This is a genomic window from Corynebacterium sp. MSK297 (assembly GCF_030232885.1).
In the GTDB taxonomy this organism is placed as follows: domain Bacteria; phylum Actinomycetota; class Actinomycetes; order Mycobacteriales; family Mycobacteriaceae; genus Corynebacterium.
On the sequence record NZ_JASPGD010000002.1, the window covers coordinates 230,686 to 344,797 of the forward strand.

At 56.3% G+C, this 114,112-nt stretch carries 116 protein-coding genes, 4 tRNA genes and 4 pseudogenes (2 of these 124 running past the window's edge); 91 read left to right on the top strand and 33 right to left on the bottom strand.

Annotation, left to right across the window (positions count from 1 at the left end; genetic code table 11):
• Positions 1-581 carry the start of a geranylgeranyl reductase family protein gene (locus QP888_RS02970; RefSeq protein ID WP_284812051.1) on the bottom strand. It extends 859 nt beyond the left edge of the window, so only the first 581 of its 1,440 coding nucleotides appear in the window; the start codon lies at positions 579-581; its stop codon lies off the left edge, out of view.
• A 105-nt stretch (positions 582-686) separates the two neighbouring features.
• On the opposite strand from QP888_RS02970, the gene QP888_RS02975 reads away from it, so the two are divergent.
• The 14 genes from QP888_RS02975 to rplL all read left to right on the top strand — a co-directional run bounded on the left by QP888_RS02975 (position 687) and on the right by rplL (position 10,567).
• Positions 687-1,703 (top strand): polyprenyl synthetase family protein, encoded by a 1,017-nt coding sequence (locus QP888_RS02975; RefSeq protein WP_284812052.1) that lies wholly within the window; start codon positions 687-689, stop codon positions 1,701-1,703.
• A gap of 204 nt (positions 1,704-1,907) precedes the next feature.
• Positions 1,908-1,989 (top strand) — tRNA-Tyr (locus QP888_RS02980).
• Positions 1,990-2,416: 427 nt separating this feature from the next.
• Entirely contained in the window at positions 2,417-3,262 is an 846-nt protein-coding gene (locus QP888_RS02985) for an acetoin reductase (protein WP_284812053.1), read from the top strand.
• A gap of 186 nt (positions 3,263-3,448) precedes the next feature.
• A tRNA-Thr gene (locus QP888_RS02990) sits at positions 3,449-3,521 on the top strand.
• A gap of 43 nt (positions 3,522-3,564) precedes the next feature.
• Positions 3,565-3,636: transfer RNA gene (locus QP888_RS02995), tRNA-Met, on the top strand.
• A gap of 122 nt (positions 3,637-3,758) precedes the next feature.
• Positions 3,759-3,834, top strand: a tRNA-Trp gene (locus QP888_RS03000).
• Positions 3,835-3,890: 56 nt separating this feature from the next.
• Positions 3,891-4,223, top strand: coding sequence for a preprotein translocase subunit SecE (gene secE, locus QP888_RS03005; RefSeq protein WP_284812054.1), 333 nt, complete (start codon positions 3,891-3,893; stop codon positions 4,221-4,223).
• Between the two features lie 120 nt (positions 4,224-4,343).
• Positions 4,344-5,342, top strand: a complete 999-nt coding sequence (gene nusG, locus QP888_RS03010) for a transcription termination/antitermination protein NusG (RefSeq protein ID WP_502869092.1) — start codon at positions 4,344-4,346, stop codon at positions 5,340-5,342.
• 210 nt (positions 5,343-5,552) lie between these two features.
• On the top strand, positions 5,553-6,002 hold the full coding sequence (gene rplK / locus QP888_RS03015) for a 50S ribosomal protein L11 (RefSeq protein ID WP_018121334.1): 450 nt from the start codon (positions 5,553-5,555) through the stop codon (positions 6,000-6,002).
• Between the two features lie 146 nt (positions 6,003-6,148).
• Complete coding sequence (gene rplA / locus QP888_RS03020) at positions 6,149-6,859, top strand: 50S ribosomal protein L1 (RefSeq protein ID WP_284812055.1); 711 nt, start codon at positions 6,149-6,151, stop codon at positions 6,857-6,859.
• 231 nt (positions 6,860-7,090) lie between these two features.
• Positions 7,091-7,600 (top strand): YbaN family protein, encoded by a 510-nt coding sequence (locus tag QP888_RS03025; protein ID WP_284812056.1) that lies wholly within the window; start codon positions 7,091-7,093, stop codon positions 7,598-7,600.
• 68 nt (positions 7,601-7,668) lie between these two features.
• The gene (locus QP888_RS03030) at positions 7,669-9,222 is read left to right on the top strand and encodes a phytoene desaturase family protein (protein WP_284812057.1); all 1,554 of its coding nucleotides are present in this window, start codon (positions 7,669-7,671) and stop codon (positions 9,220-9,222) included.
• Positions 9,223-9,508: 286 nt separating this feature from the next.
• Complete coding sequence (rplJ, locus tag QP888_RS03035) at positions 9,509-10,030, top strand: 50S ribosomal protein L10 (protein ID WP_018121330.1); 522 nt, start codon at positions 9,509-9,511, stop codon at positions 10,028-10,030.
• Between the two features lie 150 nt (positions 10,031-10,180).
• Positions 10,181-10,567: a 50S ribosomal protein L7/L12 gene (gene rplL / locus QP888_RS03040; RefSeq protein ID WP_049148393.1), complete on the top strand. Its 387-nt coding sequence runs from the start codon at positions 10,181-10,183 to the stop codon at positions 10,565-10,567.
• A 193-nt stretch (positions 10,568-10,760) separates the two neighbouring features.
• On the opposite strand, the gene QP888_RS03045 is transcribed toward rplL, so the two are convergent.
• Positions 10,761-11,390 carry a DUF4143 domain-containing protein gene (locus QP888_RS03045; protein WP_284812058.1) on the bottom strand — a complete coding sequence of 210 codons (630 nt, stop codon included), beginning with the start codon at positions 11,388-11,390 and terminating at the stop codon, positions 10,761-10,763.
• 651 nt (positions 11,391-12,041) lie between these two features.
• Here QP888_RS03045 and QP888_RS03050 point away from each other — a divergent pair.
• From QP888_RS03050 to QP888_RS03080, 7 genes are all read left to right on the top strand, one after another.
• On the top strand, positions 12,042-12,665 hold the full coding sequence (locus QP888_RS03050) for a flavodoxin (protein WP_284812059.1): 624 nt from the start codon (positions 12,042-12,044) through the stop codon (positions 12,663-12,665).
• A gap of 94 nt (positions 12,666-12,759) precedes the next feature.
• Entirely contained in the window at positions 12,760-13,908 is a 1,149-nt protein-coding gene (locus tag QP888_RS03055; protein ID WP_284812060.1) for a PorA family protein, read from the top strand.
• 273 nt (positions 13,909-14,181) lie between these two features.
• Positions 14,182-17,676 (top strand): DNA-directed RNA polymerase subunit beta, encoded by a 3,495-nt coding sequence (rpoB, locus tag QP888_RS03060; RefSeq protein WP_284812061.1) that lies wholly within the window; start codon positions 14,182-14,184, stop codon positions 17,674-17,676.
• Positions 17,677-17,758: 82 nt separating this feature from the next.
• Positions 17,759-21,754 (top strand): DNA-directed RNA polymerase subunit beta', encoded by a 3,996-nt coding sequence (locus tag QP888_RS03065; RefSeq protein WP_284812062.1) that lies wholly within the window; start codon positions 17,759-17,761, stop codon positions 21,752-21,754.
• 371 nt (positions 21,755-22,125) lie between these two features.
• On the top strand, positions 22,126-22,764 hold the full coding sequence (locus QP888_RS03070) for an ECF transporter S component (RefSeq protein ID WP_284812063.1): 639 nt from the start codon (positions 22,126-22,128) through the stop codon (positions 22,762-22,764).
• Between the two features lie 11 nt (positions 22,765-22,775).
• Positions 22,776-24,197: an ABC transporter ATP-binding protein gene (locus tag QP888_RS03075; RefSeq protein ID WP_284812064.1), complete on the top strand. Its 1,422-nt coding sequence runs from the start codon at positions 22,776-22,778 to the stop codon at positions 24,195-24,197.
• 37 nt (positions 24,198-24,234) lie between these two features.
• A complete protein-coding gene (locus tag QP888_RS03080) occupies positions 24,235-25,005 on the top strand; it encodes an energy-coupling factor transporter transmembrane component T family protein (RefSeq protein ID WP_284812170.1) in 771 nt (256 codons plus the stop codon).
• Here QP888_RS03080 and QP888_RS03085 read toward each other — a convergent pair.
• Positions 25,002-26,609 (bottom strand): polysaccharide deacetylase family protein, encoded by a 1,608-nt coding sequence (locus tag QP888_RS03085; protein ID WP_284812065.1) that lies wholly within the window; start codon positions 26,607-26,609, stop codon positions 25,002-25,004. The two genes, QP888_RS03080 and QP888_RS03085, sit on opposite strands and share 4 nt — an antisense overlap.
• A 348-nt stretch (positions 26,610-26,957) precedes the next feature.
• Here QP888_RS03085 and rpsL point away from each other — a divergent pair, with 348 nt between their 5' ends.
• The 5 genes from rpsL to QP888_RS03110 all read left to right on the top strand — a co-directional run bounded on the left by rpsL (position 26,958) and on the right by QP888_RS03110 (position 33,334).
• On the top strand, positions 26,958-27,326 hold the full coding sequence (rpsL, locus tag QP888_RS03090; RefSeq protein ID WP_018121319.1) for a 30S ribosomal protein S12: 369 nt from the start codon (positions 26,958-26,960) through the stop codon (positions 27,324-27,326).
• A 6-nt stretch (positions 27,327-27,332) separates the two neighbouring features.
• A complete protein-coding gene (gene rpsG, locus QP888_RS03095; RefSeq protein WP_018121318.1) occupies positions 27,333-27,800 on the top strand; it encodes a 30S ribosomal protein S7 in 468 nt (155 codons plus the stop codon).
• A 296-nt stretch (positions 27,801-28,096) separates the two neighbouring features.
• Positions 28,097-30,229, top strand: a complete 2,133-nt coding sequence (gene fusA / locus QP888_RS03100) for an elongation factor G (protein ID WP_284812066.1) — start codon at positions 28,097-28,099, stop codon at positions 30,227-30,229.
• Positions 30,230-30,672: 443 nt separating this feature from the next.
• Positions 30,673-31,863 carry an elongation factor Tu gene (gene tuf, locus QP888_RS03105; RefSeq protein WP_284812067.1) on the top strand — a complete coding sequence of 397 codons (1,191 nt, stop codon included), beginning with the start codon at positions 30,673-30,675 and terminating at the stop codon, positions 31,861-31,863.
• A 289-nt stretch (positions 31,864-32,152) separates the two neighbouring features.
• The gene (locus tag QP888_RS03110) at positions 32,153-33,334 is read left to right on the top strand and encodes an LppP/LprE family lipoprotein (protein WP_284812068.1); all 1,182 of its coding nucleotides are present in this window, start codon (positions 32,153-32,155) and stop codon (positions 33,332-33,334) included.
• Positions 33,335-33,393: 59 nt separating this feature from the next.
• Here the strand turns inward: QP888_RS03110 and QP888_RS03115 are convergent, their stop codons facing one another.
• From QP888_RS03115 to QP888_RS03145, 7 genes are all read right to left on the bottom strand, one after another.
• On the bottom strand, positions 33,394-34,626 hold the full coding sequence (locus QP888_RS03115) for a cation:proton antiporter (RefSeq protein WP_284812069.1): 1,233 nt from the start codon (positions 34,624-34,626) through the stop codon (positions 33,394-33,396).
• A gap of 107 nt (positions 34,627-34,733) precedes the next feature.
• Entirely contained in the window at positions 34,734-35,297 is a 564-nt protein-coding gene (amaP, locus tag QP888_RS03120; RefSeq protein WP_284812070.1) for an alkaline shock response membrane anchor protein AmaP, read from the bottom strand.
• On the bottom strand, positions 35,294-35,851 hold the full coding sequence (locus tag QP888_RS03125) for an Asp23/Gls24 family envelope stress response protein (protein WP_284812071.1): 558 nt from the start codon (positions 35,849-35,851) through the stop codon (positions 35,294-35,296). The genes amaP and QP888_RS03125 overlap by 4 nt, the downstream gene beginning before the upstream one ends.
• A complete protein-coding gene (locus tag QP888_RS03130) occupies positions 35,844-37,265 on the bottom strand; it encodes a hypothetical protein (protein ID WP_284812072.1) in 1,422 nt (473 codons plus the stop codon). The genes QP888_RS03125 and QP888_RS03130 overlap by 8 nt, the downstream gene beginning before the upstream one ends.
• Positions 37,265-37,453 (bottom strand): DUF2273 domain-containing protein, encoded by a 189-nt coding sequence (locus QP888_RS03135; RefSeq protein ID WP_284812073.1) that lies wholly within the window; start codon positions 37,451-37,453, stop codon positions 37,265-37,267. Before QP888_RS03135 ends, QP888_RS03130 begins: the two co-directional genes overlap by 1 nt.
• A gap of 23 nt (positions 37,454-37,476) precedes the next feature.
• On the bottom strand, positions 37,477-37,815 hold the full coding sequence (locus QP888_RS03140) for a hypothetical protein (RefSeq protein ID WP_284812074.1): 339 nt from the start codon (positions 37,813-37,815) through the stop codon (positions 37,477-37,479).
• A gap of 2 nt (positions 37,816-37,817) precedes the next feature.
• Positions 37,818-38,294 carry an Asp23/Gls24 family envelope stress response protein gene (locus tag QP888_RS03145; RefSeq protein WP_284812075.1) on the bottom strand — a complete coding sequence of 159 codons (477 nt, stop codon included), beginning with the start codon at positions 38,292-38,294 and terminating at the stop codon, positions 37,818-37,820.
• A gap of 720 nt (positions 38,295-39,014) precedes the next feature.
• Between QP888_RS03145 and rpsJ the strand changes: the two genes are divergently transcribed.
• The 11 genes from rpsJ (at position 39,015) to rpsQ (ending at position 44,217) form a co-directional block, all read left to right on the top strand.
• Positions 39,015-39,320 (top strand): 30S ribosomal protein S10, encoded by a 306-nt coding sequence (gene rpsJ / locus QP888_RS03150; protein ID WP_018121308.1) that lies wholly within the window; start codon positions 39,015-39,017, stop codon positions 39,318-39,320.
• A 62-nt stretch (positions 39,321-39,382) separates the two neighbouring features.
• Positions 39,383-40,033, top strand: coding sequence for a 50S ribosomal protein L3 (gene rplC, locus QP888_RS03155; RefSeq protein WP_018121307.1), 651 nt, complete (start codon positions 39,383-39,385; stop codon positions 40,031-40,033).
• 2 nt (positions 40,034-40,035) lie between these two features.
• A complete protein-coding gene (rplD, locus tag QP888_RS03160) occupies positions 40,036-40,695 on the top strand; it encodes a 50S ribosomal protein L4 (RefSeq protein WP_126844586.1) in 660 nt (219 codons plus the stop codon).
• Position 40,696: 1 nt separating this feature from the next.
• Positions 40,697-40,999, top strand: a complete 303-nt coding sequence (gene rplW, locus QP888_RS03165; protein ID WP_284812076.1) for a 50S ribosomal protein L23 — start codon at positions 40,697-40,699, stop codon at positions 40,997-40,999.
• Between the two features lie 24 nt (positions 41,000-41,023).
• Positions 41,024-41,860, top strand: coding sequence for a 50S ribosomal protein L2 (gene rplB, locus QP888_RS03170; RefSeq protein ID WP_049148417.1), 837 nt, complete (start codon positions 41,024-41,026; stop codon positions 41,858-41,860).
• A gap of 16 nt (positions 41,861-41,876) precedes the next feature.
• Positions 41,877-42,152, top strand: coding sequence for a 30S ribosomal protein S19 (rpsS, locus tag QP888_RS03175; protein WP_018121303.1), 276 nt, complete (start codon positions 41,877-41,879; stop codon positions 42,150-42,152).
• Positions 42,153-42,155: 3 nt separating this feature from the next.
• Positions 42,156-42,518: a 50S ribosomal protein L22 gene (rplV, locus tag QP888_RS03180; RefSeq protein ID WP_018121302.1), complete on the top strand. Its 363-nt coding sequence runs from the start codon at positions 42,156-42,158 to the stop codon at positions 42,516-42,518.
• Positions 42,519-43,256: a 30S ribosomal protein S3 gene (rpsC, locus tag QP888_RS03185; protein WP_018121301.1), complete on the top strand. Its 738-nt coding sequence runs from the start codon at positions 42,519-42,521 to the stop codon at positions 43,254-43,256.
• Between the two features lie 3 nt (positions 43,257-43,259).
• Complete coding sequence (gene rplP / locus QP888_RS03190) at positions 43,260-43,676, top strand: 50S ribosomal protein L16 (protein ID WP_018121300.1); 417 nt, start codon at positions 43,260-43,262, stop codon at positions 43,674-43,676.
• Positions 43,676-43,906: a 50S ribosomal protein L29 gene (gene rpmC, locus QP888_RS03195; protein ID WP_018121299.1), complete on the top strand. Its 231-nt coding sequence runs from the start codon at positions 43,676-43,678 to the stop codon at positions 43,904-43,906. Before rplP ends, rpmC begins: the two co-directional genes overlap by 1 nt.
• A 2-nt stretch (positions 43,907-43,908) precedes the next feature.
• Complete coding sequence (gene rpsQ, locus QP888_RS03200) at positions 43,909-44,217, top strand: 30S ribosomal protein S17 (RefSeq protein ID WP_284812077.1); 309 nt, start codon at positions 43,909-43,911, stop codon at positions 44,215-44,217.
• Between the two features lie 236 nt (positions 44,218-44,453).
• On the opposite strand, the gene QP888_RS03205 is transcribed toward rpsQ, so the two are convergent.
• From QP888_RS03205 to QP888_RS03215, 3 genes are all read right to left on the bottom strand, one after another.
• The gene (locus QP888_RS03205) at positions 44,454-45,260 is read right to left on the bottom strand and encodes an ABC transporter ATP-binding protein (protein ID WP_284812078.1); all 807 of its coding nucleotides are present in this window, start codon (positions 45,258-45,260) and stop codon (positions 44,454-44,456) included.
• Between the two features lie 162 nt (positions 45,261-45,422).
• Positions 45,423-46,571 (bottom strand): FecCD family ABC transporter permease, encoded by a 1,149-nt coding sequence (locus QP888_RS03210; RefSeq protein WP_284812079.1) that lies wholly within the window; start codon positions 46,569-46,571, stop codon positions 45,423-45,425.
• Positions 46,568-47,590 carry a FecCD family ABC transporter permease gene (locus QP888_RS03215; RefSeq protein WP_284812080.1) on the bottom strand — a complete coding sequence of 341 codons (1,023 nt, stop codon included), beginning with the start codon at positions 47,588-47,590 and terminating at the stop codon, positions 46,568-46,570. The genes QP888_RS03210 and QP888_RS03215 overlap by 4 nt, the downstream gene beginning before the upstream one ends.
• Positions 47,591-48,141: 551 nt before the next feature.
• Between QP888_RS03215 and rplN the strand changes: the two genes are divergently transcribed.
• From rplN to rplE, 3 genes are read left to right on the top strand one after another with little or no spacing between them, the layout of a single operon-like run.
• On the top strand, positions 48,142-48,513 hold the full coding sequence (gene rplN / locus QP888_RS03220) for a 50S ribosomal protein L14 (protein WP_018121291.1): 372 nt from the start codon (positions 48,142-48,144) through the stop codon (positions 48,511-48,513).
• A complete protein-coding gene (gene rplX / locus QP888_RS03225) occupies positions 48,514-48,828 on the top strand; it encodes a 50S ribosomal protein L24 (RefSeq protein ID WP_284812081.1) in 315 nt (104 codons plus the stop codon).
• Between the two features lie 3 nt (positions 48,829-48,831).
• On the top strand, positions 48,832-49,383 hold the full coding sequence (gene rplE, locus QP888_RS03230) for a 50S ribosomal protein L5 (RefSeq protein ID WP_018121289.1): 552 nt from the start codon (positions 48,832-48,834) through the stop codon (positions 49,381-49,383).
• A gap of 72 nt (positions 49,384-49,455) precedes the next feature.
• On the opposite strand, the gene QP888_RS03235 is transcribed toward rplE, so the two are convergent.
• Positions 49,456-49,653: a hypothetical protein gene (locus QP888_RS03235; RefSeq protein WP_284812082.1), complete on the bottom strand. Its 198-nt coding sequence runs from the start codon at positions 49,651-49,653 to the stop codon at positions 49,456-49,458.
• 157 nt (positions 49,654-49,810) lie between these two features.
• Between QP888_RS03235 and QP888_RS03240 the strand changes: the two genes are divergently transcribed.
• From QP888_RS03240 to QP888_RS03320, 17 genes are all read left to right on the top strand, one after another.
• The gene (locus QP888_RS03240; protein ID WP_284812083.1) at positions 49,811-50,320 is read left to right on the top strand and encodes a hypothetical protein; all 510 of its coding nucleotides are present in this window, start codon (positions 49,811-49,813) and stop codon (positions 50,318-50,320) included.
• 367 nt (positions 50,321-50,687) lie between these two features.
• Complete coding sequence (gene rpsH / locus QP888_RS03245) at positions 50,688-51,083, top strand: 30S ribosomal protein S8 (RefSeq protein WP_021353408.1); 396 nt, start codon at positions 50,688-50,690, stop codon at positions 51,081-51,083.
• A 17-nt stretch (positions 51,084-51,100) separates the two neighbouring features.
• Positions 51,101-51,637 carry a 50S ribosomal protein L6 gene (gene rplF, locus QP888_RS03250; protein ID WP_284812084.1) on the top strand — a complete coding sequence of 179 codons (537 nt, stop codon included), beginning with the start codon at positions 51,101-51,103 and terminating at the stop codon, positions 51,635-51,637.
• Between the two features lie 3 nt (positions 51,638-51,640).
• Entirely contained in the window at positions 51,641-52,036 is a 396-nt protein-coding gene (gene rplR, locus QP888_RS03255) for a 50S ribosomal protein L18 (protein WP_018121284.1), read from the top strand.
• A 40-nt stretch (positions 52,037-52,076) separates the two neighbouring features.
• Complete coding sequence (gene rpsE, locus QP888_RS03260; RefSeq protein ID WP_018121283.1) at positions 52,077-52,691, top strand: 30S ribosomal protein S5; 615 nt, start codon at positions 52,077-52,079, stop codon at positions 52,689-52,691.
• Positions 52,692-52,694: 3 nt separating this feature from the next.
• Positions 52,695-52,880, top strand: coding sequence for a 50S ribosomal protein L30 (rpmD, locus tag QP888_RS03265; protein ID WP_018121282.1), 186 nt, complete (start codon positions 52,695-52,697; stop codon positions 52,878-52,880).
• A gap of 7 nt (positions 52,881-52,887) precedes the next feature.
• Complete coding sequence (rplO, locus tag QP888_RS03270; RefSeq protein ID WP_284812085.1) at positions 52,888-53,337, top strand: 50S ribosomal protein L15; 450 nt, start codon at positions 52,888-52,890, stop codon at positions 53,335-53,337.
• Between the two features lie 388 nt (positions 53,338-53,725).
• Positions 53,726-55,051, top strand: coding sequence for a preprotein translocase subunit SecY (gene secY / locus QP888_RS03275; protein ID WP_284812086.1), 1,326 nt, complete (start codon positions 53,726-53,728; stop codon positions 55,049-55,051).
• Complete coding sequence (locus tag QP888_RS03280) at positions 55,051-55,596, top strand: adenylate kinase (protein WP_284812087.1); 546 nt, start codon at positions 55,051-55,053, stop codon at positions 55,594-55,596. Before secY ends, QP888_RS03280 begins: the two co-directional genes overlap by 1 nt.
• 74 nt (positions 55,597-55,670) lie before the next feature.
• On the top strand, positions 55,671-56,417 hold the full coding sequence (locus tag QP888_RS03285; protein ID WP_284812088.1) for a L,D-transpeptidase: 747 nt from the start codon (positions 55,671-55,673) through the stop codon (positions 56,415-56,417).
• Positions 56,418-56,756: 339 nt separating this feature from the next.
• Positions 56,757-56,975: a translation initiation factor IF-1 gene (infA, locus tag QP888_RS03290; RefSeq protein ID WP_284812089.1), complete on the top strand. Its 219-nt coding sequence runs from the start codon at positions 56,757-56,759 to the stop codon at positions 56,973-56,975.
• 214 nt (positions 56,976-57,189) lie between these two features.
• The gene (gene rpsM / locus QP888_RS03295; RefSeq protein ID WP_018121276.1) at positions 57,190-57,558 is read left to right on the top strand and encodes a 30S ribosomal protein S13; all 369 of its coding nucleotides are present in this window, start codon (positions 57,190-57,192) and stop codon (positions 57,556-57,558) included.
• A gap of 3 nt (positions 57,559-57,561) precedes the next feature.
• Positions 57,562-57,963, top strand: coding sequence for a 30S ribosomal protein S11 (gene rpsK, locus QP888_RS03300; RefSeq protein WP_018121275.1), 402 nt, complete (start codon positions 57,562-57,564; stop codon positions 57,961-57,963).
• A 21-nt stretch (positions 57,964-57,984) separates the two neighbouring features.
• Positions 57,985-58,590, top strand: coding sequence for a 30S ribosomal protein S4 (rpsD, locus tag QP888_RS03305; protein ID WP_018121274.1), 606 nt, complete (start codon positions 57,985-57,987; stop codon positions 58,588-58,590).
• Positions 58,591-58,671: 81 nt separating this feature from the next.
• Positions 58,672-59,679 carry a DNA-directed RNA polymerase subunit alpha gene (locus tag QP888_RS03310; RefSeq protein WP_284812090.1) on the top strand — a complete coding sequence of 336 codons (1,008 nt, stop codon included), beginning with the start codon at positions 58,672-58,674 and terminating at the stop codon, positions 59,677-59,679.
• 143 nt (positions 59,680-59,822) lie between these two features.
• Complete coding sequence (gene rplQ, locus QP888_RS03315; protein WP_284812091.1) at positions 59,823-60,323, top strand: 50S ribosomal protein L17; 501 nt, start codon at positions 59,823-59,825, stop codon at positions 60,321-60,323.
• Positions 60,324-60,488: 165 nt separating this feature from the next.
• Entirely contained in the window at positions 60,489-60,692 is a 204-nt protein-coding gene (locus QP888_RS03320) for a YgaP family membrane protein (RefSeq protein ID WP_284812092.1), read from the top strand.
• Positions 60,693-60,810: 118 nt separating this feature from the next.
• On the opposite strand, the gene QP888_RS03325 is transcribed toward QP888_RS03320, so the two are convergent.
• The 4 genes from QP888_RS03325 to QP888_RS03340 form a co-directional block, all read right to left on the bottom strand.
• Complete coding sequence (locus QP888_RS03325) at positions 60,811-61,677, bottom strand: metal ABC transporter permease (protein WP_284812093.1); 867 nt, start codon at positions 61,675-61,677, stop codon at positions 60,811-60,813.
• Positions 61,674-62,546 (bottom strand): metal ABC transporter permease, encoded by an 873-nt coding sequence (locus tag QP888_RS03330; RefSeq protein WP_284812094.1) that lies wholly within the window; start codon positions 62,544-62,546, stop codon positions 61,674-61,676. The genes QP888_RS03325 and QP888_RS03330 overlap by 4 nt, the downstream gene beginning before the upstream one ends.
• On the bottom strand, positions 62,543-63,334 hold the full coding sequence (locus tag QP888_RS03335; RefSeq protein WP_284812095.1) for a metal ABC transporter ATP-binding protein: 792 nt from the start codon (positions 63,332-63,334) through the stop codon (positions 62,543-62,545). Before QP888_RS03335 ends, QP888_RS03330 begins: the two co-directional genes overlap by 4 nt.
• A gap of 133 nt (positions 63,335-63,467) precedes the next feature.
• Positions 63,468-64,436: a metal ABC transporter substrate-binding protein gene (locus tag QP888_RS03340; protein ID WP_284812096.1), complete on the bottom strand. Its 969-nt coding sequence runs from the start codon at positions 64,434-64,436 to the stop codon at positions 63,468-63,470.
• Between the two features lie 181 nt (positions 64,437-64,617).
• On the opposite strand from QP888_RS03340, the gene QP888_RS03345 reads away from it, so the two are divergent.
• The 3 genes from QP888_RS03345 to eccB all read left to right on the top strand — a co-directional run bounded on the left by QP888_RS03345 (position 64,618) and on the right by eccB (position 67,945).
• Entirely contained in the window at positions 64,618-65,370 is a 753-nt protein-coding gene (locus QP888_RS03345) for a metal-dependent transcriptional regulator (protein WP_284812097.1), read from the top strand.
• Positions 65,367-66,299 (top strand): tRNA pseudouridine(38-40) synthase TruA, encoded by a 933-nt coding sequence (truA, locus tag QP888_RS03350; RefSeq protein WP_284812098.1) that lies wholly within the window; start codon positions 65,367-65,369, stop codon positions 66,297-66,299. The genes QP888_RS03345 and truA overlap by 4 nt, the downstream gene beginning before the upstream one ends.
• 83 nt (positions 66,300-66,382) lie before the next feature.
• Positions 66,383-67,945, top strand: a complete 1,563-nt coding sequence (eccB, locus tag QP888_RS03355; RefSeq protein WP_284812099.1) for a type VII secretion protein EccB — start codon at positions 66,383-66,385, stop codon at positions 67,943-67,945.
• Between the two features lie 101 nt (positions 67,946-68,046).
• Here eccB and QP888_RS03360 read toward each other — a convergent pair whose 3' ends face one another.
• Entirely contained in the window at positions 68,047-69,573 is a 1,527-nt protein-coding gene (locus QP888_RS03360) for a S8 family serine peptidase (RefSeq protein ID WP_284812100.1), read from the bottom strand.
• Positions 69,573-70,967: a type VII secretion integral membrane protein EccD gene (gene eccD / locus QP888_RS03365; RefSeq protein ID WP_284812101.1), complete on the bottom strand. Its 1,395-nt coding sequence runs from the start codon at positions 70,965-70,967 to the stop codon at positions 69,573-69,575. The genes QP888_RS03360 and eccD overlap by 1 nt, the downstream gene beginning before the upstream one ends.
• 151 nt (positions 70,968-71,118) lie before the next feature.
• Between eccD and eccCa the strand changes: the two genes are divergently transcribed.
• From eccCa to rpsI, 6 genes are all read left to right on the top strand, one after another.
• Complete coding sequence (eccCa, locus tag QP888_RS03370; RefSeq protein WP_284812102.1) at positions 71,119-75,321, top strand: type VII secretion protein EccCa; 4,203 nt, start codon at positions 71,119-71,121, stop codon at positions 75,319-75,321.
• Positions 75,318-76,589, top strand: a complete 1,272-nt coding sequence (locus QP888_RS03375) for a type VII secretion-associated protein (protein WP_284812103.1) — start codon at positions 75,318-75,320, stop codon at positions 76,587-76,589. The genes eccCa and QP888_RS03375 overlap by 4 nt, the downstream gene beginning before the upstream one ends.
• A gap of 145 nt (positions 76,590-76,734) precedes the next feature.
• On the top strand, positions 76,735-77,052 hold the full coding sequence (locus tag QP888_RS03380) for a WXG100 family type VII secretion target (RefSeq protein WP_284812104.1): 318 nt from the start codon (positions 76,735-76,737) through the stop codon (positions 77,050-77,052).
• Positions 77,053-77,202: 150 nt separating this feature from the next.
• Positions 77,203-77,490 carry a WXG100 family type VII secretion target gene (locus QP888_RS03385; protein WP_018121609.1) on the top strand — a complete coding sequence of 96 codons (288 nt, stop codon included), beginning with the start codon at positions 77,203-77,205 and terminating at the stop codon, positions 77,488-77,490.
• 335 nt (positions 77,491-77,825) lie between these two features.
• Complete coding sequence (rplM, locus tag QP888_RS03390) at positions 77,826-78,269, top strand: 50S ribosomal protein L13 (protein ID WP_284572009.1); 444 nt, start codon at positions 77,826-77,828, stop codon at positions 78,267-78,269.
• On the top strand, positions 78,269-78,808 hold the full coding sequence (rpsI, locus tag QP888_RS03395; RefSeq protein WP_018121607.1) for a 30S ribosomal protein S9: 540 nt from the start codon (positions 78,269-78,271) through the stop codon (positions 78,806-78,808). The genes rplM and rpsI overlap by 1 nt, the downstream gene beginning before the upstream one ends.
• A 243-nt stretch (positions 78,809-79,051) precedes the next feature.
• Here rpsI and QP888_RS03400 read toward each other — a convergent pair whose 3' ends face one another.
• From QP888_RS03400 to QP888_RS03415, 6 genes and pseudogenes are all read right to left on the bottom strand, one after another.
• Entirely contained in the window at positions 79,052-79,375 is a 324-nt protein-coding gene (locus tag QP888_RS03400) for a hypothetical protein (RefSeq protein WP_284812105.1), read from the bottom strand.
• Positions 79,376-79,557: 182 nt separating this feature from the next.
• Positions 79,558-79,866: a BCCT family transporter gene (locus QP888_RS03405; RefSeq protein WP_284812106.1), complete on the bottom strand. Its 309-nt coding sequence runs from the start codon at positions 79,864-79,866 to the stop codon at positions 79,558-79,560.
• A pseudogene (locus QP888_RS03410) lies at positions 79,826-80,332 on the bottom strand (BCCT family transporter). Before QP888_RS03410 ends, QP888_RS03405 begins: the two are co-directional and overlap by 41 nt.
• Positions 80,333-80,523: 191 nt before the next feature.
• Positions 80,524-80,589: pseudogene (locus QP888_RS11240) on the bottom strand (hypothetical protein); the annotation flags it as partial.
• A gap of 92 nt (positions 80,590-80,681) precedes the next feature.
• A pseudogene (locus tag QP888_RS11245) lies at positions 80,682-80,726 on the bottom strand (hypothetical protein); the annotation flags it as partial.
• A gap of 503 nt (positions 80,727-81,229) precedes the next feature.
• Positions 81,230-81,817 carry a hypothetical protein gene (locus QP888_RS03415; protein ID WP_284812107.1) on the bottom strand — a complete coding sequence of 196 codons (588 nt, stop codon included), beginning with the start codon at positions 81,815-81,817 and terminating at the stop codon, positions 81,230-81,232.
• A gap of 174 nt (positions 81,818-81,991) precedes the next feature.
• Here QP888_RS03415 and QP888_RS11075 point away from each other — a divergent pair.
• From QP888_RS11075 to QP888_RS11085, 3 genes and pseudogenes are all read left to right on the top strand, one after another.
• Positions 81,992-82,191: pseudogene (locus QP888_RS11075) on the top strand (hypothetical protein).
• Between the two features lie 241 nt (positions 82,192-82,432).
• The gene (locus QP888_RS11080) at positions 82,433-83,116 is read left to right on the top strand and encodes an IS3 family transposase (protein ID WP_350338219.1); all 684 of its coding nucleotides are present in this window, start codon (positions 82,433-82,435) and stop codon (positions 83,114-83,116) included.
• A 16-nt stretch (positions 83,117-83,132) separates the two neighbouring features.
• On the top strand, positions 83,133-83,276 hold the full coding sequence (locus QP888_RS11085) for a hypothetical protein (RefSeq protein ID WP_350338221.1): 144 nt from the start codon (positions 83,133-83,135) through the stop codon (positions 83,274-83,276).
• Between the two features lie 317 nt (positions 83,277-83,593).
• Here QP888_RS11085 and QP888_RS03425 read toward each other — a convergent pair whose 3' ends face one another.
• Positions 83,594-84,973: an MFS transporter gene (locus QP888_RS03425; RefSeq protein WP_284812108.1), complete on the bottom strand. Its 1,380-nt coding sequence runs from the start codon at positions 84,971-84,973 to the stop codon at positions 83,594-83,596.
• A gap of 113 nt (positions 84,974-85,086) precedes the next feature.
• On the opposite strand from QP888_RS03425, the gene glmM reads away from it, so the two are divergent.
• The 4 genes from glmM (at position 85,087) to QP888_RS03445 (ending at position 89,028) form a co-directional block, all read left to right on the top strand.
• Positions 85,087-86,430, top strand: a complete 1,344-nt coding sequence (gene glmM / locus QP888_RS03430) for a phosphoglucosamine mutase (protein WP_284812109.1) — start codon at positions 85,087-85,089, stop codon at positions 86,428-86,430.
• 203 nt (positions 86,431-86,633) lie between these two features.
• Positions 86,634-86,945: a hypothetical protein gene (locus tag QP888_RS03435; protein ID WP_284812110.1), complete on the top strand. Its 312-nt coding sequence runs from the start codon at positions 86,634-86,636 to the stop codon at positions 86,943-86,945.
• Positions 86,945-88,726 carry a hypothetical protein gene (locus tag QP888_RS03440; protein ID WP_284812111.1) on the top strand — a complete coding sequence of 594 codons (1,782 nt, stop codon included), beginning with the start codon at positions 86,945-86,947 and terminating at the stop codon, positions 88,724-88,726. Before QP888_RS03435 ends, QP888_RS03440 begins: the two co-directional genes overlap by 1 nt.
• A complete protein-coding gene (locus QP888_RS03445) occupies positions 88,726-89,028 on the top strand; it encodes a hypothetical protein (protein ID WP_284812112.1) in 303 nt (100 codons plus the stop codon). Before QP888_RS03440 ends, QP888_RS03445 begins: the two co-directional genes overlap by 1 nt.
• 33 nt (positions 89,029-89,061) lie before the next feature.
• Here the strand turns inward: QP888_RS03445 and QP888_RS03450 are convergent, their stop codons facing one another.
• Positions 89,062-89,901 carry a dienelactone hydrolase family protein gene (locus QP888_RS03450; protein ID WP_284812113.1) on the bottom strand — a complete coding sequence of 280 codons (840 nt, stop codon included), beginning with the start codon at positions 89,899-89,901 and terminating at the stop codon, positions 89,062-89,064.
• Positions 89,902-89,992: 91 nt separating this feature from the next.
• On the opposite strand from QP888_RS03450, the gene glmS reads away from it, so the two are divergent.
• The 11 genes from glmS (at position 89,993) to QP888_RS03505 (ending at position 100,886) form a co-directional block, all read left to right on the top strand.
• A complete protein-coding gene (glmS, locus tag QP888_RS03455) occupies positions 89,993-91,864 on the top strand; it encodes a glutamine--fructose-6-phosphate transaminase (isomerizing) (RefSeq protein WP_284812114.1) in 1,872 nt (623 codons plus the stop codon).
• A gap of 63 nt (positions 91,865-91,927) precedes the next feature.
• Entirely contained in the window at positions 91,928-93,040 is a 1,113-nt protein-coding gene (gene alr / locus QP888_RS03460) for an alanine racemase (protein WP_284812115.1), read from the top strand.
• Positions 93,037-93,561 carry a tRNA (adenosine(37)-N6)-threonylcarbamoyltransferase complex ATPase subunit type 1 TsaE gene (gene tsaE / locus QP888_RS03465; protein ID WP_284812116.1) on the top strand — a complete coding sequence of 175 codons (525 nt, stop codon included), beginning with the start codon at positions 93,037-93,039 and terminating at the stop codon, positions 93,559-93,561. The genes alr and tsaE overlap by 4 nt, the downstream gene beginning before the upstream one ends.
• 151 nt (positions 93,562-93,712) lie before the next feature.
• Entirely contained in the window at positions 93,713-94,183 is a 471-nt protein-coding gene (locus tag QP888_RS03470; RefSeq protein WP_284812117.1) for a hypothetical protein, read from the top strand.
• Complete coding sequence (gene tsaB / locus QP888_RS03475) at positions 94,183-95,016, top strand: tRNA (adenosine(37)-N6)-threonylcarbamoyltransferase complex dimerization subunit type 1 TsaB (protein WP_284812118.1); 834 nt, start codon at positions 94,183-94,185, stop codon at positions 95,014-95,016. The genes QP888_RS03470 and tsaB overlap by 1 nt, the downstream gene beginning before the upstream one ends.
• Positions 95,016-95,597, top strand: a complete 582-nt coding sequence (gene rimI / locus QP888_RS03480) for a ribosomal protein S18-alanine N-acetyltransferase (RefSeq protein WP_502869097.1) — start codon at positions 95,016-95,018, stop codon at positions 95,595-95,597. Before tsaB ends, rimI begins: the two co-directional genes overlap by 1 nt.
• The gene (gene tsaD / locus QP888_RS03485) at positions 95,594-96,751 is read left to right on the top strand and encodes a tRNA (adenosine(37)-N6)-threonylcarbamoyltransferase complex transferase subunit TsaD (protein ID WP_502869099.1); all 1,158 of its coding nucleotides are present in this window, start codon (positions 95,594-95,596) and stop codon (positions 96,749-96,751) included. The genes rimI and tsaD overlap by 4 nt, the downstream gene beginning before the upstream one ends.
• 209 nt (positions 96,752-96,960) lie before the next feature.
• Positions 96,961-97,260: a co-chaperone GroES gene (groES, locus tag QP888_RS03490; protein ID WP_126844147.1), complete on the top strand. Its 300-nt coding sequence runs from the start codon at positions 96,961-96,963 to the stop codon at positions 97,258-97,260.
• 16 nt (positions 97,261-97,276) lie between these two features.
• Positions 97,277-98,899, top strand: coding sequence for a chaperonin GroEL (groL, locus tag QP888_RS03495; RefSeq protein WP_284812119.1), 1,623 nt, complete (start codon positions 97,277-97,279; stop codon positions 98,897-98,899).
• Positions 98,900-99,288: 389 nt separating this feature from the next.
• Positions 99,289-99,849: a sigma-70 family RNA polymerase sigma factor gene (locus tag QP888_RS03500; protein ID WP_284812120.1), complete on the top strand. Its 561-nt coding sequence runs from the start codon at positions 99,289-99,291 to the stop codon at positions 99,847-99,849.
• A gap of 11 nt (positions 99,850-99,860) precedes the next feature.
• The gene (locus QP888_RS03505; protein ID WP_284812121.1) at positions 99,861-100,886 is read left to right on the top strand and encodes a hypothetical protein; all 1,026 of its coding nucleotides are present in this window, start codon (positions 99,861-99,863) and stop codon (positions 100,884-100,886) included.
• A gap of 154 nt (positions 100,887-101,040) precedes the next feature.
• Here QP888_RS03505 and QP888_RS03510 read toward each other — a convergent pair whose 3' ends face one another.
• Positions 101,041-101,451 carry a DUF5319 domain-containing protein gene (locus QP888_RS03510; protein ID WP_018121497.1) on the bottom strand — a complete coding sequence of 137 codons (411 nt, stop codon included), beginning with the start codon at positions 101,449-101,451 and terminating at the stop codon, positions 101,041-101,043.
• Positions 101,452-101,606: 155 nt separating this feature from the next.
• On the opposite strand from QP888_RS03510, the gene guaB reads away from it, so the two are divergent.
• Positions 101,607-103,124: an IMP dehydrogenase gene (guaB, locus tag QP888_RS03515; protein ID WP_284812122.1), complete on the top strand. Its 1,518-nt coding sequence runs from the start codon at positions 101,607-101,609 to the stop codon at positions 103,122-103,124.
• Between the two features lie 80 nt (positions 103,125-103,204).
• Entirely contained in the window at positions 103,205-104,365 is a 1,161-nt protein-coding gene (locus QP888_RS03520; protein ID WP_284812123.1) for a GuaB3 family IMP dehydrogenase-related protein, read from the top strand.
• Between the two features lie 44 nt (positions 104,366-104,409).
• On the opposite strand, the gene QP888_RS03525 is transcribed toward QP888_RS03520, so the two are convergent.
• The gene (locus QP888_RS03525) at positions 104,410-104,616 is read right to left on the bottom strand and encodes a hypothetical protein (protein ID WP_284812124.1); all 207 of its coding nucleotides are present in this window, start codon (positions 104,614-104,616) and stop codon (positions 104,410-104,412) included.
• 77 nt (positions 104,617-104,693) lie between these two features.
• On the opposite strand from QP888_RS03525, the gene guaA reads away from it, so the two are divergent.
• The 3 genes from guaA to QP888_RS03540 all read left to right on the top strand — a co-directional run bounded on the left by guaA (position 104,694) and on the right by QP888_RS03540 (position 109,513).
• Positions 104,694-106,268, top strand: a complete 1,575-nt coding sequence (gene guaA, locus QP888_RS03530) for a glutamine-hydrolyzing GMP synthase (RefSeq protein WP_284812125.1) — start codon at positions 104,694-104,696, stop codon at positions 106,266-106,268.
• Positions 106,269-106,951: 683 nt separating this feature from the next.
• A complete protein-coding gene (imuA', locus tag QP888_RS03535) occupies positions 106,952-107,824 on the top strand; it encodes a DnaE2-dependent mutagenesis accessory factor ImuA' (protein ID WP_284812126.1) in 873 nt (290 codons plus the stop codon).
• Positions 107,825-107,890: 66 nt separating this feature from the next.
• Positions 107,891-109,513 carry a Y-family DNA polymerase gene (locus QP888_RS03540; protein WP_284812127.1) on the top strand — a complete coding sequence of 541 codons (1,623 nt, stop codon included), beginning with the start codon at positions 107,891-107,893 and terminating at the stop codon, positions 109,511-109,513.
• A 22-nt stretch (positions 109,514-109,535) separates the two neighbouring features.
• Here QP888_RS03540 and QP888_RS03545 read toward each other — a convergent pair whose 3' ends face one another.
• Positions 109,536-110,384 carry an AMIN-like domain-containing (lipo)protein gene (locus QP888_RS03545; RefSeq protein WP_284812128.1) on the bottom strand — a complete coding sequence of 283 codons (849 nt, stop codon included), beginning with the start codon at positions 110,382-110,384 and terminating at the stop codon, positions 109,536-109,538.
• A gap of 275 nt (positions 110,385-110,659) precedes the next feature.
• On the opposite strand from QP888_RS03545, the gene QP888_RS03550 reads away from it, so the two are divergent.
• Positions 110,660-111,529: a ferredoxin family protein gene (locus QP888_RS03550; RefSeq protein ID WP_284812129.1), complete on the top strand. Its 870-nt coding sequence runs from the start codon at positions 110,660-110,662 to the stop codon at positions 111,527-111,529.
• A 36-nt stretch (positions 111,530-111,565) separates the two neighbouring features.
• On the opposite strand, the gene QP888_RS03555 is transcribed toward QP888_RS03550, so the two are convergent.
• Positions 111,566-112,597, bottom strand: a complete 1,032-nt coding sequence (locus QP888_RS03555; protein WP_284812130.1) for an ArsO family NAD(P)H-dependent flavin-containing monooxygenase — start codon at positions 112,595-112,597, stop codon at positions 111,566-111,568.
• Positions 112,598-112,657: 60 nt separating this feature from the next.
• Positions 112,658-113,005 carry an ArsR/SmtB family transcription factor gene (locus tag QP888_RS03560; RefSeq protein WP_284812131.1) on the bottom strand — a complete coding sequence of 116 codons (348 nt, stop codon included), beginning with the start codon at positions 113,003-113,005 and terminating at the stop codon, positions 112,658-112,660.
• Between the two features lie 103 nt (positions 113,006-113,108).
• On the opposite strand from QP888_RS03560, the gene arsB reads away from it, so the two are divergent.
• Positions 113,109-114,112: the 5' portion of an ACR3 family arsenite efflux transporter gene (gene arsB, locus QP888_RS03565; RefSeq protein WP_284812132.1), read on the top strand. The gene runs 85 nt beyond the window's last position; 1,004 of the gene's 1,089 nt are visible here — the first part of the coding sequence; it begins with the start codon at positions 113,109-113,111; its stop codon lies off the right edge, out of view.

The following is a 114,112-nucleotide window of genomic DNA, read 5'->3' on the forward strand; positions in this document are numbered from 1 at the left end:
GGTGCTGACTGCTCCGCCGACCGCTGGCCCCCGACCCGTCGCACCGTGATGTTTGTGATCGAATTGTTCTTGACGACGACATCAGCGCCCGAATACCCGGTCCATACCCGTGCGCCTGCTGCCGCGGCTTGCTGCACCAGGTAGTTGTCTAATTCGCGCCGTGGCCAGGCCGTGCCCGTAGCCCCGAAATGTCCGTCTGGCCAGGCAGCAGTCACTGATCCGCCGAAGCCGTGCAGTTTCAACCCCCGGTTGCGGTATCCCGGGTTCACTCCATCCAGAAGCGCTAGCTCCCGCAGTTTCGCCATCGCGCGTGGGGTGAGGCCATCGCCGCAGGTCTTATCGCGGGGAAATTCTGCCTGGTCTACCAATACGACGTCCCATCCGGCGCGTGCGGCATAAATCGCAGCCGCGGCTCCAGCTGGGCCACCGCCGATAACCGCGACTTCGCAGGAGACAGCGTCATTGCCGGTGCTGGAGGCGTCGGCAAGAATCTCGTTTTTCGGAGGTTTCGATGTTTGAGACGCAGTGTGGGACCCGGAGTCGGGGCGAGCGGGGGAGTCGTCGGCAAGGCTCATGGCCATTATTGTTGCACGACTCTGACCCCGGAAGTGTTTTTGCCCTGTTCTGTCGACTACTGTTAGGACGGGAATTATGGGAACGAATAAGCGCAAGGATAAACCTCGGATATGACCACTGGCCAAAACCAGGTTTCTGGTTACACCCCCGCTGTGGATTTGGGGGATGAACAGCTCAATTCGCGCATTGCTGCCGGGATGGAAACGGTCGAAGACCTGCTGCGTTCGGAGCTTTCGCAGGGCGCAGAGTTCATCACGGATAAGGTTTTGCACCTGACTACTGCTGGTGGCAAGCGCTTCCGCCCGATGATGGCGTTGCTTGCGGCGGAATATGGCCCGCATGCAGAGTCGGACAACGTGTATAAAGCAGCGAGTGTGGTGGAGATTGTGCACTTGGCGACGCTTTATCACGACGATGTGATGGACGAAGCCGACCAGCGGCGTGGGGTCGAATCGGCGAATTCGCGGTGGAATAATTCGGTGGCGATTTTGTCTGGCGACGTGTTACTAGCGCATGCTTCTCGCATTATGTCCAGCATGGATAGTTTAACGGTCCGCCACTTTGGTGAGACGTTTCAGGAGTTGGTCACCGGCCAGATGCGCGAGACGCTCGGCGCGGGTGAGTCTAACCCGGTGGAGCATTATCAGAAGGTGATTGAGGAAAAGACTGCCGTATTGATTGCTTCGGCGGGCTACTTGGGTGCCTACCACGCTGGTGCTGATGAACCGACGCAGCGTTCCCTGCAGATTATCGGTGGCGCGATTGGCATGATTTTCCAGATCGTCGACGACATTATCGATTTGTTCTCTGATCCGAAGGATTCCGGCAAGATTCCGGGTACGGACTTGCGCGAGGGCGTGTTTACGTTGCCAGTGCTGTACGCGTTGGAAGATGACAGCGCTGCTGGTAGTGATTTGCGCGCATTGTTGACGGGTCCGCTGGAGGATGAGGACGACGTGCAGCGTGCGATCGCGTTGATCCGAGAGACGAATGGACGCGCACAAGCTCTTGCCGACGTCCAGGCTCACTTGGATGTCGTGGATCGTGAATTGGACAAGTTGCCGGATATTGCCGCCACGCGCGCGCTGCGTGTGCTTGCGGAATACACCATGCGCCGGGTGGGCTAGCTGGGTGCTTGCTGGCATTAGCAGCATCGGCTTACGGCTGTTGACAGCATTGGCTGTTGGCTCCGGTGGTGCCCCGGGGTGCTCCGGGGCGGGCGGCTCCATGGGGGTTCACACATTTGACCCGCCGAAACCCTGCCTGCAGTGCTGATTTGTAAGTTCATTGGGTGTCTATAGTAGGGTAAATAACCGCACCAAATGGTGCACGCCAGGTTGCCCGAGCGGCCAAAGGGAGCGGACTGTAAATCCGCCGGCATTGCCTTCAGAAGTTCGAATCTTCTACCTGGCACAACATACGAACCCCGCGCGAATTATCGCGTGGGGTTCGTTGCATGCGTGGGGTTGATGTGTGGGGCTGGCTTTGGCGTTTAACCCTGGCTCAGGGCTAAATGACGGATGTTAACCGGGGGTTAAAGGGTAATAGAGAGTTCTTGCGGTATCGATCTTTCCTCAAGTCTGTTCTATGCCCACGCTGATTCACCATCGCTGATTTGTCGGCTGTTGTTCTAGGTCGCGACCTAGAACCATTAGTACTGGTGATTGGGTTACGTTTCCGGCAAAACTCCACAGAAAAACCCAGCGGCCAACTCTTAGATGTCGACTCCTGGAAAATCCACTAAAGGTGATAATTTCCATTAACAGATGAAAAACGGCACAAGGTGTTCCCTAGTAAGATAGGCTGACCATAGTGTCACAACATTAGAAGGGAATAACTCATGTCGACACAAAATGCATCTCAGAGCGCTGCCGAGAAGGGTGCCGCTGAAAAGAACACAACCGAGAAATCGACTCAACAAAAGGTGGTATTCGTTACTGGTGCTGCCCAGGGTATCGGGCGTGCGATTGCAGAGCGCCTGGCCAATGATGGTCACCACATTGCGCTGTTTGACCTCGACGAAGCGGCCCTTCAGGAAACAAAGCGGCTTGTAGAGAAATCGGGCGTGAAAGCGCTTGCGATCACGGGGGATGTCACTAGCAAAATATCCTTGCAGGAAGCGGTGGATGAGACCGTCGACAAGCTAGGTGATTTTGACGTCATGATCAATAATGCCGGTATCGCGGGGGTCGCTCCGCTGGAAGACGTCAGCGAAGAAGAGATCGATCGCCATCTTGACGTCAACTACAAAGGCACCCTGTTTGGTATCCAGGTTGCGGCGAAGAAGCTAAAAGAGCTCGGACATGGTGGCAAGATCTTGGCGGCTACGTCGATTGCGGCGCATGAGTCGTTCCCAATGATCGGGGTTTATGCTTCGACAAAGTTTGCGGTGCGCGCTTTAATCTATGCGGCGGCGCAAGAACTTGGTTCTGCGGGAATTACTGTCAATGGTTACTCGCCAGGCGTTGTCGGCACGGGCATGTGGGAGAAGCTGGACCGTGGATTTGCGGAGTATACCGGTGCAGAAATCGGCGAAACTTACAAGAAGTATGTCGACGGCATCACCTTGGGTCGTGCTTCAGTGCCGGAAGATGTCGCCGGATTCGTCTCGTACTTGGTGGGACCGGACGCGGACTATATGACTGGGCAAACACCGATTATTGATGGTGGCATTGTCTACCGCTAATCTTCATCGATTGTTTAACACCGTCTACCGCTCAAGTGGTCTCCTGTTAAACAAAGATTAAATCGCCAAAAACACGCCCTAACCTCGTGATTTGTGTACTTGTATTCAATTGGGTTAGGCTGTGTGAGGCTTCAACGGAGCGCAACGAAGTAGATCGAAAGACTGCACAGTTGGTTTCGAGGCTGCGCCCCCTTAGCTCAGTCGGTAGAGCGTTTCCATGGTAAGGAAAAGGTCGACGGTTCGATTCCGTCAGGGGGCTCTGTTGCTGTTTAGGGTCGAACACCTTAGACGCTGTAACACCAGGCGGTGTAGCTCAGTGGTAGAGCATACGACTCATAATCGTTGTGTCGCGGGTTCAATTCCCGCCATCGCTACTGGGAACTTTTCCCATAACCTCAAGCCTTGCGCCGACCGGTTTCCGGTCTGCTAAGGTGAAGGCTGCTGTAGGTTCGGGCTTCTGTTAGTTGGATGCCTGGTCTGTTACTCAGCACCCTCTAGGGGCGTGGCGCAATTGGTAGCGCAACGGTCTCCAAAACCGTAGGTTGCAGGTTCGAGTCCTGTCGCCCCTGCCAGTATTTTTATGAGGTCATTCACCGAGGCCAATGTAGGTCATTGAGGAGTTTTTGACGTGAGCGAAGATAACAACGCAACCGGCGGAGCAGCTCGCCCAGTTGGTAAACGTCAACGCTCCGGCGCCTCCACCACCTCGAGTGCTTCCTACGAGGCTAAGCGCGTCGTTAATGTGGATGATTCCTCTGTCCGCGATGACAAACCAGGCGGCGGTCCTACTCGTTTCGTTCCTGAGGTTGTCTCGGAAATGGGTAAGGTTGTTTGGCCTACCGCTAAGCAAATGGTGCAATACACCATTGTCGTATTTGCCTTCCTTTTCGTGCTTACTGCCTTGGTGTGGAGCGTCGACACGGTAGCTACCATGGGAGTTGAAGCAGTTCTGGCTCCTTAGGTATAGTCGTCATATATCAGGTTGTGATCCCGCTTGTCCCTTGTGGATAAGCGGGATAATTTTTGAGCACAACCAGTCCGAATCACCCGATAACCCTAGGTAAAAGGGAGTAGCGCTAACGTGAGCGAAGAAACCCAGAACGACAATAACCACAACAACGATCACCACAACGACGATCGTCATAACGCGAACGACGTTTTCGAAGAAGTAACTCCTGAGGTCGCGAAGGCCAGCGAAGCAGCAAAGCTGGCAGCCGAGGAAGATCGTGAGTCTCTTGGCGACGACTATGACGCAGAATCTGATGATTTTGCGAAAGACCATGAGGAAGCCGTCAAAGCTACCGAGGCTGCCGCGAAATCTGCAGAAGGCGCCAGCGCTGCCGGTTCGGAGTCCACGAACGATGCCGCAGAGTCTAATGCCACCGAATCTGAAGCCTCCGAATCTGAAACCTCAGCTTCTGCGCAGGACGCCGATGAAGATGCTGCTTACCGAATGCGCTTACGGGAGTTCACGAAAGAACTCAAGAAACAGCCCGGGCAGTGGTACATCATCCAGTGCTACTCGGGTTACGAGAACAAGGTGAAAACCAACCTGGATATGCGTATCCAGACTCTCGAGGTTGAGGATTCGATCTTCGACGTTGTTGTCCCGATCGAGAACGTCGTGGAGAAAAAGGACGGCAAGAAGAAGATCGTCAAGAAGAAACTTCTGCCGGGCTATGTTCTGGTGCGCATGGAAATTAACGATCGTGCGTGGTCGGTTGTTCGCGACACCCCGGGTGTGACGTCGTTCGTGGGTAACGAAGGTAACGCCACCGTCGTCAAGACCCGTGAGGTTGCTAAATTCCTGCTGCCGAAGACCACCGAGGCGCGCGACGAGACCCCCGCACATGCAGATGAAGACCAGGCCGTTGCCCCGCAAAAACCGGCAGCATCCGGCGTCGATCACGACTACCAGGTTGGCGAAGCCGTCACGATTCTGTCCGGTGCGCTGGCCTCCGTCTCGGCGACGATTTCCGAGATTGATCCAGAAACCGGCAAGATGCAGGCACTGGTGTCTATCTTCGGCCGTGAGACTCCTGTCGAGCTCACCGCGGACCAGGTTGAACGTATTATGTAGTTTGGGAAGATCCCACACCGTGCAGTAGGCTAGTTCCTCGTGTGTGCCTGATTGGCGTGCCTGCGGTTAGATACCAGATGGCATGCTGTAAAACTACTGTGCCGCACATCGAAAAATACACATCCCCGGTTGCCGGCGAAGGCCGGAATCCGGACAGTCCCCGTTATTCATCGTGGCGGGGTGCTGGTACCACGGAATTGAGGTAAAACGATGGCTCCAAAGAAGAAAAAGAAGCAAGCAGGCTTCATTAAACTGCAGATCCAGGCTGGTCAAGCAAACCCTGCTCCTCCAGTCGGCCCTGCCCTGGGTGCGCACCAGGTCAACATCATGGAATTCTGCAAGGCTTATAACGCCGCTACCGAAGACAAACGCGGCGAAGTTATCCCTGTAGAAATCACCGTCTACGAGGATCGCTCCTTCGACTTCAAGCTGAAGACCCCACCTGCAGCCAAGTTGCTGCTGAAGGCCGCTGGCGTGCAAAAGGGCTCCGGTGTTCCGCACACCCAGAAGGTCGGCACCGTGACCTGGGAACAGTGCAAGGAAATCGGCAAAACCAAGTTCGAAGACCTGAACGCTCGTGACGAGGAAAACGCTGCCCGCATCATCGCTGGTACCGCTCGCTCCATGGGCCTGAACGTTGACGGACACCCAGACGCGTAAGTCGGGCACCGCGCAAGCGTTAAGGTCTGTCGTACCACAGCCTTGACACTTACCACGGCCGCAGTCGGATGCGGTCACATCCACCGTGGCAGAGCCAGCTCCGGCTCGCTGACCACGACAATCCCCAAACTTAAAGGAATTGAGAAATGAGCACTAAGTCTAAAGCTTTTAAAGAAGCCGCGACCAAGATCTCCCGCGACCACCTGTACCGCCCACTCGAGGCAGTAAAGCTGGCTAAGGACACTTCTTCGAAGAACTTCGACGCCACCATCGATGTCGCTATGCGTCTGGGCGTTGACCCACGCAAGGCTGACCAGTTGGTTCGCGGCACCGTATCCCTGCCAAACGGCACAGGTAAAGATGTCCGCGTTGCTGTTTTCGCGGCTGGCGAGAAGGCCACCGAAGCTGAGCAGGCTGGCGCCGACATCGTCGGTGTTGATGAGCTGATCTCCCAGGTCACCGAAGGTAAGATCGACTTCGACGTCGCCATTGCTACCCCTGACCAGATGGCTAAGATCGGTCGTATCGCGCGCGTGTTGGGTCCTCGTGGCCTGATGCCGAACCCAAAGACTGGTACCGTCACCAACGACGTCACCAAAGCGATCAAGGAAGTTAAGGGCGGTAAGATCTCTTTCCGCGTCGACAAGGCTTCCAACCTGCACGCCCTGATCGGTAAGGCATCGTTTAGCGAGCAAGCTTTGGCTGAGAACTACGGCGCACTGTTGGACGAAGTCCTGCGCCTGAAGCCATCGGCTGCTAAGGGTGTTTACCTGAAGAAGGTCACCGTTTCTTCCACCACTGGTCCTGGTGTTCCAGTTGACCCATCGGTGCAGAAGAACTACACCGTCGAGGGTTAAAGACCTCCAGGCTTAATAATCTCGACGCATAGGCGCTCAAGACTTAAGCTACTGAGTTCCCGGAGAACTTTGTGCCGGAGCACTTTGTGCCCGAAGCATTCGTACTACGCCCCGCCCACCTTCACTCCCGTTTATTGGGATAGTGCAGGTGGGTTTTGTCTAGTATCCGCCTTTTACCCGTCTATTACCCCCTATGAACTCTAGTGAACCCGGGGTAATCTTGGGGTTACTATGCGGTATCTCTATCTGGCCTGTGGGCTGTTGAGTGTGGGGCTCGGTGCTTTCGGTGCATTAGTACCGTTGGTACCGGCGACTCCGTTCGTGCTGCTCGCGTTTTTCTTTTTCACGCGTAGTTCGCATCGGTTGGAATTCTATATTCTGCACCGCTCACCGCTGCGTAGTTATCTCATCGACTTTTACTCTGGTTCCTTAAGCCGCAAACGTCGGATATACATCATTGCGACGGCGTGGGCCTCGATGATCTTGTCGACGATTTTGGTGGGACAACTGTGGTTCGCGGTCATGATGGTAGGCATCGGGATCATTGCCGCGACCGTAATCTGGCGGCGCGAGCCCAAACCAGAAAAAGTAGCTCGTTTTTGGCGCCGTTATGAAGAATCTGCTCGTCTCCAGGAGCGTCGTCAACAGCAACGCCGCCAACAGGAACATCAACAACAGAAGCACCGCCAACAGGAACGCCGCCAACAGGAACGCCGCGAACAGAAACGTCGCCAGAAATAACGCCAGAAATGACGCTAGAAATGACGCCAGCACGGTCGTGGAGAAACGCAGACGCTTAGACTTAACCTATGAGTTCTGGTTTTGCCCGGTCTTCCTTCGCCCACAATGGCGAGGCCCGGGTCGCCGTGATTGGTGCCGGCCCTAACGGCCTTACTGCTGCAGCAGTTTTAGCGCAGGCTGGATGCCGGGTAGAAGTTTTTGAATCCGCCGCCCACATTGGTGGATCCGCGCGCACCCACTCAGCGTTCGGGCCGGAGAGCGTGGTTGATTTCGGTGCCGCGGCTCATCCGTTTGGTGTCGTAAGCCCGGTGTTTCGTCAGTTAGGGCTCGAAAAGTTTGGGCTGAAGTGGAAGCATCCGGAGTACCCGATGGCGCACCCGCTTGTCGACGCACCCGCGGCTATTCTTTATCGCGATCTTAGGACCACCGCCGCACAGTTTTCCGACCATGACGGACGGGTGTGGAACCACCTGCACAAACCGCTTGTCGACGGCGTCGACAAGCTCGTCAACTCGGTGCTTCCGGTCCGCCCCCGTTATCCTCTTGCTCTCGCGCGCTTGGGCCTGCGGGGTGTGTGGCCAGCGAGAAGCTTAACCTCGCGGTTGCTTGTCGACGAATCTGCCCGGGCCTTGCTGGTTGGTTCTGCTGTGCACGCGATTCGCCCACCGAGCCAGCCCGGTACGGCAGCGTTTGGATTGTTGTTTAATACTCTCGGGATGACCACGGGCTGGCCAATGGTTTCCGGCGGCACTGGACAATTGGCTATGGCATTAGCACGCGTGATTAAGCACTACGGTGGGACAATCCAGACCGGTGCTGAGATCGTGGAGCTTTCTGCTTTTGCCACCTATGACGCTGTGGTGACCACGCAAACTCCGCGGCAGCTACTGACTTTGCAGGGGCTAGAGTTGTCTAGGTTGCGTTCGCGGAGTCTACGACGGTGGAAGTACGGTACTGCGGTGTACAAGATGGACTACCTGATTAATGGGCCGGTGCGGTGGAATGATCCGCGAGTGGCAGGCGCGGGCACGGTGCACGTGGGCGGAACCGTGTCTGAAATGCAGTCAGCGGAAAGTCAGGCTGCGGCAGGGATTTTGCCGGAGCGTCCATTCGTGATGGTCTGTCAACAACAGGCCGCGGACTCTACGCGTTTTTCTGGTAGTCGGCGGTCGGTGGGGGCTGGGCGGGCGCCCTCGGCGCAACCAGGTTCAGGAAGAATACCGGAGGAGGCAACGCAACCGCACATCCTTTGGGCCTATGCCCATGTGCCGCATGGTTACCAGGAGAAGTTCCCGGGTGAAGTAGCAGGCCTGATAGAAGCGCAGATTTCGCGATATGCCTCCGGGCTTTCAGCGCAAATTATCGAACGCCACCAGTCTTCCCCAGAACAGCTGCAGGAAGCCAACGCGAATCTGATCGGTGGAGATATCGCAGGTGGCGCCATGAATGTGGCGCAGATGCCACGGCAGCGCCAATACGTCGGCACGCTGACGAGGAATCCGGAGGTTCCGGTGGTGCAGGCGGGTGGGGCTAGCCTGCCAGGCGCAGGTGTGCATGGTATGGCCGGGTGGCGAGCAGCTCAGACGATCCTCCGTAGATTTGGTGCTGTCGCATTCAGGTGATAAGCTCCTCGGTGAAGTTTGAACGGCTTTGACGCCGCGCTCAAGTTTCACCGAAGACCGTCGGTTATCCGTGTAACGGATCGAAGGTCACCCCACGAGTTGCTCGTGGTGGCGACGACCCACGCAGGAGACACTTGTGCATCCCAACCAGAAGGTTGTGTGCGCCCTGTGCTCTTGCACGGGGCTTTTTTGTTGCCAGAATGCCAGCCTGAATGGGCGGTATTCCGGGGCAGGGAAGTCTCGTGGTGACACCACTAGGATGTATCGAAAGGAGGCGTGAGTAACCATGGCAAACCCGAAAAACATTGCGGAGCTAGCCAAGCTGAAGAACAAGCTGGCTGAGTCTGACTCGGTTGTTTTGACCGAATACCGTGGTCTGACTGTTCCGCAGATTTCCGAGCTGCGTGATCAGCTGGGTTTCGATGTTGAATACTCCGTCGCCAAGAACACCCTTCTGAAGATTGCCGCTAACGAAGCGGGAATCACTGACCTTGACGAATACTTCCAGGGCCCAACCGCTATCGCCTTCATCAAGGGCGAAGCTGTTGACGCCGCAAAGGTATTCAAGAAGTTCGGTTCCGAAAACGACGCCCTCGTCGTTAAGGCCGGCTACATGGACGGCAACGCGCTGAATGCCGACCAAGTCAAGGCACTGGCTGACCTGGACAGCCGCGAGGTAACCCTTGCGAAGCTGGCTGGCGCTATGAAGGGCAACTTGGCAAAGGCAGCAGCTGTGTTCAACGCACCTGCTACCAAGATGGCTCGCCTCGGCGCTGCTCTCGAAGAGAAGAAGCAGAACGAAGGCTAAAAACCACCCGGTGCTGGCCCTCGCGCTTGCAAGGCCTGGCTGGATCATCCAGCGCGGCTCGCAAGCCGACGATGCGCCGGGACCAACGACAAATTGTGCACTGTGAAGCGCGAATGCGCAGAACACGCAACTATAGAAAGGAAGCCTGACATGGCTAAGCTCTCCAAGGACGAGCTCATTGAAGCGTTCAAGGAAATGACCCTGATCGAACTTTCCGATTTCGTTAAGGAATTCGAGGAAGTATTCGACGTTGAAGCTGCTGCTCCTGTAGCTGCCGCTGCTGCCCCAGCCGCTGGTGCTGGCGAGGGTGCCGCTGAAGAGAAGGACGAGTTCGACGTTGTCCTGACCGACGCTGGCGCTAAGAAGATCGGCGTTATTAAGGCTGTCCGCGAAATCGTTTCCGGCCTGGGCCTGAAGGAAGCCAAGGAACTCGTAGAGTCCGCTCCAAAGGCTATCATCGAGGGCGCTTCCAAGGACGACGCCGAGGCTGCAAAGACCAAGCTGGAAGAAGCTGGCGCTTCTGTCGAGCTGAAGTAGTCTTTACTACCTCAAGCATTCTTGCCACCGCCGCGAGCCGGTTATAGCTCGCAACAATCGCTAACCCGCGGGTTCACCTCTTTGGTGCCCGCGGGTTTTGTTATCGGGTTTGGGACACGTTTTTTGTGGGTTAACCCTGTCGTTTAACCCTTTCCTGTCGTTAAACCCCTATTACCCCTTACCCCTGGCGTGGTTAGGGGTGTTGCCACAACGATGTCACCGGAAGGACGAATATCGTGTGCTCCTCGTCGTGGAATCGGAGCGCCTTGTCCCCGAGGTAGATAACCACGGTTGCCGCTATGCGTTGACCTAGCTGTGAGCCAATGGTTTTCAGGTGCTTCCATGCGCGTGCATCGACGTCATGCGTGCTTTTTACTTCGATGAGAATAACCCGCCCGTCGGCAAGCTCAACAACGATATCGATTTCTTCGCTTCTTTGCCGGAAATGAGCGATGGAATAACACTCGGTAGACCAGGTCTGTTGTTTGCGCAGTTTCCCGACGATGAATGCCTCTAGAAGGGCACCGTATAATTCAAAACCACCGGATTGGAGCGATTTTTGCACCGTTAGCCCCGATAAAAACGCGGCCAGCCCTGTATCGGAAACGCTGATTTTTGAGCGTTTCACGCTGCGGTTGGTAAAACCGACGCCCCAGCCAGGAATGGAGTCGACCAAATACATCCGTTCAGCGAGCTGTAGATAGTCAGTAAGTGCAGTCTCGGAGATTCCAAGGTTCCGGGCGAACTTTGCTTTGACAAGTTCAGCTTGCCCTTGGCTTGCCAATATCTTTAACAATGGTTGCAGATATTCTGCAGTAGTCACTGCTTCCTGCTAATTCACGGGCGTCATGGGTAGCTAAGCGTTCCAGATAGGAAGACAACCATCGGTCCCGTCGGCGACCAGGCTCTCGTTTTAGTGGCTCTGAGTATCCACCTGCAATAACAATTGATCTTTGTTGTTCAGGCCGCGCAATATTTTCGTGCTGGAAGGGCTTTCCTACGGAGTCGATCGCGGTACTGGAAGTGACGGAAAGGATCCAGTGGACCCAATCTCCTGGGGTTGACCTATTGGCTAATTCTCCTTGGCTCAGACCGTAGAGACGTGGTGATTCCGCTCGTCCGGCAAGAGAATCGGATACTCCGGGGAGGGTGAGCAAATCGATGGATCCGGTAATGACATACCTGCCCGGACGGCGGTCTAAGTCAATGACGCGTTTGAGGATGAAGTAATGCTAGCGTGCGGATTTTCCACAATATGCGCGAGTATTCGCCACAATATACGCGAGGATTTACCACAGTAATCGCGAGGTTTTAGCACCATATGCGCAAGGATTGTGTCGCCAAAGCAGAAGCGTTGACGGCACGCGGAAAAACGTCCTGGCGTCCTGTGTTTTCCAAACATGGACCCCACAACGGTGCACCCATACTTTCGGATGATTTTTCGTTTCCAGAAGGAGTAATCTAGAACCTAGCAATGCCACCACAATTGGCGGCAGCGTCTGCACTGTTGGCATGCTGCCCGCGCAGGATGCCACCATTCGCGAAGAAAGGATTCCCCATGACCAGCACCCCGAACACCCTTCTCGTTTTCTTTTCTCGCAGCGGTGAAAATCTCTGGGATGGTGGTCGCCGCACACTAGAAATCGGTAATACTAAGCGCGTCGCCGATATGATCGCCGAACGCATCGAATGCGACACTTTCGAGATCACGGCCGCTGATCCCTATTCCGATGACTTCGATTCCGTTGACCAGCGCTCGGCACGAGAACTACGCGACAATGCCCGTCCGGCCATCGCTGGCGAACTACCGGACGTCGGCAAGTATGAGCGCATTATCGTGGGCAGCCCGGTGTGGCACGCAGAGCTTCCCATGATTCTTCGTACTTTCTTTGATGAGACCAATGGTTTGGCTGGCAAGGACGTCTATCCATTTGTGACGTTTACTGGCGGCGCGGGTGCAGCATTGTCGGAGGTGGATGTGGCATGCCCGAAGGCGACGGTGCACCAGGGGCTACCGGTTCGTGGCGAGGATGCGGACAACGCTGCGGAAGATGTTGACGCCTGGGTGGCTGTCGAGTTCCACGGTGAGGAGCTTTGAGTAACCACTATGTAGCGCGATCAGCTCATATGGTGTGACTGCGTGCTGGCATCGATTAGGGTCCTTGTTCCCTGGGTACGGTAAACTGCCACCCATGCTGCCTGCCTCACGAGTTTTGTCTGCGATTGCGATCGCCATTGGCCTTGCCTTGGTGGTCGGCGCCGGCCTGGCTCCGCGCTTTGTGCACAGTGATGCGCGATTACCGCTTGATGTCCAGCACACCACCTTTCGGCTTGTCGACGATGCCACTGGTTACCAGCGCCAGTTGCATTGGGACCTACTGGAGCCTGCTGATGCAAAATCGGTCGCCGTTCGCGTCGGTTCGACGCTTGTGCGAAGCGCCGAGGACAACCAAGTAGGCCAGCCCGACGAGCAGCCAGGGGATAGCCACGCGGAAGATGGCCCGGACACGACCGAGCTTGTCGACGCCGACGTCTGGGCCTTCGACATGGACCGTCGGACCGGGGAAGCGTTGAGTACCGCACAACTCAGCCACACGTTGGTGACACCGGCTGCACACATCGAGATCGATGGCCAGTGGTTGAAATTCCCGGTTGACGCGGAAAAGACCAGCTATGACGTGTTTGACGAAACTCTTCGTGGATCCTATCCGGCGGCGTTTCAGGAGGAAGTCACAGTCGATGGGGTGGAGTTGTACCGCTATCGTCAGGTCATCGATCCGGTGAACGTTGCCTCGAAATACGCGGATGCGCGCAACACTAAACAGGAAGAGCTTCCGGTCCCAGAGGAAGTTCCAGAAGAAAACGCAGAAGAAGTTCCTGAAAAGGCCCCAGAAGGAGCGCTAGATGAAGCTCCAGAAGAAGCTCCTGAAGAAGCGCTAGATGAAGCTCCAGAAGAAGCTCCTGAAGAAGCGCTAGATGAAGCTCCTGAAGAGGCGCTAGAACAAGATCCGGAACCCGCAATAAGGCGGCAGCTGTATTTGCATCATTCGGCGACGCGTGACTATTTTGTGCATCCGCGCACCGGCATGATTGTCGATCTGCACGAAACTGTCGACGACTATTTTGCGACTCACACGGGAGAGCACATCGAAGACGGCATCGCATACCAAGCGCAGCTTGCCGACGCCGACGTCGACAAGCTTATTACCCAGGCTGAATCATTCCCTGACGATGACACAGTGCGTCTTATCCGCTACATTGTGTTGGGAATTGGTGTGATTATTACGGTGCTGGCGCTGATCGGTGTGTTTGGTGGCTTTCGGCGGGCCCGACAGAATTAAATCTGAGCAGCGTGTGATTGGTTAACCTCATCTGCCACAGTTGCTGATCAGGACTTTACAAAATAAGAAAACTGCAATAAACTGCTACGTTGCGCTGGATCCTGGGGACAGGTGCGTGATTGAGCCTTGTTAATTTTCGTGAAAACGTTCACTTGACAAGGTGATTTTATGCTATCTGATCACGGGAATCCACAGCAATAAAAGATGCTAAAAAATACCAGCGGTTGTGGGGCAGTCACATGCCAGAGTGGCTGACACCCGCTTCCGCGTGAGGTGCTGGAAGGACCCATCTTGGCAGTCTCCCGCCAGACCAGTTCAGTGGCTAATATTCCTGGAGCCCCGCAACGGTACTCGTTCGCGAAGATTGACGAACCTATTGCCGTCCCGGGGCTTTTAGACCTACAACGAGACTCTTATGATTGGCTCATCGGTACGCCGGAATGGCGTGAGCGCGAGCAAGAACTCCGCGGTGCCGATGCGCAGATTACTTCAGGGCTCGAGGATATCCTGAATGAGCTTTCGCCTATTGAGGATTACTCAGGCAACATGTCTCTTTCGTTGTCCGAGCCACGTTTCGAGCCGGTGAAAAACACCGTCGACGAAGCGAAAGAAAAAGACATTAACTACTCCGCGCCACTGTATGTGACCGCGGAATTCATTAACTCCGATACCCAGGAGATTAAGTCCCAGACTGTCTTCATTGGCGATTTCCCAATGATGACAGAAAAAGGCACGTTCATCGTGAACGGTACCGAGCGCGTTATCGTATCGCAGCTGGTGCGTTCTCCGGGTGTCTATTTTGATCGCTCCATCGACAAGTCCACCGAGCGCCCGTTGCATGCTGTGAAGGTTATTCCTTCCCGTGGTGCATGGCTGGAATTCGACGTCGACAAGCGCGATACCGTTGGCGTACGTATTGACCGTAAGCGCCGCCAGCCAGTCACCGTGTTGCTGAAGGCTTTGGGCTGGACTGAAGAGAAGATCCGCGAGCGTTTCGGCTTCTCTGAGCTCATGATGTCCACGCTGGAAGCTGATGGCGTGGCTAATACCGATGAGGCTTTGCTGGAGATTTACCGCAAGCAGCGTCCGGGTGAGCAGCCTACCCGCGATCTGGCGCAGTCGTTGTTGGATAACTCCTTCTTTAACCCGAAGCGTTATGACTTGGCACGCGTTGGTCGTTACAAGATCAACCGTAAGTTGGGATTGGGCGGCGATCATGACGGTGTGAGCACCCTGACTGAAGAAGACATCGCCACCACCCTGGAATACTTGGTGCGCCTGCACACCGGCGAGCGGGAGATGGAATCGCCGGACGGTCAGCACCTGATGTTGGATACCGACGACATTGACCACTTCGGTAATCGTCGTCTGCGTACCGTTGGCGAGTTGATTCAGAATCAGGTTCGCGTCGGCTTGTCCCGTATGGAGCGCGTTGTGCGTGAACGCATGACCACCCAGGATGCTGAATCGATCACGCCGACTTCGCTGATTAACGTGCGTCCGGTCTCGGCTTCGATTCGTGAATTCTTTGGTACCTCCCAGCTGTCCCAGTTCATGGACCAGAACAACTCGCTGTCGGGTCTGACCCACAAGCGTCGTTTGTCTGCGTTGGGCCCTGGTGGTTTGTCTCGCGAACGCGCCGGCATTGAGGTCCGAGACGTGCACCCTTCGCACTACGGACGCATGTGCCCAATTGAGACTCCCGAAGGTCCAAACATTGGTCTGATCGGATCGCTGGCTTCCTATGGTCGCGTGAACTCCTTCGGATTCATCGAGACCCCATACCGCAAGGTTGTGGACGGCAAAGTCACCAACGAGGTTGAATACTTGGCTGCGGATGCGGAAGACCGTTATTCCATTGCCCAGGCTGAAGTTCCAACGGCAGAAGACGGCACCATCCTTAGCGACCGTATTGAGGTCCGTCAGAAAGACGGAGATATCGCCGTTACCACTGCTGATGGTGTGGATTACGTCGACGTTTCTCCACGCCAGATGGTGTCTGTCGCTACCGCGATGATTCCGTTCCTGGAGCACGACGACGCTAACCGTGCACTGATGGGTGCCAACATGCAGCGTCAGGCAGTCCCTCTGGTTCGCTCCGAGGCACCATACGTTGGTACCGGCATGGAATTGCGCGCCGCTTACGATGCTGGCGACGTCGTCATCACCCCGAAGTCAGGTGTCGTCGAGAACGTGTCGGCGGACCTGATCACCATCATGGATGATGACGGCATCCGTGACACCTACATGCTGCGTAAGTTTGAGCGCACCAACCAGGGAACCAACTACAACCAGACTCCACTGGTCAACATTGGCGACCGCGTCGAGGCAGGCCAGGTGCTTGCCGACGGTCCAGGTACGCACAATGGTGAGATGTCGCTGGGCCGCAACATGCTGGTGGCGTTCATGCCATGGGAAGGCCACAACTACGAGGACGCGATCATCCTGAATCAGTCCATCGTGGAAGATGATTCGCTGACCTCCGTGCACATCGAAGAGCACGAGATTGATGCCCGCGACACTAAGCTGGGTGCCGAAGAAATTACTCGCGAGATTCCGAATGTCTCGGAAGATGTCTTGCGTGACCTCGATGAACGCGGCATCATTCGCATTGGTGCGGACGTTCGCCCAGGCGACATCCTCGTCGGTAAGGTCACCCCGAAGGGTGAAACGGAGCTGACCCCAGAAGAACGTTTGCTGCGTGCCATCTTCGGTGAAAAGGCCCGCGAGGTGCGCGATACCTCGATGAAGGTTCCGCACGGCGAAACCGGCAAGGTCATTGGCGTGGCGCGATTCTCTCGCGAAGACGACGACGATTTGTCGCCAGGCGTCAATGAGATGATCCGCGTTTACGTCGCCCAGAAGCGCAAGATTCAGGACGGCGATAAGCTTGCCGGACGCCACGGCAACAAGGGTGTCGTCGGCAAGATCCTGCCACCAGAAGATATGCCGTTTATGGAAGACGGAACCCCGGTTGATGTCATCCTGAACACCCACGGTGTTCCACGTCGTATGAACATTGGTCAGGTTTTGGAGATTCACCTGGGCTGGCTGGCACATGCCGGTTGGAAGGTTGATCCCAACGATCCGCAGAACCAAGAACTGATCAAGACCCTGCCGAAGGAACTGTACGACGTTCCGGCTAACTCGCTGACCGCAACCCCGGTTTTTGACGGCGCTTCCAACGAAGAAGTCTCTGGTCTGTTGGCTAACTCCCGTCCAAACCGCGACGGCAACGTCATGGTGGATCGCCACGGTAAGGCGCGTTTGTTCGATGGCCGCTCCGGTGAGCCATTCGAGCACCCGATCTCCGTCGGTTACATGTACATCTTGAAGCTGCACCACTTGATCGACGAGAAGATTCACGCTCGTTCGACTGGTCCTTATTCCATGATTACCCAGCAGCCATTGGGTGGTAAGGCACAGTTCGGTGGTCAGCGCTTCGGTGAGATGGAGGTGTGGGCAATGCAGGCATACGGTGCCGCCTACACCCTGCAGGAGCTTCTGACGATCAAGTCCGACGACGTGGTTGGACGTGTGAAGGTCTACGAGGCGATCGTGAAGGGCGATAACATCCCGGATCCGGGTATCCCAGAGTCCTTCAAGGTCTTGCTCAAGGAACTGCAGTCGTTGTGCCTTAACGTTGAGGTTCTTTCCTCTGACGGAACCCCGATGGAGCTATCTGGCTCTGACGAGGACGACGAAGCCGGACCATCGCTGGGCATTAACTTGTCCCGCGATGAGGGCGCCGCTGCAGACATCTCCTAAACGGCAAAACCAACGCCGAAATACCAAAAGTCCTTAATAGTCATTGCAATCCCTCCTTCATCGGAGGGGAAAGGGCATTTACGTGTTTGACGTAAACCTCTTCGACGAACTCCGCATTGGTCTTGCCACCGCCGACGACATCCGCCGTTGGTCCAAGGGCGAGGTCAAGAAGCCGGAAACCATTAACTACCGCACCCTGAAGCCGGAACGCGACGGCTTGTTCTGTGAGCGCATCTTCGGACCAACCCGCGACTGGGAATGTGCTTGTGGCAAGTACAAGCGTGTCCGCTACAAGGGCATCATTTGTGAGCGCTGTGGCGTTGAGGTGACCAAGTCCAAGGTGCGCCGTGAGCGCATGGGCCACATCGAGCTGGCTGCTCCGGTGACCCACATCTGGTACTTCAAGGGTGTTCCTTCCCGCCTGGGTTACCTGCTGGACTTGGCTCCCAAGGACCTGGAGCGCATCATCTATTTCGCGGCGAACATCATCACCTCGGTAGATGAGGAAGCCCGCCACAACGACTTGTCCACTTTGGAAGCAGAAATGCTTCTGGAAAAGAAGGACGTAGAAGACGACACCGAGTCTGAGATCGCCGAGCGAGCTCAGAAGCTCGAGCAGGACTTGGCGGAACTGGAAGAAGCCGGTGCGAAGGCCGACGCACGTCGTAAGGTGCAAAACGCTGCCGAGAAAGAAATGCAGCACATGCGCGAACGCGGCGAGCGCGAAGTTGATCGCCTCGACGAAATCTGGAACCACTTCGTTAAGCTGGCTCCAAAGCAGATGATCATCGACGAGACCATCTACGAAGAACTCGTCGATCGCTACGAGGATTACTTCACCGGCGGTATGGGCGCGGAAGCTATCCAGACCCTGATCCGGAACTTCGACCTGGAGGCCGAAGCGGAGGAGCTGCGCGGCATCATCAACGAAGGCAAGGGCCAGAAGAAGATGCGCGCGTTGAAGCGCCTGAAGGTCGTCGCTGCGTTCCTGAACTCCGGAAATGACCCTGCCGGCATGGTTCTGGATTCCATTCCAGTCATCCCACCAGAGCTGCGTCCAATGGTGCAGCTCGACGGCGGCCGTTTCGCGACCTCCGACTTGAACGACCTCTACCGTCGTGTTATCAACCGCAACAACCGTTTGAAGCGCATGCTGGATCTCGGTGCCCCTGAGATCATCGTGAACAACGAAAAGCGCATGCTGCAGGAGTCGGTGGATGCACTGTTCGACAACGGCCGTCGTGGCCGTCCGGTCGCAGGCCCAGGCAACCGCCCACTGAAATCGCTGTCTGACTTGCTGAAGGGTAAGTCGGGTCGTTTCCGTCAGAACCTGCTGGGTAAGCGTGTGGACTACTCCGGCCGTTCGGTTATTATCGTCGGTCCGCAGCTGAAGCTGCACGAGTGCGGTCTGCCGAAGCTGATGGCGTTGGAGCTGTTCAAGCCATTCGTCATGAAGCGTCTGGTGGAAAATGATTATGCGCAAAACATTAAGTCCGCTAAGCGCATGGTTGAGCGCCAGCGCCCAGAAGTCTGGGACGTGTTGGAAGAAGCAATTTCCGAGCACCCAGTTCTGCTGAACCGTGCACCAACCCTGCACCGTCTGGGTATCCAAGCATTCGAGCCGAAGCTCGTCGAAGGTAAAGCTATTCAGCTGCACCCTCTGGCGTGTGAGGCCTTCAACGCCGACTTCGACGGTGACCAGATGGCAGTCCACCTGCCACTGTCCGCCGAGGCCCAAGCCGAAGCCCGCGTGCTGATGCTGTCGTCGAACAACATTCTCTCGCCAGCGTCCGGTAAGCCATTGGCGATGCCGCGTCTGGATATGGTCACCGGTCTGTACTTCTTGACCATGAACAAGCGCGCCGACGAACAGGGCGGCGAAGGCCGCTACCAGCCGGGCGACGAAAACGGTCCAGCGCAGGGCGTCTATTCGTCCTACGCGGAAGCCATCATGGCGCGCGACCGTGGTGTTCTTGGTTTGCAGGCGCCGATCAAGGTCCGCATTTCCCACCTGCGCCCACCGCGCGAGATCGAAGAGGCGCAGTTTCCAGAAGGTTGGCAGCGCGGTGACACCTGGTTGGCTGATACCACCCTGGGTCGCATCATGTTCAATGAACTTCTGCCTTGGGATTACCCATACCTTGAGGGCGTCATGGTCCGTAAGGGCGGCGGCGAGGAGAAGATCCTGCTTGGCGACGTCATCAATGACTTGGCCGTCAAGTACCCAATGATCTCCGTGGCCCAGACTCTGGACAAGATGAAGGATGCGGGCTTCTACTGGGCAACCCGATCCGGTGTGACCATCACCATGCACGACGTGTTGGTCTTGCCGAACAAGACCGAGATCTTGGAATCCTATGAAGCCGAGGCCGAGCGCATCGAGCGCAAGTACTGGGAACAGGGTGCGCTGACCGAGCGCGAGCGTTATGAGCGCTTGGTCGAGCTGTGGAAGGATGCCACCGACAAGGTTGGTTCCTCTGTCGAGGACCTGTACCCAGATGACAACCCAATTCCGATGATCGTGAAGTCGGGTGCGGCCGGTAACATGCGACAGATCTGGACGCTGGCCGGTATGAAGGGCATGGTTGTGAACTCGAAGGGTGATTACATCACCCGTCCGATCAAGACGTCCTTCCGCGAAGGTCTGTCGGTTCTCGAGTACTTCAACAACTCGCACGGTTCCCGTAAGGGTCTGGCCGATACCGCGCTGCGTACCGCAGACTCCGGTTACTTGACCCGCCGTCTGGTCGACGTTGCTCAGGACGTCATCGTCCGCGAAGAAGACTGTGCAACCCGTCAGGGCGTGCGTGTTCCGATCGGCGAGCAGATCACCGACGACACCTACGCGGTACACGAGCTGTGGGAGACCTCCGCTTCCGGTCGCGTGGTTGCCTCTGATGTCAAGGACGCCAACGGCGAAGTCTTGGTTGCTGGTGGCGAAGACTTGACTGAAGAGAACACGCAGAAGCTGGTCGACGCTGGCATCACCGAGATCAAGGTTCGTTCGGTTCTGACTTGCCAGACCCCAGCCGGTGTCTGTGCGAAGTGTTACGGCAAGTCCATGGCTTCTGGCAACCTGGTCGACATCGGCGAGGCCGTCGGTATCGTGGCTGCCCAGTCCATTGGTGAGCCGGGTACCCAGTTGACGATGCGTACCTTCCACCAGGGTGGTGTCGGTGGCGACATTACCGGTGGTCTGCCACGTGTGCAGGAGCTGTTTGAGGCCCGCAACCCGAAGAACCGCGCCCCAATCGCCTCCGTCGCCGGCGAGATCTCGCTGTCGGATGAAGGTAACTTCTGGACTCTGACCATCCACCCAGATGATGGTTCGGACGACGTTGTCTACGAGAAGCTGTCGAAGCGTCAGGGCCTGGCCCAGGTGCGTCGCCCAATGGAATCCAACCCGGATGCCATGATCGAGCGCGCTTTGCGCGACGGGGACCACGTCGAAGTCGGCGAGCGTCTGTTGCGCGGTGCTGCCGATCCGCACGATGTTCTGGAAGTTCTGGGACGTCGCGGCGTCGAAAAGCACCTGATCGACGAAGTGCAGGCCGTGTACCGCACCCAGGGTGTGGCTATCCACGACAAGCACATCGAGATCATCATCCGTCAGATGCTGCGCCGCGGTACCGTTATTGATTCCGGTACTACCTCGCTGCTGCCGGGCAACCTGATTGACCTTTCCGAGGCTAAGCAGGTCAACGCGGCACAGGTCGCTGAAGGTGGCCAGCCTGCCGAGATGCGTTCCGAGATCATGGGTATTACCAAGGCCTCCCTGGCTACCGAGTCATGGCTGTCGGCCGCCTCGTTCCAGGAGACCACCCGCGTTCTTACCGACGCCGCCATCAACAAGCGTTCCGACTCGTTGATTGGTCTGAAGGAAAACGTCATCATCGGTAAGCTCATCCCGGCTGGTACCGGTATCAACCGTTACCGCAATATCACCGTGAAGCCGACGGAGGCTGCCCGCAATGCGGCATACTCCATCCCAACCTACGGTGATTCCATTTACGGCGACGACGGCTACAGTGACTTCACTGGCGCATCCGTCCCATTGGACGAAACCTTCGAGCTGTAACCAGCGGCTTGTTTCCTGCGCCAGGCGGCTAATTGCTGGTAGCAGGAAGTCAGCTTCGCAGTGCTAGCGCATCGTTGGCCCTATCCCGTTTCGGGGTAGGGCCGTTTTCCATGCCACGGCTGTCTCGGTCGGCCTGTTCAGCGCGTCCGGCTGCAGAAAGGCCTTGCTTATATCATCGTCCATATCGCCCGCTCAGTGCGCACCCAGCTCTTTGCCAAAATAGGTGATGCTGCGCATAAGCCCTTGGCAAAATTTTTGCCAGGGTATAGCGTGTAACGGTCTTAACAAATAGAACTTGCTGCAGCGTATCGGCACTAAAACCGTCGAATTCAGCTCAAGCTGCGCCAATTACACCGTAGAAAGGGCGAGATATGCCCCAACAAAAAGCTGGCGGTTCTCAGTCTGCTGCCACGCCACCAGCGCAGTCCAAGCGAAACTTGCAGTGGCGGCCGATCGACATCGTCATCGTCGCGATCCTCGGTGTCGCAACCGGCTTCATCTTCGTGGTCTGGAACAACATTGGTTATGCCTGGTTGACCGCGATGGATAACCTGACCCCGGGTCTGGGCGGTTTGGCCGTCGGCATTTGGTTGCTTGGTGGCGTACTGGGTGGTCTGATCATCCGCAAACCAGGTGCGGCGATATTCGTGGAAGTTTTCGCTGCCAGTGTCTCAGCTGCCCTCGGTTCACAATGGGGGCCAGAAACTCTCTATTCGGGGCTAGCGCAGGGCCTGGGTGCCGAGCTGATCTTCCTGTTGTTTGCTTACCGGAAGTTCAACCTGCTGGTAGCTATCTTGTCGGGTATCGGTGCCGGTGTGGGGGCCTGGACCTTGGAGTTATTCTTGTCGCCTAACCTTGCTAAGTCACTAGAATTTAACATCATCTACCTGGTCTGCGTCGCAATTTCCGGCGCTATCTTGGCTGGCATCGTCGGGTTTAGCCTGATGAAATCGCTGGCGAAAACGGGCGCGCTCGACCGCTTCGCAGCCGGGCGGGAGCACCGCGTATAAGCTTTAATTTTATGCTCGCTACAGCCGTCGAAATGTCGAATTACTCCTGGACCCACGCCGGGCGTCGCCGGCCTGCGCTTAATCGCGTCAACCTGCAGATCGCTGCTGGGGAGCGCGTGTTGATATGTGGTAACTCAGGGTCGGGAAAATCCACCCTGGTCGCTGCCATTGCCGGTGTGCTCGGAGGGGAAGAGGAAGGCGACCAGGTAGGCAGTCTGGTGTTGCGAGATTCATCCGGGCGGCAAGAACCTGCGGGCGCAGCTATACCGGTGGGGTTGGTCCTGCAAGATCCCGACTCCCAGGTTATTGCCGCCCGTGTCGGTGATGATGTCGCGTTTGGCTGCGAAAACCTCGGGTTGGAGCGCAGCGAGATTTGGCGCCGGGTGCGCGCGGCCCTGCCGCTGGTCGGCCTGGAATTGCCCCTGGACCATCCGACCGCGCACCTGTCGGGAGGCCAAAAACAGCGTCTGGCGCTAGCAGGTGTGATCGCGATGCGTCCGGGGATCATTATCCTGGATGAACCCACTGCGAACCTTGACCCGGAGGGCGCGCGCGGTGTAGTGCAGGCGGTGGCTAACGTCGTCAAGCACACCGGTGCCACGCTGCTGGTCGTCGAGCACAATTATGACGCGTGGTTGCCGTTGGTCGAACGCGGCCTGGAGTTCGCGGATGGCACGCTTGTCGACGACGCCCCAGTGCAAGAAATCGTGGCCCGGCGCAGACTTTCCCGTGTTCCGCAGGCACGCCCAGAATTGGCACAGCACACCCCGGCCTTGGTTGCCGATAAGGTCATTGCCGCCGACCAACCAGCTCATCTGCCGGCGCGCAGTCTGCAGTTACCCGAACATGCCTCGACGGTGATTACTGGAGCGAATGGCGCGGGGAAAACCACCCTGTTGATGACTTTGGCTGGCCTACGCCCGCTTGCATCCGGAAAAATCGAACTTACCGAATCCATTCGTTCTGGCCAGCGCGGCCCCATCGCCAAGTGGAAGTCACGCCAATTGGCGCAGCGCATCGGGTATGTGTTTCAGAATCCGGAACACCAGTTCGTCGCGCGTACCGTGCTTGAAGAACTACAGGTCGGGCCCAAGGTCATGGGCCTTAAGGTAGCCGATCAACGTTATCAGGAGTTGTTAGAGCGGCTCTCGCTCGCGCACCTTGCTTCGGCGAATCCGTTCACACTTTCGGGTGGTGAAAAACGCCGCCTGTCGGTGGCCACGGCTTTGATTGCTGCTCCAAAGCTCGTGCTTTTCGACGAGCCTACTTTTGGCCAGGATCCCCACACGTTCGGGGAATTAGTGTCTATTGTGCGTGGGCTTGTCGACGATGGTGTGACCGTCGCCTCGGTGACTCACGATAAGCACTACCGCAGCGCGCTCGGGGATAACCATGTGAAATTGCTACCCGGGGGAGGTGAAGTTCGTGGCTAATACCCAGCGAACTGAAGCTGCGCAGACTGCGGACCTGGTGCCATCTGGTGCGCCGCGAATAAATCCACTGACGCGCATTATCATCATGCTGTTGGTGACCACCCCGTTGCTGTTCAGCCTGGATTGGGTGAGTGCCTCTATCTCTTTGGCTATCACCATCGTCGTTGCCCTTGTTGGGGGAGTAGGGCTGAAAACTCTCGCGGCAACTCTTTGGCCGCTGCTGTTGATCGCCCCGCTATCGGGCATTTCGATGCTGCTCTATGGTGCCGAGGGTGGGGAAGTGTATTTCGAGTTCTGGCTCATGACTATCTCGGATAACTCAATTGAGCTGGCGATAGCGATTATGATCCGAATCTTGGCCGTGGCCAGCCCGGTGATCTTGTTGGCGCGAAATATTGACCCGACTCGGTTGGGGGATTCGCTGGCGCAGATCTTGCATTTCCCGGATCGCTTCGTGATCGGCTCTGTGGCCGGGGTTCGCATGACCGGGCTGTTTAAAGACGACTGGGTCGCGATGAATCGAGCTCGCCGCGCCCGCGGACTGGGAGATCGCGGCAAAATCGCGCATTTTTTCACCATGGCGTTTGGCCTGCTGGTACTTGCTTTACGACGCGGCGGCAAGCTCGCCACTGCCATGGAGGCACGTGGTTTCGGGCGCCAGCCTCTATACGGTGAGCGCCGTACCTGGGCGCGTCCTGCCACGTTGCGTGCCGCAGACTGGCGAGCGCTGGGAATAGCACTGGTGTGCGCAGCGATCCCGGTCGTCGTTGCGGTGCTCGTTGGCAGTTGGCGCTGGTTTGGTCTTTAACCACCGTAGTAATTCAGTCCCGGTTTGACACCGCCGAATAGCTGTTCAGCGGTCACGAATTCATAGCCCTGGTTGCTTAAAGAATCCAAAATGCAGGGCATCGCATCGACGCTGGTCGCATGCAGATCGTGCAGCAAAATCACGGCTCCGTCATAGGCGTTGGTAACCGCACGGTTGCAAACTAGTGCGGAGTCGCGGTCTTGCCAATCGCGGGTATCGACCGACCAGATGATGTTGGCCATGCCAAGCTCTGCGGCGATGTTATTAACGGTGTGGTTCGTCGCCCCGTAGGGAGGGCGCAGCATAGTCGGAGTGTGGCCGCCGGTGGCATTGGCGATTGCTTGGTTGCCTTGGCTGAGTTCGTTGCGTACCTCGTCGGCCCCCAGCGTCGTCAAGTCTGGATGATTATAGGTGTGATTGCCGACGGCATGGCCCTCATGTAAAGCACGCGCGACGGTTGTCGGGCTCGCATCCACGCTCGAGCCGATGGTGAAGAACGTGGCTTTCGCGTTGTATTGCGCAAGAGTATCCAGCAACCGGTTGGTGTTCGCTGCGGGACCGTCGTCGAAGGTTAACGCTACCCGCGGTGCTCCTGGGTTACGTGGTGCCTGCCGGGAATCTTGCTGGTTCGCAGCTTGCGCTTGTTGCGACGGTTGCGCTGGTTGCGACGGTTGCGCGATCTTTTCGGACTGGCCTGGCTGGGCCTGAGCGGTATGTGTCTTGCCGGTAGCGCTGCTACTGCCGCCGCTTCCAAAATCATCTCCTAGTACGCGTGTGGCCAGTGCGGAGTCTGGCTTGTGCTGCAATTTGTGCGGATCAATCGACAACTCGATTCTGCCGGCGGAATAAGCGCTGACGGTGCCGTCATCGAAGTGGATGTCGAGGGATCGTCCGTCGTCGCCAAGTGCGAATCCACCCAAGCTTTCCGCTGTCAGATCCTCGGGGAAAACCTCGGAAGCGTCGTACTGGCTTCGTAGCTGCTCGCGGGCTTTCTCCACAAATTCTTGCAGGCCAGCGTGGTCTGCAACAACGTCGCCGTTGGCATCGATAGCGCCGTCATACAGGTTTGCTACCCCGACCCGGCCGTTATCGTGCAGGTCAAAAGTAAGAACCCGATGGTGGCGTTCGGGGGAAGCGCCTTGGGTATCGAACAGCGTGTTTAAGGCCAAAGTCAGAACGCCGTCGCCGCGGTAGACCAAGTTGTAGCTCACGCGCTCGCTGAACTTACCGTCGAATCTTGGGGTCGAATCGCGGGTGACCGAACGGAAGTGTTCGCGTAACTCGTCGACCTCAGTCTTAAGCACCTTATTAATCTCCGGCCACTCCGTTTCTGGAATTTCCACATAGGAGGTGACGGTGTCGGTTTCTTCCTGGCTGACCACCGACGTGATGCCTTCGTAGCTCGTATTGGCAATATAGAAATTGTCGTCGGTCGGGGTTGGGGTAGCGCTTGGCGACGCGCTGGTCGAGACGGCAGCATCGTAGCTGTTCGAAGAGTGGGCCTCATCAGCAGGCGTGGTGCAGCCTGCAAGAACCAGGGTCAGTGATGAAACAGCGGCGAACGCGGCGGTATTGACGGTGCGATGACGACGAGAGGAAATCATGCTTCCACATTAAATAACAGCCCTACCATGCGCATCGATGTGTCGTCGGTGAGCAGCGATGCGCGTGAACGCTTAAACACTGAAAGAAACGTAAACAGTGGGAGAATCGGTAATTGCCACTACCTACAGAACCTGCTAAAGTTCACTCTGGTTCGTCTCGCCAGAACGGTGGGATGAAAGTCTGATCATCTTCACGACGCACAAAATTGCCAATGGAGACGTTCTGGACACGCGGAAGGGCCCCGGAAAAGAGCCCTAATTTTTGCGTGTTTGGGTTTGTTCGCCAGCAAGTAGTGTGCTTCGCGCCGCAAGGTGTAAGAAAACTCAACTGACAAGAAAGACTGGTTTATGCCAACTATTCAACAGCTGGTCCGCAAGGGCCGCCACGATAAGAAGTCGAAGGTGGCAACCGCAGCGCTGAAGGGTTCCCCACAGCGTCGTGGCGTGTGCACCCGCGTCTACACCACCACCCCGAAGAAGCCGAACTCCGCGTTGCGTAAGCTTGCCCGTGTTCGGCTGACCTCCGGTGTTGAGGTTTCGGCCTACATCCCAGGCGAGGGCCACAACCTGCAGGAGCACTCCATGGTTTTGGTTCGCGGTGGTCGTGTAAAGGACCTTCCAGGTATTCGTTACAAGATCGTCCGTGGTGCTCTTGACACCCAGGGTGTTAAGGACCGTAAGCAGGCTCGTTCCCGTTACGGCGCAAAGAAGGGGTAATAAACAATGCGTAAGAATCAAGCTCCAAAGCGTCCAGTTGTCAAAGATCCGGTTTACCAGTCCGAGCAGGTTACTCAGCTGATCAACAAGGTGCTTCTGGACGGTAAGAAAGCTACCGCTGAGCGTATCGTTTACGGTGCACTAGACAAGTGCAAGGAAAAGACTGGCACTGACCCATTGGGTACCCTTGAAAAGGCTCTGGGCAACATCCGCCCGGATCTCGAGGTTCGTTCTCGTCGTGTCGGTGGCGCTACTTACCAGGTTCCTATGGAAGTTCGTCCAAGCCGTGCGAACACCTTGGCTTTGCGTTGGTTGGTTACCTTTACTCGTAAGCGTCGCGAGAACACCATGATCGAGCGTCTGGCTAATGAGATCCTGGATGCCTCCAACGGTCTGGGTGCTTCCGTTAAGCGCCGTGAAGACACTCACAAGATGGCAGAAGCCAACCGCGCTTTCGCCCACTACCGCTGGTAATTCGCTCTATACCCAGACTGCGAAGCTTAACAATGTGTGGTTCTTCCCAGCGAGGAGCCGTTCATGGTCTGGATATGACAGATTGACCCGGAATGCACCAGCACGACCTGGAGGCTTGCGGGTCTTTTGTTTAGCAGCAGCGCTGCCTTCCGGCTTTATGACCGTTGTTAAAACACGACGAATAGTCCCGATGAGCAGTAGCTGGCTGCCAAATAAAGCTTTTCGTGGCATTATCGCAAGTAACGCGATTTGCACGCGGGAATTTACAGCAACAACTATTTTGATGGGGTAAAACTGTGGCACAAGAAGTGCTTAAGGATCTAAACAAGGTTCGCAATATCGGCATCATGGCCCACATCGATGCTGGTAAAACCACCACTACCGAGCGTATTTTGTACTACACCGGTATTAACCGCAAGGTTGGTGAAACCCACGACGGTGGTTCGACCACTGACTGGATGGAGCAGGAAAAAGAGCGCGGAATCACCATTACTTCCGCAGCTGTTACCTGTTTCTGGAATGGCAACCAGGTCAACATCATTGACACGCCAGGTCACGTGGACTTCACCGTTGAGGTTGAGCGCTCCCTGCGTGTTCTGGACGGCGCCGTAGCCGTTTTCGACGGCAAGGAAGGCGTTGAACCGCAGTCCGAACAGGTCTGGCGTCAGGCCGCGAAGTACGACGTTCCACGTATTTGCTTCGTGAACAAGATGGATAAGCTCGGTGCGGACTTCTACTACACCGTGCAAACCATCATCGACCGACTGGGTGCTAAGCCACTCGTTATGCAGCTGCCAATCGGCGTTGAAGATGATTTCGACGGCGTTGTCGACTTGCTGCAGATGAAGGCCTACTTGTGGCCTGGCAAGGTCGAGGTTGGAGCAGAACCTCAGCTGGTAGACATCCCTGAGGACATGAAGGACAAGGCTGAAGAATACCGTGAGAAGTTGGTCGAGGCTGTCGCTGAGACCGATGAAACGCTCATGGAAAAATACTTCGGTGGCGAAGAAATCTCCATCGATGAATTGAAGGCCCAGATCCGTAAGCTGGTCGTTAATTCTGAGATTTACCCTGTTTACTGTGGTACCGCTTACCGCAACAAGGGTGTCCAGCCACTGCTCGATGCTGTTATCGACTTCCTGCCGAACCCAATGGACGTCGGCGAAGTTATCGGTCACGAGATGGGCAACGAAGAAGTCGAGATGCGTCGTAAGCCATCGTCGGAAGAGCCATTCTCCGGCCTGGCATTCAAGATTGCTGCGCACCCATTCTTCGGTCAATTGACCTTTGTTCGCGTGTACTCCGGCCGCGTCGAACCAGGCAACGAAGTCCTGAACTCGACCAAGAACAAGAAGCAGCGCATCGGTAAGATCTTCCAGATGCACGCCAACAAGGAAAACCCTGTTGACGAAGCACTGGCAGGTAATATTTACGCGATCATCGGTCTGAAGGACATCACCACCGGTGACACCATTTGCTCGAAGGAAGATCCCATCATCCTCGAGTCCATGGACTTCCCAGACCCGGTTATCCAGGTTGCCATTGAGCCTAAGACCAAGGCCGACCAGGAGAAGCTGTCCACCGCTATCCAGCGTCTTGCCGACGAAGACCCAACCTTCACCGTGAAGTTGGACGAAGAATCCGGCCAGACCGTTATCGGTGGTATGGGTGAGCTACACCTCGACGTTTTGGTTGACCGCATGAAGCGCGAGTTCAAGGTCGAGGCAAACATCGGTAACCCACAGGTTGCCTATCGCGAGACCATCCGTAAATCTGTTGCCTCCCTGGATTACACCCACAAGAAGCAGACTGGTGGTTCCGGTCAGTTCGCTAAGGTGATCGTTTCCATCGAGCCTTACGCTCCAGACGAGAGCGAGCTGGAAGAGGGCGAGAGCGCACTGTACAAGTTCGAAAACGCGGTCACCGGTGGCCGTATTCCGAAGGAGTACATTCCTTCCGTCGATGCTGGTATTCAGGACGCAATGCAGTACGGCTACCTTGCCGGTTATCCATTGGTGAACATCAAGGCGACGCTGGAAGACGGCGCATACCACGACGTTGACTCGTCCGAAATGGCCTTCAAACTGGCTGGTTCCCAGGTTCTTAAGGAAGCTGTCGCCAAGGCTAAGCCAGTCCTGCTGGAGCCTCTGATGGCTGTCGAAGTTGTTACCCCAGAGGAATTTATGGGTGACGTCATCGGTGACATCAATGCTCGCCGTGGACAGGTTGAATCGATGGATGACCGTTCAGGCGCCAAGGTCGTCAAGGCTCGCGTTCCACTGTCTTCCATGTTCGGTTACGTCGGCGACTTGCGTTCCCGCACCCAGGGTCGTGCAAACTACACCATGGTCTTCGATTCCTATGGTGAAGTTCCGCAGTCCGTGGCTGAAGAAGTCATCGCCGCACGCACCGGTGGTTCGGCTAACTAAGTCGATCAACCAGGGGATTTAACATCCCCGCCCCGGGTGGCCTCGGTTCACGGTAGGATCGTGCTGCACTTACATCTTCCCCGTGCGGAGGCCTCCGGATCATCGGGTTGCGGCCGTGCTGAATTCACAGCGAATACGCTTCTAAAGAATCCCTGTTTGGGCAACTATGAAAGCGCGGGCTTTGATTAGCCCGTTTGCGTGGATTGAGTCGGCCGTTACCCGAAGGCCCATGATCTGAATGCTATGGTGATAAGAAAGCCGTGTATTAGTAACAACGGTTTGATATATCAGTGCCATAATTCTAGGATCAGGTAACGGGCATACCTGTAAGACGTCGCCTGCCACAAGCCTGTGGCGAAAACGCAGGTAACTTAGTAGGCAAAAGAGATAAACCCCGTGGCTGCGAAGGTCGTAGCCACCGATAAAGTCCAGGAGGACATACAGTGGCAAAGGAGAAGTTCGAGCGTACGAAGCCGCATGTGAACATCGGCACTATCGGACACGTCGACCACGGCAAGACCACCACCACCGCAGCTATCACCAAGGTTCTGTCGGACAAGTACCCTGAAGAAAACCAGGCATTCGCGTTCGACATGATCGACAAGGCTCCTGAGGAGAAGGAGCGCGGTATTACCATCAACATCTCCCACGTGGAGTACTCCACTCCTAAGCGCCACTACGCGCACGTGGACGCCCCTGGTCACGCTGACTACATCAAGAACATGATTACCGGTGCCGCTCAGATGGACGGCGCTATCTTGGTTGTTGCAGCTACCGACGGCCCAATGCCACAGACTCGTGAGCACGTTCTGCTGGCACGCCAGGTTGGCGTTCCTTATATCCTGGTCGCTCTGAACAAGTGCGACATGGTTGACGATGAGGAAATCCTCGAGCTCGTCGAGATGGAAATCCGTGAGCTCCTGGCTGACCAGGAGTTCGACGAAGAAGCTCCAATCGTTCACATCTCCGCTGTTGGCGCCTTGGAAGGCGAGGAGAAGTGGGTTCAGGCCATCGTTGACTTGATGGATGCCTGCGACGAGTCGATCCCAGATCCAGACCGCGCAACCGACAAGCCATTCCTGATGCCTATCGAGGACATCTTCACCATTACCGGTCGCGGTACCGTTGTTACCGGTCGTGTTGAGCGTGGCTCCCTGAAGGTCAACGAAGAAGTCGAGATCATCGGCATCAAGGACAAGACCCAGAAGACCACCATCACCGGTATCGAGATGTTCCGCAAGATGCTGGACTACACCGAAGCTGGCGACAACGCTGGTCTGCTGCTTCGTGGTACCAAGCGCGAAGAGGTCGAGCGTGGTCAGGTTATCGTTGCACCCGGTGCATACACCACCCACAAGAAGTTCGAGGGTTCCGTCTACGTTCTGTCCAAGGACGAAGGTGGCCGCCACACCCCATTCTTCGACAACTACCGTCCTCAGTTCTACTTCCGCACCACCGACGTTACCGGTGTTGTCTCCCTGCCTGAGGGCACCGAGATGGTCATGCCAGGCGACAACGTCGACATGTCCGTCGAACTGATTCAGCCAGTCGCTATGGACGAGGGCCTGCGTTTCGCTATTCGCGAAGGCTCCCGTACCGTTGGCGCCGGCGTTGTTAACAAGATCCTCGACTAATTCAGGATCTTAACCGCTGCTGACGTCAGCGCGTTGCGGCGTTCTCAGCAACTCTAGAAGCCACCACCGATTTTACGGTGGTGGCTTTTTCGTGTCTGTACTGCCAGGCATCCGTTAATGCCAACCCGGGGGCAGATTAGTTGGGGAGAGCCTCCGATTAACTCCCGCATGATCCCATTTCGACGGGGAAATGTCCCCACCTCGCCTTATTTGGGTATGTTGATAGCCTATACTCGGTAACATCGCGCGCTTTTCGTTTCTTTCACGTTGTAGCTAAGGAGTTCACCCGGTGTCTGACAGCAATTCCTGGGGAAGATCACCACGCCACTATGATTGGGGCCAGAAAAAGTCGGATAGCTCTGCAGCCGATGCGGGGCGTTCGCAAAGTGAAGATATCGCTGGTGACAAGTCTCATCAATGGGGCCAATCCCCAGCAGCGAATGTCGACAACTCCGGAACGGGCGACGAATCGTCCAACGGCTCCGGTTCGCAGTCCCCACAACAACCTGCCGAGCGAAACCGAACGAGCTATGGTTGGGAGAAACAAGACAAGAAATCGTCCTCCAATGGTGCGGAATATTTTGGGGCTGAGAATCTTTCACCGCGGAAAACGCAGCAAGTATTCCCGGAGACGACATCGTTCCCGCCAATTTCAACTGCTAACCGCCCAGCAGCACAAGGGTTCCATCCACACAATGATGCGCAGTTCCATGCGCCGCCATCTGACTATTCGACGATCGAAGAATCGGCTTTTGCTGCCGCACCAGCCGCGTCTACCGGATCCAGTAGAAAGAAAGGCATGCCGCTCATCATCGGCGCTGTGGTGGTAGCCGCGGCCGCAGTGGCCGGCGGTATCTCCTGGGCGGCGATTTCTGCGGATCAATCTCATGGTGGAGGCGACAACGTTGCCGAAGCCACTACCGAGGATCAGGCAAAGCAATCATCAAGTGTTGAATCCCCTACGGATGAAGCTCAAGTAGCCGAACAGGAACTTACAACCGAGCGGGCCATCGATAACGCTGAGTCGAACGAAGAGCAGCCCGTGCAAAAATCCTCAAAGCCGCAATCGTCGACTGGCGCGCATTGCGGGCAGGACGACGCAATGACGGCTTTTGAGACGGGAGTCTTCAGTGACAAGAATCTGGGAGCCTCGTGGACTTTCGCATCTGATGGCTATGATCCCTGCCTGCCTTTGTCGTGGATAACTACCACAGTTGAAGGTGCGACTGCGTCTTCTCCGTACCACATCATGCTTTATCACTATGGCACGTACAAAGGGACTGCGACCCTAGAGCCTCAAGCATTTGCGCCAAGAATTGAGGATGTCAGCGATTCTGAGATCGCAGTCACTTATCGATGGCCTCGTGAGGGTGAAGGAAACGCGAATCCATCTGGCCGAACCTATGCTGGCTTTTATTGGTCCGATACTGAGGGCAAGGTCATTATGACGGGAGATGTTCCGACGTATTAATTCGTTGAGTGGTTTGACCGCATGGCCTTGCTGTTTTGGGGCAGAAGTCGGCCCCCTGCCTACTGCCTTTTCTTTTCACCGATGAGACTAGCTAAGAAAGGGAATAGTGCGACAGTGAGCGCACCTCCGGCAACGAAGATAGATGCGGTCTGTCGCTGCATGAGCTCGGAATCGACTGCAAGTCCGGTAACTGCGACGATGATAGGAAGTCCGGTCGCCGAATATAACCCAACTTGCAGTTGTTCACGTGGCTTTGTAATGCCTGAGCCGGTGTCTGTGAACACTTCCCGCAGGTATACGGGAAGCCCGCGCGTGACCAAAATGAGGGCAGGAATTCCCAATACTTTGCCCGGATTATCGGCGATGGTCTGCCAATTGATAGCCATCCCCGAAACCACGAAAAACACTGGGATTAACATAGAATAAAAAACCACGTCTAACCGGTGTTCTAGTGGCTTATGAAATTCATCCGGGATAATCCGGTTGAGAATAATTCCAGCGGCGAATGCACCCAGTACAATATCGAGTTCGAACACTGCAGTGACAGCCATCAGCGTCGCCAAGATCAAGATGATTAGCCGCAAAATCGTCTGGTTTGTCGATCCTGCACCAGAAACAAATGCCCGCCCGACGCCCGGAATCGCGTGAATAATTGCTGCGGGCGCAATGGCTACCAAGACGGCAACGCCGATGAACGCCACCATGACTAGAAAAGTCGTCCAGGTGTCATGAGTTCCCAGCAAGAGCGCCATTGCCGTAATAGGAGCCAGTTCACCTATTGCGCCGTGAATCAACACCGCATCACCGACCTTCGTGCCGGTTACGTTGTCTTGCTTGAGCATCGGAGTTAGCGTGCCTAGCGCCGTCGATGTGAGAGCGAGCGCGACGACGATCGCACCCGGGATAGTATCAACTAAGAAGTATGCCCCGACGCCACAGGCAACCGCGCAAACAAGCCAAGTCGATAATCCGATCTTCGCCTGCTTTGAGCGCAGAGACTGCAGGTTGATTTCGAAGCCTGCGAGCAAGAACAACGCACCAACGCCTAGCTCTTTGAGCATGCCGATGCCTTCTTCTTCGGCAGCCAGATCAAGTACAGAAGGTCCGATAATCATGCCGAATACCAGCAGCAGTGCAACGGCGGGAATTCGATTTTTAAACACAAACGCTACCAGTGGAGCAAGTAATGCTGCAGCCATGATCCATGCAAAGGAAACCAGCGCATCAGTATATTCTGTGGCTCCAGCTGTGAGAATAATGGTGTCAGTTGCGTGCGCTCCGGTGCCGTCCATGATCTATAGACTACGCATAATCGCGAGCAGGACATAAGAAAACCGCGTGTGGGTAAAATTCCCTTCCACGCGGATTCAATTTGGCCGTAGAGGTGCGGTGACTCTAGCTAAACGGCTGGTTCGACTTTGTTCATATGCAACCGGTATACGGTGTCGATATCTACGTCATCGATTGCATCTCGCAAGTCGTCTTCGCTCGTCTCAATCATGTCGTTGAGTTTCGATAAATCCGCCTCGGGTCGCGCGGTAATAGTGAACTCAAGGGTTGGACGTTTTCGGTCAATAGAGACTTTGTGTTTAGCCGATGAGATATCGGAATCAGTCTCTAATTGAGCTGTCATCGCTTTGGCGATATGCCCAATGTGCAGTGTGATTTCGCCATCTTCATCGGAAGCTGAGGATCCCAGTCGGGAAAACGTCCGACGGCGAAGGTTGATAATGATCAACCACAATCCGATAATGATCGATCCCGCCAGCACACCCCAGAGGAGGTATTCGTACCAATCCTGTTCAGGGAGCGTCTTCCACGCTTCCGGATCTCTCCAGAGCGCTAGGTCTTTGGCAAATTGCACATCAAAGTGCACCAGTACCGGCCACAGGCCAAATACGATTAGGCCAATCGAGATGAGGAAGAAGATGAACCGATCGATGAAAGCGGTCAGTTTGCTCATGATACGCCCTCCTGGGAGTGTTCATTTTCGACGCTGACATCGATAGCAGGCGGGTTCTGCAAAAAAGCAAGCTTTCTACTGATAGCTTCCTCCGCGCGCTGTGGCAACGAAGAATCATTCACGTCGCCTTCAATAACGACCTGAAGCTTCTTCTTCGATATCTTCGAGTGAGCCGACCGAGCACCTGGTAATTGCTGTGCCGTAGCGGAGCTGATGCGCGCAATGTCTACTGGGCGCATCCAGGTGGCGGCCGTGCTTTTTACCGCGCGATGTGTGCGTGGTCGAGGTTTGAAAGTCACGATGAGCAGTAATAAGCCAACGATGATCGAACCTACACCGACCCAGACGATCCATTCAGGAAGTTCATCTTGCCCAAAAAAATCCGTGATTGGGGTGACCCAACTCTGCTGATCGTCGTTCGGAAGTACAAACCAAATTTCGCGGATCAATACTCCAGCTAACGCCAATAGCAAAAGTCCGAGGAGAACGCTTAAAGCACGCGCAATCGGCGAGGCCTTTGGTTCTTGTCCTTTGAACGAAGCCTCCTTAGCCACGTGAACCACCTCTAATCTCTCGGGCAACTTCGCGTGGATCTTTAAGATAGATCGCGCGCAACGGTTGCGGTTGGGGAACGGTGACTGAACGGAAAGGATGATCGGCAGGCGCGTACGATTTCCGCAGTTGTCGCTTCATAGGTGTGCGCACTTTCTGCAACTTCCGTGGCTTCGGTACCTCGGGTTTAGGAGGGTGCCCCAAGGTGGAAACTTCAATGTCGCGCAACGGCAGTGGTCGCGGAGCCTGTACCTTGCGAAGTTTTTTCCGACGCACATCAACCGCACGCGGTTTCCGCGGTTTCGGAGTAGCAACGCTGCGGACACGTGGTTTGCGTGAGACCACTTCGCGCAGTTTTCTCTCGGCCGGTAGAGAGACTGATCGCGGTTCAAACGAGCGCGTGTTGACGTTCGTCAGCTCCTGCGGCTCCGGCACCGTGACTTCGCGTAGTGGTTGCGGCTTTGGGGTAGCAGCCGATACTTCCGGAAGCTCACCGACAGAAATCTCCCGCAAAGCAGCTGGTGTTGGCACATTGATTTCCCGCAGCGGTTGTTGCTCGGGAGTGCGTACCGGGGCTAATTTTTGTTGCTTTGGCGTAGTCGGAGAGGTGACCTTGCGCTCACGCGGCACTTTAACGGTGCGAGTGGTCTCAAGTTCCGTGACCCGGATTTCGCGAAGTGGTGTTGGTTCTGGAATTTCCACTGAGACGGGTTCCGTTGGCTCAGCGACGGCGATGACACCAAGCGGCTTCGGCGACGGGGCCTCCACCTTGTGGCGAACCGCCAATTCCCGAGTCTCGACCGCGGTGAGCTCATCTATGCGACGCGTCGTGGTGACTTCGCGGAGTGGTGCGGAATCTTCCACTGAAATTTCGCGCAGAGTTTCTGTCTTGGAATCGATAATTGGTTGGGCAACCTTTATTTCGCGGACAGTGATGTTCCGCGGGGAAAATCTTTCTCGTGCTGCTACGTCGTCGCGGCTAATCCGCTGTTTGGATGGGACAGCTTCACCGATGGTGACGTTAACGCGCGTTGCCTCATACCCCATGTAGATATCCAACGCCTCTGCGATCGCAGTGCGTACTTCCGTGGCAACCCGTACTGCAGGCGAAGGCCACACCACAGCGACGACGACGTCGACTGAGGCAACCTGGCGTTCTTGATCCAGGCGGATATCGAATCGCGGGTAATTGCGTGACAGCAGACCACCGTCAACGTCCGTGGTGCCCGGCACGCTATAAATCGCACGCTCTACGACGTGTTCAGCGACCCGAGTTTTGTAACTGGTAGTACCTGCAGCCTGCGACGAGTCTGAAGTGCGCTCAGCTTCCTGAGTGTGTTCAGTCTTGTCGACGGTGCTGGAAGAAGAGCTCGCAAATGATTCCGTGGTGGCCGCAGGTTTATCCTGCTTTTCCATTAGCCCCGACCTTTACCTGAAGAGAAAATTTGTGTCAGATCAATGCGACCATCAAAGTGTGCGCCGATGGCAGCACCAATCAGGCCGAACGGAATGGCCCAGAGGGCACACCAGCCGGTGATGTAGATCAGCAGCAAAAGACCAATGCCTACCAGTGCGCCAATCAGTGTGTAACTCATGTTGTTCATAAAACCCGTCCTCAAAAGTCTTACTACTGGTTAGATGTGGAGCTATCGGTGGCATCAGAAAAGATCACGTCCACGCGACCAAGTTCGGTGGAGCAGGCTTTCTGAGCAACATCGCGTATATCAGATGCGAGATCGTACAAATTGACATCCGCTGAAAAATCAACGATGACGTGAATCTCGATGTGTAGTTCACCTGCACCAGATACCCGGCGTAGGCCAGAAACGCGTTCGCCGGGGTAAAGCAGGGCAACCTCACCGAATCGACCGTGATGGAGCGCTGCTACCCCGTGAACTTCTGCAACTTTGGATGCGATGGATCGCGCATCCGCCACCTCAAGCTGGGGTGCTTGAGTTGCGGCCATGCTTAGCGATCCTGGCCCGAATCGATTGCGGTCTGCTCGTCGTCTTGCTCTTCTTCTTCATCGCCAGGCAGTTTCACGTCGTGCACCATGACGTCGACGCCAGAGACGTTCAGCCCGGTCATGCGCTCTACGGCGGAGATGACGTTGCGACGAATAGCGTCGGCAAGCTCGTGGATAGCTACGCCGTATTCGGCGGTAATTGCTACCTCAACGTGAGCGGTGCCTTCTTCTACCTCAACGGAGACACCCTGCTTGACGTCTTCGGAACCGAAGGTCTGACGGATAGAACCCATGACACGCTGGGACGTCGAGCCCAGGGCAGCAACACCCGAAACTTCGCGGGTAGCCAGGCCAGCGATCTTGCCGACGACACCGTCATCGATGGTGGTGGTGCCGTGCTCGGTTTCCAGGTTGCTGTTCACCTTGCGAGCAGGGGTGTTGTCAGAAGACTGGTTCTGGTTCTGTTTTTGGTCGGCCATTGTGGCGCCTACCTTTCTGCTGTCTCATGGTTAAAAAATGAGACCCCGGAGGCTAACGAGCCGCACGGTGTGCTCGACGTTGAACGTTGACACACCCGGGGTATTTCAATATCGGCCAAGCAGTATGGATCACACGTGGGTGTGTCCTAGATCTGTTGGCTGCCTTTATCTTACGGGAAAATCATCTTGTGCGTTGAGTTTTAGAGATGTAGATCATACTGTGGGGGCACTGCGAGGGGTGGGGTTAGAAACGCTTGAATTGTGGATCGTGACGTGATTAAATGGCAGGGTTGCTTAGACAGGATGTATTCCGCCTACCCATAGCTGGGTAGCCAGATACATTGTGGCCAAGCAATCATGACACCTTCGTCGTGCATGGCTCCTAAAAAACTCTCAAAACATCAGGGGTCGCAACAAATGCACAGAAGGACTGCCAATCGGGCTAGGTTCGTCGCTAAAGACTGGGCATCCCGAGCGGTAGTACCGGAGAAGGGGCATAGCAAGTAAACAGCGGCAGTACACAGTCAGGTTCCACCGAGGCTGTCTTGGCTAGACGCAGGATATTTGCGTGTTTGGCCGGACCCGGTGCGTGTCAGAAAAGACCGAATACTGACGTTGCTTTGCATTCAGCTAGCCCTGGACGCGGACAACGTTGCAGAGAAATCGAAGAGCGAGCTTTCGTTGCCAAGCGCACGAAAGCAAGCGAGGAAGAGGATAATCGTGGCGGGACAAAAAATCCGCATTAGGCTCAAGGCCTACGATCATGAGGCAATCGATGTCTCGGCCAAGAAAATTGTCGAGACAGTCACACGCACCGGAGCCCGTGTTGTTGGGCCTGTGCCGCTGCCGACTGAAAAGAACGTCTATGCCGTTATCGGTTCTCCACACAAGTACACCGATTCGCGTGAACACTTCGAAATGCGCACTCACAAGCGCTTGATCGACATTCTCGACCCGACGCCAAAGACCGTTGACGCATTGATGCGCATCGATCTTCCGGCCAGCGTTGATGTCAACATTCAGTAATCGCGAAGCGAAAACTCAGTACAAAACTACGACTGTCTAAAACTGTCAGTGGAGAACAAATAATGAGCGAAAAAGAGATCAAGGGCATTCTGGGCACCAAGCTCGGCATGACTCAGGTCTTCGATGAGAACAACCGGGTCGTTCCGGTCACTGTCGTCGAAGCTGGTCCTTGCGTGGTCACCCAGATCCGCACCAAAGAAAAGGACGGCTACACCGCCATCCAAATCGCCTATGGCGAGATCGACCCACGTAAAACTGCTAAGCCGCAGGCCGGTCACTTCAAGAAGGCTGGCGTTACCCCGCGTCGCCACGTGGCGGAAATCCGTATGGACGATACCTCCGCGTACGAGGTTGGCCAGGAAGTCACCGTCGACATTTTCGAGGGCGTAAACCTCGTCGACGTCACGGGTATCACCAAGGGTAAAGGCTATGCGGGTGCCATGAAGCGCCACGGCTTTGCTGGACAGGGCGCTGCCCACGGTAACCAAGCTGCACACCGTCGCGTCGGTGGCATTGGTGGCGCTGCAACCCCAGGCCGTGTTTTCAAAGGTAAGCGCATGGCTGGCCGCATGGGTCGTGACCGCGTCACCACCCAAAATCTCAAGATTCAAAAGATTGACGCAGAATCCAACCTGTTGCTCATCAAGGGCGCTATCCCTGGTGTCAACAAGGGCGTCGTCACCGTTAAGACTGCTGTGAAGGGTGGTGCATAAGCATGAGTAACCTCACGCTAGATGTACAAACCGCTGAAGGCTCCACCAACGGCACCGTTGACCTGCCAGCAGAGATTTTTGATGTGAACACCTCGGTTGCCACGATGCACCAGGTTGTCACCGCTCAGCTCGCTGCCGGTCGTTCCGGTACCCACAAGGTAAAGACCCGCGGCGAAGTCCGTGGTGGTGGCCGTAAGCCATTCCGTCAGAAGGGCACCGGCCGTGCTCGTCAGGGATCGATCCGCGCACCGCACTACACCGGCGGTGGCATCGTGCACGGTCCCGTCCCACGTGACTACGCGCAGCGGACTCCTAAGAAAATGATCAAAGCTGCTTTGTTTGGTGCGCTGTCTGACCGCGCACGCAATGGTCGCATCCACGTCATCGACGAATTGGTACCAGGCCAGGAACCTTCCACTAAGAAGGCAAAGGCATTCCTGGAGCGCGTTTCTTCGAACAAGAAGATCCTGTTGGTTATCAACCGTGAAGATCTGAATGCACAACGCAGCGCCAACAACCTGCCAAACGTCCACATTTTGGACTCCGGGCAGCTCAACACCTACGACGTTTTGAATTCCGATGACGTCGTATTTTCGGCTGCAGCCCTGCATACTTTCATTAACCGCGGCGCAGAAGCAGCCGTTGCAGGGGAGGAAAACTAACATGGCAAAAATCGTAAACCCACGCGATATCATCATCGCTCCGGTTGTTTCCGAGAAGTCCTATGGTCTGATGGAGCAGAACACCTACATGTTCACCGTCGCCAAGGACTCCAATAAGAACCAGATCAAACATGCCGTTGAAGAAATCTTCGGCGTGCAGGTCGCTTCCGTGAACACCCTGAACCGTGAAGGCAAGCGCAAGCGCACCCGTACCGGTTTTGGTCGTCGGAAGGCAACCAAGCGCGCTTACGTAACTCTTCGCGAGGGCAGCGACTCCATCGATATCTTTGGCGCTAACGCCTAAGACTTCGGAAGGTAAGGAAGAATTATGGCTATTCGTAAATACAAGCCGACAACTCCGGGTCGCCGCGCGAGCTCCGTTTCCGACTTTCAGGAAATTACCCGTTCCACCCCGGAAAAGTCGCTTCTGCGTCCACTGCACAAAACCGGTGGTCGTAACGTACACGGACACATCACCGCTCGGCACATTGGTGGCGGCCACAAGCGTCGCTACCGTCTGATCGATTTCCGTCGCAACGACAAAGACGGCGTCCAGGCCAAGGTTGCGCACATTGAATACGATCCAAACCGCACCGCAAACATTGCTTTGCTGCACTACACCGACGGTGAAAAGCGCTACATCATTGCTCCAAAGGGCTTGAAGCAGAACACCATCGTTGAGTCCGGTCCCGACGCCGACATCAAGGTGGGTAACAACCTGCCGTTGCGCAACATTCCGACCGGTACAACCATCCACGCTGTCGAGTTGAAGCCGGGCGCAGGTGCCAAGCTGGCACGTTCCGCTGGTTCCTCCATTCAGTTGCTGGGTAAGGAAGGCAAGTACGCCATTCTGCGTATGCCTTCTTCGGAAATTCGTCGAGTCGATATCCGTTGCCGCGCCACCGTCGGTGCCGTAGGTAACGCTGAGCAGATGAATATCCGTTGGGGTAAGGCTGGTCGTATGCGCTGGAAAGGCGTTCGCCCAACTGTTCGTGGTGTCGTCATGAACCCGATCGACCACCCACACGGTGGTGGTGAGGGTAAGTCCTCCGGTGGTCGCCACCCAGTGTCCCCATGGGGCAAGAAAGAAGGCCGCACCCGGAACCCGAACCGCTATTCCAACAACATGATCGTGCGCCGTCGTCGCCCGAACAAGAAACGCTAAGAGGAGGTAAAACGATATGCCACGCAGCCTAAAGAAAGGCCCGTTCGTCGATGAGCACCTCCTCAACAAGGTGGACGCTCAGAACGAAAAGGGCACCAAGCAGGTAATCAAGACCTGGTCCCGCCGTTCCACCATTTTGCCGGACTTCATCGGGCACACCTTTGCGGTGCACGATGGTCGCAAGCACGTTCCCGTTTTCGTGGAAGATTCCATGGTCGGCCACAAGCTCGGTGAATTTGCACCTACCAAGACCTTCAAGGGTCACGTCAAAGAAGATAAGAAGAGGCGATAAGCGATGAGTGACGTTATCACCAGCGCATCCGCCACTGCTCGGTACGTGCGTGTAACCCCAATGAAGGCACGTCGCGTCATCGACTTGGTGCGCGGAAAGTCAGTATCTGAAGCCCTAGCTATTCTGAAGTACGCTCCTCAGGCTGCTGCAAAGCCAGTAGCCAAGGTGGTTGCTTCGGCTGCCGCTAACGCGGAAAACAACTTCGGCCTGAATCCAAGCACACTGGTTGTTTCCGAGGCTTATGCCAACGAGGGTCCAACCATGCGTCGTTTCCAACCGCGTGCTCAGGGTCGTGCGTTCATGATCCGCAAGCGCACCAGCCACATCACTGTGGTAGTCGAAAGCCAGGAAGAAGGTGCCAAGTAAATGGGTAACAAGATCCATCCACACGGCCTACGTTTGGGTATTACCGCTAACTGGAATACTCACTGGTTTGCTGAAAAAGACTACGCAGACTACGTGGCCGAAGACATCAAGATCCGTAACTTCTTGTCCAAGGGACTTGAGCGTGCCGGTATCGCTGACGTTGTCATCGAGCGCACTCGGGACCGCGTCCGCGTAGACATCCACACTGCTCGTCCGGGCATTGTTATTGGCCGCCGTGGTGCCGAAGCTGACCGAATCCGCCGTGAGCTGGAGAAGCTTACCGGTAAGATGGTCGCGCTGAACATCCTCGAGGTCAAGCAAGTCGACGCCAATGCAACCCTGGTCGCCCAGTCGATTGCAGAGCAGCTCGTGAACCGCGTTGCCTTCCGTCGCGCTATGCGCAAGGCAATCCAGTCCGCGATGCGCCAGCCACAGGTCAAGGGCATCAAGGTAATGTGCTCCGGCCGTCTGGCAGGCGCCGATATGTCCCGCGTTGAGCGTTACCACGAAGGTCGCGTCCCTCTGCACACCTTGCGTGCAGAAATTGACTATGGCACCGCCGAAGCCCACACCACCTTTGGCCGTATCGGCATCAAAGTGTGGATCTACAAGGGCGACGTCGTCGGCGGCGTACGGGAATCCGAACTGAACGCACCATCCGAGCGTCGTGGCCGGGGCGATCGTCGTCCTCGCCGTGGTGGCCAGCGCCGCCAGCGCGCTCAGCAGAAGAAGGACTAAAGCATGCTTATTCCTAAGCGCGTGAAATTCCGTCGCCAGCACCGCCCAAAGCGTAGCGGTGTCTCGAAAGGCGGAAACCGCATTAACTTCGGTGACTACGCAATCCAGGCTCTTGAGCCTGCGTACGTGACCAACCGTCAGATTGAGTCCGCACGTATTGCGATCAACCGCCACGTCAAGCGTGGAGGTAAAGTGTGGATCAACATCTTCCCGGACCGTCCACTGACGCAAAAGCCACTCGGTGTACGTATGGGTTCCGGTAAGGGACCTGTCGAAAAGTGGGTAGCCAACGTCAAACCAGGCCGCGTGCTTTTCGAAATGTCGTACCCGAACGAAGCAGTCGCGGTTGAGGCTCTGCGTCGTGCCAGCCAAAAGCTGCCATGCAAGGTCCGCATCATCAAGAAGGAGGACCAGCTCTAATGGCAACAGGTACCCCTGCATCTGAGTTCCGTGAGCTCGACGATAACGAGCTCAAGCAGCGTCTGAGCGACGCCAAGGAAGAACTATTCAACTTGCGTTTCCAACTGGCTACCGGTCAGCTGACCAACAACCGTCGCATCGGCGTCGTCAAGCGTGACATTGCCCGCGTCTACACCGTGCTTCGTGAGCGTGAGTTGGGTATGACCGAGACTCCAGGAGCTGAGGCATAATTATGAGTGAGGCAACTGTGACAGATTCCACCAAGGGCCCTACCCCGAAAAAAGATAAGGAAAAGGGCGCCCGCAAGGTACGGATCGGCTACGTCGTATCTGACAAAATGCAAAAGACCATCGTCGTCGAGCTCGAGGACCGTAAGCAGCACACACTGTACGGTAAGATCATGCGCTCGAACAGCAAGGTCAAGGCACATGATGAGGACGAAATCGCCGGCGTCGGCGACCGCGTCCGCATCGTCGAGACTCGCCCGCTGTCCAAGGACAAGCACTATCGTCTCGCCGAGATCGTCGAAAAGGCTAAGTAATCCGCTCTAGTGCGATAACTATTCTCAAGTGCCGGGTACGTATACTTGGCGCCCGGTTCGCAAACCCCCGTTTCCAGTTAAGGAAATCGGGGGTTTCGTTCTGCAGCAGACACTTTCGATGATGGGTTAAACACTAAAAGAGCGTGCGGACGTTGTGTTAGCCTTGGGCATGATCCTGCGGGTACGTTATTGGTCACGCGTACCTTATTGGTCACGCGCACGTTATTCGCCAAGGACTATCGACTGGCTCGAGCATCTTCGGGGCAGACCATCGGTGTGCCCGTGACAGGGTCGGGAACTACTCGTGCCGCGAGCCCAAAAACCTCTTTAATCAACTCGGAGTTCACCACGTTGTTTGGTGCGCCAGTGGTGACAACCGCACCGTCCTTCATGACGATGAGATGATCGGCATAGCGGGCTGCCTGGTTCAAGTCATGCAGGACTGCGACGATGGTTTTTCCTTGTTCATGGAAATCCCGTAACAGCTCCAAAAGTTCGTACTGGTGCGCAATATCCAAAAATGTGGTGGGTTCATCCAACAACATGATCGGGGTCTGCTGCGCCAACAACATAGCGATCCAGACTCGCTGACGTTGCCCGCCGGATAATTCGGATACTAACTTTCCAGAAATATCAGTGAGGCGGGTCGCGGATAAAGCATCGGAGACTGCTTGTGCATCGTCAGCATCCCACTGACGAAATAAACTCTGGTACGGCGCGCGCCCGCGCGCGACTAAATCGGCGACTCGAATGCCATCCGGGGCAGTAGACGATTGCGGCAATAACCCTAATTGCTGCGCCACGTGCTTGGCGGGAAGGTCGGTAATAGCCGTGCCATCCAGCACAACCCGGCCCTCTGAGGGAGTGAGTACGCGTGAACAGGCTCGTAGCAACGTTGATTTGCCGCAGCCATTCGGACCGATGATGGCGGTGAAAGACTGATGGGGGATTTCGACGTTAATCCCGCGCGAAATAGTTGTGGTCTCATAACCCACGGTGGCGTCAACGACGCGGAGCCGTGGTTCGGGTTGTGCGGTGTTCACAGTCTAAGTTCTCGCTTTTCGTCGTGATTGGGTGGTTGGCGATTTAGTGATTACGGGGCTTAGTGGTTACTCGGTGTGGTGTGTCCACTCTCATCCCCAGCCGTGCCGCTACGCAGAGGTCCACTTGTCCGAGCTACCAGCCCTCCAACGGCCCAGGGAGGTTTAGCCGGTGCCATACCGGCGGGTGGACTCGCGCAGTAGCAGCCAGAGCATGTACAAGCCACCGATAACTACGGTGATAAGCCCGACGGGAATTTGCCGGTAGAACGTCGCAATGACCAGCGATAATATGTGCGCTCCGGTGAGCAGGGTTGCCCCCATGGCGGCAGCGCCCAGTAAAGAGACTCCGGCTGTGCGCATGATGCGTCGCGCGATTTGCGGTGCCACCAGCGCAATAAATGAAATCGGCCCCGCGGCTGCCGTGACTAAGGCAGTGGTAGCAACGCCGATCACGATCAACCCCAGCCGCGCGCGGTTAACCGCAAATCCTTGGGTAGTCGCCGCGTCGTCGCCTAGCTCTAGGTGCCGCAGTGCACGGGAGTAAGCGGTGGCGGCGGTGATTACGATGATGCCCAGGAACATCGTCGGCACGAGCCCCTGCCACGTGACTTTCGTAATGGACCCGGCCGCCCAGAAACCAACTTGGATGCCTTCTTCCACATCGGCGCGGGTGATCAGATACGAATTAATGGATGTCAACATTGCCGAAACCCCAATGCCGACGATGATCAGCCGAAACCCCTGCACACCCTTGCGCCAGGCCAATAGATAGACCACCAGGGCTGTGCTGATTCCGCCGACGATGGACGCCCCCGCAATTGCCCAGAAATTACTCGCGCCGATGACGAGCATGGTGAGCACCACGGCTGTATAAGCACCAGCATCGAAGCCGATGACATCGGGTGATCCGAGCGGGTTGCGGGTCAGTGATTGGAAAATTGCTCCACCAATGCCGAGCAATGCGCCGAAGCCGACTGCGGACACGGCGATGGGCAGACGCCATTCACGCACGATCGTGGAATCGAAGCCACCGTCCCGGCTAAACAATGCACTGAATACTTCGCCCAGGCTTAAAGGATATTCCCCAAGCGTGATAGCTGTGATGGCACCAATCAGCGCCAGGAGTAGTAATCCCAGCGCTGTGACCAGCACTCGCGCCGGAAAGTGCACCGAAACCCACCGATTGCGGATAACCAGTCGTCGGTAGCCGTGCGTGGCTTCCGGGAGTGCCGTTCCGCTCAGGGGAGTGCCGCTTTGGGGCGCGCTGTTGTGGGGTGCGCCGTGTGTTGCTGGGGAGTTGTCTGCGCTCATAGTCCACTCGCTTTCCGACGCCGTACCAGCATGATTAGTACCGGTGCGCCCAGCACTGCGGTGACGATGCCGACTTCAATTTCACTGGGGCGCGCGATGATGCGCCCGATGATGTCGGCCGCTAGCACCAGTACTGGGGCTGCTAAAGCCGAGTACAACAGAATCCATCGTTGGTCTGGTCCGACGATCCAACGAACCACGTGTGGCACCATCAGTCCGACGAAGGCCAACCCACCGGTCAGTGCAGTGGCACCACCGGCTAGCAAGGTGATAGCGATGATTCCGAGCACGCGGGTACGCACGATTTTGGTGCCAAGAGCAGAGGCGAGGTCGTCGCCAAGCGCAATGGAATTCAGTGATGAGGAAATCGCCAGGGCTACCAGCAGACCGGCGGCAAGAAAGGGGGCGACTAGTGCGGTATCGGCGAGCTCTGCCCGGGCGACTGAGCCCAATCCCCAGCTGCGGATGGCTTGGAAGGTGTTCGGGTCGATTAACGTGAGAAACTGCGTGACGCCGGATAACACGGCGGCAAGGGCGACGCCCGCAAGCACCAGGGTGGCAGGGTTGGCTTTTCCGTTGGCGCCGAGTGCGGCTCCGGAACTGATGAAATACACCACCGCGGTCGTCACGGCCGCGCCGAAAAACGCGAACCAGATATAGCCGCTGATGCTGGTCAAACTGAAGAATCCGACGCCAATGGTCACGGCAAAACCTGCGCCGGCGTTGACGCCGAGGATCCCGGGATCGGCGAGTGGATTCCGGGTTAAAGCCTGGATGAGGGCGCCAGCCACGCCGAATGCCGCGCCAGTGATGACCGCGACGACGGTGCGGGGGATGCGCAGCGTCCACACGATGATCGCGGCTTCGGAATTGTCATGGGCGAGCAGTCCATCCCATACTTCGCGCACGGGCAAGGGGTTGGCTCCGAGGGCGAGACTGATGCACACGGTGACAGTTATGGCGATAAGGATCAGCAGCATGCCCAGTGTGCGGCGTGCAAAAAGCGCAGGTGCCAGCATGGACCATCCTTCGTTGTGAGAGATTGCTAATGGAATTTTTGACGCAGGTACTAGGAAATAAGGTAGAGCATAAAAATCAAAAAGGGTAGCCTAGGCTTGCTGTTTGCAATAAGCCAAGCCTGAGACGATCGTTATCCTTGCTTAAGAAGTTGGTAGTAGGTCGGCTTTGGGTGCTGGTTGGACCATGGTGACCGGGCAGTAGTCAAAGATAGATACGCAGTATGATCCGTAGCCGGTGAGGTGAATGCTGAATGCCAGAGGTGCTGCGTAACAAAATCTTCGCGACGGTTTCTTCGCAACAAAGTTGAACAATTGCCACAGCTTGTGGTTGAATGGCGGGGTTGCCGATGCTGGTCGGCGGATTTGTGATGCGTTTCCGAATCACAACCGCCGAGACCCTTCGACCGCCACGGCCACCAGTTAATTGGATGAATTCTAGTTAACCGCAGGTGGCGTGTTCGTCGACAAGCATCAGGTAGCTGCAAGAACAAGACCGAGTGCGATCAGGACGGAAATCTTTTCGCACATAAATCCAGGTCAGGAGACCAACTGTGATTCAACAAGAATCGCGCCTGAAGGTCGCCGACAACTCCGGTGCACGAGAAATTCTCGTCATCCGAGCTCTCGGCGGATCCGTGCGACGCTTCGCAGGCATTGGTGACATCGTTGTCGCTACTGTCAAAGAAGCAGTCCCAGGCGGAAACGTGAAAGAAGGTGACGTCGTTCGCGCCGTCATCGTTCGCGCAAAGAAGGAAACCCGTCGTCCAGACGGCTCCTATATTGCTTTCGACGAAAACGCTGCTGTCATTCTTCGTTCCAACGATAATGACCCACGCGGTACCCGTATCTTCGGGCCTGTCGCTCGTGAGCTGCGTGAGAAGAAGTTTATGAAGATTGTTTCTCTCGCACCGGAGGTGATCTAGGTGAAGGTACATAAGGGCGATATGGTCCAGGTCATTTCGGGCCCAGATAAGGGCGCGCAAGGCAAGGTCATTGAGGCATACCCAAAGGCCAACAAGGTTTTGGTTGAGGGTGTCAACCGCATCAAGAAGCACGTTGCGAACTCCGCGCCGGAGCGTGGCGCTGAGTCTGGCGGAATCGTTACCCAGGAAGCACCCATCCACGTCTCGAACGTCGCGGTGCTCGATTCTGACGGTAACCCAACTCGCGTTGGCTACCGCTTTGACGAGAACGGCAAGAAAGTCCGCATTGCTCGTCGCAACGGGAAGGATATTTAAGGCATGAGCGACAACTACACTCCACGTCTGAAAACCCGTTACCGCGACGAAATCAAGAATAAGCTGAATGACGAATTCTCTTACGAGAACGTCATGGAGATCCCTGGTGTTGTCAAGGTTGTTGTCAACATGGGTGTTGGCGACGCTGCTCGCGACTCCAAGCTGATCAACGGTGCGGTTGAGGATCTGACTCTGATTACTGGTCAGAAGCCACAGCTGCGTCGCGCTAAGAAGTCCATCGCGAACTTCAAGCTGCGTGAAGGTATGCCGATCGGCGTGCGCGTTACCATGCGCGGCGACCGTATGTGGGAGTTCCTGGACCGTCTGCTGACTATCGCGCTGCCACGTATTCGTGACTTCCGCGGTTTGTCTGATCAGCAGTTTGACGGCCACGGAAACTACACCTTCGGCCTGTCTGAGCAGACGATGTTCTACGAGATCGACATCGACAAGGTTGATCGTCCACGTGGTATGGATATCACCGTTGTTACCAGCGCTACCAACGACGATGAAGGTCGCGCGCTGCTTCGTGAACTGGGATTCCCGTTCAAGTAGATTTTGTAGGACTGGATAAGTCTGTTTGTTAAGACCTTTAACCCCTCCGGCATGAAACCGGAGGGGTTAAAGTCATTTTTGGTGTCCTTGGTGTTTTCTTCTTGGGAAGAAATACCATGCAGCTAAGAAAGCGATGAGGCTGGGGATGACGGCGATGATTAACTCAGAAGAATCGCGTATGAAGTACAACAACCAGTGAAAAAGACCGAGCAACATCAGCGTTGTAAAACAAATCCAATCATCGCGCCGTTTTTTATCTTTTGTCGCCACAGTACGCGTACCTCCTTATCGCGCCAGTGCAACGGCAACCTGCTATGCAATGGATCTGGCGGTATATTGTCAAATTAATCACCTGCGGGTTTTGCTAGAATAGCTACAATCGCTATTTAGATTGGTGATGCACGAAACCTACAAGGAGCCATTAACTATGTCCACAATCCCAAGCATTCTTCTCCGCGCTATCCCAGGTGCCCTCATCGCGGATTCTGGCATTTCCAAGTTGGGTATGGATGCAGAATCCTCGAAAGGTCTACAGGACTTTGCTGCTACGGGCATTCCGCAGGTGAAGGAACTGCCGTCCGATAAGTTTGGCACTATCATCGGTGCTTCCGAAGTCGCTGTCGGTGGCGCGCTGTTGGCGCCATTCGTCTCCAACCGCCTTGCCGGTCTTGCGCTGACCACCTTTGGCGCAGGTCTGTTGAGCATTTACTTCCGTAACGACGATATGACCCGCGAGGATGGCATCCGCCCATCTCAAGATGGCATGTCTATCGCGAAGGATTCCATGATGGTTGCGATTGGCACAGGGCTGATCGCTCTGGATCAGCAGGATCGTATCTCTGGTGTACTGCAGGAACGCAAGATTGCTAAGGCAGAAAAGAAAGCTGCCAAGAAGGCCGCACGAAAGGCTAAGAAAGACGCAAGGATAAACTCCTAAAGCTAATTTGCCGGTGACATTGGCACGCAAAGTCGGCTAACCGTTCTAATGGTTGGCCGAATCGCCTCAAGCCTGCTAGGGTTGGGGCGTCTTGTGCTTTTTGGGATACGTGTGTCTAAAACGCCGTAGCCTGAATAGAGATTTAGCGTCGGCGGGAAGAACCGTTTTAGCGTTTACTCTGCACGCACAGACTTGCAAGTTTTTCCTACGTTTGTTGTAGGCCCCTCGCCATCATGGCGACCGAGCTTCATTGAGGTAGCGAGCAAACATGCTATTGAGCATGGGAGCGTTAAGTTGCCCAAAACAGCCCGGTAACGCCCTTAAGGTGAGTTCGGGAACCGCAACGAGAAAGGTTCAAGGTCAACACATGACCATGACTGACCCGATTGCAGACATGCTCTCACGGGTGCGCAACGCTAACCACGCGCAGCACGACACCGTGTCCATGCCTGCATCCAAGATCAAGGCGAATATCGCTGGAATCCTGAAGCAAGAAGGCTACATTTCCGATTATTCTGTGGAAGGCGAAAAGGCAAAGAAGACCTTGTCGCTGGACCTGAAGTACAACGGCCGCGAGCGCGCTCTGTCTGGCCTGCGTCGCGTTTCGAAGCCAGGTTTGCGTGTCTACGCAAAGGCGACGGAGCTCCCTAAGGTTCTGGGCGGACTGGGTGTGGCTATCATTTCCACCTCCCACGGCCTGTTGACGGACCGCGAGGCTGAACAGAAAGGCGTAGGCGGAGAAGTCATCGCCTACGTCTGGTAAGGGAAGGGTGATTATTAATGTCACGAGTTGGTTTGGCACCAATCGCCGTCCCTAGCGGCGTCGAGGTAAAAATCGATGGCCAGAACGTTTCCGTCAAGGGGCCAAAGGGCACCTTGCAGGTTGATGTTCCAGAGCCAATTTCCATCGTCCAAGAAGACGGCGAACTCCGTGTTTCTCGCCCGGATGACCACCGTAAGAACCGTTCTCTGCACGGTCTAGCGCGTTCCTTGGTGAACAACTGCGTGATCGGTGTAACCGAGGGCTACGAAATCAAGATGGAAATCCACGGTGTTGGTTACCGTGTCCAGCAAAAGGGCAAGGATCTCGAGTTTGCTTTGGGCTACTCGCACCCTGTGCCAGTCAAAGCTGATGAAGGCATCACCTTCGCTGTGGACGGCAACACCAAGTTCTCTATCTCTGGTATCGACAAGCAACAGGTTGGCCAAGTTGCGGCGAACATCCGTCGCCTGCGTAAGCACGATCCTTACAAGGGTAAGGGTATCCGCTACGTCGGCGAGCAGGTACGTCGCAAGGTCGGAAAGACGGGTAAGTAAGCAATGTCTAATTCTGAAAACACCAAGCGCACTCCGGTCGGTAAGGATATCTCCTCCCGCCGTCGTGAAGCACGTGCCCGCCGTCATTTCCGTATTCGCAAGACGCTGCGTGGAACCCCACAGACCCCACGTTTGGTCGTTCACCGCACGGCACGCCACTTGCACGCTCAGCTGATCGACGACCTCGCTGGCCACACTCTGGCCGCGGCCTCCACCATGGAGATCCGCGACGCAGAGGGTGACAAGAAGGCACGTGGTGCCGAGGTCGGCAAGCTTATCGCACAGCGCGCCCAAGAAGCAGGCATCGAAGCAGTTGTTTTTGACCGTGCCGGTTACAAATACCACGGCCGTGTTGCTGCTTTCGCTGATGCCGCACGTGAAGGTGGTCTGAAGTTCTAATGATCAACGCAGTTGCACACACCAACGGAAAGGACGCGTAATGTCGGATCGTGATCAGCGCGACGGCGGACGCTCCGCCGACAACAAGAAGAACGATCGCAACAATCGTCGTAACGATCGTCGCAACCAGGACAACGAGCGCGATAAATACATCGAGCGCGTCGTAGCCATCAACCGGGTTTCCAAGACTGTCAAGGGTGGCCGCAACATGAGCTTTACCGCTCTGGTCATCGTCGGTGACGGCGAAGGCATGGTCGGTGTTGGCTACGGCAAGGCCAAGGAAGTTCCAGCCGCAATCCAGAAGGGTGCAGAAGAAGCACGCAAGAACTTCTTCCGTGTCCCAATGATCGGCGGCACCATTACCCACCCAGTACAGGGAGAAGACGCAGCCGGTGTCGTTATGCTGAAGCCAGCTGCACCCGGTACCGGTGTCATTGCCGGAGGCGCCGCACGTCCAGTTCTGGAGTGCGCCGGCGTCCAGGATATCCTGTCCAAGTCGCTGGGTTCGGATAACGCTCTGAACGTCGTCCGCGCTACCGTGGACGGCCTGAAACAGCTGGTGCGCCCAGAGGAAGTTGCTGCACGTCGTGGCAAGTCCGTCGAAGAGGTTACCCCAGCCCGTATGCTGCGCGCTCGCGCAGGACAGGAGGCATAAACCATGGCTCTGAAGATTACCCAAACACGTGGCCTGGTCGGCACCACGCCGAATCAGAAGGCCAACATGGAAGCACTGGGCCTCAAGCGCATTCGCCACTCTGTTGTCCAGAAAGACACCCCGGCGATCCGTGGCATCATTCAGAAGGTGCGCCACCTGGTCACCGTCGAAGAAGTGGCAGGGGAGTAGATATACCATGAGCGATATCATCAAGCTGCACGATTTGCGCCCGGAAAAGGGTGCAAACAAAGCAAAGCGCCGCGTCGGTCGCGGTGAAGGCGGTAAGCGCGGTAAGACTGCCGGTCGCGGTACCAAGGGTACTAAGGCACGTAAGCAGGTAGCGGCAAACTTCGAGGGTGGCCAGATGCCAATCCAGATGCGTTTGCCGAAGCTGCGTGGCTTCAAGAACCCAAACAAGGTTGGCTTCCAGGTTGTCAACGTTTCTGACCTGGAAAAGACTTTCCCACAGGGCGGCGACATTACCGTTGCTGACCTTGTCAACAATGGTCTGGTTCGCAAGAACCAACCAGTCAAGGTGCTGGGCAACGGTGAGATCTCTGTGAAGATCAATGTCACCGCTCAGAAGTTCTCTAAGTCGGCTGTCGAGAAAATCGAAGCCGCTGGAGGCAGCACCAACAAAGCTTAAGCGGTTGGTGTACGGGCACTCCGTGCTTTGATGTTCGTGGCCCCTGGTTCCTGCGCGATGCAGGTTCCAGGGGTTTTCGCCTACCCAAGACTGCGTCGTTGGTACGGCTAGATGTTGGTAGGGCTAGATCATCAATGAGCTTGAAGTACCTACATTTCGAGCTTACTGTTTTGCCTGTAGAAAACTAAGGTTGTCCTATCGCACATGCCTGAAAGTGTTTTCAGCCGCCTATGACTGGTAGGCTACTAACGTCACGCGTACATGTGCGCGCTGGCGCTTGAGCGTGGAGGTTTAGAGACCGCGCGCAGGCGCTCACTAATGAAGTAGTAATTATCGGTTGCCTTTGCGTCACTTTCCACGGTGGCAGTAGTTGGGCTAGGAGGCTTTAGTGTCTGCCATCATTCAGGCTTTTAAGGATGCGGATCTTCGACGCAAGATTCTGTTTACGATTTTGCTGATCGTGATCTACCGCGTCGGCGCCCAGATCCCTTCGCCGGGTGTGGACTACCAGAATATTTCCGGACGGCTCCATGAGCTGACACAAGAAGATGACAGCCTATATTCCGTCATCAATCTGTTCTCCGGTGGTGCGTTGCTGCAGCTATCTATCTTTGCCATCGGCATCATGCCGTACATCACGGCTTCGATTATTGCGCAGCTTCTCACCGTGGTGATTCCTCACTTCGAGCAGTTGAAAAAGGAAGGCCAATCTGGCCAGGCGAAGATGACTCAGTACACCAGGTATATGACCCTGGCATTAGCACTGCTGCAGTCTGCAGGCATCGTGGCACTGGCTGACAGGAACCAACTTCTTGGCCAAGGTGTAGAAGTATTGGATCCGGATCGCACCGTATTCGACCTGATCCTTCTCGTTACGGTGATGACCACCGGCGCGATCCTTGTTATGTGGCTCGGTGAGCTCATAACGGAGAAGGGCATTGGTAACGGTATGTCCTTGCTCATTTTTGCTGGTATTGCGACGCGTTTGCCGTCTGACGGCTACCGCATTTTGCAGGATAACGGTGGAGTCGTTTTCGCTGTAGTCTGCGCGGCTATTCTCGCATTGGTCGTTGGCATTACCTTTATGGAACAAGGTCAGCGACGCATTCCAGTCCAGTACGCAAAGCGTATGGTTGGGCGGCGCCAATACGGTGGGTCGTCGACGTATTTGCCTCTGAAGGTCAACCAGGCTGGTGTTATTCCAGTGATCTTCGCATCGTCGTTGATTTACATGCCGGTATTGATCACAGAAATCGTAAACTCTTCGAATCCGACACCACCCGATAACTGGTGGATGCGTAACGTCATCGCCAACTTGCAATCGCCGTCGTCGTACGTCTACATCCTGGTGTACGTGTCCCTGATTATCTTCTTCTCGTACTTCTATACTTCGATTCAGTACGATCCGAACGAGCAAGCCGAGAACATGAAGAAATACGGCGGTTTCATTCCTGGAATCCGCCCGGGACGGCCGACAGCGATGTACCTCAGCTTTGTGATGAACCGCCTGTTGTTTGTCGGTTCCATCTATTTGGCATTCATTGCTATCCTGCCAAATCTCGCGCTTGATATGGGGGTTGGTTCACAGGATTCTGCCGGTATGACTGCATTCGGCGGTACTGCTATCCTGATTATGGTATCCGTGGCGTTGACCACAGTGAAGCAAATTGAATCCCAACTCCTGCAATCCAACTACGAAGGGCTGCTCAAATAATGCGATTGGTACTCCTTGGCCCAGCCGGAGCCGGAAAAGGCACGCAGGCTGAAATACTCAGTGAGAAGCTGAATATCCCACACATCTCTACTGGTGACTTGTTCCGTGCCAACATCTCCGAGGGAACCCCCTTGGGTGTCGAGGCCAAAGAATACATTGATGCGGGCAAACTGGTACCTACTGACGTCACTGCCCGGATGGTGGAATCCCGTCTGGAAGAACCCGATACGGATGAGGGCTTTCTTCTCGATGGCTTCCCCCGTACAGTCGAGCAAGCCGAGATCTTGGAAGACTTGTTAGCGAAAAAGAATTTGCGGCTTGATCATGTCATCAACTTTGAAGTCTCCGAAGAAGAAGTAATCGAGCGGATGAAAGCTCGTGGCCGCTCTGACGACACGGAAGACGTGATTCGTACTCGACTTCAGGTCTATCGCGACGAAGTGATCCCACTGATTAAGCACTATGGCGACGATGTCATCAACGTGCAAGCCGAAGGCGAGATCGAGGAGATTAACCAGCGCACAATGTCCGCGTTGGGGAAATAAGAAGCAAAGCGCATAATTTTCCGTTAGGCACTGCATGAACGCGGTGCCGTTTTCACTCAAGGACGCACTTTTCCATGAACTCCCGTAAATTGTTTGCTGGCATTGTCGGCAGCGTCTCGATGTTGGCTTCGGTTCTTTTTTCTACACCATCCGCTCAGGCACAAGGTCTCCCTGGACCTTCGGAGATCGCGAACAACTTTCAAGCCCCGGCACTCCCAGATTTCAACCAGCTGGTTCAGCAATTTGACGAAGGCAACCGTGACGGAGCCTGGGAGCTCCGTAATCAATTGGTTCACCAGGCGAACGCATTGAATTCACAGTTTGGTGGGGGAGTTGCGCACTTTATTGACCGCGCACTCGAGGCTGTTTTTCCTGGCTTGGTAGCGCAAAAGCAAGAAGCAGCACGAGCTGCCCAAGGCCCAGCCGAAGCCATGACTCCTGCGCCAGCGCGCGGACCGGAGATTGATACTGGCGCATGTCCAGCCGATGCTCGCGTGTGTGTGGACATCGATGGCCGTCGTACTTGGTTGCAAGATGGGCATGGCAAGGTGACACACGTGGCGTCGGCCATGGCACCAGGTAAACCAGGCCAAGATACCCCACGCGGTACCTTTAACGTGAACCGTAAGGTGAAAGACGAGATTTCGTACGCGTTTAATAATGCTCCAATGCCGTACGCGATCTATTTCACCAATAATGGTCACGCGTTCCACGAGGGATCCCCGGCCTATGACTCCGCAGGCTGTGTTCGTTTGCCGAACCAGGATGCGATCGCGTTTTGGAACCACCTGAACATAGGCGACAAGGTAGTCATCTACTAGTTTTTAGTTGCTACTTTCTTGCTGCCTTAGGCATTTCCCAGCATGACGGCAGATAAGACGTAATCCCGACTTCTGGTAGAGACAAACCTTTAAATTTCGCACCTCCATAGCGCTTACCTCGCCAAAAGTTTGTTTTTGCTGCTAGCGCTCTGTATAGTTGGGATTTGGTCTGTCAAAGCTTTACCGTGAAGCTGTCTACCCAGCTAGCGGACACTGACACCGGCCACGGCCGGTGTTTTGTTATGTGCAGAGCAGTGTAAATTGTTCGAGTACAACAGGCCAAAGAAGCAATAGACAAGCAATCGGCGCAGCTGTGGCTGCGCCAGGAAGCCGGAGGATATGGCTAAGGAAGGCGCAATTGAGGTAGAAGGACGGGTAACCGAGCCTTTGCCGAACGCAATGTTCAAAGTCGAGCTAGACAACGGACATGAGGTGCTTGCTCATATTTCGGGTAAGATGCGCCAGCACTATATCCGTATTCTCCCAGAGGATCGGGTCGTTGTGGAATTGTCCCCATATGACCTGAAACGTGGCCGCATCGTCTATCGCTACAAGTAAAGACTGTAAGCCTCCCTACTCAAAACAATTCGCCCGCAGGTAGTACCGCGGGCATATTGTTCGTTTACCTCAGGCCGCGGTGGCCAGAGCCTGACATGTCGTGCAAGGCACCATGCTGATAGCAAAAAGCACTACCTGCAGAATGTTTTGTAACAACCTGATTCAGGGCGGGTAGGGAGAAAACCACCGCAAATACCCCGAAAGGACTCGCCTTATGGCACGTCTCGCTGGTGTGGATCTCCCACGCAATAAGCGTATGGAGATCGCTCTCACCTACATTTACGGCATCGGTCCAACCCGTGCCGCCGAGTTGCTGGAAGCTACCGGCATCTCTCCTGACCTGCGCACCGACGCTCTCACCGATGATCAGGTGTCGTCGTTGCGTGACCAGATTGAGGCTCAGTACACCGTCGAAGGTGACCTTCGTCGTGAGGTACAAGCCAACATCCGTCGCAAGATTGAGATTGGAAGCTACCAGGGTCTGCGCCACCGTCGTGGCCTGCCTGTCCGTGGTCAGCGCACCAAGACCAATGCACGTACCCGTAAGGGTCCTAAGAAGACGATCGCAGGAAAGAAGAAGTAGTTTATGCCTCCAAAGACTCGCTCTGGCGCACGCCGTGGCCGTCGCGTCGTAAAGAAGAACGTGGCCCACGGCCACGCCTACATCAAGTCGACCTTCAACAACACCATCGTGTCGATTACCGACCCTGCCGGTGCCGTCATCGCATGGGCTTCGTCCGGACACGTCGGTTTCAAGGGCTCTCGTAAGTCCACTCCATTCGCCGCACAGATGGCCGCAGAAAACGCCGCCCGCAAGGCAATGGATCACAACATGAAAAAGGTTGACGTTTTCGTTAAGGGGCCGGGCTCCGGCCGTGAGACCGCTATTCGTTCCCTGCAGGCAGCAGGCCTTGAGGTCAACTCCATCACCGATGGCACTCCGCACCCATTCAATGGCTGCCGCCCACCGAAAAAGCGTAAGTTCTAGGGGAAGGAAGAGGTTTAAAAAATGGCTCGTTATATTGGCCCCGCAACCCGCGTATCCCGCCGTCTGCGCGTCGACCTAGTCGGCGGAGACTTGGCATTCGAGCGTCGTCCTTACCCACCAGGACACGCTGGACGCAATCGCATCAAAGAATCTGAATACCTGCTGCAGCTGCAGGAAAAGCAGAAAGCTAAGTACACCTACGGTGTCCTGGAGCGTCAGTTCCGTCGTTACTACACCGAGGCGAACCGCCTGAACGGCAAGACTGGTGACAACCTCGTCATCTTGCTGGAATCCCGACTAGACAACGTCGTCTACCGTGCAGGTCTGGCAAAGACTCGCCGTCAGGCACGTCAGCTGGTTTCCCACGGACACTTCACCGTGAACGGTAAGAACATCGATATCCCGTCTTACTCGGTAACTCAGTACGACATCATCGACGTTCGTCCACGTTCGCAGAAGATGCAGTGGTTCGAAGAAGCCCAGGACGCCCTGGCCGACGCCGTCGTTCCGGCCTGGCTACAGGTTGTTCCTGACACCTTGCGCATCCTCGTGCACCAGTTGCCCGAGCGCGCTCAGATCGACGTTCCGCTGCAAGAACAGCTCATCGTCGAGCTTTACTCGAAGTAATCCAGCTTCATATCTTCAGCTTTTCTTTCCTTATTGTTGTCCTAACCGGCGTCAAATAGCGGGCGCCAAAGGAGAAAATTCATGCTTATTTCACAGCGTCCCCAGCTGACCGAAGAATTCATTGATTCTTCGCGCTCCAAGTTTGTCATCGAGCCACTGGAGCCGGGCTTCGGTTATACCCTGGGTAACTCGCTGCGTCGTACGCTGCTGTCCTCGATCCCCGGGGCTGCGGTCACTTCCGTGAAGATCGACGGTGTCTTGCACGAGTTCACCACCATCAATGGCGTGAAGGAAGACGTTTCGGAGATCATCCTGAACGTCAAGGACCTGGTCCTTTCTTCGGATTCCGATGAACCTGTCGTCATGTACGTGTCCCAGCAGGGCGCCGGCAACATTACTGCCGGAGACATCCAGCCACCAGCTGGCGTCGAGATCCACAACCCGGATTTGCACATCGCATCGCTGAACGACGACGCCCGTTTCGACATGGAACTCGTTGTTGAGCGCGGCCGTGGCTACGTACCGGCTGCCCCAACCTCCGGAGACATCGGACGCATCCCAGTGGACCAGATCTACTCGCCGGTGCTGAAGGTGTCCTACAAGGTTGAGGCAACTCGTGTTGAGCAGCGTACCGACTTCGATAAGCTGATCATCGACGTCGAGACCAAGAACTCGATTACTGCCCGCGACGCCCTGGCTTCGGCCGGCGGCACCCTGGTAGAGCTCTTTGGCTTGGCCCGCGAGCTCAACACCCAGGCAGAAGGCATTGAGATCGGACCATCCCCACAGGAGTCCGAATACATCGCAGCCTACGGTATGCCAATTGAGGATCTGAACTTTTCCGTTCGTTCGTACAACTGCCTGAAGCGCCAGGAAATCCATACCGTTGGTGAGCTCGCAGAGTGCACCGAATCGGATTTGCTGGATATCCGCAACTTTGGCCAGAAGTCGATCAACGAGGTCAAGATTAAGCTGGCGAACCTGAATCTGACTCTGAAGGATGCCCCAGAAGACTTCGACCCAACTGTGTTGGAAGGTTACGACGCAGAAACGGGCGACTTCAAGGATCCTGCAGAAGATTCCGAGTAAAGCGCATATGTTCTGGCGAGATTAGGCGCCAACGCTTGGCCAATAGTTGGCTTTGTTGACCCAATGCATGACGACGATGGCCCAAGCGTGTACTAGCCGAGATTTCGCACCGCGCTCATTGACAATTAACGAGGAGAAACACTATGCCTACTCCAAAACGAGGCGCCCGAATTGGAGGCTCGGCTCGCAACCAGCGTCACATTCTGTCGAATCTGGCCGCTGCTTTGTTCGAGCACGACTCCATCAAAACCACCGACGCCAAGGCTAAGCTGCTGCGTCCATACGCAGAGAAGCTGATTACCAAGGCTCGTTCCGGCACCCTGGCTGACCGTCGCGAGGTACTCGCACAAGTCCCACAGAAGGATGCCGTTGCCCGTTTGTTCAACGAACTGGCTCCGAAATTCGAAAAGCGCGACGGTGGCTACACCCGCATGGTGAAGCTCGAGAACCGCACCGGTGACAACGCTCCAATGACCCAGATTTCCCTGGTTCTGGAAGAAACTGTTACCGCTTCCGCAGAACGCACCACTCAGGCTGCTGCCGCGAAGGCTGATTCCGACTCTGCTGATCCATCCGACGAGTCCACCATGGATTCCGAAGGTGCCGGTACCGTCGATTCCCCGCAGGATTCTGAACAGAAGTAATCTCGCTGCTTCCTAGCGGTGGGCTAGTGATTGGACATATACGTCCAATCACTAGCTCTCGTTAAGCGATCTGCAACACATAACCGCGCTTGTGTGTAGTAGAGATCACTAAGCTCTATTTCCTCCCATCGAGGAAGTAGAGCTTTTGTGTATTAAAGTGTAATTATGAAACGCAATGAATCTAACCAAGACCGTGGAATCCGTGCCGTAGTGGGCATAATTGCCTTGCTCATTGGGTTGTTTGCAGTAGGCGGTTTCCTCCGTGCACTGTTGGGCATCGTTGGTCTCGTTCTGGTCATCACCGCAGCAGTGGGCTTCTGCCCGCTGTACCGCCTGCTGGGAATCAACACCTGTAAAGTCCGGCATTAATAGAGGCCGGAAACATAGACCGGCATTAATACGGGTCGGCATTGATAGAGTTCGGCATGAAAGCAGAGTGGCGTTCACCTAGCGCCGGTCTAGCTTAGGCAAAGGCTTAGGCAATGGCTTAGGCAAAAGCGGGAGCGCGTCTGCGCCCGCGTCGCCCCAGAGACATTGTGCCGAGCGCCGCCACCAATAGCAGGGCATAAGCGAGAGTGATTGCCACAGACGCGGGGATGTCTAGATGATACGCGCTCCAGAATCCCACTATGCTGCCTAGTAGTGCAATCACGACGGCACTGCAGAGAATTTGGCTGAGCATGGAAATGCCCGGTAGTCGAACGGTGACGGCGAAGATTCGCCCGGTAGCTGCAGGCAGTACCATCATCGCGATCACCAGCATCACTCCGGCGGCGTAAAAACTTGCGACCACCGTCAAAGAGGTTAAGGCAAGCGTCGTCAAGCGCAACACCCGTACCGGTACGCCGGCGACTGTGGCGGCGCGGTCGTCGAAGGCACAAGCTCCAAGCAAGGGGAGTAACCAGCCGACGAAGACGATATTTGCCAGCATGATTGGTATTAGCGTCCACAGATAAGACGGTTGCGAAAGTGCTGCCAGGTTGAGATTGCCGACCAACACGGTGTGCACATCGAAATGCACGTTCGAGAAATTTAAGCTAAGTAGCACGATCCCGACGGCGAACATGCTGGGAAAGACCAACCCCAGTGCGCCGCCTTCTGCGATTAACCCGGTATCAGCAAGCCACCTCGTGCCCAACGCCACGAGAAATGCCGCGGCTCCGGCGAATAAGACGAGTAATGGGGATTGCACCGATCCGGAAATAAGCGCACCTACCACGATTCCGGGGAGCACGGCGTGCCCCATGCCGTCGAGAAGCATTGCATCCTTGTTTGCCACCACGATTACCCCAGGGATTGCGCAGGTAATAGCGGTAACGACGGCCAAAATACTCACGGTGACGACGAAGCTCATTGGGAAAACACCAATCCGCGCTTAGGGGCGAAAACCAGGGATACGAGGGCAAAGACGGCCTGCACGACGGCGATCAGTGGGCCGGTAGGAATCGAGCCAATGATTACGGCCAGGTAGACCCCGATGAAGCAACTAGCAGCACCGATCACAGCGGCAAGGACCGTGACGATGCCAAGCTGATTAGACCATTGCCGCGCGGCCACGCAGGGGGCGATGACGAACGAGACCATCAAGATAACGCCGACGACTTTGATGCCGTTGACGACCACTAATGCGAAAGCGGTCATGGCGACAACGTGCAGCAGGCGGGTGTGCACTCCGGAGGTTGCGGCGAAGTTTGGGTCGAAAAGCCAGCATTTCAGCATGGGGAACCACCAGATGAGTCCGCTGAGAATAACCAGGCTGAGTACGACGGAAATACGTAAATCTGCGATGGTTACCGAACTAGCATTACCCAATAGGTAGTCCTGAATTCCGCCTTTGCCGGGCAGTGGCTGTTTGGTGATGATGAACAACCCCAGCATGCCTAAGGAAAAAGACACGCTGAGTGAGATGGCCATGCCGGTATCGACGGACAACGGCGTGTGGTGAAACAACCAGTGGGACACCCCGACGGCTAGTAATGCGGTCAGCAACGCACCGGTCGCTAAAACCAGTGGGTTGCGCGTCGGCAAGTTGAGGTACGCGGCGATAAGAAACGCGAAGGTAATTCCCGGCAAACTGGCGTGGGAAATCACGTCGGAAATCAGTGCTTGCTTGCGGAAATACACAACGGGGGACAATGCACCGGCTGCAACGCCGATGACCATGGTGCCGAGCACCGCCATCAGATACGTGTGGGTGGTCAACAATTCCCATGGTGTGATCATGACACCGACCTACGATCCCGCGTGAGGTTCGCGGAGAAGTTGCCCGGAAGATTATATGCGTCGCTGATGGCGGTGTCGGTGAGAGTTTTGTGCGTTGGTCCGTTAGCGGATACCTTGCCGCCAGCTAATAACGTCACGTGGTCGCAGTATTCGGCGACTTCCGCCAGGTTGTGGTGGACCATGATGATGGTGGTCCCCGACTGGTGTAGCTCGCGGAGGATGTCGACGATCGTTTCTTGGCTAAATGCGTCGATGCCCTGGAAAGGTTCATCGAGGACCAGCAGATGCGGGCTGTTGACGAGAGTGCGCGCTAATAGTGCGCGTTGTCTCTGCCCGCCGGAGAGTGCGCCAATCGCAGCGCCGGAATATTTCTGTAAGCCGACGGCGGCAACGGCCTCGCGCGCGGCTTTTTTATCTGCCAAATTTGGCCAAGGCCACCACGAGCGTTTGCTAGCAGTACGACCCATCAAGGCCACGTCCAGGACAGTGGCCGGAAAATCCCAGTCCACCTGTTGGCTTTGTGGCATATACCCGAGATCCGTCCGGATGGCACGCAGCGGCTTGCCAAAAAATTCGACCTGTGCCTGTCCCCGGGTCGCTTTGGGCAATAACCCCAGGCAGGCTTGCAACAACGTGGACTTGCCGCTCCCGTTTGCCCCGACAATGCCGGCGAAACTACCGCATGGGATTTTTACGTCCAGCTCATCCAAGATGACGCCGGTGCCGTAATTGACTGTCAGGTCACGTACTGACAATGCAGTGGTGGTAGTAGGGGCGGGTGCAAGCATGGAGGTCTCCTGGAGGGTGGTTGATACCTTGATTTACTTGGTTACTGGGGTCAGTGGGCATTGCGATGGATGGGCATTGCGACGGATGGACACTGTGACGGGTGGGTATATAGCCCCGAGCTGCTGGGTCGGTCTACTTCAGTGCGGCAGCGATGGCTTCGAAGTTGTGGCGGAATGCGCCAAGGTACGTATCAACTGGGGCTTCGGCTCCGAGACTATCGGCGTACAGTTCCTCATCAGAGATTTCGACATCCCATCCGCGCGCCGCGATGGCTTCGCTCAGTGCATTGATGGCCTGTGGGTTGACCTGGTTGTCGTAGAAGATCGTCGGAACCTTGGCTTCTGCAATCTTTTCGGCCAACTCATCGAGTTCGCTGGCAGATTTCTCGGCCTCGGTGGACACGAAGTCGGTGGCTTCTACGTCTAGGCCGTAGGTATCGCCGAGGTAGTTGAAAGCATCGTGGCCGGTGACCAACAGGCGGGAAGACAACTCGCCGAGAGCTTCTTTGGCTTCTTTATCCAGAGCTGCGATCTCGTCGGTGTATTTGTCCGCGGCTTCGTGGTAGGCCTCGCTGCCGTCTGGGTCAATCTCGGAAATGTGATCGGCGACGATATCGACGACTTCCTGCCACAGTTCTGGCGAGTTCCATATGTGTGGGTCGTATTCTGGTTCGCCTTCTTCCCCTGCTTCTGGCCATGGCAACAGCGTGGATTCGTCGAGTTGGTCACCAACGGCAACTTGCTTATCGCCGAGGGCTTCGAGTTGCTTATCCATCTGGGCTTCGAGGTGCAGGCCGTTCCACAGCACAACATCGGAGTTTTGCATGGTGTCGATGTCTTGCGTGGTGGGCTGGTAGGTGTGTGGGTCGCCGCCAGGGCCCACCAGGGTGATCACTTCTGCATCAGGGGCGATTTGCTGCGCGGCGTCGGCAAGGTAGCCGGTAGTGGCGAAGATGGTGAGTTTGTCGTCTCCGCCGTTGCCTGCGCCATTCACACCTCCCGCGGCATCGGAACCGGCATCGTCGCTGCAGGCGGCTAGGGTGAGCAAGCTGATCAGGGCAGTGCCGACGGTAGCGGTGGTGCGGATGGATTTATGATTCATAGGGCACCTTTCTAAATGCTTCTAGAATGTTGTGATTCTGTTTTATATAAAACTGTGCTGAAAAGTTCAGTAACATGGATATTAAGAATTCTAGATCTTGACACTCAATTTTTCAACTATATTGCTACTCTCACCTGCCCCGATGGTGACACGGCATCCAACTGCCAGCTAACATAAACCCATGCATATTGGTGAGCTGCCGCAACGAACCCAGGAATATCTGAAATTGCTGTGGGGGATCTCCGAACGTAATGGTGAGTCCGGCGGCCAGGCGTCGGTAAGCCTTTCGGAGTTGTCTCGCCGTGCGCAGCAGAAAAACTCCACGACCTCCGAGGCCATCAAGCGCCTGCAGTCCCGTGGTCTGGTCGAGCATGAACCGTATTCTGGGGTACGGCTCACCGAATTGGGGGCGCGGCTGGCGGTTACCATGATCCGTCGCCATCGTTTGATCGAAACCTTCCTGGTGGAAACCCTCGGCTACACGTGGGATGAGATTCATGCCGACGCCGACTTGCTGGAGCACGCGGCCACGGACCGCTTCATCGACCGCATTGATGCGCTTTTGAACTTTCCGACCCGCGACCCCCACGGTGATCCGATTCCCTCAGCCGACGGGCGTGTGGAAGATCTCGGTGTGATGAGCCTGGCCGAGTGCGCGCCGGGCCAGCCGGTAGTCATTGAACAGGTCAACGACGAAGACCCCGAATTGCTGCGCTATCTGGCTGCACATGACATCTCGCCGGGTTCTAAGGTGTGTGTCACTAGCCCGTCGGTGGCGGGGCTGGTACACGTGCAGGTGCTCACACCGATAGTTGAAGAACCGGTGGGGGACCCGGTGGCTTTGGCCATCAAGGCAGCTGCTGACGTCAAAATTAGTGTGGCCGATGATTCGCTTGCCGACGATTACCGCGCCGGTGACAGTGAGTACCGATGACCACTAGTTCTGCACAGTCCCGCGACGTGGCCTCCGACCTGGCCGGTGGCCTGGCCCGCGAAAAAACTCGCGAGCTGACCCCCAACCTGACCCGCCTGCGGATTGAACTGGCCTATGACGGCGCGGATTTTCACGGCTGGGCCCGGCAAAAACCCCAAGACGGCGAAGAACTGCGCACCGTGCAAGGCGTTATTGAAGATGCCTTGTCCTTGGTGATGCGTGCGCCGCTGCAACTGACGGTGGCTGGGCGCACGGACGCAGGGGTGCATTCGGCGGGACAAGTATGCCACGTCGATGTGCCGGTGGATTCGCTGCAGCAGCGCTCGATTGATGGCCAGCCGCACAAGCTGGTGCGCCGTCTGTCGCGATTGTTGCCGGATGATATTCGTATTAATGCGGTGGAATGTGCGCCTGCGGGTTTCGATGCCCGGTTTTCTGCGTTGCGCCGCCACTATGAGTACCGTGTGACCGCGCATCCGGGTGGGGTGCTGCCGACGCGGGCACGGGATACCGCGTTGTGGGGCGCGCCGGTTGAACTCTCTGCCATGCAGGATGCCGCCGACGCGTTGGTGGGATTTCATGATTTCGCTGCTTTTTGCAAGGCGAAGCCGAATGCCACCACGGTGCGTGATCTGCAGGTGTTTCAGTGGGAAGATATTTCTACTGCCACCGAGCCTGCGACGTATCTCGCGCACGTGGTTGCTGATGCGTTTTGCTGGTCTATGGTGCGCAGTCTCGTCGGCACGTGTTTGCAGGTGGGGGCAGGCAAGCGTGATGTGGATTTCGCCGCGGCGTTGTTGGGGCAGGATTCGCGTAGTTCGAAAATCCAGGTAGCACCCGCGAATGGGCTCAGTTTGGTGCGGGTTGATTATCCTGCTGACGACGAGCTGGCGGCGCGTGCCATTCAAACTAGGCAGCGCCGTGACTAGGCAACGGTGCGACTAGGCAGCAGTGTCAACTGTGATGTAGCATACTAGCGTCTGTCAGATTTTCGGGGGAGGGGATCTTTGTAGTGAGCTTTGGCGACGGGGAAAACCAGCAGCAGCTAGATCGTGGCGGGTCCCGCAGTTCGGGATCGCGCCCGAACACCATGCTGCCGACGACGAAAGCGCAAGTTAGTGGGCATAAGTTTTTGCGTCGCCGGGTGGAACATGGGGTAGTTACTGGCGATATCCGGATGATTCATGATCCGCTGGCGACACGTAGGCGGGCGTTGATTTTCGGCACTGTCGCCACGGTGCTCATCGGTGCTGGCGCCGGCGTGTTGGCGTGGTTGTCGCCGGAACCGGATCCGGGCGATGCTGTGATTGTGCGCAGTGAGCACGGGCAGCTCTACACGCTGCTGGATGGGCGTTATCATCCGACGACGAATCTGGCCTCGGCCCGGTTGCTGGCTGGCAGCCCCGAGGACCCGGTGGCGATCGGGGCGGAAAACCTCGCGCAGCGCCCGCACGGCATCCCGGTGGGTATTGTCGATGCACCAAATAATTTGCCAACTGTTGATGATCTTGCCGACGCCGCGGCGAGCGGTGGGGTCGCAGGTCGTGCAGCTGCATCCGGTTCTGCTGGTTCTGATACACCGGCGCCCAGCCCGTGGGCGGGGTGTATTGATTTTGCTACCGGCGCGTTGAGCGTGGTCGCTGATAACCCGGAAGAGACATTCTTGCTGGATGCCGTCGACGACGATGCCGCCGCACTCGTCGAACATGGTGGTAGGCAGTGGTTGGTCAGCGCCGATGGTCGCGTAGAAATCCCGGATGGTGCAGATGAGTTTTCGCGCGCCGTGCGGCGTGGTCTGGGATTGGGCCAAGGCTCTGTGGCCTGGGAGGCGCCGCCGGAATTACTCGCGAATTGGACAGCAAAGCCAGCTTTTTCTGTGCCACCGGCTGAAGAACTTCCTGAGGTCTTAGAGGTAGCAGCCCCGGATGCCAATCAGTGGTGGGCATTGCTTGGGGCTGGTGGCAGACCACAGGAATCACGCGGCATCACGCCGTTAAGCCAGCTAGAAGCGCAGATTTTGCAGGATATGGGTGCGCAATCGCGCCACACGGATTCCGCTGAGGTGCACCGTTACCCGGATGCGCAGCCAGCGGCTGTGAATTGGAATTTGCCTGAATTCAGGCCGGATTTGCTTGACGACGCTCACGGCCAAGTGTGCGCTGGTGGCAACGGAGAATTGGTGGTGCTGAATCACGATGCAGAACCTGATCCCAGTGCTCCCGGTGATCCCAGTGCTCCCGGTGATCCTAGTGATCTCCGTGAGCAAGGTACTCCCAGCGCCGAAGCCTTGGATCCGGTTCAGGTCAGCACAGTAGAAATTTCTGGCGCTGCGGCCGCGGATTATTTTGTTTCAACCCGAACCTTCAGCCATGGTGTGGCCAGTGAGCACGGCTATCACGTGTTGACGCCTTCGGGTCGGATTCATGATGTTGATGGTGCGGAAGCTATGCAGGCTGTGGGTGCGCCGGTGGTGCAGGATGAGCTGCTCGTGGAAGAAGTTTCCTGGGACTTGCTGCGTCTCTTGCCGGAAGGCCCGGGCCTGGATGAGCAGTCCGCACGGCAAGCTAGGGAATAACCTGGCTAACCTGGCCACTGAATCGGAAACCTTGCTGGCAGTTAAAACCCTGTGCGTAATGGAAATTCTGCGCACAGGGTTTTCGTGAGGGCACGCACCGACTACGTCTGCTTGTTTCTCCGCATACGTGCCGAAATCCCGAAGGCCACCAAGATGACAATAAGCGCGCCAATGAGTACCACAACGGCCAGTGCCACCAAGCTTCGAGCTGTGACCAGGGTTTGATCACCCGGTGGACCGGCCACCACCATGCGTGGCTGCGCGACAGCAGCATGGTCGTGCTCGGAGGGTGAACCGGCGTTCCGAGCACCGTCACCACCGTTACCAGCAGGTTCCACACCCGGGGCGGGGTGAGTAAGCACGCGCACCGGGTCGATAAAACCATGCTGTGGGTAGCTAGCAGTAACCAAAAGCTCCCGGATTTCTGCTGCACTGGCATGCGGATAGCGTTCCCGCAGTAAAGCCACGGTTCCGGTCACCACCGGGGCCGCGAAGCTGGTGCCACGCAGCCCGGATGGTTGCCCATTACGGATGATCCCCGCTGCCCAGGCCTGCGAATTTGGTGATAGTCCCACGGAAACTCGGCCCGGCGCGGAAAGCGCCACGTTGTTCGGGCCGTCGGAGTTGTGCGCGGCATCCCTGCCATCCCCACCACCTGTGCCAGTCGGGTGACCAGGCTGCGGCATGGAATATTCGGCGTGCTCGTGTGGGGTGGCGAGTGCACCGACGGTAATGACGGTTTCGTTGTTTCCTGGGAAAACGATTGAGCCGCGCTCGCATCCTTGCCCGGCATTTCCGGCGGCAGCGACGACGGGTACTTGCTGGTGTTCGGCGCGGGCGAGTGCGTCGTCAAGGGCTTGTGTGCGTAGATGCTGTGCGTGTTCCGGTGGGATGCAGGAAACCACCGAGGCGTTGATGACCTGCGCGTCATGGTCAAGCGCGGTGTGGATGGCCTGGGAAAAACTGCTGAGAGTGCCGGTGAGCTCTGGTTCCTCGGCATCGGGTGCGTGCTGATGGTCTGGTGTGTTGCTCAGTTGGCGGGAGCTGTAGTGCGCCGAAGATTGTCGGATGGACAGGATCTGTGAGTTTGGTGCGATGCCCGATTGTTCGGCGCCGATGATGCCCGCGACGATGGTGCCGTGCCCGTCGCAGTCGAGTAGTGGGTTGTTCTCAGCCGGGGAAACCAAATCGGCGACCGGTTCCACGTGTAACTGTTCGTGGTCGAAAACTCCGGTGTCAATAACTGCCACGCGTACCCCGGCTCCGGTGGCGAATTGGTGGGCGGTGCGGTAATCCGTACCGACGGTGAGCGGCTGCTGGTTGCGTGCGGGCTCAGAGCCTGTCTGTTCCGCGCGGCCGGGGCGTCCTGGTGCAGAACCGGGGGAGCTGCCAAAAGCATCCTGCCAGGGCTCCGAAAATTCAGCCTCGGCTGCCGGAGTCGCCGGAGTTGGTGCCGGAGCCACAATGGGGTCAACGCAGTCAACGGTGCGGCGGACCTCGACGTCGTCACGAGTCTGTGCCTGCGCGGTTGCGGAACCCGTGCCGCCTCCAACCGGGGAGAACATAAAACTATGTAGCCCGAGCGCACCGGCGGTGCTGGCCGCTATAACCTGCTGTAGTTTCTGCATTAACCCAACCCCCGAATCATGGCGAATACTCCAATGACCTGCAGAGCGAGCGGCAAGCATGCGGCAACGGCAAGCGATTCTGCTCGTTCCAGCCACACCATTGTGGTCGGTTCCAGGTCTCGTATTTTTGGCGCCCACATCGGGCTTGCCGACGCTGCCACCATGACCACCAACGCCACGCCGATCGCGCCGGGGTGGTCTAGCCCGGCCCAAATGCTGCTGCCGATGGCAATGACTGCGGCTGCGACTACCAACATCAATGCCCAGACTGCAGCACCATGGTGGTGTCGGGCGGCATGCAAACAGACTGCACCAGCTACTGCGAGGCACAGCATCTGTGCAAAAATGTTACCTTCCATGCCCACTGCCAGCAGCGCGGGCACCACCAGTGCTGCAATGCCGCTGACGATTCCTGCGTGCACATCGTGAGTGCGCTGGGCTAATGCGAGAGATTTTTCTTCGGCCGATCGCGTCCGCGCAGCAGCATGGTCAGTGGTGGACAGCTCCTGCCCGGCGGTGGGCAAGCGTGGAATAGGAATGCCGGAAAACTTCGTTGCGAGCATCGGTGCGAGTGCTAAACCGAGAACCCCGCACGCGATGAGTGCTCCTGCAAAAACGCTGGTAATGCTTGCCGACGGCAACGACAGCGCAGAACTAGCCAGCACGAGCAAGACCGCCGCGGTTGTGAGCGCGGCGACCACGCGCATGGATAAAGCGCGGTAAAAGATCATAAGCACCAGCAATAATGCTGCCACCGCCACGCCGGATAATAACGCCCATGCGGTATCGGCAGCGGAAAGTTGTGCTAACAGATCCGCTGGTGCTCCGGCAGGCTGTAGCCCCCAGGAAACGAGAAAACCACCGGCCAGTCCGGCGGAAATAATCGACGCGAGTGCAACCGCAGAACTGTCACCACCGACAGCCTTGTTCCGCATGCGCTGCTGCCAAGGCACGATGACCACCCCGATAAACGCAGCCACCGCAAACGCCAGCCACCACCACGCCAACCCGGCGGTCAGAAGTGCTGCCCCGGTTTGCGCGGCAAGTACCACCGCTGATAGCTGCTGACCAGCACGATTGCTGTGTGCGGTGGCAGCTAACGATTCCGCAGAATCCCGAACCACCGGCGAGCGCAATTCCGCACGTGGGTGCACCAGGATGGTGTCGCCGTCGGCAAGCCCAATTTCTCCCACCGGCGAGCCCATATCCAGTGGTTGGCCCACCACGGTAGAGGCCTGCCATGGCTTGGAAATTCGCGGTGCCTGGCACAGCTGAGTGCAGCGGGGCAATAACTCCAGTATTGACGCGTGCCGCGGGATTGCGACATCGACCTCGCGGGAAAATTCCCCGACGACAAAACACAAAGACACCCGCAAACACTGCGTGATAGACATGAAATTCCCTCCCGAAAATTCCCCTCCCGAATGCGGGTACGCAGTCACTGGGGACGTACCCGCGACCTACAGCACCCCCATGGTGCAATTGTGACCTACAATGTGGCCTGTGTCTAATGCTCGGGGGAAAGACATAATTCGGGGAGGGGTTATGAATTCTGCGCGTTCAAGCGCCACAAAAGCGAGCAATACCGCCGCTATTAACCAAGCAGCCAGCGATAATGCTGCTGCGGCTGCCGATATGCAGGCGCTGAGCACAGGCCCGCAGGAGTTTACGGTGGAGCCAATCACGCAGGCGCAACGTGATCCTTTGCCGCCATTACCACAGGGCAGCCTGAATATCGACGCGGTTCCGGCCGCACAAAAACCACAAGCAGTGCCTATGTTGCGCATCTTGCTGCCGGTGGTGATGATCGCGGTGCTGGTGTTGCTCGTCGGCGTAATGTTCTTCGGTGGTGGTTCGGTCAGTGGGGTGGGCATGTCGCCGATGCTGTTGATCTTTCCGCTGATGATGGTGATGTCGATGGGCATGATGTTCATGCCGCAGGGCCAGCAGGCCGACGCCGATGACATGCGGCGGACCTACCTGCGCCACTTGGGTGTCATCCGGGATAAAGCAGAACGCAACGCGGATAAACAGCGTGCGCACCAGTTGGTCCGCCATCCGCACCCGGAGGATTTGCACGCACGGCTGAGCACTCGACGCTTGTGGGAGCGCAGTGGCGATGACGACGATGTGCTGCAGGTGCGGCTCGGACTCGGCGAGGCGGAGCTGTGCACCCCGGTGGAAGTCAGCGAATCGGGTGCGCCGGAAGATTTGGATCCGGTCTGTGCGGTGAGTGTACGTCGTACTGTTGACCAGGTCTCGCAGGTTGCGGAGCTGCCGATCGTCGTCCAGCTGCAGGCTTTTGGCTGCATCGGGTTATCAGGTATTCGGGCGCGCTCACTGGTTCGTGCGCTGCTGGCGCAGCTGGTTGTTCATCATGGCCCGGACACCGTCGGCATCAGTGTGGTGGGCAGCAGCGGTTCATACAGTGGCGGTTCACACAGCGGCGGTTCACACAGCAGTGGTGCGCATAACGGCGACTCATATAACGGCGGTGCACACAATTGGCAGTGGCTGAAGTGGTTGCCGCACACTCGCAGGCCAGAAGATGCACAGTATCGGATTTTGCTGGTCGACGATGTACCCACCACCGGTACTGAGGAGTTTTTGGTCGACGATGAGTGGACCACCATCATCGACATCAACTCTCGGAGCACCACTGCACTGGGGATCCGCGCCGAAATGGAAGGCTTATTGCTGTTTGCCGACGACGAACTGGCGGTGCAAACAGAAGCCGGCTTGGAAAATCTTGGGTTGGCCGATGGGCTTGCCGACGGTCAGCTGTATGCATTAGCCAAGGCGTTGGCGAAATATTCTCGGCCGTATGCCACCGGCAGCACGGGCGAAGCCGCGCGCAATGAGATGGGTTCGCTGCTCGGGATCGACGATCTGCGGCAGTTGGATAATTCCACGATGTGGCCAGAACGCGAACGCGACGATCGCCGCTTAACCGTGCCGATCGGCCTCGGGCCGGACAAGACCCCGGTGCAATTGGATTTGAAAGAATCCGCGCACGGCGGCATGGGTCCGCACGGTTTGTGCATCGGTGCCACCGGCTCAGGTAAATCCGAGTTGTTGCGAACACTGGTCACGGCGTTGGCTGCCACCCACAGCCCGGAAGAACTCAACTTCGTGTTGGTCGATTTTAAAGGTGGCGCAACTTTCTTGGGGTTGGACTCTTTGCCGCATACCTCTGCCGTGATCACCAACCTGGAAGACGAAGCCGTGTTGGTGGACCGAATGTTCGACGCCTTGTCCGGAGAGATGAACCGGCGTCAGGAGGTGCTGCGCAAGGCCGGGAATTTCGCCAACGTCGGCGAGTATAACCAGGCGCGCCGGGGCGGCCGGGATGATTTGAAGCCTTTGCCTGCTCTGGTGATCATCGTCGATGAGTTTTCTGAGTTGCTGGGGCAGTTCCCGGATTTTGCGGACTTGTTCGTGGCCATTGGTCGCCTGGGGCGTTCGTTGCACGTGCATTTGTTGTTGGCGTCGCAGCGGTTGGAAGAAGGACGATTGCGTGGGCTGGATTCCCATTTGTCGTACCGCATCGGTCTAAAGACATTTTCGGCGATGGAATCACGCCAGGTGTTGGGTAGCGCTGACGCCTATCATTTGCCTGGTCAACCCGGTGCGGGATATGTGAAAACTGATGCCGACGAGCTGCAGCGCTTTCAGGCGGCCTACGTTTCTGGCCCGCTGGAAGTGCCGGCAACAGCTGGTGCCGGAACAACCGCCAGGTTGGGCCGTTCGGGAGCCGGTGAAGTCGAGCAGGAAACTGCTGATACGCAGGTTATTGAATTTTCTTGCTGGGCTGATATTGACCAGCCGCTGGCATCAGAACACGATCCGGTTGCTAATCCCGCGGGCGAATCGGAATCAACCGAAGCCGTGGAACCACAGGGCGAACTGGAGCCTGCCCATACGGTAGCGCCAGCAGGTACGGTTTCACGTGCCGACGCCCGTGAGCCCGCGGGTACCACCATGGACGCTGTGGTCAAGGCAGCTGTGGCCACGGCGCGTACCCGTGGCCAGGAAGCCCACCAGATTTGGTTACCGCCGCTGCCGAAATCCATTGAGCTGGCCAGTGTCGCAGAACGCAGCAGTCATCTCACTGTGGGCATCGGAATTATCGACCAGCCGTATCACCAGCGCCAAGACTTGCTGGAGGTTGATTTCTCAGCTCACGGCGGCCACGTCGCATTGTGCGGTGGCCCGCAAATGGGTAAGTCAACCGCTCTGCGCACGATGGTGGCATCATTAGCTGCGACCCATTCCACCGCAGAAGCACGTTTTTATGTTATTGACCTTGGTGGTGGCCAGCTGGAAACCCTCGCACGGCTGCCGCACGTGGCCGGGGTTGCTGGGCGTCATCAGCCAGAGCGCATCCGCCGCATCGTGGATGAAGTCTCTGGTCTGCTCAGTGATAACACTCGAGCCCACAGCACAGCGAAAACCCAGCAGCAGACTTTCCTGGTTGTGGACGGGTGGCACAATATCGGCACTTCTACCGCGGAGTTCGACGACCTCGCTGAACCAATCACGCAGATTGCCGCTGATGGTCCGAGCGCTGGTATTCACCTGCTGGTCGCGACCCCGCGGTGGAATACACTGCGACCAGCGATCCGCGATCTCATTGGCACGCGTCTGGAGCTGAAACTTGCAGAATCCATGGATTCGCTGTGCGACCGCAAAATGCAGGACAAGCTGCCCGCACTACCGGGCCGAGGCCTCAGCGTCGACAAGAAATACTTGCTCATTGCGCAAAGCTCGAACCAAGACCTGGCACATATCGCCGCAGTCAGTGCGGATCGTGGCGACGAACCGGTTGCTGCCCTGCGCGTGCTGCCGGAGAAGATCGAGCGCACAGAACTAACAGCCGCTGGCACTCTTGCCGACGCCTCGCCCTCAGGTACTGCTGCAGTGCCGGGTTTGCCGGTTGCGGTGGGTGGGCCACGGCTGTCCGCGCTGGCCTGGGATCCGTCGACAAGCGATCACTTCTTGTGTGTGGCCGCGCGCGGAATGGGTAAAACCACCACGCTGCGCACCGTCATGGCTGGCATTAGTGATTTAGGCCGGGAGGACGCGCGGATGGTCGTGATCGATCACCGGCGCGCACACCTGGGCGCGGTCCCGCAAGACATGGTGGCGGCGTATTCGCATTCTGCCCCGCAGACAGAAAAGGTCCTGGCCGATGCCGTGACGACGTTGCGCCAGCGCCTGCCATCGGAAGAAATCTCGCCGGAACAACTCGCCCGCCGCGACTGGTGGGATGGCCCAGAGATTTACCTGGTCATCGATGATTATGACTTGGTCGCCGATAATGTGCTGCACCCGCTGATCGAGTTGATTCCACACGCACGCGATATCGGAATGCACCTGGTGATTGCGCGGAAAGCAGGTGGGTTTAATCGTGCTGCCTTCGGGCCTGTACTGAGCGCGATCCGTGATTCGCAACCATGCGTCGTGGTACTGGGCGCCGACAAAGACGATGGCCCTTTCTTCGGTATCAAGCCCGCGCCGCACCCGTCGGGTGGACCACACCCAGGACGCGGTATTTGGCATGACGACGGTTCGACAATTGGTACCTGTCAGGTTGCTGTTCCCGGTGCAAATTCTTCTGCAGACGGGCCTTGTCCAGATGGAACCAGCCCAGATGGATCCGGCACAGAAGAGCCCCCTACAGACGCACCCAGCACAGAGGGCCCGACGGCGAAGGAGCCCGACGCTGATTCGGAGGCAGAACCATGATCCGGGCAGACTACGAACCTGAAAAACGGTGGCTGAATTCTGGTACGCGGTACTCTGATGCGCAGGTTTCGGTGTATTTCTATGACGATGCCACGGTCTTCGGTATCCCTGGCACCGAGGAAACAATCGTGCGCTATGACTTGCCTGCGCGCGGAATCACCGAGGGCTGGACGGTATCTGCGGTGGTAGATCAAACCGAGGCGATGGCCGAGGAAAACTGGCCAGATATCGGTGTGGCGATTTTTGCGGACGATGCCGACGTCTACGACGATTTTGCTCGTGTGCTCACCCAACACGGAGCACGTGTTTTCGCAGTTGATCTTTATGAATCAACAGAGGGGGCTGCACGTACAGATGCAGAATGTGAAACAGAATCTGCAGATCCGGATACAGGACCACTAGCTGCAGTCCCGACAACAAAGGGAGGTGCGCACGCTGCCGCGACGCGCCGCGGAGACGATGCTTTTGCTGCTGCCCGCGCCGGGGTCAACCAGCGTGCTGCAGAAAAACAGTCCGTGGGGTCGAATTTTGTGCAGCTGGTTGCGCGGAAACCGAAACGTCGTCGGCATGCCAAAGCTGGGTGGCGGCCACGTCCGTTTCAGATTCTGGTGGCCGCAGGCATTGTGGTGACTGGTCTGTCCGGCTGGTGGGTTGTGGACCGTTATAGCGGTGCCGATGAGGGCGGTGATGTCGGTAATGCAGGTGATGTTGATGCGGCGATTACTGCCGATGCTGCCGGTGATGGTTCTGATGGTGATGGTTCTGATGGCGATAACCGTGATAGCGCTGCAGATAAATCCAATGAGAAACCTGAGGATGCAGCAGTGCGCGGTGCCACTGCAGAAATCCCACAAATGGTGCACGAACATTCTGGGTTACGCCTGGTCACACCGCGTAGTTTCGTGATTGGGGATAGTGCGCAGCCCGGGGTGTTTGCTGCGACGGGGGAGGACCCGAATCTACGTATTTATGTCACTACTGATCAGTTGCATGACGACGCCGCAGCCCAGATCGATCATGACGCGGTACTGACTGACATTATGCAGACGGTGAAAAGCAGTCCGGACTTGCAAGAAGGCCGGCGTGAGCAGGAACCACGTGAACAAGTGCGTTATGTGGAAAACCCGGGTGATGGATCGCGTATTGCTTGGACTAGTTGGGTAGAAGGAAACCAGCAACTAACCGTCGGGTGCCACAGTAGGCGTGCAGCAACAGAACAGCAGAAGCAGGCATGCGAGCTGGTCGTTGGCAGTTTGGAGCGAATGTAAAAATTATTTGCGTGTATCGGGAACCGCAGTTGGTTATGCACAGTCCAATGACAATGAGAGCGATGAGATGACGACGGCACGGTGCCGGGATCTCTTATCGTTCGGGCACAACTGTTCAGTTTCTCAACCGGGGAGGGATTTTTCTATGGCACAGCAATTTGCCACTGAAGCAGATGTCATGGTCGCCACCGCTGGCCGTGTCGATACCGTTAACAATGAGGTGCAGTCTGAGCTGACGCGTCTGCAAGGCACGGTTGATGGGGTCCGTGCTCATTGGCAGGGCGCGGCGCAGGTCTCGTTTGACAACCTGATGCAGCGTTATCAGCAATCCGCGAATGAGCTGCAGAATGCGCTGGCTTCTATCAGCGATAACATCCGCAGCAATGCGCATCATTTCGACGACATGGAAGCACAGAACGCACAGGCATTTAACAACGTCGGTGGTGGAGGCTTGGCTCTCTAACGCCAACTTCTTACAGGCAACAGCGCTATTGCGTGAGTGCTACCGCGTGAGCACTACCGGGGGACTACTACCGCGTGAGCACTGTGTAAGAACTTTGTGAGTATTTAACAGCTCCGTGAGCAAGACGGACGAAGAGAAAGGTGAAACTCAATGTCACAGATCAAATACCAATTCGGCGCCATCCAGGCTGCTGCGGCAGATATCAATTCCACCTCTGCCCGTATCAATGGGCAGCTCGATGACCTGAAAGCGCAGCTGCAGCCGATGGTCTCGACGTGGGAGGGCGAATCAAGCATCGCTTATCAGGAAGCACAGGCCCGTTGGGACCAGGCTGCCGCCGAACTTAACCAGGTTTTGGCCACTATTTCGCGCACGGTGACCTCAGGCAATGACGCCATGAGCGATGTCAACCGTGCCGCCGCGGCTTCCTGGAGCTAACGGATGGTCTGATTTCAACTCTCTTCTGCGTGGTGCACTCCCGTATTTGTTGCGGGAGTGTTTTTCTGTTCGGTTAGAGCTTGGATTCTAGGGGTCGTTGCAACGATGATGGTTGCACAAGTTGTTATAGCTGCGTGTTTCCAGTAAAGTTAGCTAGCTGTGTGCCCTGTTGGCTTCATCTGCGATGTTCCCGTGAAACACGAGTAGTGCTTTGACGCGAACATGCTGTGAGGCGGCAACACTACCTGCAGGTCTCCACCGGCCGCTGTGGGGTAGTGCTGAGGCATTCGATAGATGTTGGCCGGCAGTCCAAGACAGACTTTCAAGGAGTCATTGTGTCTACATTCCACCCAAAAAGTGGTGACATTACCCGCAAGTGGTATGTCATCGATGCCACCGACGTGGTGCTGGGTAAGCTTGCTTCCACCGTCGCGGACGTCTTGCGCGGTAAGCACAAGCCACAGTTCGCACCAAACGTTGATACCGGCGATCATGTCATCATCGTCAATGCTGACAAGGTTCACATCTCCGCTAACAAGCGTGAGCGTGAGATGCGCTACCGTCACTCCGGCTACCCAGGTGGTCTGAAGACCATGACCCTCGGTCAGTCCCTGGATAACCACCCGGAGCGCACCATCGAAGAAGCTATTCGTGGCATGATGCCGCACAACAAGCTTTCCGGTGAATCCATCAAGAAGCTCCACGTTTTCGCTGGTTCCGAGCACCCATACGGTGGCCAGAAGCCAGAAAAATTCGAATTTAAGCAGGTGGCACAGTAATGACTGATCAGAACTTTGAAGAAAACACCGTCGCTGACGCTTCCGATATCGCTGCCGCAACCGCAGCTACTGAGCAGTTCACCAACACCATTGGTGATTCCCTGGCTCCGGAGGCTTCCGATGAGGTAGAAACCGCTGCTCCAGAAATCCACGAGGGCCCAATCCAGACCGTCGGTCGTCGTAAGCGCGCCGTCGCTCGTGTTCGCCTGGTGGAAGGCTCCGGCCAGATTGTTGTCAACGGTCGTAGCTTCGAGGATTACTTCCCCTCCAAGCTGCACCAGCAGGACATCATGACCCCGCTGACCCTGCTCGAGCGCGAGAATCAGTTCGATATCAAGGTCACCCTTCACGGTGGTGGCCCAACCGGTCAGTCCGGTGCACTGCGTTTGGCTATTGCCCGCGCACTGAACGTCTACAACCCTGCTGAGCGTGACCAGTTGAAGAAGGCTGGCCTGCTCACCCGTGACGCTCGTGCCGTTGAGCGTAAGAAGATTGGTCTGCACAAGGCACGTCGTGCCCCGCAGTACTCCAAGCGTTAATTTTCTTTTCGCTTTTCTTCCTCGCTTTTCGCCCAGCGCACCCGGTGCCCGGTGGTGTGCCGGCCGCGAGAAACTGCAAGCCGCTGCTTCGATTTCGGAAGTGGCGGCTTTTGTCATAGTATTCGGGGCTACGGAGAGTGGCGTATAGACAGTCGTGCAGTTTTCCGACCCTGAACGATTAGAGTATCGGGCTGTACCATTTACTGCATGTGTAGCGGGGGAAATAACTACTAATTAAGTAGCTTATTCCGCGGTATTCGAGTCCAGTTCATTGTCATCAGCAGCTGGTGCTGATTTTTCGCGCTGGTTGGCACAATTTTGTAACTTGCTGGCTTGCTCTTCACGCTGTGCTGCTTGCTCAGCGAGATATCCGTCAGTAGCGGCTTCGGTATACCACTCGTGGAGGTAGGTAGCTTCGCTATCAATGTTTGCACCTGCACCATGATCTTCTGGTACTGCGGAAGGGTCGAAAGCGAAATTGTCATTATGTGCTTGTAGGCCCTGGCGCACGGTTTGATTGATTGCGGCAGAGGCATAATTCCTACGAACAATTACGGGATCCGTCATCAAATCCTTCCCCATGCGATCATGATGCAAATGAGGATGAAGCCACCAGGGAGTGCACATGAGAACATAATCGAATGCAGACCAAATAGAGCATCTTGTCCGGCAATGAGAAACAGAGCTAGTGCGATAGATCCCAATGCTGCACCCCAAATGGCGGAAATGGAGGTAGAAGGTTTTGCCCTTCATGATTGGGACATGGATCCCATGACGTTGGTGGCTGAGTTTGCTGCAGTATTGAAGAAAATCAGGATAGCGATAAGGACTAAGATATTAGTAATACCTGACAGTGGCAGGCTTTCCATCAAGTCAAACATGACGTTTTCACCGGAGCCTTCCATTGCAATCCCATTGCCGTCGTCGTTGAGATGCGCGTTAATTGCAGTCGCTCCAAAAATGAAGTCCCACAATAGGGACAGTGGGGTTGGCACCAACATGATGACGGTGACGTATTCACGGACGGTGCGGCCGCGCAAAATCTTGGCTACGAACATACTGACGAATGGAGACCAAGAAATCCACCATGCTCAGTAGAGCATCGTCCAGATAGTAACGAATTTTTTCGGTTTCATCCTGGGAAGGCGTCACGGAAATCATTGACGTGAATTTATTAATGAATTGCAAAATTGATCTTGGGACCAAGTCGAGGATGAACATGGTCGGCCCAGTGATGAGTACGAAGAAACCGAGTCCGACAACCAAGGTCATGTTGGCATTGGATAGGATGCGGATTCCGCGATTAAAACCCAACATAGCTGGATAATAAAGATGACTGTCAAGATAAAATTGTAGCAACGAGGAATCCGTTGTCTTCCAGGGCCTGCCGGTGATGATCGATGTGCCGGTTGTAATCTACAGTGCGCCGATTCCCAATGAAGTGTCGGTGCCGAATAGCGTGACCAACACCGCGAAAATGTCGATGATTTTGTCTTGCCATCGGCTATTCGCATCCGTGACCAATGGTTCGAAGAGCGAGGAAATGAGCGGTAACCGGCCTCATCGATAAGCAGCGTAGGCAAGCGAGCCTCCGACGACTGCGTAGACCATCCAGGGCATTGTAGCTTGGTGTAAAAGCACCTGGGTAAATGCAGGAGAATTGCATCTTCGCTTCCCGGTTCGACACCATTGAGGTAAGGCAGTGGGGTGAGAAAATAGGTCAACGGCTCCATTGGGCCATAGAAGACGAATCCGATGCTGAGGCCTGCTGCGAAAAGCATTGGGATCTATGACATCCGGGAGAAATCAGGTCAGAATCATCAGCGCCTAGTTGCATTCTGCCGGTAGGTCCAAGGGCGATGATGCGCAAGAATACCGTGCAGGCAATTATGATGATGGTAAAAAGCCATCCAAAATTTGTTACTACCCAAGATCGTAGGTTACTGCCAGTAGCGGCTAGATTTTCCGCCGCGACGACCGCTCAAATTAGAATCCTGAGTGTGGCGGCTAGGGCGGCCGTAAATACGGGTTTATTGGTTCTGAACTGTGCTCGAGTATCCTTTGAAAAACCACCCCGAACCCCAAACTAAATACCTCACACCAACCAACCACACCCCCTACAACGTCTCAGCCGCTGGCTGAGAGAATAATAACCTCTCAGCCCAATCTCCCTCCTACACAAAGAGGATACCCAACAACACTCGGGAAACCTCTTTGTGTAGGGAGTATGCGCATGACTTTAGTTACGTTTGGTTTCCCTATGCTCGTCAACTAATGTGCTCCTGTTTTTAACAGGTTTACTACGGAAGATAGCTCGTATCACATACGCAACCAGGATTATGGGAATCAAGGATGCTATCAAGCTCGCTATAGGGATCATTACCCTTCACCTAATCCTTCCAATGATTTAGATCGATTAATCTACTTCTTAATCGTGATGCACGCCTTATTAGACCATTCTCCGTCAACCTTAGAACGCCCGCATACTTGTGACCGATCTTTAAGATCACGATTTATATCGAACCAGGCCCAGGAAGCACCGATGGAACACTCAGTCTTGGACGACTCAGTTTTGTGCTTGCCATTTGTTTCCACATATTCGGTCTCATGCTCGACTCCACAAATATTCTGCTTATAGTCGATTCCTCGCGTGTAAGAAACAGCGATCTTATCCACAAAGGTGGAGTGTCCATGTACCTCTAAGTTGGTGAATGCCCCACCGCCGCCAGGAGCAAGAGCATTGTTAGTAGCAAAGTACGGCTGTAGCCCCAGGCTAGAACCCGACTTCGAAGAAGAGCTAGGGAATGTAACTTTAGCGGTCTTCGTCCATTCTTTTTCCCCAGTAGGAGAACTTGCTATATCTGTCTCACTAGCATTAGCAACACCGCTATGCACAACGGTCAGAGCCAATAGCGTTGAGATAGTCAGCCGCCGAGCCTTCATTTGTGTTTCCCCCACTTTTCTTATAAAGCTATTAACTAATACGTAGATTATCTTACGGTGACGCACCTTGCAATAGATTGAAGCAAGTAACCCGGATGAAGCGACGGGGTAATAGACAAAAGGGGATGTGTACATTTTTGTCTGTTAACCGCTGTGATTGAATAAGGACCTGACCCCTGTTTGGTGGACACCTGATACCCAGCTCAGTCGGGTTGGGAAGAGAGGTAATCTACCACTGAAGTGTCCCAGGTTTTGTTCCGTTTGAGTAGATGGGAAAATCTTCGAACATGCCCAAAAAATTTGACCAGGATGCCAAGGACCGAGTGGCCCGTCTTGTGGAAGATCGCATCGTGGCGGAAAACATGTCGATGCAATCCGCTTGCCAGGCAGTAGCCCCAAAGCTGGGAGTTTCATGGCACACGGCTCGTCAATGGACTTAAGCCTGCTCGCCGTTCGGGAACCATCCCAGAACTTGTGCCTGAAGATCTTGTTGCAGAGGTGAGCAAGCTGCGTCGTGAAAACCAAGAACTACGCGACACCAATGAGTTGTTGAAAGCTGCCTCAGCTTTTTTCGCCTCATGACTCGACCCAAAACCTCGGTTATGATCCGGTTCATCGATGAATACCGGAATCGTTTCTCAGTCGAGTTCACCTGTATGACGTTGAAGAACAATCGCGTAGGTGGCTTCATTACCTCGCGTGGTTACCGCCAATCCAAAGCCCGAGGACTTAAGTGCTCGTCGCCTTCGCGACGGCGTGCTGGTTGAACGTATCAGTGCTGTTCATCGAGATAATTACGGTGTCTTAGGTGTGCGAAAAATGTGGCATGCTCTACGCCGTGAAGGAATCGATATCGGTCGTGAACATACCGCTCGGCTGATGCGCCTGGCTGGTGTTTCTGGCAAAGGTAAAGGCCGGTCACCGGTGACCACTCGTAGGTCAAAGACGGTGGATACGCGCCCGGATTTGGTCGAGCGTGAATTCAGTGCCGAAGCACCGAATAAGTTGTGGGTGGCTGACATTACGTATGTGCGCACGAAGAAAGGCTTTGTCTACACCGCGTTTGTCACCGACGTGTACTCCAGGCGGATCGTTGGGTGGGCGCTATCAGACTCGATGCGCACCGAAGCACTGCCGCTGCAAGCTCTCAACCAGGCGATAGTGTGCGCTGAAGAAACGACAGGTTTGGTGCACCATTCGGATCACGGTTCGCAGTATGTCAGCGTGGTCTACAACGAGCGGCTAGCCCAGCACGGGATTGCCGCTTCCACCGGGACTGTTGGTGATTCCTACGACAATGCTCTAGCTGAAAACGTGAACGGCCCCTCACAAGAACGAGCTGATCCATACTCGCAGGTGGGATGACGTTGTCGAGGTAGAAATCGCGACATTCGAGTGGGTGTCATGGTGGAACGAGACAAGGCTCCACCAGAGCTTGGGATACCGAACTCCGGTCGAGGTTGAGGACACGTTTTGGGAACAAGATGACTCTCGGGAAATAATAGAAAATAGGGTAAATGCCTAGGAACAAAACCCAGTACACTTCACAAAACTTGGGACGCTTCAGTTTGTCGCACTGTAGCCAATTGCAAACGTAACTAGTCCCGCGAAACCAAGGCCTATTGCGGGCGTCGTATGTTTTTGGAGGAGGCAAAACGCTGAAGCGAGGTAAAAAATCGTAGCTATGCAAAATGAATATACGCCTATTTTTGATGGTCTCTTTACCGATGGGTGCTTCGGATTTTGACTCTCTGCAGAATATGCAGCACTACCAGACAATATTGCTGCACTTGCTACGACTAACAGAGGAAACCACATATTATCCAAAGTTCCTTAATTTAATTACCGCAGTTGCTTACCTTTTTGCTCCGGGAGTTGGAATGCAGCAACGGCAGCGATCGCGAAGCTCAGCCCGAACAGCGTGAATAACAAGCCTTGCCCGCCGAGATTCAGAACAACCGGCACCAACAGCGGAGCTAGGATCGATGCCAGGCGGCCGAACCCAGCAGCGGCACCAGTTCCTGTCCCGCGCAGCGCCGTCGGGTAGAGCTCCGGCCCAATCGCGTACAGCGCGCCCCAGGCACCCAAGTTAAAGAAACTGAGCAAGCATCCGGCGATAATGATCGTCGCTTCGCTGGAGCTGAAACCATACAACCCGGCTGTCGCTGCAGAACCGGCCAAAAACGTCGCCAAGGTTACCCGCCTGCCCCAACGTTCAATGAGCCAGGCAGCTACCGCATAGCCGGGAAGCTGTGCCAGGGTGATAATCAGCGTGAATCCGAAAGATTTCACCAGGCTGAAGCCTTGCTCATGAAGCAGCGATGGAATCCAAATAAAGGCGCCGTAATACGACAAGTTGATGCAGAACCAAATAATCCATAGGTTGCGGGTACGCGAACGCAGCGAGGGCGACCAAATGGATTTTCCACCCCACACACCGGCTTGTTCTTGTACGTCGTCGGTCCGCTTGGGCAAGCGCTTGGCTTGCCATTTCAGCCGTGGGGAATCCTCAAATTCCTGCACTACTTTTTCGGCCTCGCGTGTTTTCCCGTGGCTTTCCAAGTAACGCACAGACTCCGGCAGCGCCATTCGGATCACCAGGCCATAGACGGCTGGGATGCATCCTAACGCCAATGCCCAACGCCAACCGTTGTCGCCAGAAGCCACCACAAATGTGCCGATCACCGCAGCGAGAATCCAGCCCACGGCCCAGAAAGCTTCCAGGATCACCACCATGCGCCCGCGGATAGAACGCGGCGCGAATTCGGCCACGTAGGTCGAGGCCACAGGCAGTTCCGCACCCAGACCGAGTCCGACGATAAAACGCAAAATGATCAACACCGCCAGCGAACCAGCCAGGGCAGACGCGCCCGTCGCCAAGCCATAAATCAACAGCGTGGCGGCAAAGACTTGCCGTCGGCCGAATTTATCTGCCAACAACCCGCCGAGCGTAGCCCCAATGGCCATGCCCACAAACCCGATGGAGCCTAACCACGATGCTTGCCCAGGCGATAGCCCCCACTGGGCGACGAGGGCGGCCATCACGAACGAGATCAGCCCGACATCCATGGCATCGAGTGCCCAACCAACACCGGAGCCGCCGAGCAATTTTCCGTGCGCACGCGTCAAAGGCAGTTGATCAAGCCGTTGGCTTCGGGGGAGTTGCTGTATGTCTGCCGCGGCCTGGTCAGGTTTCCCGGCGAAGCTGGAGGAGGAATTCATGGCTTATAGGCTACTCCAGCAGTACGCCCGTACTGCGCAGGGATCCTGACGGAAATACTCACATACCGAACAACTAAACAAACGCATGAGGCTAAGGGTGCATAATTGAGGGCATGACTCGTCTATTTGGAACCGATGGTGTCCGTGGCCACGCCAATGATGTACTCACAGCTCCGCTGGCTCTGCGTTTGGGCGCAGCAGCTGCGGAAGTCCTGACTTCACAACGCGATCGGCAAGGACGCCGTCCGACCGCCATCATTGGCCGTGACCCCCGGGTTTCCGGAGAAATGCTCGCTGCGGCGATGGCGGCAGGCATGGCTTCCCGTGGCGTGGATGTGTTGCGCGTGGGCGTGCTGCCCACACCGGCAGTGGCGTTTCTTACCGACGACTACGGCGCGGATATGGGCGTGATGATTTCTGCTTCGCACAACCCGATGCCGGATAATGGCATCAAATTTTTCTCCTCTGGTGGGCGGAAGCTGCCTGATCACGTGGAAGACGAAATTGAAGCCCGCATGAATGTGCTGGAGGAATCAGGCCCAACCGGTTCTGCCATTGGGCGTGTGGTGGAAGAATCCCCAGATGCGCATGAACGCTACCTGACGCATTTGCAGGAAATCTGCTCGACGGATCTTACCGGCCTGCACGTCGTAGTCGACTGCGCGAATGGTGCTGCTTCGAAGATTGCCCCGGAAGCCTATGCGGCGGCAGGCGCTCGCGTTGATGCGATCTATAACGCTCCCAATGCCTACAACATCAACGATGACTGCGGATCCACACACATTGAGAAGGCACAAGCAGCCGTGCGGGAATACGGTGCGGACCTTGCTTTGTCGCACGACGGGGATGCTGACCGCTGCCTGGCTGTCGATGCAGAAGGCAACGTCGTCGACGGTGACCAGATCATGGCAATTTTGGCCGTCGGCATGAAAAACGATTCTGATCTGCGTCACAGCACGCTGGTGGCTACGGTCATGTCGAACCTTGGTCTGAGCCTGGCTATGCAGCAACAAGACATTGAGATGATTCAAACCAAAGTAGGTGACCGTTACGTCGTGGAAGCGCTACATGAAGGCGGTTACAGCTTGGGTGGAGAGCAATCCGGCCATATCGTGCTGCCAGAACATTGCACCACAGGTGATGGCACGCTGACCGGTTTACTGTTGATGTCACAGATGGCGAAAACCGGCAAGACCTTACAGGAACTTGCTGGGGTAATGACCGTGCTTCCACAGGTGTTGATCAACGTTCCGGTTTCGGATAAATCCGTGATCATGGACAACGACGACGTGCGCGCGGCTATTGCCAAGGCTGAAGAAGATTTGGGTAATGGCGGACGCGTATTGTTGCGGCCTTCTGGCACCGAGGAATTATTCCGCGTGATGGTAGAAGCCGAACAAGAAGAAACCGCACGGAAGGTCGCAGGTCAACTGGCTGCTGTGGTTTCTGCTGTCTAGAATATTTCTCGAACTTCTCGAGAAATTCCCGATACGGCTGATAATTTTCACCGTAATTGTGTTTTATCGGGAACCGCACCCCTAGATCCACAGTCCAATACGGGCGAGAGAAAACGTGTGACGATTCTTCTCGTTTCCAGGAGCCGAAAACTCATGAAGATTGGCTCTGAATACGCAGTGGAGAAAAGGAGGTGCGGTTTTTCATGTCCGATGTCGATTTTGATTATGCGACATTGCGCGAGGGATTCCGCCACGTAGTGCAAGCTGATGATGCGCACCAGCATGCGCATACTGCTGACCGGCCGGTGTACCCATCCCACGCTGCTGGACAGGGGTTTAGCCATTACGGTGCGCGCATTGCCGCAGCACTAGAAGCAGTGCATTCCCAGGGCAGTGCACGGATCCAGCGCCGTCAACAGACTGCACAATCGGGAATCACAGAATGCGATAATTTCTGCGTCCGTGATGATCACAATGCGGCGTCATTCGGCGCGCAGCAGGTTGGGCGGGTTTGATGAGTATCGCAATCAACCGCTTATTAAATGATTTTCAGCAGTGCTTGGCCGAACTCGCTGTTGTCTCCGGTGGTAGTTACCTGCCGCCAGCGGGAGTCATCGAGACCATGCGGGAAGCCGCTGGCCGCGTGGACGGGTTGGATTCTGCGCAGCTTATTGCACAATCTTCTGCGGCCTCTGGTGCGCGCCGCAATAAAGGCGATGGCTTTGGCTTTGTCCTGGATATTTTGTCGTCTGGTCCCGGGATGCAACTTGCCGGCGGTGGGATGGAAGCATTGCTGCGCCGTTTCCAGCGTGATCATGAAGAAGATCAAGTGGCGAGCCAAGAATTTGCTGATGGCGCGCAAGCTTGTGGTCGTGCCTTGGACGATATTCGCGATAGCTCGGAGATTGGTCTCAGCGAGATCTTGGGCTCGGCCATCCCAATCGTGCAGTTGGTAACACGGTTGGTGCGTTTGCACCCGATTATGCGTCTCACTGGCATGGTGGGCACGCTGGCGAGCATGGTGATTGAACCGGCGGTAGCGAACTTCATGCGCACGGTTGGTGATCGTGATGACGCCATTTGTGGCTGTTATGAAGAATTTTTGCGTCGGTGTGAGCAACTCTGTGACAAAGAACTGGTCGATCCACCCGCGCTCGCGCCCGATGCTTCAGGCGATGGACCAGATGGTGGGGACAAAGCGGTTGAGTGTCCACCCCGTGTTGAAAAACCGGTGGGTGGGCCGCTGCCTGCGAATGAGTCCGCTCCGCCTCAGCCACAGTCACAAGCACAAGCCAAGTTTGGAGACACTAGTTCACAGACTACGCCGGTGGCAGAAAAGCCAGATTTCACTAAGCCGGTGCCAGAGAAGTTGGTGGCGGAACCGTGTCCACCGGGTGAAATAAACGAACCTGGGCCACCACAAAAAGCCGAGCCAGAATCAGCGCTGCCAAAAACACCGTCGCCCGAATCACTATTGCCAGAACCGGCGCTGGCCGAAGAACCGTTGCCAGAATCACCGTTGCCAGAACCAGAGCTTCCGGATATGACACCGCGAACACAGATGGCGAGTTCAGTGGAGTTTGGTTGCGATGTAGCTAAATCGTGCGTGGGCCAGATAGCGCGGGCAGGCTTAGGCATGGCAATGGTGGGTGCGCAGTTGGTGCAGGAAACTGCAGCTGAATGTTTGGAGCAGTTCAATTGTCAGCCTCCACAACCAGAGCCAGCACCGCAGCCCGTAGAGCCAGAATGCCCACCAGAGCAGCAACCAGCACCGGAACCGGAACCAGATTGTCCACCAGAAGAAAAGTCGGTGCCAGAGCCACAACCGGAGCCTGAACCAGATTGTCCGCCGGAGGAAAAGACGGTCCCAGAGCCAACCCCTGAGCCAATGGAAAAGCCGGCTCCCGAACCAGAGCCAGCCCCAGAGCCGACTCCTGAGCCAGAGCCTGCACCAGTTCCAGAGGACGAGGTCATTGAAAAACCCATGCCGGAACATTCCGTGGATAAAAAGCAGTTCCACTCCGGCCCGGCACAACTCGCACCGGAGCCGCAGCCAGAGCCTGTACCAGAACCGGTGCAATCAGCTCAGCCGGAAGCCCCTCATCCGGAAGCGCCTCAGCCGGACACTTCGCAGCCACAACCCGATCCGCAGCCGGAACCAGCGCCTGCTCAGCCCGAGCAACCGGCTAGTCCTGATCAAGATGGTGGAGAAAACACGACTCATGAGGCAGAGGCAGGGGTAGCGGCAGCCCCAGAGAAAACTTCCGGAAACACGCACAGGATGGGACAGTGGTAATGGAATTTGAAGAGTTCGCCGAAAAATTCCGGGAGCGCACAGCGAAGCGCCTGTTGGAATTCGAAAGCAAGTTAGAACAAGCCCAGCAGGAATTAGAAAAACAGGCAGAGAAGCAAGCCCAAAAGCAGACAGGCCAGCGTGCTTCTGAATCAGGCCAGCAGGCCGCAGAATCACAGCAGCAGCGTGTTGCATCGGCGCGACCGGCTCATGCCAGGAGCGCCGGGGTGAGTCAACTACGAGATATTTCCCGGGCTAGTCGGCCGCGGCAGGTAAAGTCGGTGTTACGCCGTGGCCTAGATTAAAAGCCCTAGATTAAAAACGAGCGTGCGGTCGATCTAGACGAATTTGCCCAGCAAGCCGGAGGGTTTTTGCTGTTCTTCTAGTTCGTCGCCGGTGGCGCTGCTAAAACCTTTACCCTCGGCTTCCGGGTCAGAAAAATCAGCGTATTGCTTGTCACCATTGAGCTGGTGTAGCAAGAAACCAGTGACCAGCCCGCGTGCAGTTTCAACAGCAGATGCTTTACCCACACCGATGCCAAGGAAGAACTTCCGCAAAGTGTCTTCGCTAAACGTCGCTTGCTTCCCATTATCAACTGCGCGGTAGCACACTGGTCCTTTCCAGTTCTGCGCCATCTGTGGTGGGTTACCGGCAGAGAAAATATCGGCATCCTCTGGGCCGATGATCAGGCCTGGTTTGTCTATATGTTTTGCTGCATCCTGTGATGATGGTGAAGTTTGTGCAGGGTAGAGTGCGGCGACGCACTGGACCTTGTCATTTTCCAGGGCGGCAAGCACGGCGGCACCACCACCCATGCCATGACCGATGACACCCAATTTGTTTGGGCTGACGGTGATATTGCCTTGCCCTAGTTTCACGCCAGCGGCAATCTGCAACGAAGTTTCTAAATCGGAAGCGAAGTCGCGGTGGTCTGGCCACAGACCCATTTCGGTTTCAGGTGCGACCACCACGATGCCCCAGCTAGCTAAGTGCCTCAGGGTATGGCGGTAGTGCTTCAGCGAAATTCGCCAGTCATGCCCAAAAGCAACGGCAGGCAGAGAGCTGCCTTCGGCCGGGGCATATACCTTGCCGGGCAAGCCGGCATAATCTAAATCACCGACCAGCACACGGTGCGGGCCGCGCTTGGACACGTTTGCTAGCTGCTTTTTAAGACTCACACAGAACAGCCTAATGTATCGCGTCTTGTATAGCGACGACGAGTAAGAGGCGTGCCATCACGATTTTTCCGCATAATGTAGTATCCAGCTCATGTGTGGAATCGTTGGATATGTGGGACACCCCGGCGCTGACCGTGACTTTTATGCTCTAGACGTTGTGATGGAAGGCCTATCCCGCCTGGAATACCGCGGCTATGATTCCGCTGGTGTCGCGGTCTATGCGGATGACCAAATCGCGTGGCGCAAAAAAGCCGGCAAGGTTGCTTCGCTGAAGGAAGAATTGAACAAACGCCCACTGCCGGACTCTGTCCTGGGCATTGGCCACACCCGCTGGGCTACCCATGGTGGGCCGAGTGATGTCAACGCCCACCCGCACGTGGTCGGTAATGGCAAAGTCGCTGTCGTACACAACGGCATCGTGGAAAACTTTGCAGAGATCAAGCGCGAACTGAAAGATAAGGGCTACAACTTCGTTTCCGATACGGATACCGAGGTCGCCGGAACCCTGCTTGCCGACGTTTTCGCTACCGAATCGAACGGTGATTTGGCAGAGGCTATGCGCCGTACCGCCAGCCGTTTCGAGGGCGCTTTTACCCTGCTGGCAATCCACGCCGACCAGCCGGACCGCATCGTGGCTGCCCGTCGTGATTCGCCACTGTTGATCGGTCGCGGTGAAGGTGAGAACTTCCTGGGCTCGGATGTCTCCGGCTTTATTGATTATTCCAAAGATGCCGTGATCATCGACAATGATCAGGTCGTGACCGTCACTGCTGATGACATCGAGATCACTGATTATGAGGGCAACGTCGTCGACCCGCGCGAATTCAAGGTCGAATGGGATGCAGAATCCGCAGAAAAGGGCGGCTATGCCTCATTCATGGATAAAGAAATCCATGACCAGCCTGCCGCAGTCCGCGATACCCTGATGGGGCGTTTCGACGAAAATGGTCAGCTTAAGTTGGATGAGATTCGCATTGACGAATCGATCCTGAAATCCGTCGACAAGATCATCGTGATTGCCTGCGGTACCGCCGCCTATGCTGGCCACGTTGCCCGTTATGCCATCGAGCACTGGTGCCGTATCCCTACCGAGGTGGAACTGGCCCATGAATTCCGCTACCGCGACCCGATAGTTAACGAAAAGACTCTGGTAGTGGCGTTGTCGCAGTCGGGAGAAACCATGGATACGCTCATGGCGGTGCGCCACGCACGCCAACAGGGTGCCAAGGTCATCGCGATCTCGAATACCCGTGGTTCTTCGATCCCGCGGGAATCGGATGCCGCGCTCTACACCCACGCTGGCCCAGAAATCGCGGTGGCTTCCACCAAGGCTTTCCTGGCGAAGATCGCCGCGACGTACCTGTTTGGCCTGTACTTGGCGCAGCTGCGCGGCAATATGTTCTCTGACGAGGTGCACGCTGTACTCAACGAGCTGCGTCAGATGCCGGAGAAGATCCAGCAGGTTATTGACAGCGAAGATGACGTCAAGGCCATTGCGAACAAGATGCACGACGCTCGCACCGTCTTATTCTTGGGCCGTCACGTCGGATTCCCAGTGGCGCTCGAGGGCGCGCTGAAGCTGAAAGAGATCGCCTACTTGCACTCGGAAGGTTTCGCTGCCGGTGAGCTCAAGCATGGCCCGATTGCCTTGGTAGAAGAAGGCCAGCCGGTGTTCGTCATCGTGCCATCGCCACGCGGCCGCGACGTGCTGCACTCCAAGGTGGTCTCGAATATCCAGGAAATCCGTGCTCGTGGTGCGGTCACCATCGTGATCGCCGAAGAAGGCGATACTGCAGTTGAGGATTATGCCAACCACATCATCCGCATTCCGCAGTCGCCGACCCTGATGCAGCCGTTGCTGGCGACGGTCCCGCTGCAGATTTTCGCCTGCGCGGTCGCCGAGGCCAAGGGCTACGATGTCGACCAGCCGCGGAACCTGGCAAAATCCGTCACTGTGGAGTAATTCTGGGCAGCATCACCCGGAGCTCAATAACCCGCCGTCGTCGAAAAGAGCAAGGCAGAACGCATGAATATGCTGCGCACTCGCATCGATCTGGATGCCATTGCCCACAATGTCCGTGTGCTTAAGCGTGCGGCGGGGCAAGCGCAGCTGATGTGCGTCGTCAAGGCTGATGCTTATGGGCATGGCGTGGAGCGCGTGGTCCCGGTGATGGAAAAAGCTGGCGCCGATCTTTTTGGTGTGGCCACGATTGCTGAGGCCAGGCGGCTGCGCGAGCTCGGAACCGAAATGCCGATCATGGCGTGGTTGTGGGATGCGGCCAGCCCGGATGCAGCAGACCAGGTGGCAGAAGCTCTTGCCGACGATATCCAGTTGGTGGCACCGTCGTTGCCACATTTACGGTTGCTTGCCGACGCCAACATCCCGGCGACGATCACGCTCAAGGTGGAAACCGGGATGCACCGCAACGGCATTGAGCCAGTGGATTGGCAACAGGCTTTTGCGCTTGCGAAAAATGCGCCTCATTTGACGGTGCGCGGGTTGATGTCGCACTTAGCCTGCGCGGACGAGCCGGACAATCCCGCGAATGCCGCGCAGCTGGAGCAGTTCCGTGATGCGATTGCGCAGGCACGCGCGGCCGGGTTAGAGGTCCCAGTCAACCATATTGCTAATTCGGCGGCTACTTTGGAACTCCCGGAAGCGCATTGTCAGCAAGTGCGTCCGGGGATTGCGTGTTATGGCTTGGAGCCTGCCGACGGCTACGAGCATGATCTGCACCCGGCGATGACCTGGGCAGCAAACGTGGTGAACGTGAAGCCGATCAGCATGGGGGAAGCAGCCTCCTATGGGCTGACCTGGAGTGCAGAACAAGACAGCTACCTGGCGGTGGTGCCGTGCGGTTACGCTGATGGTTTGCCCCGTAGTGTGCAGGGCAACCTAGAGGTGGGAATTTCCGGCAAGTGTTACCGCCAGGTCGGCCGTGTGTGTATGGACCAGATTCTGGTGGATCTCGGCGAGAATCCATTTGGTGTGCAGCCGGGCGATGAGGTCGTGTTGTTCGGAGAGCGCGGCATGTCCGCAACGGAGCTAGCGACTGCCACCGGCACAATTCATTATGAGATCGTGACCCGTCCGGGCGGACGCACCGTGCGTGAGTATGAAGGGGGAGTGCAGTTGTGAGTGATTCCGCACCACCAGAATTCTCACAGGCAGGCAGCATATTCGAACAACCGGGCTCGATAGAACTCGCCACCGCAGATGCCACCCGTGAGTTTGGGGCGCAACTTGGTGCCACGCTTACTGCCGGTGACGTGGTGATTTTGTCGGGCGGGCTCGGTGCTGGAAAAACCACGCTGACCCAGGGCATTGCGAAGGGGATGGATGTGCGCGGTCGGGTGACCAGCCCGACGTTTACGATCGCGCGTGTTCACCGGGCGCGCTGTGCCGATGCCCCCGATTTGGTGCATGTTGATGCTTATCGATTGCTCGGTGAGTCCGCAGCCGACCCTTGGGGTGAGCTGGATGCACTCGATCTTGATACTGATTTGGACACCTCCGTCGTCGTCGCGGAATGGGGTGCGGGCTTGGTAGAAGCGCTGACCCGGCGCTATTTGTTGATGGAGTTGGATCGGGAAACTTTCGCGGCACAGGATCCGGAATCGGAAACCCGCATTATCACCTGGCGTTGGGCAGAGCATTAACGACAGGAAGGGCACTGACGACCGGCAGAGCACTGACGCTGGAACATCACCGGAAAACCCCGTTCGTGAAGTGTGATGGCCACGCGCTATCCTTGAAGCAGATTGCACGCCAGACTCCCATGTCTGTCTTTTATTTTTTGAAGGAGCTTGTATGCCGAAAAACGGCGGAGCCATCATCGGTACCATTGTCGCGCTGTTTTGCCTTGTCTTGGCCACAATGGTCGGAGCAGCCGCGATTGCACAGGATGATTCCGCGCCGAAGGAGTCTTTTGCTGGCACGCTGCACAAGGTGGAACAACAGGGGCTGTCGACGACTGGTATTTCGCCAGCTGATCTCTTTGGTGAGGAATGGGTGGCCGGTACCTTCGTGTGCCCAGGTGTCACGGAGCAAGAAATACTCGCTAATGGCTTGAACCCTGCGGATTTCAACCTGGTCAACGAGGAGATCGACAAACACGATAACTACCTGCTGTTGGCGAAAGAGACCGGCGAATACTACGTGGAGAAAATGTCTATCCACAATGTCAATCTCTGCACCATTCCGTTGCAGGGCCCATTCCAGACGCAAGCTATCATCCACTTGGAACAAGATGAAGAAGGCACCTGGAACTTCATTGGTTAATGATGACTGCTAGTTTCCCCAGCCCGGTTCTCACTATTGATACCTCGACACCCACGCTGGTGACGGGTGTGGTAGACATGCTTGCCGACGGCACGGTCGCCGCTACTGAGAACACCGTGGTGAACACGCGTGCGCACAACGAGCTGCTTATGCCGACGGTCTTCGAGTTGCTGGAATCTACTGGCACCAAGCTCAGTGAGCTCGCCGCGGTGGTTGTCGGCTGCGGTCCGGGGCCGTTCAGTGGTTTGCGTGTGGGGATGGCTACGGCGTCTGGCCTGGGGCATGCTTTGGGTATTCCGGTGTATGGGGTGTGTTCGCATGACGCGATTGCCTGGCGTGCATTGCATCCTATGGAAACTCTGGATTCCACCGACACTCTGGACACCACGGAGACTCTGGATACTACGGAGACTCTGGACACTACAGGTGCGCTGAATTCCCCAGACATGCTGGGTGCTGCTGGTGCTACGACGGGAGCGGCTGTCGTCAACGTCTTGGTTGCTACTGACGCGCGGCGTCGGGAGACATATTGGGCTACCTACTGTGGCAACCGCCGTGTGGCAGGCCCGGATGTCGGCCCGGCTGAAACCTTGCAGCCGAATGTGGACCGGGTGGTTGCTGACCCGGCAATCGCGCAGCGTCTCCCGGAAAAATTGCAGAAGCTAGCAGCAGTCGAGTCCACTCCGGCGGTTCCCAGTGCACGCGGTCTCGTGGCAGTTGCGGATTTTGCGGCGGCACCACAACCACTCACTCCGCTGTATTTACGCCGTCCGGATGCGAAAGAACCAGCCGCCAAGCCGGTGTCTGCGGCGTTGCGGTGGGCAGAAAACTGATGGCTTCTGTAACCAGACCGCTGGATATAGACCAGCTGAACTTGCGTGAGCTTGGTCCTGCCGACGCGCACCGGTGTGCGCAATTAGAAACCGAATTATTCGCGGATGAAGGACCGTGGTCCGAGTCGGAATTCCGCGCGGAATTTGCCGCTGCGCATACATTTTATCTCGGGGTAGAAGCAGTGGGGAGCCCAGAGCCGGGCAAACCTGCAGCGCGCGTGTTGGTCGGTTATGCCGGGTTGGCGCAGCTAGGCCCGAAGAATGATCCGGAATTTGAAATTCATACTATTGGTGTCGATCCACGCGCTCAACGTCGTGGTGTGGCTCGGATGCTCATGGATAATTTTTGCTACGTTGCAGACGAGACCGGGGCCCCAGTTTTTCTCGAAGTACGCACCGACAACGAACCAGCCATTGCGATGTATCGCGCCTATGGATTCGAGAATCTCGGGCTTCGGAAAAATTACTACCCGGGTGGCGGCGATGCCTATACGATGCGTCGGCCAGCCGTGGACACCACCCAGGATTTACACCCACCGAATCGAACCCACGCGGCACCACCCACTAAGGACGCACAATGATCATTGCTGGAATCGAATCTTCGTGTGATGAGACCGGAGTCGGAATCGTCCGGCTGCACACCGAGGAATGTGCTGTGGGTCCGGAGGCCAACAGTGGCGTGGAGGCCAACAGTGGTGCCGATGGGCAATCACGCAGCACGCAGCCCCGTGGCGTCCAACCACGCGGTGTCCAACCACGCGGTGTCCAACCACGAATCGAGGTGTTAGCCAACGTAGTAGCCAGTTCCATGGAACAGCACGCGCGTTTCGGTGGCGTGGTGCCAGAGATCGCCTCGCGTGCGCACCTGGAGGCGCTGCCACAGGTGATGCAGCAAGCATTGGATGAGGCTGGTATCGACAAGCCCGATGCCGTCGCTGCCACGGTGGGCCCTGGGTTGGCGGGCGCGTTGTTGGTCGGTGTCGCGGGCGCTAAAGCCTATGCTGCTGGCTGGGACGTGCCGTTTTATGGCGTGAACCACCTGGCCGGCCATGTTGCGGTAGCGAATCTGGAAGGCGAATCACTTCCACACGCCGTAGCCCTGCTGGTATCTGGCGGGCATACCTCGTTGCTGGAGGTCGATGATGCGAACCAGCACTACCGGGAACTGGGCGCGACACTGGACGACGCCGCCGGTGAGGCGTATGACAAGGTCTCGCGGTTGCTGGGCTTGGGCTATCCCGGCGGGCCTGTGATCGACAAACTGGCCCGGAAGGGGAAGGTCACGGTTGATTTCCCTCGCGGGTTGTCCCGCGCAGAGGATTTGCGCGGCGAGCACCGCTATGACTTTTCGTTTTCTGGCGTTAAGACCTCCGTCGCGCGCTTTGTCGAAAAAGCCGAGCGTAATGGCGAATCGATTAATGCGGAAGATTTATGCGCCTCGTTTCAAGAAGCCGCCTGTGATGTGCTGACGAAAAAGGCAGTCATGGCCTGTAAAGACACCGGAGCTTCCACGTTGTTGCTTGGTGGCGGCGTGGTTGCGAATTCCCGATTGCGAGAGTTGGCGCAGCGGCGTTGTGATTCTGCGGGCATCACCCTGCGTATCCCCCGGTTTGAGTATTGCACGGATAACGGGTTGATGATCGCCGCTGCGGCAGCCCAGCAGATTGCGCACGGTGCACAGCCTGCGAACTGGGATATAGCGACGGATCCAACGCTGGAATTAGGAGCAGACTAGACGTCGGCAAGCAAGAGCCAAGTTGCTAGCACTACGCTCAAGATAGTTGTCACTTAGCACCCGGGTAGGTAGAGTGCTAATAGGTTGTTTGACCCACAGTTGTTCACCCGCGACGACGGCTGTGCTGGACATCCACAACCGGCACATAACAGCTTCGCGTGCTGGTCACATAGGTGATCGCACGCATTGGACCTGATTTCACGAAAGGAATCATCGTGGCAAACATCAAACCGCTCGAAGACAAAGTTCTGGTGCAGATCAAAGAAGCAGAAACCACCACGGCATCCGGCCTGGTCATTCCAGATTCTGCAAAGGAAAAGCCACAGGAAGCCACCGTCATCGCTGTTGGCCCAGGCCGCACCGACGACAAAGGTGAGCGCGTGAAGCCAGATGTCAACGAGGGTGACACTGTCATCTTCTCCAAGTTCGGCGGCACTGAGCTGAAGTACGACGGCCAGGAATACCTGCTGCTTTCAGCTCGTGACCTGCTGGCAGTCATCGAAAAGTAAGGGGGAGTAAGCCGTTATGGCAAAACTCATTGCTTTTGATCAACAGGCGCGTGAACACCTGCAAGCAGGCGTCGACACGCTCGCCGATACCGTTAAGGTCACCCTCGGTCCACGTGGCCGCAACGTCGTGCTGGATAAGGCTTTTGGTGGGCCACTGGTCACCAACGACGGTGTGACCATCGCCCGCGATATTGACCTGTCTGAGCCTTTCGAGAACCTCGGCGCGCAGCTGGTGAAATCCGTTGCGGTAAAAACCAACGACGTTGCTGGTGACGGCACTACCACCGCGACGCTGCTGGCACAGGCGCTGATTTTTGAGGGCCTGCGCAATGTGGCATCTGGTGCCAACCCAGTCGAGCTCAACCGTGGTATCGCTGCGGCTGCAGAAAAGACCGTGGAAGAGCTGAAGGCGCGCGCCACTCAGGTTAATTCCAGTGCTGAAATTGCTCAGGTCGCTACCGTTTCCTCGCGTGACAGCGAAGTCGGCGACATGGTCGCTGGCGCGATGGACAAGGTCGGTAAAGACGGCGTGGTCACCGTGGAAGAATCGCAGTCCATGGAATCGTCTGTTGAGGTCACCGAAGGTGTGGCGTTCGATAAGGGATTCTTGTCGCCATATTTCGTGACGGACCAGGAAACTCAGCAGGCCGTCTTGGATGATCCATACGTGCTGCTGGTGCGCAACAAGATTTCTTCGTTGCCGGATTTCTTGCCGTTGCTGGAAAAGATCGCTGAGGCTGGCAAGCCGGTGCTGATCGTCGCCGAAGATGTCGAGGGCGAAGCCCTGCAGGCGCTGGTGGTCAACGCTATCCGCAAGACGCTGAAGGTTGCTGCCGTGAAGGCACCGTATTTTGGTGATCGTCGCAAAGCGTTCATGGATGACTTGGCAGTGGTTACCGACGCCACCGTGGTTGACCCAGAAATCGGCGTTAACCTGCACGAGGCTGGCTTGGAAGTGCTGGGTTCGGCTCGCCGTGTCACCGTCGAGAAGGACGAGACTGTGCTTGTCGACGGCGCTGGTTCCGATGCTGCTTTGGAGGAGCGTCGCGAGAAGATCCGCCGCGAAATCGAAGCCACCGATTCCACCTGGGACAAGGAAAAGGCCGAAGAGCGCCTGGCAAAACTATCTGGTGGTGTGGCTGTCATCCGCATTGGCGCTGCTACCGAGACTGAGGTGAACGAGCGCAAGCTACGCGTCGAAGACGCTATCAACGCTGCCCGTGCTGCGGTCGAGGAAGGCGTGATCGCCGGTGGCGGTTCCGCGCTGGTGCAAATCGCCGAGACGTTGAAGTCTTATGCCGAACAGTTCGAGGGCGAAGCCCGCGTGGGTGTTGAATCGGTCGCCCGTGCGCTGACCAAGCCCGCTTTCTGGATTGCCTACAATGCCGGTGAGGATGGTGCCGTGGTTGTCTCCCGCATTGCGGAGATGGCCAATGGTGAAGGATTCAATGCCGCCAACCTGGAATACGGCAACTTGATCGACAACGGAATTATTGATCCGGTGAAGGTCGCGCACTCCGCTGTGGTCAATGCCTCCTCGGTTGCCCGCATGGTGCTGACCACCGAGGCCTCGGTGGTCGACAAGCCAGCGGAATCTGAGGATACTGAGGGTGGCCACGGCCACCACCATCATCACTAAGGCGCCCCGAGTCGGGCCGCTATTAACACCCTGCTATTAATACAGCGTTCTGAGTGATGGCCTGATGATCGGTCGTGCCGTGCGCCCTGAACAGTGTTTGCGCTCAATAGTGTGAGCGCTGTTTGGTGCCTATCATGTGAATGCCGCCGGGAATACCAGAAAATTATCTGGTGTTTCCGGCGGTTATCCTATTTCCGCACACTGGGCACAGTTTCGTGGGGCGAACAAGTGAGCGATTTTTCCGGTTTGAATTCAGCACGTGTGCTGGCACGGTTATAGGATCGGGCAGAAAAATAGTAAAATCGGCAAAAATAAATCACGTCGACCAAAGCTACTGCCGGTGTGGCGCGAACGTGAGGTCAGTGTGATGCCAACGAAAGTTGTGGAATGTGAGCGATTCTGATGAAGAACTCGCGCGGCTGGTTCCCCTGGCAATAGATGGGGATCGCCGCGCCATGCAGCATGTTATGCGGATTATCCACCCGCAGGTGCTGCGCTATTGTCGCGCCCGCATTGGCGGTGGGAAAACCCCCACTGCCGACGATGTTGCCCAAGAAGTCTGCCTCGCGGTGGCGAATTCGATGGACAGATTTGTTGACCGTGGCCGGCCGTTCATGGCTTTTGTCTACGGCATTGCTTTCAACAAGGTTGCCGATGCACACCGTTTTATGGGTAAGGACCGTTTACATCCGGCAGAGGAGATGCCTGAAGAGCCGGATCTGAATCCCAGCCCAGAAGATGCTGCGTTAGAGTCCGATGGTTGTAACAAAGTGCGCGCGATGCTCGATACATTAAATGACAAAGCTCGGGACATCATTATCATGCGCGTATTTATGGGGATGTCGGCCGAGGAAACAGCGCAAGCACTGGGAAGCACCCCTGGTGCGGTGCGAGTAGCGCAGCACCGTGCGCTTGCTCAACTTCGTAAGCGTGTGGATGAAAAGAATTAAAGGGAGTGAACGTGAACCGACGCGACTGGGAGAATGATGATTTCTTCCTGGATCAGTTGTCGCAAGGGATTGATCCTTCGCAGGGGCAGGATCCCCTCGCGGCTGCATTATTAGGTTTGCGCACCGAAATTGAATCCGAGATTCCTGCGGCCCCTCAGCTTGCCGACGCTGACCACAACGTCGTGGCACTGCACTCTGCTGGGGGCCGTTTGCGGCATCGCATGCCGCGCTCGGACGCGCGTCGTTCGCGCCGTGCCTCCCGAGCAAACGACCACGGTTCCGGCGGTGGACTGGGGATTGGTGTCGGCGCTGGCCGAGGATTTGGCTGGGGAAGTGCACTGGTGGGGGCGGCAGCAGCCACCGCGTTGTTTGCCGTCGGCAGTGTGAGTGTTTATCATGCGACTCCGAATTCGCCGTTGTGGGGCGTGCACCAATCGTTGTTTGATGATGAAGAAGAAGCAACCCGCGTGGAGCTCGCCAGCACCTTGGAGCAGCTGGAGGAAAGCGCTCAGCGGGGTGATGAGGAAGCTACTCGTCAGTTGATTGCCGAGGCCCGCACGCTGCTGGATAATCTGCGTGATCGCAAGGAAGCTAAGCAGAATAAAGGCGCTGCGGAGGGCACATCTGATAAAGACAGTTCCACGAACACTGAAGGTAAAACCACCAATGAGGGTGGAACCATCAAGCCGAAAGCTACGGTGACTCGTGTGCGCCCGCAGCCGGAGGGCGAATCTGAACCGCAGACGGTGACCGAAACCAAAGAAGTAACCGTGACAAAAACCGTTGAGCCTTCGCGACAAAACCCGCAACCTGCACCGGGCGGGAACCAGGAACCGGGCCCACGACCATCAGCTGGTGAACAAGCCCCGCAGGCGCCACAGCCGCAGCCCCAATCTCCTGGGCAGCCGCAGTCGGAATCGCAGCAGCAGCCACAGCAGCAGAGGCCAGACGGCCAGGGCCCGCATGGCCAAGGACAGGGTGGGCAGGAATTAAGCCCTGGAAATGACGACACCGCCCCTGTTGGTCCAGAAGGCTAGGCCAAGGCGGGGCGGCGGAAGCTGAAGGCGGAGGCCGAAAAACCTGGCTAAAATTACGGCAAACGCAGGCACAAAGCGCAGCTGAAAGCTCAGCCTGCATGATAACTATGAGCCACAGCTAGCGCCCACTAACGTGCACTAGCTGTGCAGCGCACTAGTTCAGGTGCTTGCGGTTCAAGCCGTCATAAAAGCCAACCGCGTATTCCCACGGGGTGTAGCGATCAGTATTTGGCTGCGCGGACGGCTCATGCACGGGCGCTAGTTCACCGTCGAGGGTAGAACGCATATTCGCGGCCATGATGTCCCAGTCATAGTAGTGCTGTTCTTCGCAGTCTTCGCAGATGAAAAATATGCCATCGATGCCGAATTGCGGCAGGATCTTTGCCATGCCGCGTACCATGCGTAGGTCCTGTTCCAGCATGATGCGTTCTTCGTCGGAAAGCTCCGGCATGGGCTCGTCAGCGTCGAGGAACGACGCCGGATCGTTCGGATCATCGGCGAAGGGATCGCGGGGCATATTCGAGTCAAAGTCCACATAGCACAGACTATTGTCAAAACCACTCATATTCAATTCCCCCGGCTAGCCCTTGAGCTGATCAAGCAACTACGATGTGACTACAGAGCTGACACTAGGCTGACACTAGATAGCTGCATTCGACGGCTAGCTATGGCTGATTACCGGGCTGACGAGCTGGAAGCAGGAAAAGGAGAATCTTGGGAATGACTGACCAACGCGTACATACTGGCGGCGATGACCCAAATAAGGTTGCACTGTACGGCCTCACGTTCGACGACGTGCTGCTGCTGCCTGCAGAATCCAACGTTATTCCCTCGGAGGTTGATGTTTCTTCGCGGTTTAGCCGCAACATCAACTTGGGGCTGCCGGTTGCTTCCGCCGCGATGGATACCGTCACCGAGGCCCGCATGGCTATCGCGATGGCGCGCCAGGGTGGCATCGGCGTGTTGCACCGTAACCTGTCGATCGATGAGCAAGCACAGCAGGTTGAGATTGTGAAGCGCTCAGAATCTGGCATGGTGACAGACCCGGTGACCGCCCGCCCGGATATGACAATCACCGAGGTCGATGATCTGTGCGCTCGGTTCCGGATTTCTGGCCTGCCAGTCGTTGACGCTGATGGCCATCTGGTGGGTATTTGCACTAATCGCGATATGCGCTTTGAAGCAGACCCGAACCGCCTAGTGCGCGATGTCATGACACCAACCCCGCTCGTGGTCGCCAAGGAAGGCGTCAGCAAGCAGGAAGCACTGAGCCTGCTCAGCGAAAACAAAGTGGAAAAGCTGCCGATCGTGACCGAAGACAACAAGCTCGTCGGGCTGATCACAGTCAAAGACTTCGTGAAAACCGAGCAATTCCCGCACGCGTCCAAGGATAAGGAAGGCCGCCTGCTGGTCGCCGCTGGTATTGGTACCGGCGATGAGTCCTTCCAGCGCGCCGAGGCCCTGGTGAAAGCGGGTGTGGACGTTCTCGTCGTCGACTCGGCCCACGCACACAACAACCGAGTTCTCGAGATGGTCTCGCAAGTGAAAAAGACCTTCCCGCAGGTCGACGTCGTTGGTGGTAACTTGGCAACCCGTGAGGCTGCGCAGGCCATGATCGATGCGGGCGCCGACGGCATCAAGGTTGGTATCGGTCCGGGCTCTATTTGCACCACCCGTGTGGTCGCTGGTGTGGGTGCACCGCAAATTACCGCCATCTTGGAGGCCGCCTCTGTTGCTGGTCCAGCCGGTGTTCCGGTTATCGCCGACGGTGGCATGCAGTACTCCGGTGATATCGCCAAGGCCCTGGCTGCTGGCGCGGACTGCGTCATGCTGGGTTCCATGCTGGCTGGTACGAAAGAATCCCCGGGCGATATCGTCGTTGTGGGCGGCAAGCAGTACAAGCGTTACCGCGGCATGGGCTCGATGGGCGCGATGCAGGGACGCGGCTTGACTGGCGAGAAGCGTTCGTATTCCAAGGACCGCTACTTCCAGGCCGATGTGCGCAGCGAAGACAAGCTGGTGCCAGAAGGTGTGGAAGGCAAGGTTCCATACCGCGGAGAGATCGACGCGATTACCCACCAGATCATCGGTGGTCTGCGCGCGTCTATGGGATATACCGGTTCTGCTTCGATCCCGGAGTTGAAGACCAAGCGCTTCGTGCAAATCACCGCGGCAGGCTTGGCGGAATCTCACCCGCACCACTTGCAGCAGACCATGGAAGCTCCGAACTACCGCTAGAGCTACTTTGAGAAGCTATCTCGAGAAGTTATCTCGAGAAGCTCACGCATAACGTTTGTCGTTATAGGAAGGTTTATTTAGTGCGCGAATATGCAGAGATAGGGATCGGCCGTGAGGCGCGCCGTACCTACGGGCTTGAGGATATTTCCATCATCCCGACCCGTCGTACCCGCTCCTCGAAGGACGTCGATACTACTTGGAGCATTGACGCTTATCACTTCGATATCCCGGTCTGCTCGCATGCTTCTGATGCGTTGGCTAGCCCGGAGTTCATCATTGAGATGGGTAAGCAAGGTGGTCTGGGCATCATCAATGCGGAAGGGCTGTGGGGGCGTGTCGACGACCTCGCTGGCGCTGTTGAGGCCGTAACCAAGGCGGAAAACCCTACTGAGTATCTGCAGAAGCTGCATGCGCTGCCACTCGATGTGGAGCTGCTGGCGCGCCGTATCGCTGAGGTCCGGGAATCCGGTGTGACCGTTGCGGTGCGTGTGTCGCCGCAGCGGGCGCGGGAATTAGCGCCCAAGGTGATTGCAGCCGGCACTGAGATCCTGGTGATTCAGGGTACGCTGATTTCTGCTGAGCATGTTTCTGCTGACGGCGAGCCGCTGAACTTGAAGGAGTTCATTGGTTCGTTGGAAGTCCCCGTTATTGCTGGTGGCGCGGTGGATTACACAACTGCGCTGCATTTGATGCGTACGGGCGCGGCGGGCGTGATCGTGGGCGGCGGCGTGAATACCAATGATATTTCATTGGGTATCAATGTCCCGAAAGCCACCGCGATCGCCGATATTGCTGCCGCGCGCCGGGATTATTTGGATGAGACCGGTGGCCGTTACGTGCATATTCTTGCCGACGGCATGCTGGCGAATGCTGGCGATATTGTTAAGGCAATCGCGTGTGGCGCCGATGCCGTCGTCCTCGGCCCGTTGTTGGCGCAGGCTGAGGAAGCCCCTGCGGGCGGTTGGTTCTGGCCGTCGGTGGCTGGCCACCCAAGCTTCCCGCGCGGATATGTGGAAATCTATAGCGATATTGAACTAGGCGCGGGTGTTAGTGGAGAAGATCACGCTTTCGATCCCATGACGGTTGTGTCCAAGAATTCCCCGCTGGAAGTTGTGTTGCACGGCCCGTCGTCCGATCCATTTGGGCGGCAGAACTTGGTCGGTGGTTTGCGTCGTGCGATGGCAAAATGCGGGTACACCGATTTGAAGGCTTTCCAGAAAGTGGACTTGGCAGTGCACTAGCACCCGGTGCCGGGTGTGTTAAGTACCTGGCGTTGGCTGTTGTGCTAATCCAGGTTTTTCTTGCGGCTTCGGGCTTCGGCGCGGAGCCGTTTTTCTGTACGCTTCGTAGCACCCTTTGTGCCAATGTCGTGCAGCTTTTTCACCTTCGCCCACGGCGCGCTATCCGCGCCAGAGCCCTCGGTTCCTACGGTTTGCACCACGGACGCGGCGATAACTACACCAATGGCTACTAGTTTCAGTGTGCTAGGCATCGGCGTGCATCGCTTGGGTTGTGCACTGCCTGGGTTGTGCACTGCCTGGGTTGTGGCCGTGAGTTAAACTATGGGGCGTGACTGATGCAGCAACTCCACGTCCTGTCCTTGTCGTCGACTTCGGTGCGCAATACGCGCAGCTGATCGCGCGTCGTGTGCGCGAGGCACAGATGTATTCCGAGGTCATCGCCCACGATGCGCCAATTGCGCAATTCCGGGAGAAAAACCCGGTTGCCCTGGTGCTCACTGGCGGCCCGAGCTCTGTGTATGCCGATGGTGCGCCGTCGTTGCAGCCAGAATTGTTGGAGCTGGGAGTACCGGTTTTTGGTATTTGTTATGGCTTCCAGGCTATGACGCACGCATTGGGCGGTACCGTCGCCCAGACTGGTAAGCGCGAATATGGCCGTACGGATCTGACGCTTGCCGACGGCTGTGGCGTGTTGCACGAGGGCTTGGCAGAGACCCACAAAGTGTGGATGTCGCATGGCGATTCCGTCTCAAAGGCTCCGGAAGGATTCGAGGTTACGGCTACTTCCGAGGGTGCGCCTGTGGCGGCGTTTGAGTGCTTGGAAAAGAAGATGGCTGGCGTGCAGTACCACCCTGAGGTGTTGCACAGCCCGCATGGTCAGCACGTGCTGGAGCGTTTTTTGACGCAGGTTGCGGGCTTGCAGCCGACGTGGACCCCGGGTGCTATTGCGGAGTCTTTGGTGGCTGACGTCCGCGCCCAGATCGGCGAGGGCCGCGCTATTTGTGCCCTGTCCGGTGGCGTGGATTCCGCGGTGGCTGCGGCGCTGGTGCAGCGCGCGATTGGCGACCGGTTGACTTGTGTATTCGTTGATCATGGCTTGCTGCGTTCCGGTGAGCGTGAGCAGGTAGAGCAGGATTTCGTTGCTGCTACCGGTGCGCGCCTGGTCACCGTCGACGAACGCGAGGCCTTCTTGCAGAAGTTGGCTGGCGTGACCGATCCGGAGGCCAAACGTAAGGCGATTGGAGCGGAGTTCATCCGTTCCTTCGAACGTGCGGTTGCTGGTGTCTTGGATGATGCACCAGAAGGCGCTTCCGTGGATTTCTTGGTGCAGGGCACGCTGTATCCGGATGTTGTGGAATCCGGCGGGGGATCGGGTACTGCGAATATTAAATCGCACCACAACGTCGGTGGTTTGCCGGATGATGTGGAATTCGAGCTGGTGGAGCCGCTGCGTTTGCTGTTTAAGGATGAGGTTCGTGCGGTAGGCCGTGAGTTGGGCTTGCCGGATGAGATTGTTTCGCGCCAGCCGTTCCCGGGCCCTGGTTTGGGTATTCGCATTATCGGTGAGGTCACCGCTGATCGTTTGGAAACCCTGCGTGCTGCCGATCTGATTGCCCGCGAGGAACTCACCGCTGCCGGTATGGATGCCGAGATTTGGCAGTGCCCGGTGGTGTTGCTTGCCGACGTGCGTTCTGTCGGTGTGCAGGGCGATGGCCGCACCTATGGGCACCCGATTGTGCTGCGCCCGGTGTCGTCGGAAGATGCGATGACTGCCGACTGGACTCGCGTGCCGTATGAGGTGCTAGAGACGATCTCGACGCGCATTACCAACGAGGTTGCGGAGGTCAACCGAGTGGTCGTCGACGTGACGTCGAAGCCGCCGGGAACCATCGAGTGGGAATAAGGAGTAGTTGAAAATGCTGGGCCTGAAGCTAGTTTAGATCTCAGTTTTCTTCAGGCGCTTGGCGTTAGCGCTTTCGAGTCTCAGCTCCGGAGATGAAAACGATCAGTCCTAGTGTCGCTATTGCCATCGTCGCTAATGCCGAAGCTATTTCGGTAATAGTCAATATGATGGCAATTAACGCTAGTACTATGGATACAATGTTGTGAATCCGCATTTTTTTTAAAGCAATTCTCACGAATTCCTGAAATTCCGGCATGAACCTGGCTTTGAATAGTACCAAGAGGTGCCGCCGCCACTAGAATTGTTGTAGTTAATTTCCTGGTTATTAGATTTCTCATTTTTCCTCCTAGTCAGTGGGCTTGACAACCCTGTGCTTATGCAGAAGCCCTCTTGGGTAAGATTATTTTATTAAACTTTGCCTAACCTTATTCAATAATGAAACTTTAGGTAAGGATAGGATGTATGGAAAATAATCTGATTTTCTGGGTCTACACAGTGGAGATGTTAGATCCTTGATAGCCCCAGGGTCACTTAATGTCTTATTTTGACTGATCGCTAAGATGTAGCGCCCGTTGTCATGTAGATCCATCAGGCTAAGATAGTTTGTCCGTTTCTCTAGGTGCGATACCTCCAAATGTTCGAACATGGTTGCGCGTTTAGAAAACCTGTGCCATACTTTCGCTATGGCTCAAACAGCTATTCGTGCGCAGGAAGGGCAGGAGCGGCAAGAATCTGTGGCTGTTCTTGCCGACGCGCGTGCGGAGCGTGTGGCGTCATTACGGAATAGAATTGCTGGTTTAGAGTCCGCAGCAAACTTAACTCCTGTTCAACAAAAACCGCGCCTGCTCAGTAATGATTCCGTTCCTGAAGGAAATGAATCTTCTGTAGATCCATACCGTGTGGTGGAATTGTCCGGTCAGCTCGCTGGTGTTATTCCTGCCGGTGGGTTGCCGAAAAACTCTGTGTCTCATTGTAATGATTGCCCTGCACTCGTCTCTGAACTTATCGCACAAATTAGCGCACAGGGAAAAACAATCGCTATTGTGAACTGGTCAGAACTTTCCTTGGCGCAGGTTGGGGAAAGTGGGGATCTCTCAAAAATCATCACGGTTCCCAACCCGGGCAGGGAGTGGATGACGGCGCTCGGCGTGCTGGCAGAAGGAGTAGATGTGTTGATTTACCGCAGCCCGCGTACCCATACTTTGAGCCCTACGCAAGCACGCCCGCTGCTGGCGAAAATCCGCAAGGGCAGGGCGGCTGTGCTCACTGTTGGTGCACAAGTGCCTTCACCGGCACTGACGATTAATGCTCAGGTCACTGGTTTTTCTGGCATCGGTTGCGGTAGTGGGCGCATCCGAAATACAGAAATTGCGGTCAGCTCCTACAGCAAAACCCACCGGAATGGGCCTGTCATGCTCACGTGTGGTGCGCGCTCCAGCGCCGAACCTAGTGCCGCCGTACCTGGCCGTGCCGCACCTGGTGCCGCAGTATCTAGCAGCGCTGAACCAGTCAGTGCCGTACCTAGCAGCGCCGTACCACTACAGGCGGTGCAGTAAATGACTGTCACGGTTCCGTCTCGCATTCAGCCGACAGCAGAGCGAAGCATTCAGCCTGCAGTAGAGATGCAACAGCATTCCCACAGGGTAGGCAACCGCATTGCCGTGTTGTGGTTTCCAGACTGGCCAGTACAAGCCGCATTGCTGGAAGAAACCCGCCAGGCCATTAGCGCAGAAAGTCCGGCTATCGCATTAGCCAGCAACCATCGCATCACAGCGTGCTGCGATAAAGCCCGCGGTCATGGGGTACGCCGTGGCATGAAACTGCGCGCAGCCCAAGCATTGTGCCCATCCATGCTGGTGCGTGATACCGACCCGCAACGCGACGGGCGCTTGTTTAGCGCCATTGTCGAGGAACTGGAGGATGTCTCTGCATCCCTTGAGGTGCTGCGCCCTGGGATGGTTGCGCTGAACCTGACTGCCGCCACGCGTTTCTACGGTAGTGAACAAGCCGCTTTGGAACATTTCATTGATGCTGCTGCACACGAAGGAATCGATGCCACCGCTGGGGCTGCCGACGAGTTACCCACTGCCATCATCGCTGCCCGGCACCGTGTGCTTGGAACCGTCGTCCAGCCCGGTGGTTCTGTTGCATTCTTGCGGCAGCAACCATTGTCTGTGCTGCTCGCAGAACCCGCGCTCGGTTGTCAGAAAGACACCGTGGAAACCCTTGTTGGTCTGGGTATTTCCACCTTGGGCGAGCTTACTGAACTGCCTACCACTGCGATCAGCACTCGCTTCGGCAGCGCGGGCCTGCACTGCCACCGCATCGCTAGCGCGCAACAGCAACGCAAAGTCGCTCCCGATGCAGCAGAGCTGGACCTGTCGGCTACCATCGCGCCGGAAGAACCCATCACGCGTGTTGATGAAGCCGCCTTTATTGCGCGTATGCTCGCCAACCAGGTGCACCAGCAACTGGCCGCACAGGGGCTGAATTGTGTGCGCATCAAAATTGCCGCAGAAACTGACGACGGAACGACGATTTCTCAAGTCTGGCGCACCACCACGGCACTGACAGAACACGCCACTGCCGAACGGGTGCGCTGGCAACTCGATGGATGGCTTTCCAGCGGTGGGGCCGGGGCGATCGTGGAATTATCCCTGATCCCACTGGAAACTCAAATACCTACTGCCACCGGCTCCATCATCGAGGCCGAGACCGCGGTGGCAGAAGAAACCACCGCCACCGTGGTCTCCCGGCTGCAGTCCATACTTGGCTTTGATGCGGTGCAGCAACCACACGCTGCTGGTGGCCGGGGAGTTGCCGAGCGTGTGCGCTTTCTGCCCTACGGGCAAGCCCTAGAAAATAGCCCAGAACACGATCAACACACCACCGGCTGGATCGGTGCCATCCCTACACCATTGCCGACACGGCTTGGCGGCGGGCTAGAACATCCAGCTAGCGGGGTGCGTTTAGTCGATGAGCACGGCACCGAGGTGTTTGTCACTGCAGAAGCCGTGCTCAGCGCAGATCCCGTCGGTATGGCTTGGGGCAAGAAGAGATTCCGTGTGCTTGGCTGGTCTGCGCCCTGGCCTGTGGATACCGGGTGGTGGGACAGTGAGACGGAAGCAGAGGAGCAGCGACTCGCGCGGATGCAGCTCGTCGGCAAGAGCCCTGATGATAAATACCCGAAAGCTTGGTTGTTGGTGTGGTGGCGCCGCAGCTGGCGCATCGAGGCTATGTACTAAAGCTATGTACTAAGGCTGTGTATTAGTGCAAAATATCGATGACCAGCCGTGTCGGCCCGCGCAAAACTTGTACAGAAAAGGGTTGTTTCATGTCCATCGCCAAGAAATATTGCGAACGGCCATCATGCATGCTTCCAGGAATGAAATCCTTAATAACACCCGGCTCCTGCTGTGATTCACTAGCCGAATCGTTGGCCTTGTCGATGAGTTTGTCCACATCCGGGCCGGAAAGCTTCTCGTCAATGGTCTCTGGCCGCACCGTGCCGTCGATATTGATATTCAGTGCAACGAGATGATCCATCTCGACAGGCCTGCCTGAGCCCTGGTGGAAAGGCTGCTCGGTATACGAGACATACCAGCCCGGCATCCCATTGCCTGCCATCTCAAACACTATGCGGTCGAAGCCATCATGACCAGCCATGCGAATATCGGTGATGGCAAGCTCAGTAGGGGCCTCTACACGCTCAGTTTTGGGCGCGCCATCGGCATCGCCCAAAGCCGTTAACCCTGCGGGCGCAGAATGCTCCGGCTGCGGCGACGCCGGAGTCTGCGGTGGCTGGGTCTGGGGCGCGGATTCTGTCCCAGACCCGGATTCAGAACCGGAACCGGCTTTATTAGAGTTTTTGGGGTCGTGTGCGCCCGCCAAGTGGGTGGATGGATTGCGCAGGCTAAAAGCAGACGACTGAGAAGAATTCGTGCTCTCAGTGTCCGAACCTGCGCCGGAAGCAGCAGAATCCCTAGCGTCGTCTGGGGTATCAGCCTGGTAGCCAACCTTATTTTCTCCGGCGGCAATATTGCCAGCACCAGTCTCGTCGTTCGTGCACGCGCCCAGCGCAAAGCAGGCCACCACAGCTATGGCAAGGCTAGGCATGTGTCGCTTCCGGGAAACCATATCCATTACCGTAGTCGCCGACTATGGGCGGACCAAAGAAAAACCAGTAAAAAGCACAAAGCGATAGGAAGACTCAACCAAATCGTTGCACAAATGTGTTCTAGGCTTAAGACATGAACCAGCCGCCATCCACACAGTCCACACAGATCACGGAACCCACACAGATCACGGAACCCACACAGCCCACAGAACCCACGCAGCCACGATCGCGCCCAGCTCACACCCCACGCTGCTCAGATGTGCAGGTAGAACCTATGCCTGGCACAGCGAAACGCGACCGCATGTATGTGGTTTTCGAATGGCCCGCAGGTTGGAGCCGGGATGTGCTCGACGGCGACACCTTCGGTGTGGAGCTTTCCGCCCAGATCAAAGCGCACCTGGGTTCTGGTGTGGGTTTTCAACTTATCCGTAAGCCCGGCCGCGCCGGGCACCAGATGCCACAGCGCCACCGTGTGTACCTGGTGTATCCAGAGCAAGCCTATGCAGAACTGCTCTATGTCAGTGGCCCGGAAGATATTCTGCAGTTGGATCTAACAGGACCCGGAAACAATAAGCATCTCGACGCCCGCCCCAGCCGCGAGCCTCTGGTGCTGGTGTGCACCCATGCCAAGCGGGATGTCTGTTGCGCGGTGAAAGGCCGCCCACTGGCTGCGCATTTAGATCAGCAATCGCCGAACCCTGACGTGGTTTGGGAAACTTCACACACCAAAGGCCACCGTTTCGCCCCAGCGATGTTGTTGCTGCCTTGGGGGTATAGCTTCGGTCGAGTGAATGAACACGCAGGCGAGCAGTTGGTCGCTAGCGCTCTAGAAGGGAAGTATTTTCATCCCGCCAACCGGGGCCGCGGGCTGTACGACGAGCCCAGCCAGGCCGCAGAGGTCGCCGTCGCTGGCCAGCTAATCGGGGCAGGAGAAACACTGTATTACCAGGATCTTGTCTCTGCGCAGCAGGTAGAAACTCTTGACGACGACGCTGCCGTGGTGGAAGTCTGCCACCGTGATGGACGAGCGTGGCACGTGACGCTGGCCCAAGAGCTTTTCGACGGCGTCGTGGCTTCCTGCGGGAAAAACCCTGCGACGAAGCCGGGCTGGGTAGTTACTGGTATGACGATGTCTTCTTCATGATTTTTACGGGCACAGTCTCCACGGTTTTCCTGCCGGTTATTTCACTTCTTTCCCGAATGTGGCTGCGATTTTCCGTGCGGTTTCTTTGGCGAAGGGGCCGACTCCGGTGATCGTTGCTGACCCGGGGCCAGTCCAGTCACCGTAACCGACTAAGTGTAGATCGGCATATTTTGGAGTCGTGCCATTGAGCAGATGCCTAATCGGGTTCAGCGCGGGTCGGAAACCGGTGCACCAGATCAGATGTTCGGCGCTGACTTCATCGAGAGAGTCAAACATTGGCGTTGCCTGCAACCGCCCGGAATCACGAGCCTCGCGCACTTTCGGCAGGGCGACGATGTCGCCCAGGTTGCTATCAGCCCCAGGGTCTTCGTCGCCACGTTGCAGGGCTAGGGTTCGTTTTCTATTGCGGCGAAATAACACGCGGCCATCGACATCATCAGGCATCCACCGTGGTTCATGCCGGGTGTACCAGGTGACATCGGCATGGTCGGTGAGTTCGGCGGCTATTTGTGCCGCAGAGTTTCCGGCACCTACTACAGCGACAGAAGAATCGCCGAAGGGGTCCGGCCCGGGATAATTCGCGGAATGCCATTGGGTGCCGTCAAACGTGCCTGGGTAATGCGGAACAAAAGGGCTAGACCAGGTTCCAGTGGCAGCGACGATGTGTGATGCGGTCCAGGACTGCTCGCCAGCAAAAACGTGGTAGCCGTCGTCATTCCGTTCTACTTGGTCAACGTATACGGGTCGGTCAACGGGAATCTGGTAGCGCTGCTCGTGATCTTTTAAATAGGCAACGACGTGGTCAGCCGGAGGGAAGCCGTCGTATTCTGGCATAGGTTTGCCCGGAAGATTGGAAAAACTCGCGGTGGAAAACAACGTCATCGACGGCCACACATGGCGCCACGCACCACCGGGGGCGTCTTGATCATCCAGAACGAGGGTGTCGACGCCAGCTCGCAATAGATAGTAGGCGGTGGCCAGGCCTGATTGGCCGCCTCCAATAATGATGGCTTCGTGGTGGTCAATGTTGGGGTTGCGTTCGTGAGCGCGTGTGCCGGTCGTATTCATAGATTTTGTCCCTTGCGCTGTCTTGCCTTTCATCGTGTCGCCGTTGCTGTTTGCTTAGTTCTATCCGATCTGCAGGACGGTACGTAGTTCTGCGAAAAGCTGTGGACGCACGCGGTGGATGACCGTACGGCCGACTCGTACCTTGTTTAATAAGCCGACCTCGGTTAAGCGTGCTAAGTGATGGGATACGGTAGGTTGGCTCAACCCTGATAATTCTGTTAACTCTGCGACGCTAACTGGTTCGCATCCTTCCGCAGCTAGCCGCGAGAGCAATCGTAGGCGGGTGGGATCGGACAGCGCTGTGAACAGAATGGAATAGCGTTCAGCTTCGCTTTTGGTCAAAAGGCCAGATCCCAGGGAACAACAGGAGGCAGGATCAGTCAGCGGGGAAGTTTCTGGGGAGGTCATAACAACTATGTTATATTGACGGCTATCGATATAATATATTGATAGCTATCGATATAAGTTTAGGATTCTGGCTTGATGCTCAGAATTGTTTTTAAGGAGTTTTATGACCGTTGCCCAAGGTCCGCGTATGTCCTGGTTGAATCGATTTTTACCGGTATGGATCCTCGTCGCGATGGGTGTTGGACTACTCCTGGGGCGCACGATGCCGGGAATCGGAGAAACGCTGGCGCGGCTAGAAGTAGGCGGTATTTCTTTGCCGATTACACTCGGTTTGCTGGTGATGATGTACCCGCCTTTAGCGAAAGTTCGTTACGATAAAACCCGCAAGATCGTTGCAGATAAGCGGTTGATGACAGTATCAATCGTGCTTAATTGGCTGGTGGGACCAGCTTTTATGTTTGTATTGGCGTGGTTTTTCTTACCTGATCAGCCGGAACTTCGTACTGGGTTAATCATCGTTGGCTTGGCCAGGTGCATTGCAATGGTGCTGGTGTGGTCTGATCTATCCTGTGGTGACCGGGAAGCTACAGCTGTTTTGGTGGCTATTAACTCTGTATTTCAGGTACTTATGTTCGGGCTGCTTGGCTGGTTTTATCTGCAAGTATTACCCCAATGGTTGGGGCTGGGTGCCAGCGAAGTGGAGTTTTCCTTCTGGACCATCGTGAGTTCTGTGTTGGTGTTCCTCGGAGTGCCTCTGGTTGCTGGTGCTTTGTCCCGGGTTGTGGGAGAAAATATCAAAGGGCGGCAGTGGTATGAAACGAAATTTTTGCCAGCTATTTCACCATTGGCGCTGCTTGGGCTGTTGTACACCATCGTTTTATTGTTTTCCCTGCAGGGTGAACATATTGCAGCGCAACCGACGGCAGTAGTTCGTGTAGCCGTCCCGTTGCTGCTTTATTTTGTTGGGATGTTTGTTGTGTCGTTGGTTGTTTCAAAACTGGTGGGGATGAATTATGCGCAGTCTTCGTCGGTGTCGTTTACAGCTGCCGGAAATAATTTCGAATTGGCTATTGCCGTATCCATCGGTACTTTCGGAGCGCATTCCGCACAAGCGTTAGCTGGAACAATAGGTCCGATGGTCGAGATTCCTGTGCTTGTCGGGTTGGT

Excerpts from the sequence above, each read along its gene's own strand:
- QP888_RS02975 (WP_284812052.1), top strand. The coding sequence starts at position 687 with ATGACCACTGGCCAAAACCAGGTTTCTGGTTACACCCCCGCTGTGGAT.
- QP888_RS02985 (WP_284812053.1), top strand. The coding sequence starts at position 2,417 with ATGTCGACACAAAATGCATCTCAGAGCGCTGCCGAGAAGGGTGCCGCT.
- rplK (WP_018121334.1), top strand. The coding sequence starts at position 5,553 with ATGGCTCCAAAGAAGAAAAAGAAGCAAGCAGGCTTCATTAAACTGCAG.
- rplA (WP_284812055.1), top strand. The coding sequence starts at position 6,149 with ATGAGCACTAAGTCTAAAGCTTTTAAAGAAGCCGCGACCAAGATCTCC.
- QP888_RS03025 (WP_284812056.1), top strand. The coding sequence starts at position 7,091 with ATGCGGTATCTCTATCTGGCCTGTGGGCTGTTGAGTGTGGGGCTCGGT.
- QP888_RS03030 (WP_284812057.1), top strand. The coding sequence starts at position 7,669 with ATGAGTTCTGGTTTTGCCCGGTCTTCCTTCGCCCACAATGGCGAGGCC.
- rplJ (WP_018121330.1), top strand. The coding sequence starts at position 9,509 with ATGGCAAACCCGAAAAACATTGCGGAGCTAGCCAAGCTGAAGAACAAG.
- rplL (WP_049148393.1), top strand. The coding sequence starts at position 10,181 with ATGGCTAAGCTCTCCAAGGACGAGCTCATTGAAGCGTTCAAGGAAATG.
- QP888_RS03050 (WP_284812059.1), top strand. The coding sequence starts at position 12,042 with ATGCCACCACAATTGGCGGCAGCGTCTGCACTGTTGGCATGCTGCCCG.
- QP888_RS03055 (WP_284812060.1), top strand. The coding sequence starts at position 12,760 with ATGCTGCCTGCCTCACGAGTTTTGTCTGCGATTGCGATCGCCATTGGC.
- QP888_RS03070 (WP_284812063.1), top strand. The coding sequence starts at position 22,126 with ATGCCCCAACAAAAAGCTGGCGGTTCTCAGTCTGCTGCCACGCCACCA.
- QP888_RS03075 (WP_284812064.1), top strand. The coding sequence starts at position 22,776 with ATGCTCGCTACAGCCGTCGAAATGTCGAATTACTCCTGGACCCACGCC.
- QP888_RS03085 (WP_284812065.1), bottom strand. The coding sequence starts at position 26,609 with ATGATTTCCTCTCGTCGTCATCGCACCGTCAATACCGCCGCGTTCGCC.
- rpsL (WP_018121319.1), top strand. The coding sequence starts at position 26,958 with ATGCCAACTATTCAACAGCTGGTCCGCAAGGGCCGCCACGATAAGAAG.
- rpsG (WP_018121318.1), top strand. The coding sequence starts at position 27,333 with ATGCGTAAGAATCAAGCTCCAAAGCGTCCAGTTGTCAAAGATCCGGTT.
- QP888_RS03115 (WP_284812069.1), bottom strand. The coding sequence starts at position 34,626 with ATGGACGGCACCGGAGCGCACGCAACTGACACCATTATTCTCACAGCT.
- amaP (WP_284812070.1), bottom strand. The coding sequence starts at position 35,297 with ATGAGCAAACTGACCGCTTTCATCGATCGGTTCATCTTCTTCCTCATC.
- QP888_RS03130 (WP_284812072.1), bottom strand. The coding sequence starts at position 37,265 with ATGGAAAAGCAGGATAAACCTGCGGCCACCACGGAATCATTTGCGAGC.
- QP888_RS03135 (WP_284812073.1), bottom strand. The coding sequence starts at position 37,453 with ATGAACAACATGAGTTACACACTGATTGGCGCACTGGTAGGCATTGGT.
- QP888_RS03140 (WP_284812074.1), bottom strand. The coding sequence starts at position 37,815 with ATGGCCGCAACTCAAGCACCCCAGCTTGAGGTGGCGGATGCGCGATCC.
- QP888_RS03145 (WP_284812075.1), bottom strand. The coding sequence starts at position 38,294 with ATGGCCGACCAAAAACAGAACCAGAACCAGTCTTCTGACAACACCCCT.
- rplC (WP_018121307.1), top strand. The coding sequence starts at position 39,383 with ATGAGCGAAAAAGAGATCAAGGGCATTCTGGGCACCAAGCTCGGCATG.
- rplD (WP_126844586.1), top strand. The coding sequence starts at position 40,036 with ATGAGTAACCTCACGCTAGATGTACAAACCGCTGAAGGCTCCACCAAC.
- rplW (WP_284812076.1), top strand. The coding sequence starts at position 40,697 with ATGGCAAAAATCGTAAACCCACGCGATATCATCATCGCTCCGGTTGTT.
- rplB (WP_049148417.1), top strand. The coding sequence starts at position 41,024 with ATGGCTATTCGTAAATACAAGCCGACAACTCCGGGTCGCCGCGCGAGC.
- rpsS (WP_018121303.1), top strand. The coding sequence starts at position 41,877 with ATGCCACGCAGCCTAAAGAAAGGCCCGTTCGTCGATGAGCACCTCCTC.
- rplV (WP_018121302.1), top strand. The coding sequence starts at position 42,156 with ATGAGTGACGTTATCACCAGCGCATCCGCCACTGCTCGGTACGTGCGT.
- rpsC (WP_018121301.1), top strand. The coding sequence starts at position 42,519 with ATGGGTAACAAGATCCATCCACACGGCCTACGTTTGGGTATTACCGCT.
- rplP (WP_018121300.1), top strand. The coding sequence starts at position 43,260 with ATGCTTATTCCTAAGCGCGTGAAATTCCGTCGCCAGCACCGCCCAAAG.
- rpmC (WP_018121299.1), top strand. The coding sequence starts at position 43,676 with ATGGCAACAGGTACCCCTGCATCTGAGTTCCGTGAGCTCGACGATAAC.
- rpsQ (WP_284812077.1), top strand. The coding sequence starts at position 43,909 with ATGAGTGAGGCAACTGTGACAGATTCCACCAAGGGCCCTACCCCGAAA.
- QP888_RS03210 (WP_284812079.1), bottom strand. The coding sequence starts at position 46,571 with ATGAGCGCAGACAACTCCCCAGCAACACACGGCGCACCCCACAACAGC.
- QP888_RS03215 (WP_284812080.1), bottom strand. The coding sequence starts at position 47,590 with ATGCTGGCACCTGCGCTTTTTGCACGCCGCACACTGGGCATGCTGCTG.
- rplE (WP_018121289.1), top strand. The coding sequence starts at position 48,832 with ATGAGCGACAACTACACTCCACGTCTGAAAACCCGTTACCGCGACGAA.
- QP888_RS03240 (WP_284812083.1), top strand. The coding sequence starts at position 49,811 with ATGTCCACAATCCCAAGCATTCTTCTCCGCGCTATCCCAGGTGCCCTC.
- rpsH (WP_021353408.1), top strand. The coding sequence starts at position 50,688 with ATGACCATGACTGACCCGATTGCAGACATGCTCTCACGGGTGCGCAAC.
- rplF (WP_284812084.1), top strand. The coding sequence starts at position 51,101 with ATGTCACGAGTTGGTTTGGCACCAATCGCCGTCCCTAGCGGCGTCGAG.
- rplR (WP_018121284.1), top strand. The coding sequence starts at position 51,641 with ATGTCTAATTCTGAAAACACCAAGCGCACTCCGGTCGGTAAGGATATC.
- rpsE (WP_018121283.1), top strand. The coding sequence starts at position 52,077 with ATGTCGGATCGTGATCAGCGCGACGGCGGACGCTCCGCCGACAACAAG.
- rpmD (WP_018121282.1), top strand. The coding sequence starts at position 52,695 with ATGGCTCTGAAGATTACCCAAACACGTGGCCTGGTCGGCACCACGCCG.
- rplO (WP_284812085.1), top strand. The coding sequence starts at position 52,888 with ATGAGCGATATCATCAAGCTGCACGATTTGCGCCCGGAAAAGGGTGCA.
- QP888_RS03280 (WP_284812087.1), top strand. The coding sequence starts at position 55,051 with ATGCGATTGGTACTCCTTGGCCCAGCCGGAGCCGGAAAAGGCACGCAG.
- QP888_RS03285 (WP_284812088.1), top strand. The coding sequence starts at position 55,671 with ATGAACTCCCGTAAATTGTTTGCTGGCATTGTCGGCAGCGTCTCGATG.
- infA (WP_284812089.1), top strand. The coding sequence starts at position 56,757 with ATGGCTAAGGAAGGCGCAATTGAGGTAGAAGGACGGGTAACCGAGCCT.
- rpsM (WP_018121276.1), top strand. The coding sequence starts at position 57,190 with ATGGCACGTCTCGCTGGTGTGGATCTCCCACGCAATAAGCGTATGGAG.
- rpsK (WP_018121275.1), top strand. The coding sequence starts at position 57,562 with ATGCCTCCAAAGACTCGCTCTGGCGCACGCCGTGGCCGTCGCGTCGTA.
- rpsD (WP_018121274.1), top strand. The coding sequence starts at position 57,985 with ATGGCTCGTTATATTGGCCCCGCAACCCGCGTATCCCGCCGTCTGCGC.
- QP888_RS03310 (WP_284812090.1), top strand. The coding sequence starts at position 58,672 with ATGCTTATTTCACAGCGTCCCCAGCTGACCGAAGAATTCATTGATTCT.
- rplQ (WP_284812091.1), top strand. The coding sequence starts at position 59,823 with ATGCCTACTCCAAAACGAGGCGCCCGAATTGGAGGCTCGGCTCGCAAC.
- QP888_RS03320 (WP_284812092.1), top strand. The coding sequence starts at position 60,489 with ATGAAACGCAATGAATCTAACCAAGACCGTGGAATCCGTGCCGTAGTG.
- QP888_RS03325 (WP_284812093.1), bottom strand. The coding sequence starts at position 61,677 with ATGAGCTTCGTCGTCACCGTGAGTATTTTGGCCGTCGTTACCGCTATT.
- QP888_RS03330 (WP_284812094.1), bottom strand. The coding sequence starts at position 62,546 with ATGATCACACCATGGGAATTGTTGACCACCCACACGTATCTGATGGCG.
- QP888_RS03335 (WP_284812095.1), bottom strand. The coding sequence starts at position 63,334 with ATGCTTGCACCCGCCCCTACTACCACCACTGCATTGTCAGTACGTGAC.
- QP888_RS03340 (WP_284812096.1), bottom strand. The coding sequence starts at position 64,436 with ATGAATCATAAATCCATCCGCACCACCGCTACCGTCGGCACTGCCCTG.
- QP888_RS03345 (WP_284812097.1), top strand. The coding sequence starts at position 64,618 with ATGCATATTGGTGAGCTGCCGCAACGAACCCAGGAATATCTGAAATTG.
- truA (WP_284812098.1), top strand. The coding sequence starts at position 65,367 with ATGACCACTAGTTCTGCACAGTCCCGCGACGTGGCCTCCGACCTGGCC.
- QP888_RS03360 (WP_284812100.1), bottom strand. The coding sequence starts at position 69,573 with ATGCAGAAACTACAGCAGGTTATAGCGGCCAGCACCGCCGGTGCGCTC.
- eccD (WP_284812101.1), bottom strand. The coding sequence starts at position 70,967 with ATGTCTATCACGCAGTGTTTGCGGGTGTCTTTGTGTTTTGTCGTCGGG.
- eccCa (WP_284812102.1), top strand. The coding sequence starts at position 71,119 with ATGAATTCTGCGCGTTCAAGCGCCACAAAAGCGAGCAATACCGCCGCT.
- QP888_RS03375 (WP_284812103.1), top strand. The coding sequence starts at position 75,318 with ATGATCCGGGCAGACTACGAACCTGAAAAACGGTGGCTGAATTCTGGT.
- QP888_RS03380 (WP_284812104.1), top strand. The coding sequence starts at position 76,735 with ATGGCACAGCAATTTGCCACTGAAGCAGATGTCATGGTCGCCACCGCT.
- QP888_RS03385 (WP_018121609.1), top strand. The coding sequence starts at position 77,203 with ATGTCACAGATCAAATACCAATTCGGCGCCATCCAGGCTGCTGCGGCA.
- rpsI (WP_018121607.1), top strand. The coding sequence starts at position 78,269 with ATGACTGATCAGAACTTTGAAGAAAACACCGTCGCTGACGCTTCCGAT.
- QP888_RS03400 (WP_284812105.1), bottom strand. The coding sequence starts at position 79,375 with ATGACGGATCCCGTAATTGTTCGTAGGAATTATGCCTCTGCCGCAATC.
- QP888_RS03405 (WP_284812106.1), bottom strand. The coding sequence starts at position 79,866 with ATGTTCGTAGCCAAGATTTTGCGCGGCCGCACCGTCCGTGAATACGTC.
- QP888_RS03425 (WP_284812108.1), bottom strand. The coding sequence starts at position 84,973 with ATGAATTCCTCCTCCAGCTTCGCCGGGAAACCTGACCAGGCCGCGGCA.
- glmM (WP_284812109.1), top strand. The coding sequence starts at position 85,087 with ATGACTCGTCTATTTGGAACCGATGGTGTCCGTGGCCACGCCAATGAT.
- QP888_RS03435 (WP_284812110.1), top strand. The coding sequence starts at position 86,634 with ATGTCCGATGTCGATTTTGATTATGCGACATTGCGCGAGGGATTCCGC.
- QP888_RS03440 (WP_284812111.1), top strand. The coding sequence starts at position 86,945 with ATGAGTATCGCAATCAACCGCTTATTAAATGATTTTCAGCAGTGCTTG.
- QP888_RS03445 (WP_284812112.1), top strand. The coding sequence starts at position 88,726 with ATGGAATTTGAAGAGTTCGCCGAAAAATTCCGGGAGCGCACAGCGAAG.
- glmS (WP_284812114.1), top strand. The coding sequence starts at position 89,993 with ATGTGTGGAATCGTTGGATATGTGGGACACCCCGGCGCTGACCGTGAC.
- alr (WP_284812115.1), top strand. The coding sequence starts at position 91,928 with ATGAATATGCTGCGCACTCGCATCGATCTGGATGCCATTGCCCACAAT.
- QP888_RS03470 (WP_284812117.1), top strand. The coding sequence starts at position 93,713 with ATGCCGAAAAACGGCGGAGCCATCATCGGTACCATTGTCGCGCTGTTT.
- tsaB (WP_284812118.1), top strand. The coding sequence starts at position 94,183 with ATGATGACTGCTAGTTTCCCCAGCCCGGTTCTCACTATTGATACCTCG.
- rimI (WP_502869097.1), top strand. The coding sequence starts at position 95,016 with ATGGCTTCTGTAACCAGACCGCTGGATATAGACCAGCTGAACTTGCGT.
- tsaD (WP_502869099.1), top strand. The coding sequence starts at position 95,594 with ATGATCATTGCTGGAATCGAATCTTCGTGTGATGAGACCGGAGTCGGA.
- groL (WP_284812119.1), top strand. The coding sequence starts at position 97,277 with ATGGCAAAACTCATTGCTTTTGATCAACAGGCGCGTGAACACCTGCAA.
- QP888_RS03510 (WP_018121497.1), bottom strand. The coding sequence starts at position 101,451 with ATGAGTGGTTTTGACAATAGTCTGTGCTATGTGGACTTTGACTCGAAT.
- guaB (WP_284812122.1), top strand. The coding sequence starts at position 101,607 with ATGACTGACCAACGCGTACATACTGGCGGCGATGACCCAAATAAGGTT.
- QP888_RS03525 (WP_284812124.1), bottom strand. The coding sequence starts at position 104,616 with ATGCCTAGCACACTGAAACTAGTAGCCATTGGTGTAGTTATCGCCGCG.
- imuA' (WP_284812126.1), top strand. The coding sequence starts at position 106,952 with ATGGCTCAAACAGCTATTCGTGCGCAGGAAGGGCAGGAGCGGCAAGAA.
- QP888_RS03540 (WP_284812127.1), top strand. The coding sequence starts at position 107,891 with ATGCAACAGCATTCCCACAGGGTAGGCAACCGCATTGCCGTGTTGTGG.
- QP888_RS03545 (WP_284812128.1), bottom strand. The coding sequence starts at position 110,384 with ATGCCTAGCCTTGCCATAGCTGTGGTGGCCTGCTTTGCGCTGGGCGCG.
- QP888_RS03550 (WP_284812129.1), top strand. The coding sequence starts at position 110,660 with ATGCCTGGCACAGCGAAACGCGACCGCATGTATGTGGTTTTCGAATGG.
- QP888_RS03555 (WP_284812130.1), bottom strand. The coding sequence starts at position 112,597 with ATGAATACGACCGGCACACGCGCTCACGAACGCAACCCCAACATTGAC.
- QP888_RS03560 (WP_284812131.1), bottom strand. The coding sequence starts at position 113,005 with ATGACCTCCCCAGAAACTTCCCCGCTGACTGATCCTGCCTCCTGTTGT.